Consider the following 111,936-nt stretch of genomic DNA (forward strand, 5'->3'; position numbering starts at 1 on the left):
TCGATGTAATGGTGCGGGCGGCCTTCGTCCTTCATCTCCCGGATGTCGATCAGCTTGCCGTTCTGGATGACGGCGATCCGGTCGCACATGAGCTCGATCTCGGACAGCAGGTGGCTCGAGACGAAGATTGAGACACCCGCTTTTTCCGCGAGGCTCCTGAGATATGTCCGGAACTCCCGGATACCGGCCGGGTCGAGGCCGTTTGTCGGTTCATCGAGGATCAGGAACTTCGGGTCGTGCAGGAGCGCCTGGGCGAGTCCGAGGCGCTGGCGCATGCCGAGTGAATACGTGCCGACTTTCTCATGGATCCGGTTTTCGAGCCCCACCTGGCGGACCACTTCCATGATCCGGTCCTTTGTGAGGCCCTTGTGCATGCGGGCAAAGTGGACGAGGTTCTTGTAGCCGGTCATGTATTTGTACATTTCCGGGTTTTCGACGATGACGCCGACGTTGGACATGGCAGCCTCGAACTCGTTCTGAACGGACTTGCCCGCGACGAACACCTCGCCGGATGTCGGCTTCATCAGCCCTGCCATCATGCGGATGGTCGTCGTCTTTCCCGCACCGTTCGGTCCGAGGAAACCGGTCACCTGGCCCGGATACAGCTGGAGGTTCAGGTCATCGATAATTTTCTTGCCGCGTATCGTCTTCGAAAGGTGCTTCAGTTCCACTATTGGCTCAGTTTGGTTTGCCAACCGGTTCACGTCCCTTTTCGTAGAGTGTGCGCATGTATGCGGACAGGCCGCCCGGCTGCGCCACCCGGATGTCTTCCACAGCATCATGGGCGGCGATCCGCCCATTTTTCAGTACGGCGATTTCATCGAGGAGCGGGGCGACGTCATGCAGTTCGTGCGTTGACATGATGACGGTCTGCCGCTCCGGGTCGGTGAATCGGATCAGACCCTTCACGATGGACTCCCGGACCATCGGGTCAAGTCCGGAGAATGGTTCGTCGAGAAGGTAGACATTTGCTTCCCTTCCTAATGTTGCTACGATCTTGGCCCGTCCGCGGTTTCCTTTTGACAGGTTTTTCAGCCGGGTTTTTCTGTCGATGTTCAGAAATTCCGCTGCTTCAAGTGCTTTTTCCATCGAAAAGTCCGGGTACTGTGACTGCTGGAAGCGGAGCAGCTCATCGGTTGTGAAGTAAGGATAGTACAGGTCGGCGTCTGCCATGTAGGCGATCTGCCGGCCGGCTGATCGTCGGGTGACCGGCTGCCCCTTCAGGAGGACCTCCCCCGAGTCCGCCCCCATGACACCCGCCATGATTTTCAGGAGTGTCGACTTTCCGCTGCCGTTTTCTCCCGCCAGGCCGATGATCTTTCCCTGTCCGAAAGTCGCGGTCACGCCGTCCAGCGCCCGTCGGCGGCCGAATGACCGGGCCACCTGTCTGATCTCGATCATCGCTGTCTCCTCCTCGTCATGGATTCTGCAATCTCTTCTTCCGTGAAGCCGAGCGCCTCGATGTTCCGGATAAAGTCATCGATGAGCTGCGATTTCTTCTCCTCTCTCAGCTGTCCGAGCCGTTCCGCGTTCTCCGTGACGAACGTCCCCTGGCCCCGCTTGGTTTCGGTAATGCCCATCCCCTCCAGCTCCTTATAGACACGTTGCATCGTATTGGCATTGACGCCGGCCTCGACCGCGTATTCTCTTACCGAAGGCAGCTTCTCGCCCGGCTGCAGGGCGCCGCGGATCAGGTCGCCCGTGATCCGGTCGATCAGCTGCTGGTAGATCGGCTTATCCGGCAGGAAATCAAAACTCATTCATCGCGCCACCTTCCGGTTGAAGATATAGATGGCGAGCATTGCGAGGAGAATCGCCTCGATCACGGCAAGCCCGACACCGCTCGCAGCGAGGCTTCCCGTGATTTCCAGCGCCCAGTCATTGACCTCGTTCATCCGTTCCGTATAGGTAAGCGGAATTTCCCCGTATCCGGAGAGCTTCTCATACGGCTCCCACCGGGCCACTTTCTGAAACACATAGAACGTTGCCCCGACCAGCACGCCTGTTAGGATGACCGCGCCAATTTTCGTGTATTTCTTCAGCCACTGATAAATGGTCCAGAACAGGAAGCCAAGAACCATCTGCATGATCCCGAGAAACAGCGAAACCGCCCCGACCTCAGCAAAGAATCCCATGTACCATCCAATCGGCACGCCCTCAGGAAGGCCAGACCCGCCGAGCAGGTAAATCAACCCATTGGCCAGTGCCAGTACCGCGAAGAGGAACAGCATGGATGCCACGGTCATGAGCACGGTAAAAACCGCCTTGGCGCCGACCAGAACATAGGACGGTGCGGGGGAATGCAGCCAGACATCAGGCCGTTTCATGTCCGCCTGCAGGCTTGCAATCAGACTGACCACCGGCATATAGCTGAACGCCAGAACCCAGAAACCCATGATGATGAACGCAATATTCATCACCGGGACTTCAGGAAACACGTAATGCTTCAGCACAAACGGTACCACCCCGATGCTGAGCACGGTGCCGAGTACCAGGAACGCCATCCCGAGACGCGCCAGAACCCACTCTTTCCACAAGAGCCCTTTCCATCGGCCCATCAAAACTCCACTCCTTCAAACTGCATTGTGTACCGGTGTATTAGTTACATAGTACACTGGTATTTGAATACGTTGCAAGCCATTAGCGGAATTAATTTGAAAAAAGTGGGTTCCAAAATAAAAATGCCTTCCGAAGAAGGCAAACTCGTTCAGTTAAGTGGTGCAAAACAAGAAATAACAAAGGAATCAGACCCCGAATTAGCAACAATTTCGGAGGTCTTTTTTTGTTGGTATGATGGGTTGATCTCTTCTGACAATGCTTTTAACACTTTAATTAGCATGTGTTTTGACGAACGTACAAAAATTAAAATCGTGCTAAAACGACTGCAAAAACGTTGCTGAAACGTATTAATAATTCTTTTCATAATGGAGATAGTAACGAGAAAAGAGGTGAATTTATCTTGAAAAAAATGTATGTACTGATTTTAATCATATCTTTTTTTACTTTGGCATCATTTGAAGCTTATGCACAGCCAAAAAGTTGTCCTGTATTAAGTGAATTAGAGAACACATCGCTTAAGGATAAAAAAGAGGTAATAGAAGCGTTAAATACTTTAATACCAAAAACTTATGGAACTGGATTAGATGTTTTACCTGACCTGTATACTAAGTGGAATGTAGTAACTGCCAAACCTTTCCCTAAAACAGTTGGCAATAAAATAGAAGAAGACTATTTTGGAATGGCTAAAACCTTTTGTGGCAAAGAAATTGCTGAAAAGTCATGGCTTATACGCTTAGATTTCCCCAAAGCACCTGGAGCTGACTTAGCCCAAGGTCAAATATTCTTAGCTAAAAGTAAGGAAAAAGGATGGTTTGTATGGTTTCGATACCATTAAACTGCTATTCCTAACGGGTGCTTTAGTAAATGGACATCAAAATACAATGAGCTTGGAGATACATTTCCCAGCTCATTTTTATGTGCATTTCTTTAAACATAGCCCATAAAAAAAGCACCCATCTGGGTGCTAATAAAGATGTTAATGTCTTGATAAAACCTCTGCTATTCCCGGTGCTAATTCGATTGTTTGCACCACCAAACTGAACGGGTTACGAAGAAGGCATCAGTGGCTAAATAGAGCGGGACCTGATTTCAAGATCCCGCCATCCGGTGCAGTACCGGTGTGTTCATTTCAAGCGGACTGGTGACTACCGCTTCCGCCCTGCCTTCCAGTGAAATCCTGTCGATGGTCAGCCTGCTCCGGAGCGGGAGTCCGACATCTTCCGAGAGGTCTTCTTCCAGTCCGAACAGCACGGCGAACAGAATCCGGCGGATAAAGAAGTACAGAAGGGCCGCCTCGCCGGGACCTTCCTGCGGTGGATCAGGAGCAGCCTCCTGCGGCTCAGGCATCCGGAAACGGTCCGTCACGATCAGCGGCCCCACTTCCATCCGGCTCCGGGTAAGATCCACGAAAAGCACCCGTTCGGCAGCTGCCCGGACCTCTTCCCTATCCATAGGATTGGTGCTTTCCACAATCGCCGCATGGTATCTCCCGTTTCTTTTCTTGGTATCGACCTGCAGATACGGGATTTTCCCGAGCATTGTCCTCAGTTGCGGAAACCGCTCCGGATCCGCCGCAAACCAGATTCTGAACCCGCTGCCATGACTTGCGAAATTTTTTATCGTCTGCTCAATCCTCCCAAACGGCTGCCCGGTCAGAAACAGATTCCTGAACACCTCCAGATCCGATCTGGCGGCCGCAAGCATCGCCCGTTCCCTTTCCGACCGCAACTCCATAAACAGGCCGGGAAATTTGTTCAAGAATGCTTTTGCATAGGCGTATTCCCTTGATTGTTCGGCAGCATTTGATGAAAAGCCCTGGTTCAGTAGTGTGCTGAACCGGAGAAAGTTCAGTTCCCCTTTTCGGACAGCCGCTTCCACTGTTCCCTTTTCGCTGTTTTCTGCGGTTACCAGCCCGCCTCTGTCATAGAGGCCGACGGCCGGTCTCACGATGAACATTCCGATCACCTACCCTAGTAAGAATGAATACAGCACGTCGTCCCCTGTTCCGATGATCTGTGCGAGAGGCACATCATAAAATCCCCCAAGCGGCAGCGAGCGGACACCCAGGTAATTTGCCACGAGCTGGATGTTCTGGCCGATATGGCCGGCTTCCTGCTGCACCAGTTTGTAAGAGATATCCGGATACTTGGCTGAAATGGAGTCCAGATCGGCCGTCAGGACAATAGCGAACTGTGCGCTGGCGGCACTTTCCTTCTGGATATAAGCCTGTTCGATCCGGCTCCACGGGACACTTTTCCGTCCCGCCAGAAGTCCCCGGTCAGCGTCCACCTGACAGACATTCCACCTTCCGAGAGACTCTGCCACCCTGGTTTCGTTGAACAGCATATGGATCTTGACATAATAACGGGCACCCCCGGACGGATAGGCCCTTCCCTCACGGTCATGGCCGATAAATGCCAGCTGGGTAAATCGGGCGATCAGCGGCAGGTCTATGGCTCGTTCGTTGGGAAACGGATACGGCCACGTATGCCGCTGCATCAGAGCAGACTCGAAGCCCTGAGTGAGGTCCGGGACATAGTCGATCGGGTGGTGCACAGCCCCTTCCACCGGCTCGGGAATCCGGTCAGTATGCTTGTACACCTGCATGCTCGTATAAACCGGATCATTGATGGACAGGCGATGATAGTCCTGGAAAAGCCGGTCATAGCCGACTTTGAAATCCCACAGTTTCATACCGTCGCTACGCCTTTGCCGAGAAAGATACCAGACAGAAAATACTCGTTTTCCGGAGAGATGCCGAGCCGGTTGTTCAGCATATGGATATGGGAAACCATGAGGTAATGAATGTTTTCCGCCCGGTAGGTGTTCTGGGTTTCCAGAATCCTTTCCATTGCAGTTTCAAGTGCAACCAGATAATCCCGGTAAACGTCCGGCACCTCCAGACGGTCCCGATTCTTGACCATCCGCTTTTCCAGCGCTTTCCGGACACCCTCATGCTGCGGGCCGGCACCGAACGACTCCCAGACTCTGTGATACGACGAGAAGAACTCTTCCTCCGATCGGGTCATTCCCATCTTCTCAGCTACCCCGAAACTGTATTGCATCAGATCGAACGCCACCACGTACCGTTTAGGCCATTCAAGCGAGTCGATGATCGTTTTGGCCATCTCGGATGATCTGTGGAAAAGTTGTTCCGAATAGGCCATGGCCTCCTGACCTCCGTAGCGTTGCCACTCCGGCTGATACGGGATATCCCGGATGCTGAAATTCGGATAGATGTCCAGGTCGCTCACGCCCTCGAGTTCCACAATCCGCCCGTCATAGCTGACTTCTCTGAAGGGATGACCCTCATGATCCTTTTCGAACACTTGCAGCCGCTCCGACAGCAGGCCATCAAAACTCTTTTTTCTGGCAGGATCATCAAAACGGTAGCGCAGCCGGATATGCGGCCCGCCCTGCCAATAGCGGATAAAGAACCACTGATCCGGTGTTGCCGCGTCAATCACACTGAACAGATGGCTGCTGAGAAAACGGTCAATCAGACCAAAATCATGAATAAACAGGTGCTTGGAATGCCACATTGCTCTCCCCCCATTTTTACTTAACGGCCTTCCGGTATCCGGACCGATACCGCCTGGTTCCGGTCCGGGAACACGATGGCCGAGTATCCGATGGCCATATCTTCCGGCAGGCCGGTTCTGCTTCTGACATACGCATCATCATAGTTTTTCAGGCAGCGGACGGCACAGTTTTCTCCTGCCATGAAAATGGAGATCAGCTGCATCAGCCGTCCCATCTCCATGAACATCGGCTCTGCATCCGCCCCGGCCCCCTTTTTGCTGAACGCCATAAAGACCCAGAAGTTGAACCCGTGGAAATTCGAATACTCATGGTATTCCGTGAGCAGACGCTGATCCTCCCGCCCTCCCTGGAACGTTCCGGCCCAGACGAGGCAGCTGTCTTCCAGCCCGTAATAGCCCGGCGAAAGACCTGCTACATCATTCACTGCGATCAGCATCCGGATTCCGGTTTTCTCCAGCACCGGGCCTGCAAGCTTCATCAGGCTGTCGAACGGGCGCTTTGCCAGCTTCCGGCGGAAGAATACGTCCCCTTCTCCTCTCTGGTCCGCTGTCCGGTTTATGAAATGCCTTTTGTTCACGGCGGAAAGCCATGCATCAGGCACCGCCGCGAGTTGTCCCCGGTCCGTGTCCTTTCCGGGTCCGAGGCGGAGAACCACACGCGGACGTATATGGACACCGGTGAAACGAGCGGTTTCGGCGGAGCTGCCTACCGGTGCATACCGGTATCCGCATCCCGCCTGCCGCAACGCAAATTCAAGGTTAAATAACGCATGCCCTGCGTTCAGGGCGGACAGCATCCGGGAAAACTCACCGTAATACAGCTGGAGCCTGCGGTCATCCGTCATGAGAACAACCCGGCCGGCGTCATCTTCTGCCGGACCGATATCCATCACGCGGTCCCTGAACGGGTCATAGGCATGGATCAGACCTCCAGTCATTACCAGGATTTTGGCTGTCCTCATATTCCGGGCGCCCGGCACGAGCGGATGAAACGGGTACCGGCTCGCAAGGTCGACCCGTCGGATCTTCTCCGTGTATCCGTAAACCGACCGCATCAGCCGTTCTGCCTGCGGCGCAGTACTCGACGGCATTCCGGAACGGACCGCCTCGCCGATCAGGTCCGGATCCGGCGATAGGCCCCCTCGGGAAAAGTGTTCAAACCGCCTGTCCGTGAAAGCTTCCAAATATGCAGCATCCATGGTTCTCACCTCACGGGAAGGGATGCGGGACCCGTTTCAGCCATTCTTCGTCGAGGTGCCCGCGCCCTTTCAGCAGGATCGCCTTCTCCACTCGGCTGCGGATGATCCTCCGGTTCTGGTGGCCGAATGTCATCGTCAGCATTTCCGGCACGATGTACTTCACATTGACAAAGCCGATCCTGTCGAGGTTCGGGTTTTTGGTGACCGCCCGGAATGCCTTACCGGATAGGCTCTTGACGATTTCATGGAACTGATCAACGACTTCTCCATACATTCCGCTGAACCGGGTATACACCTGATCCAACTCTTCCATCGTCTGTTCATACGGCGTGTCGAGCGCAAATCGGAGATACGTTTCCGCTTCCCGATTGGAGTAAAGAAGGAGATGGTCCTCAAGCCGGCTCACCGCTTCCGGATTCTCCAGCAGCATCGCCTTCCGCTCCAGAAATTCCTGCTTCCTGAACACATTCTGGAACACCGATATGGCCGTGGTCGCTTCAATCAGCGCTTTCTCGATCGCGTCTTCCAAATCAAATGAGGACGCCGCTGCGGTATAAAACGCCATGTCTTCTTCCCCTGCATCTTCTTTCTCCAGGAGCACCCAGATGGTCGGAATCTTCAGTTCCATCGAGATATCGAACAGATGGGCGCGGATTCCTTTTTTCTGTAGCGCAACCAAATAGCTTTTCAGCGTTTTCGAGGCGATCGAGGACTCCCTGATGCGGACTGGCGGGATCTGTCCGTACCAGGAGCTGAGGAAGGCATCACGCTCAAACAATTCCAGCATCGCAAACAGACTGGCCTCATTCACGGTCGAACCGAGTGCACTGCCGTTTGAACTGTCGAACAGATAGCGGGGTTCCCCCGACACATGATGGGAATCAAAGTAAATCACCTGCTCGGGAATCAGCTGCATGTCACCGCTGTGCAGCTCTTCGGCTTCCCGGTAGCGGATTCTCTTTTCCGGTGTATAGGCCCCGGTATCCATTTGGGCCGATTCCATCACCTCGGACAGGGTCAGTCCGATTCTCTGTTCTTCTCCTTCCTTCAGCTCTGCGTCCGGCGGGCCGTATGGAAAGGCCGTCCCATACCGCTCAAGTGATTCGAGGACAGACGTATGGCGTGACTTTCCATATGTAGCGGTGCGGCCGTATGAAAGAAGGGAAATGCCGTTGTGATGAACTTCCGTCTCCACCATCGGCAGGCCGTACGAGTCGCCCGATCGGCTTTCGCGATTGACGATCGACAGGCGGCTGCCCCTGATCAGTTTGTCATGCCGCCGGAGACGGGCCTTGACGTCTTCCCAATTGTGTTCGCGCGGATCGTCCGGGTTGAAAGTGACCGATTGTATCTGATTCTGTGACTCGGCAGGGGCATCTCCAGAACAGACCGCGCAGTCTCCGCGCTTGTAGGTCGAGAGCAGTGTCACTTCCTTGGTATTCCGGTTCAGGGCGAACAGCCCGTCCATTACCTCCATGTTTTGCAGCTTCCATGCATAGGAACTGATCAGCCGTTGCTCGATCCTATCCGGCTCTTTGGCCCATTCTCCGTTCAGATAATGATCTTCCAGTTCCATCTCCTGGATCCGGCTCTCCAGGCAGGACAGACAGAAGTTGCCGGATTGCCGGATGGGACCGATAAAAATGAACGGATGGGTCGCAATAACAGGAAGATCCCCCATTTGCAGATCTGCCGCGTCTTCCCATTGATCCAGTAACTTGACCATTATCCATTCACCTCCTCAAACTGCTGTGCATATTCCATGTTTTCAAATCCTGCAGACTCTGCATCGATGCCGTTTTCCCTCGCGCTCACATAGGTATAGAGCGCTACAGGAATCTGGCCGATCTCCAATGGCATCCTGAAGTCTGCCATGATGTCGGCATCACGGTCGTGAATCCGGACGGTGTACGTGCCCGGCAGAAGCCCGACGATAGTCCACTCCAGGTTCATCTCCTTCTCTTTGATCAGTTGCCGGATGGTGTCCGATTCGGGAATTTCCGCGGCAATGTTTTCTCCTTCTCTCCTCGGGGAGTCCGTCCTGCTTCCGTATGCCCGCTCAAGAATCTCCGGGAATGCCGTCCGGGACACAAAGGAGGCCAGGCGCCCGTAGTCCATATCGGCGAAATAAAGGCTTCGGACGGTGTCGTCACTGTCCACATACTGGACGGTCATGATCTGAAGCGGAAGCTGCCGGTAGTCGTCATATTCCGGATTTCCGTTGACCGACAGGATCCGTGAACTGTACCGGCCGATAAATTGCTCCAGTTTATTTAAAGCTGCAATCGGATCTTCACTGACCTGCCGGAATTCTTCCGGAAGTCCGGCTGCGGGTTCATACAACGTTTTCCGGCTGACTTCGAATTCTTCATTGACGCTGAATACTTCGGGTGCCTTCCCGATAACTCTCAGGATGACGCTGAAGAACACGAACGGGGCGATCAGTTCCGCCGAGACCGTCCCGCTCCCGACTTTCCCGGGACCCAAGTGACGGATCATCCGTCTTTCTGCGCCTGCGACTGCCACCCCGCCTTCAGGACTCGCTGAGACATTGACCTGCCGGGTGTCCCCGGCGGACAGGATGGTGACATCATTCTCCGTGTTTTTTCCGGCAATCCCGATCGCAAGACCGTTTTCAAACAGCAGGCCGGACAGTTCCCCGCCTGCAAAAAAGTCGGGGGAGACCGTGATTTTGGCATCGGAAATGGCTCCGAGTGCCTTTGTCACGTCACTTGCTTCAGTCTCGACAATCCGGAAATAAGCCTTGTCCCTATGCTGCGTAAGGAGATGTTCATCGATTTCATAGAGAAGCCCCTGGTCTTCCAGGAGGTCGACCAGTTTGCCGAAGTGCGGATAGCGTCCCATGATTTCATGTTGATCCGCCCCGTCGGCAAGTTCGCCCAGCATCCGGTGAATCTCCAGGTACACCTGCTCCGATGCACGGATGCTGAACTTTTTGGATGCACTTGTAAAAATGACGGTTCCATTGGTGTAATGGAACCGGCAATTGGACCGATACTTCAAAATCGCCATTCTGTTTCCCTCCCTCAGGCTTTTGCCCGGCGGCTGACAAGCAGCACCGAGACAAAGACCAGCAATGTCAGGTACGCGAGTGAGATCGTGGTTTCGGTGTTCAGGACGAACAGACCGTTCCAGACGTCGATGAAGATGTGATTAATGTGGTAGATCGGGTTGAGGTTTGCGATCCACTGTACGAACTCCGGCATCTGTTCGACCGGCACCGTGAAGTCAGCCGTGAACAGGACCACCTGGAAAATGACGATGGAGAATACAAGGGCACTTTTCATCTCTTTAAAGAACGAGTAGATCGCAGATGAGATCGTCAGCAGCGCCGCAGTGATCAGGATAAACACCGCGTAGGCGGATAAGAAATCGGTCAGGCTGATCTTCAGGCTGTATACTGCGATGCCGATGGACGTGATGAGCATAAAGCCAAGCGAGGTGATGATGACCGACTTGATGATGTTCGACAACAGGATGGTGCGCATATTGACCGGCGAGACGCTGATCCGCTTTTCGATTCCGAGCGAGCGGTTCATCACCTGGTCGAAGCCGAAAGCGAAGAACACGACGGAGAAGGTGATCAGGATGATAAAGGACGGCGTGTAGAACTGGACGTAGTTCAGGCCCCCGCCATATGTTTCTCCTCCGAACAACTGCCCCATGAAGAGGTATGTGGCCGGCGGGACGATCACCGTGAAGACCAGGTAGAAAATCTCCCGGAAGAACATGATGAGGTCATATTTCAGCTGTGTCGCAAGCATCGTCATCGTACTGCCTCCTTTTCACCGATCCGGTCCAGGTAGAAGTCATTGATGGAGGTGTGCCCCGTTTTCTTCAGCAGATTGGACGGTGTGTCGAACACATTGGTCTGCCCTTCATGGATGAGCATCACCTTGTCGCAATACCGTTCGACCTCGTCCATATAGTGTGTTGAAAGCAGCACCGTCCCGTTGTGTTCCCGGTTGTGGCGGATGATGTTCTTCCAGAGCACATCCCGCATGTACGGATCCAGCCCGGTTGTCGGCTCATCCAGGATCACGAGCTTCGGGGAACTCATAAATGCGATGGCAAGTGCAACACGCTGCTTCCATCCGCCAGACAGTTTGTCAAACGGTGTCTTGAGATGCTCCTGGAGTTCAAAGTCACGGATCGTCGCCTGTACGTCTGCGGATTTTCCGTAGTACGACCTGAACAGCTCCAGCAGTTCCTTCACTTTCAGGTTTTTATAGAAGTTTGTCGGCTGCAGGACGATCGACAGATCTTTTTTGAGTTCGCGGACGCCCTTTGCCCCCAGTGAACCGATGTCATTTCCGAACAGGTTAACCGTGCCTTCATCGAAGTCCCTGATCATCATAAGCGTCTCGAGGAAAGTCGATTTCCCCGCCCCATTCTTCCCGATGACCGCGATCACTTCGCCCTGTTCGGCCGTGAAATCCAGCCCCTTCAGCACCTGCTTGTTCCCATATGCCTTCTTCAGGCCTTTGACGATGATGTTCGGCATGTGTTTCGCTCCTTTTCAAGTGAGTATTCAACGAGGAATTCATTTAGCTCGACCTTCGGATCCGGCAGCATTTCCTCGATGTAGGCGTTGTCCTTGAGCTCGTTGGCGAAGAACTTCAGCAAGAGCGGGACAGAAACGTCGAAGAACATCGGCTTCTCCACAACGAAGTCCCCTTCGTTCCGGAAGTACTTGAGGAAGAACCGCTTCGGCATTCCCTTCTCCTCAAAGTACCGGTTTACCCGGGCATACAGTTCTTCCGGATCGGCCGCTCCGTTCATCAGCTCCTGCAGTTCCTCCGTCTCCAGCTGCCACTTCCTGCGGGACAGGACAACATTGCCCATCGTCACCCGCGGTGCTTCCCGGTAAGGCTTCAGTACACCCGTGATATCAAAGTTCATCCTGCCTGACTGGAACAGATGCAGCATGACGGACAGGATTCCCGGCAGGAAGATCGGAACGAGCGATGACTTGTAGACAATCCGGCAGACCTTCCCGTCGCTATCCAGAAACTCGATTTTCCTCGTGTTCGGGTTATACCGGACCGTGATGTCACTGACCGGATGCCCGCCGTCTTCTGCGAACTGCCGGTATCCGACTTCGAGCTTGGCCGTCTTCAAATCTTTCCGGACATGGATGCCCCCGTTGAACCCGAAGAGCTCATCGATCTCATAGTAGTTCCGGTCGCGGAAGACGCGGTCGATGTAGTCCGCATACTCCCGGTTCTCTGCAGCCTCCCCGAAAAAGTCCTTGAAGCGCGAGATGAACTTCTCATGTCCGTCATACACATCATTCAGCACGGCGGTATCCGGGCTTGCATACTGAAGAAATAGCGAGCAGGAGATGTCGATGTCTCGTCTGATATCTGCCGGAATTCGTTCGCTGTACGACCGGATCAGGGCCCCGGCGTCAACTTCTCCGCCTCCGCTCCCATCGATGAGCCGGCTGAATTCATCCAGGAACTCATCCCGCAGATCATCGAGGATCCGGATTTCCTCGGCAACAGCTTCCCTGTACCGATACCGCTGGTTCTGGTAATACGGATAGAAATGGTGGATGTTCTTGAAGAACACCTGGTTCAGCAGCCGGCTGTCGGTCAGTTTCTGCGGAGTCTCTCCGTACTCTTTCTGGAACAGGTGTCCGATTTCATACTGCACACGGACATTGACATCGAACAGCAGCAGAAAGTCTCCGATCACTTTCATGAAGTCTTCCCCGACGATGGAGGAGACGAGATCCTGACGGGTCTTTCCGAAAATGACGTCTTCGTAGATCAGTTCCTTGCCGGACTGCGGATGCGCCTGCCGGATCAGTTCGCCGATCCGCTTCCAATGGGCAATCCGGTCAAATGCGCCTTTTTGTTCAAATGCCTTGAGTTCGGCATCCAGTTCATCAAGCTTTCCGATCACGCCTTCCCCGATGCCATAGATATCGAACAGGCGGCGGACGGACTGCAGGATGCCCCGGTTGTTCGGGATGTCGACCTGCTGCCTGAGCAGCTTGAGCTGGATCAGTTTCGCGAACAGTGCTTCCTCTTCCCCTCTGTATTCCGGTATCTGCCCGGCCTGTGCCGCGAATTCCCCGTATGTGAGGGTCTGCTTTTTCTGTTCCAGAAGGTACCCGATCAGGCCGGGATGGAGCGGATACTCCACGAATTTGTCGCTGGTTTCAAATACCTTCTGGGACTGGTTGACGCTGTGCTGGCTGACATAGTAAACCTTTCCGTCCCGGACTCCGAAATTCTCCACCTTCACCGGAATCTTCTTCAGTGCGTCCTCATCTGTCCGGAGAAACTCATGGACAATGTTGAGGATGATGGAGTGATTCATCTCGCAGAAGCTGGTGTTTTCGAATGTTTCCTCCCCTTCCCCTGCCAGACCGGTCTTGGTCAGGTAGGAAAACGGACTCGTCTTCATGGAGCCCCTGACAAGCAGCTTCAGCAGGAAGAAATCGAGCTTTTTCAGTTTCTTGTTGTGGGCTTCATGATCTGTTTCCAGATACTTTGAGAGCTTTTCGTAGATCGTGTCATTAAAGAAGGCGATGGATTTTGCCAGATCTTCGTGAGCAGCATGTTCCTGAAGCGCTCCGCGGTTGGCTTCGGCGGCGGAATGATAGGCATCCCGGAACGCACCGATGGCTGCCTGATGGCGGCTTTCGCTCTCCAAGTAAGTGCTGATCGCCTGAAGGGCGGCTTCCGGATGGTCTTTTCCAAGAGCATTGGACAATCGTTCCAGACGCTGATTGAACATATCCCGCTTGAGGTTGAGCAGATCCGGATTCTTGGATTCCGCGAACAGCTCTTCCAGCCTGGTGACCGCCCGGTCCGAGGCCTGTTCTGCGTCCTTCCGGGCATCTTCCACTGCGTCCAGCATGGCGGGCAGCGGGACGGATTGCTCCTGCATCTGCTCATACCAGGTTTTCGGGATGTCACTTCCTCTGAATAATACAATCGGGTTTTTCAGTACCTCGACGTTCAAATTCCGATCTCCTCTCTCCACGTGCGGGCGTTTTTCGTTTCGTTGTACCGGTAAGCCATGTAAATGAATTGCTGTTTTTTGAGTGCGCTCACTCTCAGGAAGGGCAGGGAAAGATACAGAACATTAATGATGAACCGGTAGGCGGTGGCATCCCTGTCTGCCAGGAACCCGGTCCGTCTGAAGTAATGGATGAACTGCTGGTGAAAGTCATTCCGGAAGCCGGCATCCAGTTCGTCCACCGACTTTCTGATCGTGTCCAGATAACCTTCATCGACATTCCGGTGGATTTCGGTCTTGTACGAGTCTGATATCTTTCCCCACACTTCCTTCCATTGCTCAATGTGGGGATCGCCTTGCGCGTCGAGAGCGCCGATATCATGTTCGTGTGTCCGGAACCGCTTTTCGAAATCAGCCTCGGTATAGGGCAGGTTTTGCTTTTCCGACAGTTCCAGGAACCCCTGGACGTGAGAGATAAACGAAAAGTAGCCTTTGTTTCTCCCCTGGTCCCGGTAGGTTTCCGAAACGTGATGGAACAGCAGCGGCATAAGCACCGGCATCGGTTCGCCGTCTTCATGCAGCCGGAAGAACACCTCCTCCAGCACCGGCTGAAGTTCAAAACGCATCTGATGAATGATTCGGGTCAGCGCCGGGTTATGGTAATGGAACCGATTCTCCTCCACCTTCACCGTCCCGTGATCTGCCATCGTTTCCGGAGCATCTTTCTCTTCCAGCACTGCGATCCGGCTCACCATTTTCCGGTATTGCTCCCGGACTTGCAGGTCGTCACGGGGATCCAGCTGAACCGCCTCTGCTTCCCGCCTCATACCGGAGGCGAACAGCTCGATGGCTGTGTCATCTGCCGATCCGTCGAAGGTCACCGCAAGATGCGGTCCGGATTCCCAGGATCGCGAGATGTAATAGGGAACCCTGACATCCCGCGCCCTGAAAATGACAGTCCGGACAAATGCGGTATCCGTCGCCTTGCTGAAGTTGAAGATTTTCACGTCTTTCATGATATCCGCATCCTTCTTCATGATTTTGCCGGGGCCTGTTGCAGGCAGTCCCTCAGCTGTAAGTCGGTTGGAGTGCCGGGCTCAGCAAGAGCCGCAGCAGGAAGTGGAACCGCAAGTGGATGTTGCGCTGCAGGATGTTGAGCCTGAGCTTGCCGTTGTTTCAGGGATGGCGCTCACTTCGTCGAGGTCGAGGAAGTCGACATCCACTTCGAATTCCTTTTTTGTTTGCTCTTCCGGTTTGTTATTCATCTGAATCTCTCCTTTATGGTTGGGTTTAGTGGTGGTTCCGGTTTCAGCAGGAGCCGCAGCAGGATGTCGAGCCGCAAGTCGATGTGGCGGAACAGGATGTTGAGCCTGAGCTTGCCGTGGTTTCCGGGATGGCGCTCACTTCGTCCAGATCGAGGAAGTCCACGTCCACTTCGAATTCCTTCTTCGCCTGTTCATTTGACTGGTTGTTTACTGGTTTGTTCATTGGTATCTCCCCTTTTGTTTGATGGATGGTTTTCGGCAGGTCCTTGCCGTCAGCATGAGCTGCAGCAAGAGGTTGAACCGCATGTGGAGGTCGCCGAACAGCCGGACACCCCGGAACTTGCCGTTGTTTCAGGGATGGCGCTCACTTCATCAAGATCAAGGAATTCCACCTCGATCTCGAACCCCTCCGACTTCTGTTGTTGATCATGCATCCTGTTTCCCCCTTTCAACGAATGCAGGAAGGGCCGATCAATCTCCCGCTTCCGCAATCCATTGAATGCTGAGCAGCGGCAGGTCCGGATGATCCGGCCCGGCTGTCTCCGGATAGTCGGTCAGATTTCCGTGAAGAGAAAGAACAGAACTTAGTCCGTGTGCAAGTTCCAAGCTCATCCCGCGGAGTCTGTCGGTTTCTTGATCCGGATGAATCCCGTTTTGGAAGTAACCGACGGCCAATGGTGTTTTAAGGCCGGAAGGTCCCAGTTGGTGCCTGATCTGGCGGATATCAATCCGATCCGTCAGACGGAATGCATCTTTCCGAAAATCCGGAACATACACGCCCGGTCCCGGCAGGCCTTCCACCACGCCCTCCCGGAACAGGATGACGCCAGGTGTCAGTTCCCGGGCCGCCTCCTCTTTCCGCCGGAATGCCTCATACAGCATCTGTGCCAACGTATTCACATGAAGCATCGGTTCGTTTGATTCATGTGCGGCGGGCGTCCGGTCGCTGCGGAATATCCGGAACGGAACCAGTCTCAGTTCCCGTTTTTCCGGAAGCTGTCCGGCTGCCTTGTTCATTTGTTTTCACCTCCTTTTGGTGTAGCCCAATCGTAGGACGGTTTAAAAGTAAAGCTCAATAAGTAAAACAAGCACAAAAAAACAGCCGGTTAACAGGCTGCAAACCGGCTGACTTTACTAAAATTCCGGGGTTGAATTGTGACATAAACACGTCGATAATTAACTGAATTTTACTTCTTCTCTTTAACATTTCCTCTCCATTACGATGAAGTTACAAAACGAGCAGGGAGGAATATACAATGAAAAAAGCAAAAGCAATTCTGTTGAATGTCCTGGTAGTCACAGTGATGGTTCTTCCGGGGATGGCATCTGTAGGGCTGGGGGCTGACGACATGATCAATCCTTTTGATAAAGGGGAACGCGGTGAACAATTCCTCTAAACACGCCTTTCGGACGAATATCGACCGTTTTCACCATACTTTCTAAGCCAAAACGGTGATTGATGGGAAATTTGTCACCACTATGAATAAGCCTTTAAGATCAATTCCTTCCGCAGCGGAGGAGTTTTTTTTTGTCCATCGAAACTGTTAGGTAGATTCTGGTTCCATTTAAGGATATTTGAAGGGGATTATTTAGTAATGGAAGGAGTCCATATAATGGAAGTGGGGGAGCGACTGAGACAAATCCGCATACATAAAGGATTTACGCAGTCTGAGTTGGTCGAGGGGATCTGTTCGGTCACCTACATCAGCCGAATTGAAGGCGGAAAAGCAAAACCGTCAGGACGGTTTATCAAAGAAGTCGCAGGTAAGCTGGGGGTTCTCCCGTCACTGATCCTGGAGCCGGATAATGATCGGGATGAGCAGGAAGTCGATAAACTCTACGAGTCGTTCAGATCCGGAAAACCGCTTGATGACTCCGAGGCATCATTCCTTGGAATGACAGCCCTTGAAAATCATTCACCCAAAACGTTTTTCCAGATCTATACCATGCTGATCGGACACACATCTTCACAGGAAAACCCGGCCACTGATGTGGAGGAATACGTCCGGCGCTCTGAAAACCTTCTGCCTACTGAGCCGGAACCTCAGCATGTGGAAATTGCCCTCGATTATTATCGGGCCCTGTCCCGTTTCTACTATTCCAGACAGCAGTTTGAAAAAGCTTACCGCTATGAAAAGATCATCGAAAAACATCTGGACGACAGCTCTCCCGGCATCGACCATGCGAGGAATTCTTTCAACCTGGCCCTCTCGCGCACACAGCTGGATGATGACACCGATCTGGAACTTGCCCTTCACTACGGCAAGCAGGCATTGGAGATTTTCCGGCAGGAAGACCATCAGAGGGGTGTTGCGGATTGCCTGACCACATTGTCGATCATCACCCACAGAATGGGAGATTTTGAAGACGCGCTTCATTATCTGGATCAGCTGGACGATCAGACGCTCAGCTACCTGGCGGATCTCGATCAGTCCTCGGACGGACATGCCACCCTTTCCAAGCGGGCCGTGATCGATTATAACTATGGCCGGATCTATCAGAAGATGGGTGATTCGGGACAGGCCCGATCCTATTTTAAAAAGAGCCTTGAATTGGACACGCTCGCACAAAACGAAAAGTTTACCACCCCCGTTCTGACGAGGCTTGCGGAGCTATATGCCGAACAGAAAAACTGGGAACGGACAGAAAACTACCTCAAACGGGCATTCGACGTAGCCGAACGGTACGACCTGCCGGGATCAAAAGTTCTGCTCCTGCACAAACAGGCCCATCTCCACAAAGTAAAGGGTGACGAGCCGGCCTATGAAAAAGAGATGCAGAAAGCCATTCAGCTGGCATCCGACTGGAATTTTATCGTGGATGTGAAAGAAATCAGCACGGAATTGGCCGATCATTACTATGAAGTCCGTGCATATAAAATGGCCGCAAAGTATTACCGGTTTGCACTTGAAAGAGACTGATCCGTCCCGCTCCCGGTCACGGATCTTTTTATTTGCAGTCAAAAACGCCAAGTCCGGATTGGACTTGGCGTTTTGATTGGGTCATTAAAGAAAGTTCTCCGCCGCAATCTGGACGATCAGCAGAAGCGTGACCACCCGCAGGATCGGTTTGACGAATCGCGGATTAATTTTTTCGGCGATATGGACACCGACCCGTGCGCCGGTCAGCGATCCGAGCATAAGCGCGATGGCAACCGGCCAGATGATGTGGCCCGACGTGATGTAGCCGATCGCCGCTCCGAATGCGCTCGAGAATGTGGCAACACGGACGAATCCGATCGCCCGGATATAGGAAATGTTCAGGTGGCCGAACAACTGCAGGAGAATCGTCGCCTGGCCTGGCCCGAACAGGCCGTCGTAGATGCCGATGCCAAACAGGCTCGGAACGGCGGTCTTGCTTGGCTTCAGCTTCGCATCTCCGCTGAAGTCCCCTTTTGAGAGGAAAGAGAAAATGAACGCCACCACCAACAGCACCGAAGCAATCGTCAGCATCGCCTCTTCACTCAGCCCGTTTGCGATAAAACCGCCGGCAAGACCGCCCGACAGCGATACCGGCATGATCCAGTACAGTTCCCTAAAGGAAATCTTCTTCTTCAGGAGGACCGTCAAAAACGTCGAAAGCGAACTGACCGTATTGGAAATCTTGCTCGCCCCGACCGCGGCGTGGACCGGTATGCCGATCAGAAGCATCGCCGGCAGCGTGATCAATCCGCCGCCCCCGGCAAGCGTCCCGATCGTCACCGCCACGAGCCCGATAAAAAATAGCCCGATGTATTCCATCACCGCACCTCCCTCTTTCGTTGGTAATATTAGTATACGCCTGTTTTACCTATAAGGAAATTAGAAGGTTTTTATGAATTACAATAACGTTTTCTTATCAATAGAAATGAGTCCCGACAGGACCGATATCCGTCTAATCATTGAAAAGGAGGTGAGCGCTTGGACGTCATGGCACACAGTCCCGCTGAAACCGAGGCTGGTCACCGCAAACTGTTCGACGACCTCGTGCGGCGGTATGCGGATGAGCTAAAGCGGATTGCTTACATCTATGTCCATGATCACGCAGAGTGCGAGGACATTGTCCAGGAAGTGTTTATCAGCTGCTACACGAACCTGGGGAGCTTCCGGCAAGAATCCGAATATAAAACTTGGCTGATCCGAATCACCATCAACAAATGCAAAGACCACCATCGGAAATGGAGTTTCCGCAACCTGGTCTACAAGCCGGTAATCGGCCTGTTCAAAACCGGTCCTTCCGCCGAAGAAAAGCTGATGGGCCGCCACATCTCCCAGGAAATGATCGGCCGAGTCTCCGCGCTCCCCGCAAAATACAAGGAAGTGCTGATCCTCTACTATTATCAGGATATGGGTGTAGCAGAAATCGCCGCGGTTCTCGACATGAACGTCAGCACCGTCAAAACCCGGCTGCAGCGCGGAAGGGAATCCCTGAAGCGTTCACTGGAAAGGAGCAATGTGAATGGATCCGTTTGACCGGAAAGTTTCATCGGAGCTGAAGCAGTCTGTGAACAGTGAAATCCGGTTCACGGCACGTGAAGAAGAAAGGCTTTACCACTCCATCAATACGGAGAGAAAGCGGAAAGCCCGCCCGGTCTATTGGGTAGTCGCTGCGGCAGCCACCGCCCTGTTCATCCTACTAGGGGCTTCATTCCTGACGCCGGACCTGACAGAAGAGTTATCGGCATCCCCGGAAACGACCGCCCCGGATCCTGCCATTCCGCCCGCAGATGTCAGTCCGGGTAAATCTACCGCAGTTCTTGCAGATGACGGTCTCTGGGAAGAACTCAAAAACGTTGAACTGTCATCCCGTGAGATCAGCCGCAGCGAACGGGCGACCAGCTATGAATTCACCGTTGTGAACCGGTCTTCCATCCGACTTGTGGACCTCCGGCTGTACGCAAGCTATGACCGGATTGATGACAATCAGATACAGGGAAATCCATTCCGTGCTTCCTTGTTCTCCGACCGGGAACTGGCACCGGGCGAAACATACTCCTTCACAACAAGCCTGCCGTCGGCTGTTTTCCGCGAGGACAAGGTGAATCTGGACAGCCTCACCCTCGATTTGGAAGGATACGCCGGGGAAATGAAACCGGAGCGTTATTTCTCCGTCGGCCGATCGGAAAGTGTTGCGGAATAAGTCCGCTCATGCGAAAGCACCCGTGATCTGAATGGTCCCGGGTGCTTTTTTGATTATGAAAGGATAATCTCCCGCTCCCGAGCGGCAAGGCGTGCAATCTCTTCATCGGTACGCGTGAGCCGGTCGCGGAGTTCACGCAGCACGCGCTCGACATCGGCGAGGACACGGTCCAGCTCGCTTTTTGCCTCCGTGATGCGCGAGTGGACCATCCAGTCCGTGAAGACGTTGTCGAAGAAAAAGTCCGCGAAGTTCAGGAAGTCTCCCCGGTTGACCGTCAGGCGCTGCTGATCGAATTCCTCGATATCCGCGAGCTCCGACTTGAACCGTCGCAGGGCGCGCTGGGCGCGGTGGATCTTGTCGTCGGAACTGTTGATGCTGGAATACTTCATGGCCGTGACGATCATGCCGCCCCCGAGGAACGTATCCCACATCGACATCCCTTCCGCATTGCCGAGCTGGCTCATTGCGGACTGCATCACCCGGCCGGCATCCTGACCGGCGTGGATCGCTTCCTCGATTTCCCGCCGGAGCGACTGGAGCATCGCCCGCTCATCGGCCACCTGCTGGAGCTTTCTGACTGCATCTTCGTCGTTGTTGCGCATCCACAGTTCTTTTTCCTGCAGGAACGCTTCCCAGTCATCATCGAGGAATTCATACTCCGGACGGTCGAGTTCGGCCTTCAGCGCGTCCGTTTCTTCTTCCAGATCCATGAGCACTTTCTCGGCTTCATTGAACTTCAGCTCTGCTTCCGCCGCCTCATTCAGTTCCTTTTCCATGATTTCATCCATCTTGCCGGTCAGCTGGCGGAACTTGTTGGCAAATGAAAATTGTCCAAGCTTCAGGACGTCCTGCTGTTCTTTTGTGAGGCGTGCCTTTAGCCGGTCGTAGTTGCGCCTGGCCTCAGTGCGCTCAGCGTCTTTTGCTTCATATCGTTTTTTCATCCGGTCCCGCTCTGTCATCCGCATCCGGAGATCGGTCTGCCGGTCGTAGATTTCTTCCCTCATCTTCAGAGCACCCCCTGATTTATCTACGATTTTATCACTGCCAGGTTTCATTTCTCTTATCTTGGCATGGGTCAGCAGATTGGCGGGAAATCGAAAAACCGTGTCGCGGGAGTTTCCCGCAGCACGGCCTTTCTGTCATGAATGCTTGATCTGCTTTCGTTCCTGCCGGTTCGCGCGCCGCGCCGGAGCCTTATCGAACAACGCTTTTTCCGCCTTTGTCTCCGGGTACACCGGAGCAACCGGCGTCGGCTTGTTTTCTTCGTCCATCGCTACCATCGTGACGAATGATTCGGTCGTCAGCTTGCGGGCACCGGTGACGATGTCAACCGAGTGCACCTGGACAAACACTTCCATCGACGTCCGCCCCGTGGAGCACACGACGGCTTCGATCTCGAGTACGTCGCCGACTCGTGCCGGCGAGACGAAATCAACCGAATCGACCGATGCGGTTACGACTGCAGCACCGGCATGCTTACTCGATGCAATCGCGCTCATCTCATCGAGATAGGCGAGTACCTGCCCTCCAAAAATGGTACCGTGATGGTTCGTGTCCGGCGGCATGACGAGTTTCGTTGTTCTCGTCCGTGACCGGCTCATAGGGATCGCTTCTGCCATATGGCAACACCTCTTCCGTCCGGATGCTTGTCCGGGTTGGTACGCAACAGTATACCTGAACTCTCCGGCAGATGCATCGCCCAAAGCGGATGGGCCGGCCTGCCTATTCATCACCGGTCTCTTAATTGCAACCTTCGACGCCTTATTGCATTTTCGGGCTTCTTATTTCAAGTCCGGATCCCTTGTTTCAACTCCAGATTCCTTATTGCAACTCCAGGCCCCTTATTGCAACTCCGGACCCCTTATTGCAACTCAGTACTTCCATCCCAAAAGGAAACCTCCCCGGCTGGCCGGGGAGGTTCGGCATTATATCGTCTTCAGTTCCTTGCCTTCTTTCGCCATGATCTCCGGGTCGTACAGGTGACAGGCGACGGAGTGGCCCGGTTTGACTTCGCGGAATTCCGGGTCGATCGCCGCGCAGCTTTCCATCGCGAATGGGCAGCGGGTGCGGAACCGGCAGCCGGACGGAATATCCGTCGGACTCGGGACATCACCCGACAAAATGATTTGTTCGCGGGTACGCTCCTTCTCCGGGTCCGGCAGCGGGATTGCCGACAGCAGCGCCTGGGTGTACGGATGGAGCGGCTTTTCGTACAGCTTCTCGCTCCCGGCGAGCTCGACGATCTTGCCGAGGTACATGACGGCGATGCGGTCACTGATATACTTCACCATCGACAGGTCGTGTGCGATGAAGAGGTACGTGAGCCCGCGCTCCTCCTGCAGTTCTTTGAGCAGGTTGACGATCTGCGCCTGAATCGAGACATCGAGCGCTGCAATCGGTTCATCGGCGACGATAAATTTCGGCTCAACGGCAAGCGCACGCGCGATGCCGATCCGCTGGCGCTGGCCACCGGAGAATTCGTGCGGATAGCGCCCGGCATGGTTCTTGTTCAGGCCGACCAGCTGAAGGAGTTCATGGACTCGCTTTTCACGGTCCTTCTGAGATAGGTCGGGATTGTGGATGACAAGGCCTTCCGAAATGATTTCGGAGACGGTCATCCGCGGGTTGAGCGACGAGTACGGATCCTGGAAAATCATCTGTACATCCCGGTTGATCCGGGTTTTGGTTTTCCGGTCGAGCTTTCCCTTCAGCTTCACGCCGTCAAAGTGCACCTCGCCGTCCGTCGACTCATAGATCCGGGTAAGTGTGCGCCCGACCGTCGACTTGCCGCAGCCGGACTCACCGACAAGGCCGAGCGTCTCGCCCTTTTTAATCGAAAAGCTGATGCCGTCGACCGCCTTCAGCACAGTTTTCCGGTCGAGGCGGAAATGTTTCTTCAAGTCGTTGACGACAAGCAGGTCATCCTGTCCGGCATTCCTGATGTTCTGTTCCTTCAATTCATGTGTCATACCGGCACTCCTCCCGCTGCATCGATGGCGGCCTGATCGGCTGCGATTTCCGACGTCTGCCGGCCTTTCCGGATCACTTCCGGCACATGTTCCTCCGGCGTGCGCTCATCCTGCAGCCAGCACCGCACGGCCTGAGTGCCGCTCACTGCAGTGTAATCAGGATTGAAGTCGTGGCACACCTTCATCGTGTACGGGCAGCGCGCGGCAAACGGGCAGCCCGTGCCGAGCGTCGCAGGATCCGGCGGAGAACCCGGGATCGGGATGAGCGGCTCTGTGCGCGGAGCGTCCAGGTTCGGCATCGACCGGAGCAGGCCGAGCGTGTACGGGTGCTGCGGGCTGTAGAAAATCTCATCCAGCGTGCCCTGCTCGACGACTTCACCGGCGTACATGACGGCAACGCGGTCGGCCATGTTGGCGACCACACCCAGGTCATGCGTGATCAGGACGATCGCAGTGTCCATTTTTTCCTGAAGGCCGCGCATGAGGCGGAGAATCTGTGCCTGGATCGTGACGTCGAGCGCCGTTGTCGGTTCGTCGGCGATCAGGACCTTCGGGTTGCAGGCAAGCGCGATTGCGATGACGACGCGCTGCCGCATCCCTCCGGAGAACTGGTGAGGATAGGCATCTAACCGTGCTTCTGCGTTCGGAATGCCGACCAGCTCAAGCATTTCCTTCGCCCGCTCGCGGGCCTGCTTTTTCGTCAGCTTCATATGGCGGGAAAGTCCCTCCATGATCTGCTTGCCGATTTTCATCGTCGGGTTCAGCGACGTCATCGGGTCCTGGAAGACCATCGAGATGTCCGACCCGCGGATGTTCTGAATTTCCTTCTTGGAAAACTTCAGAAGGTCCTTCCCCTCGTAGCGGATCTCGCCCTCGGGAATCATCGTGTTCTGCTTGGGCAGCAGCTGCATGATCGACTTCGCCGTCACCGACTTGCCGGAGCCGGACTCGCCGACGATTGCGAGCGTCTCCCCCTTTTTCAGAGAAAAGTTGACGCCCCTTACCGCCGGGACCTCGCCGTTGCGGGTCTTGAATGAAACATGCAGGTTGTTGACTTCAAGGATGTGGTTGTTCATTGTCTGACCCCTCACTTTCTCATTTTCGGATCGAGCGCGTCGCGCAGCCCGTCTGCCAGAAGGTTAAAGCAGATCATGACCAGGCTGATGACGACCGCAGGGATAAGCAGCTTGTACGGGAACGAGCGGATGGCATCGTATCCATCCTCGATCAGCACCCCGAGCGAGGCAAGCGGAGCCTGCAGCCCGAGGCCGATAAAGCTCAGGAACGCTTCGAAGAAGATTGCCGTCGGAATCGTGAACATGACGGTGACGATGATCGGCCCCATCACGTTCGGAAGTAGGTGCTTCCTCATCAGCCTGGAATCCGAGGCGCCGAGTGTCCGTGAGGCGAGGACGAATTCCTGCCCCTTCAGCTGGAGCATCTGGCCCCGGACGACACGCGCCATCCCGACCCATCCGGTGATGATCATCGCGAGGATAATCGACCGGATGCCCGGCTCGAGTATCAGGATAAACAGGATGATCACGATGAGGTTCGGGATCCCGGTCAAGATCTCGATGATCCGCTGCATGACGTTGTCGATACGGCCCCCGTAATAAGCGGAGATGCCGCCGTAGATGACCCCGATCACGAGGTCAAGGAACGCCGCGACGAGTGCGATGAACAGGGAGATCTGCGTCCCCTTCCAGACACGCGTCCACAGGTCCCGCCCGAACTCGTCGGTGCCGAACCAGTAGTTGGTCTCTACACCACGCTGGGCGTATTGGTCAACGCCATTTACGTCTTTCCCGTCAAATCCGAGCCATTCGAGACCCGCGACCTTCGGAGGTAGGTTCGAGTGCGGAATATGCTGCTCGCGGTAAGTGAACTCGTTCATCGACGGTCCGATGAGTGCCATGGCGCCGAGGATGATCAGGAGAACGAGGGACACGACCGCGCCCTTGTTCTTGAACAGGCGTTCCATCGCCTCTTTCCAGAAAGTCGGTGCGGGTGCCGCCAGCTCCTCCCGTGCCGTTGCATCAAGGGGTTGCGGGACGAACAGGTCCGCGGACGGTTCCGCCGGACGGTCTTGGCTGCGGAGATTCTTGAAGTCTCCGTCATTCGGCTGGATGGTCGTCATGCCTTGCTTCCCCCTTTCAGGTCAATGCGGGGATCAAGCAGTCCGTACAGCACATCGACGACGAAGACGACGAAGATGAAGAGCGCACTGTAAAGCAGCGTGATGCCCATGATGACGCTGTAGTCGAGCACGAGGATCGACAGCGTGAACTGTTCACCGAGACCAGGCACACCGAAGATTTTCTCGATGACGAGGGTACCTGTCATGATCGATACCGCAAGCGGTCCGAGCATCGTAACGACCGGGATGAGGGCGTTGCGGATGACGTGCTTCCAGATGACGCCGGATTCATTCAGGCCCTTGGCCCGTGCGGTCGTGACATAATCCTGACCGAGCACCTCAAGCATCTCGCTCCGGATAAACCGTGCGACGGTCGCGATGACGGTCACGGACAGGGCAAGCGAAGGCAATATGGTACTCTGATAGTTTTCCCACAACGCAACCGGCAGCCAGCCGAGCTTGACGCCGATATAGTATTGCAGAAGCGCCGCGAAGACGAACGACGGAATCGACATGCCAAGGACGGCGATGGTCACCGACACGTAGTCAATCGCAGTGTTGTGGCGGAGTGCTGAAATGATTCCGAGCACGAGGCCGATGATTGTGCCGAAAACGAGCCCCTGAAGGCCGATCAGCGCGGAAGGCCCGATGCGGTCGCCGATCATGCTCATGACGGTACGGCCCTGGTACTGGAATGAATAGCCGAGATCACCCTGGACCAGGTTGCCGATATAGGTGAGATACTGGAGCGCAACCGGCTTGTCGAGCCCGTATTTTGCATCCAGGATCGCCCGCTGTGACTCGGTCAGCTTTTCCGCGTTCGAGTAAGGCGTACCCGGAAGAAGCTGCATGAGCAGGAACGTCGCAGATACGATGATGAACAGCGTAATGACAGCATAGGCAAAGCGTTGTATCAGATAGCGTTTCATGATGTCGGTCACCTCGCTTTAGTTCGGTGCGGTTGAAATATAAGAAAAGCGGGGCCGCACCAGTGGCTCCCCGCTTGTCTGCTGCTATAGAAGAATTATTTGACCGATGCCCACTTGAGCGAGAGGTCTGCGCCAGCCGGGTGGATGACAAGGTTCTCGATGCTCGGGCGTGTCAGGTACGTATTGCCCCGCTGATAAAGCGGTGCGACCGCGGCATCTTCTTCAAGAAGGACCTTCTCGATTTCGAGGAGGGTCTTGTAGCGGTTGCTGAGGTCAGTGTCCGTGCGTGCTTCGGCTACAAGCTCATCCAGCTTCGGATTGCTGTAGTCCATCCGGTTCGCCGAACTGCCGTCTACCCACATATCGAGGTAAGTCATCGGGTCGGCGTAGTCAGGTCCCCAAGTCGAGAGCGAGAGATCATACTCGATCGCCTTTTCGATTTCAAGACGCTGGGCGAATGGAACTGCCTTCAGTTCAAGCTTGAATCCAGGCAGGTTGTCTTCCAACTGGGCCTGCAGGTATTCGCCGACTTTCTTCATTTCATCCGTGTCCGCGATGTTCAGGGAAACGGTCAGGCTGTCGATGCCTGCTTCCTCAAGGCCTTTTTTCCAGAATTCCTGTGCTTCCTCTGCAGTGCCTTTATTGATGTCGCCGTTCAGTTCGCGGTAGTCTTCGCCTTCAGGGGAGTTGTAGTACCCTTCAGGAACGACACCGTAGAGTGGCGTGGAACCGTCTTTGAGAATGACATCGGTCAGTCCGTCACGGTCGATTGCCATATTGACTGCTCGGCGGATGTTCGCATTGCTCAGCACTTCATGGTTGTGGTTAAAGCGCAGGAACACGATTCCGGACGCTTTCTCGTTCGTGAATCCATCGTTGTCCTGGTACTGGTCAACGAGGGAAGACGTCAGCTTCACGCGGTCTACTTTCTCGGTTTCATACAGGTTGGCGCCGGACTGAGGGTCCTTGACGACGACAAACTCAGCCTTGTCGAGTTTGACGTTTTCGGCATCCCAGTAGTCTTCGTTCTTTTCAAGTGTCCAGCCCTGCTCCTGCTGCCATTCGGAGAATACGAATGGACCATTCGCGAGAACGTTTTCAGCTTCAAGCGCGTACTGGTCACCCTGCTCTTCGACGAACGCCTGGTTCTGAGGCAGGAAGGTCGCGAATGCGAGCAGTGTCTCGAACAGCGGGTTCGGCGCTTCGAGTGTCACTTCAAGCGTTTTTTCATCGATTGCCTTGACGCCGAGCTCATCGGCATCCACTTCTTCATTCATGATCGCTTCGGCGTTTTTGATTCCCGCCGTGACGAGCATGTAGTTGTACGGGCCGGCTTCGCGCATGACGCGCTTCCATGCGTACTCGAAGTCCTGGGCCGTTACAGGCTCTCCATTGCTCCAGTTCTGTTCACGGAGGGTGAACGTGTGAACGGTTTCATCTTCGTTTTTATCGTGCTTCTCGGCCATGGCGAGTTCCACTTCATTCGACTCGTTCTGGCGGTAGAGCCCTTCATTGATGTTGTTCAGAACGTTAAATGCGATTGAGTCATGTGCTTTCGTGGAGTCCATTGTCGGGATGTCCGATTGCTCACTCAGGACAATCGTCTGCGCCGCAGAACCATCCCCCTCGGCGCCGCTTTCCCCTTCTGAGCTTCCGCCGGACTCGTCCCCGCCGCTGAAGTTACAGCCCGCAAGGATGAGGGCAGCCGCAGCCGGTGCCATAAAGCGAGATACCCACTTCTTGTTCATACCATTTCCCCCTAATCTCTATCGAAATGTAATCTCATTTTACGTATACTACGGATATAAAGCAATATCTTTTTTCACAATTTAGATAGTTTAAACCGTTGTTAATATTAAGTATGAAAGTAGGGCGGACATGAATCGACGTTATGCACCGGTTATTTTTGTCATCCCCCCGATGTTTGTCGGATGGTCATGGATGACACACACACCTGACCCCGTGCAGGCCGCTGATATACTATTCTGGGCAAGCATTCTCGTCCTCATCACCGGGGGTGTTCTTTATATCGCCAGGCATGATGTAACAGAGACTTTTACAAGAAACTGGAGAAAATTCTTCCGATCGCTGAACCGGAAAGAGAGCTACATCAGGGAAGCGGAGGGCGGGAAAAAAGACCCGGAGTTCAGGAAAGCTCCTCTCCCTTACCGTCCTGTGCTGCTTTTCGGACTGTATCTGTTTACCGTAAGCATCATCGCATCCATACTTGCGATGGCATAGGGCTGTCATTTTCTGTGGTTATTTCCCGGGAAATTTGTCGGAAGGCGTCGAAGAACAACACAAAAAGACAAGGTCCCGCCGTAGCGGTCCCTTGTCTTTTCTTCATTTCGGCCGGTTTTCGAGGAAGTTCCGGTAGGCGAAGCCTTTAACCTGGTCCTCCGAATACCGTTTCAGCAGTTCGTTGATCAGGTTTTGCTGCATCGAGGCGTCGGACAGGTTCTTCACTTTGTCGTCGATGCCGTCAAAGTCAGAGCCGAGGCCGATGAACTTCTCTCCGCCGAGGCTGCAGAAATGGTCGATGTGGCGAATCAGGTCATCGATGGTCACTGAACCGCCTTCCTTGATGAATGCCGGGCAGTAGACCACATGGATCATGCCGCCCTTATCAAACAGCGCATTAGCCTGGTCGTCATAAAGATTCCGGACATGGTCGCGGACCGCCCGGGCGTTCGAATGGCTCGCGATTGGGTAATCCGCCGTCTCGATCACGTCCCAGAATGCCTTCTCGCAGAGATGTGACACGTCGGTCAGGATCTGGTGCTCGTTGTTGAACCGGACAATTTCGCGGCCAAATGTCGTGAGGCCGGCCCCTCGCGGCTCGCCTGCACCGTCTGCTGCCAGGTTCGCATTGTTCCAGGTCAGTCCGACCGAGCGGACACCGAGTTGGTGGAGGATCGACAGCTTCTTCAGGTCGTTGCCGATTGCGTCCACGCCTTCAAGCGTGAGGAGAGCGCCGGTCTCCCCTTCCTTCAGTGTATCGATGTCCGACCAGTCGCGGATCAGTTTCATGTCCGGGTTGTTGCCGAGGACATCCGTGTAGAACCAGTGCACCTGGTCGAGGGCCGCCTGGAACTTCTCTTCCGCCTTCATGTCCGGCCAGATAAAGATGGCGAAAGCCTGGATCTTCACCTCACCCTTGCGGAGCCGCTCCCGGTTCGTATCCAGTTCCGGCGCATCGGCAAACCGGATCTTGCCGTCTGCTTCATACAGTTTCAGCAATGCATCACAGTGCAGGTCAATGATTTGCAATGGTGCCAGCCCCTTCCTTTGCTGTTTCGATGAACCGCTCAAACAGGCGGAGCGATGTGCTGTCCCCTGCCGCGGCGAGTGCTTCCGGATGCCACTGGACGCCGACCGCGAACCGGTGCTCCGTGCTCTCGACCGCCTCAATCACGCCATCTGACGCCACGCCTGATACTGCGAACGGCGCCTTCACATCTCGGACCGCCTGGTGGTGGTAGGAATTCACGCGGAAGTTCTCGGCCTGTGCAGCCTCCCGCAGGATGCTTCCCTCTGCCGATTTGACGAAGTGGGACAGATGAACCCGGTTGGCGCGCTGACTGTGCTGAAGCAGCTGCCGGTCAATCTGGGAGTAGATATCCTGATACATGTCGCCGCCCTCCGCAATGACCATGACCTGAAGGCCCCGGCAGATAGTGAGGAGCGGCATGTCTCGTTCCAATGCGCCCTTGATCAGCGCAAGCTCTGATGCATCGCGGCCGGGCGAGATCTCCCCGAGCTTCGGATGCGGCTCTTCTCCGAACAGCGTCGGGTCGATGTCTCCCCCTCCTGAAACAACCAGCCCGTCCAGCGCGTCCAGGATCCGGTCTGCATCATTCTCCGTGTCAATCGGAATGAGCATCGGAATGCCGCCGGCCCTTTGGACAGCGGTGATGTAGTCGTGGTTCAGGACGTGCTTATAGTCCAGTTCAACATGGGTCGTGATGCCGATGAGCGGTTTCATGGTGAATTTCCCCCTTATATTAACCTTCATTGATTCTAATATTAGCTTGATGCATCTGTCCGGTGCCCGGACGCCTTACTGCACGCCCGGCAGGATCGTGAGCGTCTTGGCCTCCGCGTCCAGGTACGCTTCGACGCCGAGCGGGACCGCGAAGTGCGGCTGGCAGTGGCCAATTCTGAAACCGGACACAACCGGCTTTCCTAACTCTTTAAAGAAGTCCTCGAACACCTCTTCATAAAAGAAGTCGCCCTTATGATTCTTAGGATATTTAAAGTCGCCGATGACGATGCCGGCCACCCGCTCCAGTACGCCAGACTGCCTGAGCTGTGTCAGCATGCTGTCGGTCCGGTAAGGCTCTTCGTCGGTGTCTTCGATGAGGAGCAACTTTCCGTCGAACGACGGCGCGAACTTCGTGCCGATGCTGGAAGCAATCAGTGAGAGGTTTCCGCCAATCAATTGCCCGCGCGCGCTTCCGCCGGAATACGTAGTGAGCGGCGAAACCGATTCATCGTAATGGAGCTCGAGCGGCTGGAACAGCTGGGCAAAGAGTTTGGCCGACAGCGGGTCAAAGTCATCCTTGACGACGTCCGACTCGAGCATCGGCCCGTGGAACGTCACCAGGTCCGAATACATATGGATGGCCTGGTGGAGCGCAGTAATGTCGCTGTATCCCCAAAGGATCTTCGGGTTTTCCCGGATCATCTGGTAGTCGATCTTCTCAAGGTAACGAGCGGAACCGTAACCCCCTCTTGCGCAGATGATGCCTTTGACATCCGGATCCCTGAACATGGCGTGCAGGTCGTCCAGCCGTTCCTGGTCGGTACCAGCGAGGTAACGCTCCTTTTTCCCGACCGACTTGCCGATCTTCCAGTTGAGGCCAAGCGATTCCAGAAAGGCGAGCGAGCGCGTCAGCTGTTCGGTTTTCGGCGGGCTGGACGGGGCGATGATGCCGACGGTGTCGCCCCGCTTCAGCCGCTCCGGACGGATCAGTTCCGTCATCGGTAGGTGGTCTGCAGCGCAAGCTCAATCATGACGAGCATCGCGCTGTACGCTTCCAGGATGTCTTTCGCTTCGAACCGGACGACCGTCGACCCCGGTTCGATTTCGCAGCCCGGCATGAATGCCGCCCATTCGGCTTGGCCGTAGTTCGTGAACTCGATGCGGAGCACCGGGTTGTCCGGGGGCGTCAGCGGTTTGACGTTGCCCCGGTTCGCGATCGCTTCCGCTGCCTTTTCCTTCAGAAGTTCATGCGCCTTCTGTGGGGATAGGGATCGGACCGCGGAACGCGTAAGCGACGTTTTTACTGCCGCCGTCACCACGCCCGGTATCAGTTCCTCCGCCTCGCGGCAGGCCCCGTCATCGCCCGCCACCATGATGACCGGCACGCCGTGGTAACCCGCGATGTACGCGTTAAAGCCGATTTCCCCGATCTCCTGCTCATTGATCCACATGTTGCGGACCGCATGGATCATCGAGTGGCTCATGACGCCCGGCTGTCCTGCGCGGGAATGGTAGCCTGTGAAGATAGCGCCGTCATACGTATTGTCGAGGCCTTCCACCATCGAGTACAGCTTCACCCCACCGTTGATGAGCTCCGCCTCTGGATGGAGTTTCTCAGGCAACAGGTTGTTCATCTTTGAATGGCTGTCGTTGACGAGCACATGCTCCGCACCCCCGGCCAGTGCCCCTTCGATAACCGCGTTGGCGTCCCCCGTCATGAGGCTTCGCCCGATTTCGTAGTTGTGCTGGGTTGAATCGACGAACGTGTAATCCGGGATGCCCGTAATCCCTTCCATATCGACCGAAAGATAAATATTCATCGGTTCGCCTTCCTTCTTTTCAGAACTGTTTTCGTTTTCGAAATACAAGTCCACTTTAGCAGAACGAAGGGTGCCGGACAATGCGATTTCCCGCTGGACATGAAAAAACGGAAGCCGGCGGGGCTTCCGTGTTTCGATTACCATCTAAGGATCATCAGGTCTTCGTCATAATACTTCCCGCTGACTTTCAGAGCGTTGGGCTCGGTTCCGTATACCTCGAAGCCCAGGGACGTGTACAGCCTCCTGGCCGGGGCGTTGTGGGCTACGACAGCCAGATGGATCTGCTCCAGTCCGTCGCCTTCCCTGGCCCGCCTGATCAATTCTTCCAGCAAGGACTTCCCAACGCTCCGGCCCCTCGCTTCCGGCGCCACATACATGGCGAAGACATTTCCCCTGTGCCGCATCTTGGGGGACTCTTCACGCTTGAACGTTACGATGCCGGCCAATGACCCATCTTCCTGAAATGCCCCCAGGACAAACTGATCTTGACCCGGCTTTAAGCGGTCCCCCACAACCTCAAGCGGGTATGCAACTTCCTGCTCGTACGTTGAACCAAAGGCTTCAGGGTTATTTTTCAGGGCACTTAAACGGACTTGCTGGTACGAATGGGCATCGGACTCGTTTAACAGGCGGATCTCCATCAGAATTCCCCTTTACTCGTTGTCTGGTATGTATATTCATTAATTCTACTTTGATTCAATCCCATATTTGGCCTTCCAGGCTTCACGTTGCTCCACAACGTAAAGTTCGTCCACGGCTCCTGACTATTGGCCATAAACTCGTCCTGCAATTGTCCGATCTGTTTTCGCAGCATGCGTTTAAGCCGTGTATATTCATCGCGGTCGACCTCAAACAGCCGGGAAATGCTGAGGCTGAGTACAGGTTCTGCCCCATTGTCCGGAAAGTAGTAGAAATAGATTGTTGAAAAATCATCCCACATTTCGGCGTAGAGTTTCACCAGTGTCCATTTCTCCGGAATCATTTCAATGACGGTATCCGCAATCTGTTGATAAAAGAGATTCAACTTTTCATCCGTCATTTGGATTCGCCTTCCTTCCAGTATGTCAATCGATTCCGTACTTGGCCTTCCACGCTTCGCGCTGCTCCCCGGGATCCGCTTCTGTCAAATCTTCATATCCGTAGTCGACATGGAACGTTCCATTACGGTTGAGAATGAAAGTGAAATTCGTCCAAGGCTCTTGTCCATCCGACTCGAACGCTTTTTGTAGGGACAAGGCGGTACGTCTAATCTTGCGTTCCTGCTGATGAAACTCCATTTTATCGATAGCAAAGCGTTCTGGAATGGAATAACTCAATATTGGCTTTTCACTGCTTTCAGGGTAATAGTAAAAATAGGCTGTGGAGTATCCTTTCCATCCTTCTACATAGAGTTTTACGTTCTTCCACTCTTCCGGAATCGTTTCATCAATTAACTCTGCGATTTCTTGGTAAATTTCTTTCATTTTCTCCTCCTTGGAGAACAGCAGCATCGTTTTATTTAATCCCGTATTTTACTTTCCAAGCCTCTCGCTTCTCCCCCGGATCCAGTTCTGTTAAATCCTCATATCCGTATTCGGCCTTGAACGTGCCGTCATGATTTAAGATCAACGTGAAGTTCGTCCATGTTTCCATATCCTGTTCACTGAACAACTGTTGAAGAGCCAGGACCGTCCTTCTCAGCTGACGTTTCTGCAGAATAAAATCATCTGGATCAACAGAAAAAAGGTCCGGAATATCTAAGTTTAGAATCGGCAGAGTGTTACCTGCCGGGTCGTAATAGAAGTAAACGGTAGAGTAGCCTGGCCAACTTTCAGCATAGAGCTTCACAGTGCTCCATTCCTCAGGAATCATTTCGATGATTTGTTGCGCAATTTCTTCATAGCACTTGTCTATTTGTTCTGTAGTCATTAGTCCCTTACCCCCCCATAAAGATAGTCGGATTCCCAACGTTTTCGTTTTTCAAGAGGGTTAAGATCTGACAGGTCACTGTAATCATAGTCGATCTTTATTTTTCCATCGTTTTGCAAAGAAAGTGTCAGGTTCGTCCAGGGGTCTTCATCCTGGTTTTCGGATTCATTCCATAGAGCTTTGACGTGGTCATATAATTGCTCATCCAATCGATCAAATGTTTCCTGGCTGACCTCATATTCATCAGGGATATCCAGACTGTATACGTGTTCGCCGCTTCCCGCAGGAGAGTAGTAGAAATAGCATTTATAGTACCCATCCCAATACTCGGCGTACAGCTTTACCCAACCCCACTTTTCCGGAATCATCTCAAGTACTGTATTTGCAATGTCAGTATAAAGATTTTCATTTTTTCCTGTGTCCACCAAATCCATCCTCTCCAGACAGCTTATTCCCCATTTCGATTCTTGACCGATTTTCTCCATACATCTATTCTACCGGGATACGACTGAGCGCGAGGCGGGGTTTCCTAAGTTGGAAGAAAAGAGGAAGAAAGCCCCGGAAGATTGGGCGGAAAGAACCAAAAAGCCGGAAGAGGGATGTCCTCTTCCGGCTTCTGTTTTATCGGTTGTTAATTACCTTAAATCCCCGAACACTCAAAACGTCGTCTTCACCGTAATGAACTTCAGCTCGGTCATGCCGTCGATGGCGTATTTGACGCCTTCGCGGCCGTAGCCGCTCATCTTGACGCCGCCGTATGGCATGTTGTCGACTCGGAATGTCGGGATGTCGTTGATGATGACGGCGCCGGCTTCGATTTCGTCTGCGGCTTTCATCGCGGATTCGATATCACGCGTGAAGATGCCGGCGTTCAGGCCGAATTCGGAATCATTGACGAGATCAATGGCTTCGTCGAGGTCCGAGTACTTCATGATCGTGACGATCGGGGCGAACACTTCCTTGCAGACGACGTTCATGTCCGGCGTGACGTCTGTCATGACGGTCGGGGCAATGCCGTTCTGGACACGCTCGCCACCCGTACGGACGGTCGCGCCGGCTTTTTTCGCTTCTTTGATCCATTCCATGGCACGGTCCGCCTCGCCCGGGTGGATCATCGAGCCGACATCAGTCGCTTCATCCGCCGGGTCGCCGATCTGAAGTTTCTCCGTTTCCGCAACGAACTTGTCCACGAATTCATCGTAGATGCTGTCGTGCACGTACACGCGCTGGAGCGAAATGCACACCTGCCCGGCAAAGCCGAATGCGCCAGTGACGGCTCGCGGCATGATTTTCTCGAGCGGTACGTCCGGTTCGACAATCAGCGCGGAGTTCGAGCCAAGCTCGAGCGTCAGCTTTTTCAGGCCGACCTTCGATTTGATGTCGAGTCCGACCGGCACGCTTCCGGTGAACGTCACTTTCTTCACGAGATCGTTCGTGATGAGCGGGTCGCTCAGTTCGCTTCCGCTCCCCGTCACGATCTGGAGGGCGCCATCCGGCAGGCCGGCTTCCTTGAAGATCTCAGCGAGCGCCAGAGAAGAAAGCGGCGTCTGCGTGGCCGGCTTCAGGACGACCGTGTTGCCGACGGCGAATGCCGGCCCGAGCTTATGTGCGACCAGGTTCGACGGGAAGTTGAACGGCGTGATTGCCGCGACAACGCCAAGCGCCTCCCGCTTTGTCCAGCCGATGCGGTCCGTGACGCCGGGTGCCGCGTCCATCGGCACTGTCTCTCCGGAAAGCGACTTGGCCGCTTCCGCCGAAAACTGGTACGTCGCAATCGTCCGGTCAATCTCTCCACGCGCGGTCTGGATCGGCTTGCCGGCTTCCTTCACGAGAAGCTGCGCCAGCTCTTCCTTCCGCGCCTCGATCAGGTCGACGGCCCGGTAAAGCAGTTCGGCCCGTTCGTATGCCGGCCATTTCCTGAACTCGAGAAACGCCTCATGGGCGCCTTCAATCGCTTTTTTCACATCTTCTTCATCCGCTTTTGCAACGGTTGCAATCACTTCCTGGGAATACGGCGACTTCAGCTCATACGTGCGTGCCGCATCCTTCCATTCCCCATTGATCCATAGTTTCCATGTTTCCATTTCCCAGCACCTCCCTAAATTATTCTATACCCGTTCCGTACGGGGACCAAATCAGGTACTCTTATTAAAACGGTTTCAGGAGGAAAGAACGATGAACGAACTGGATGTTGTGCTCCGGACAGGGGAATTCATTTCAAAAGAAACGATTAAAGAGCATCTGCTTCATGCGGGCATCGGGAAAGGCGACCGGATCATCGTCCATACATCGCTGAAAAAGGTCGGCTGGGTATCCGGCGGAGAGCAGGCTTTTGTCGAGGCGCTGCTCGAAACCGTAACGGCGGACGGGACGGTCGTCATGCCGTCACAGTCCTCGGACAATTCCGATCCGAAGCACTGGATGATGCCCCCGGTCCCGGAAGAATGGCACGAGCCGATCCGGCGCACGATGCCGGCATACAATCCTCATCTGACGCATCTGCGCGGAATGGGCAAAGTTCCCCAATGCCTCCACCGCCATCCGGAGACAATCCGTAGCCCACATCCGGCGCATTCGTTTATCGCCTGGGGGCATGATGCAGCGGAATGGATGCGGGATCACCCGGTGGAGGATTCCTTCGGGGAGGGTTCCCCGCTCGGAAAGATGTACGGCTCCGGCGTGAAGGTCCTGCTGATCGGAACCGGCTATGATTCCTGCACGGCGCTCCACCTGTCGGAATACCGGGCTCCGGGCCTAGAAAAATACAGGGACGGAGCGGCAGTAATGGTTGATGGCGAGCGCAAATGGATCGAATACGACATGGCCGACCTGGAATCCGACGACTTCCCTCCGCTCGGGATGGCATTCGAGCGCGAACATCCGGAAGCGGTGACCCGCTGCAAAATTGGTCAGGCGGACACCCGCGTAATTGGCATGGACCAACTTGTCGATTTCGGAGTGGAATGGATCACGAATTGGCGGGAGAAGAAGAAAGTTGTGCAGGTGGAGAAAACGACTGAGTGAACGTGCAGATCGGTTAGCCGTTCGGCTCAACGTAGCGGCACGGCTAATATGGGCACTAATTGAAAAGACTCCATAAATGGACGATTCCCGCAATGCCTGCCATGGCGTTGCGGGAATCGTTTTCTCTTTGTCCTTTGGCCGTTCAGGAGCTGCCGTCTCCCCCGCCGCCGGCCGCTGCTGCCGAAGCCGCGGCAGCGGCGCCACTCGATGCCATAATCGCCTGCTGGGCTCGGAGCACCTGTTCCACAGACGCGGCGATGCCGATGTGGGCCGCCTGCTCTCCTGTGGTCATTTCCATCAGCACTGACTGAATGGCCGCTGACAACGCCATTTCTTTGTACCAGCGGAACAGTTTCATTTCCGAAAGAACCTTTGCCGTCTCCACGATGTGGTCCACCTGGGATTGTTCCACGTGGAACACTGTGAGAAGCCCGATTGCCGGATAGTGAAGCGGCTTCACTTTCAGCCCCTCCGCTTTTAGCCTGCCGCGGATTTCTGAAGCCTTTTCCGCCCGGTTCTCTTCAAAGGCGGCATTGCCGTAGGTGATCGTCTGGGACATCCACTGCAGCTCATTTCCAAAACGGAAACCGCGGGTCTTCAGATCCTGGTAATACTGGTGCATCACTTCGGCCAGTTCCGACGGACTGTCTGCATGGCTGCCGAGCAGCACGGCAAATGTGTAGTCATCATCTGATGTAAGGATGCGGTGCCTGCGCTTCATTTCGTCAAAGAGCATCTTTCCGGCAATCGCCTCACGGCGGGCCTCTCCTTCCTCATCCGAAAGCAGCGTCGCCGCCAGATAGGAATGGATCGTGTTCCTGAAGCCGAGTCCTTGGAGGATCTCCTGTTTCTCAAACAGATCGTCTGCCATTTCCTGCGCGCCTTCCCCCGACGCATCCAACAATGCAGAAATCAGCGGGTGGAACTGGCCCCGGACCGGAGAAAAGAGGCCTGACCGCTTTTTGAGCGCATCAGCGACTTCCCGGAGCCTCCGGGCATCAAATTCCTTTTCTCCAAGCGCGTAGATCCCCGCAATCGACAGCAGCACCCGCTTGTCGACCGTCCAGCTGAATAGGTTCAGGAGCTTTGGGTAAATCGTTTCATAGCGGTTCTTGATCGTGGCCGTTTCCATTCGGATCACTCCTCTTGACTGGTATACGGACGGACGTCGCCATAGTTTCGTTTTTATTGCGGCAGAAGCCGGGCGTTCACGTTCCGGCCTGGAACTTGCACAATCGCTTTACGTCCCCATCTCCATAGCATACCCAAAAGGGCATCCCGCTCAACAGGATGCCCTTTACTCTATTATTCCGCAGGTACCGCAATGTCTTTCGCGGAGCCGATCAGTTCTTTGATTGGTTCCTTGTCGCCGCGGTGCAGCGCGTCGACAATCGCGCTGCCGACAATGACGCCATCCGCCGTTCGGCCGAAATCTCGGACGTGTTCAGGTGACGAGATGCCGAAGCCTGCCAGGACCGGGATGTCCGCGATTTCTTTCAGCCGCTCGAGCCGGCCGTCGGTCGTCCCGCCGAAGCTGTCGCGGACACCGGTGATGCCGTCGACGGTGACTGCGTAGATGAAGCCTTCCGCCGCCTCCGCGATTTTTCGGATGCGTTCTTCCGGAGCGGACAGGGGGATCAGGCGAATCAGGTCGATGCCGTTCATCCTGAGGCAATCCTCGAGCGGTGCACTTTCCTCGAACGGCACGTCCGGCACGATGACGCCGGCAATGCCCGCTTCCTGGCAGTCGTTTGCGAAACCGGCCATGCCGTAGCTGAGTATAGGGTTCAGGTACGTCATGAAGATGATCGGGATGTGCACTTCGTCTCCGATCGCCTTCACTTCTTCGATGACCGCCTTCAAGGTCGTGCCGGCTTCGAGTGCGCGGAGACCCGCTTCCTGGATGACCGGCCCGTCCGCTGCCGGGTCGGAAAACGGGATGCCCAGCTCGACGGCCGTCGCGCCCGCTTCCTGCAGGAACAGAAGGTCCTCCTTCAGGCGTCCGAGTCCGCCGTCTCCCGCCATGATGTACGGGACAAATGCACAGCCGCCGGATTCACGAGCCTCAAGGATTGCTTTTGTAATCTCAGACATTTCCGTTTCCTCCCTTCAGCGCGTCGCGCACGGTCATGACGTCCTTGTCGCCGCGCCCGGACAGGCAGATGACGACAATTTGGTCCGGGGACATGCCGGATGCCAGCTCGACGGCATAATGTACGGCATGCGAGCTCTCCAGCGCGGGAAGGATGCCTTCCTTCCGGCTGAGCATCTTCAGCGCCTCGAGAGCCTGGTCGTCGGTGACCGACGAGTAGGTCACGCGCCCCGTATCGCGGAAGTGCGAATGCTCGGGGCCGGCACCCGGATAGTCGAGCCCCGCCGAGATGGAATGGGCCTCATTGATCTGGCCCGCTTCATCCTGAAGGAGGTACATGAAGGCGCCGTGAAGTGCGCCCGGGCGGCCGCCTGTGAGTGCTGCGGCATGTTTGCCGGTTTCAACGCCGCTTCCCGCTGCCTCAACACCGTAGAGGGCGACATCCGTGTCGTCCACGAACGGATGGAACATGCCGATCGAGTTGCTGCCGCCGCCGACGCAGGCGACGACCGCATCCGGCAGGCGCCCTTCCTTTTCAAGGATCTGGCGGCGGGTCTCGACGCCGATCACCCGCTGCAAGTCACGGACAATCTCAGGAAACGGGTGCGGACCGAGTGCGGAGCCGATGACATAATGCGTGTCGGAGACATTCGCGACCCAGTAGCGGAGCGCCTCATTGACCGCGTCTTTCAGCGTGCCCGAGCCCTGCTCGACCGAGACGACGGAAGCGCCCAGCAATTCCATCCGGAAGACGTTCAGTTCCTGCCGCCGGATATCCTCCTTGCCCATGAACACGATGCATTCCATATCGAGAAGCGCACAGGCGGTCGCGGTCGCAACACCATGTTGGCCTGCCCCGGTTTCCGCAATGATCTTCGTCTTACCCATCCGCTTGGCGAGAAGCGCCTGGCCGATCGCGTTGTTGATCTTGTGCGCGCCGGTATGGTTCAGGTCTTCACGCTTCAGGTAGATTTTGGCGCCGCCCGCGGTTTCTGTCAGACGTTCTGCGAAGTAGAGCGGGTTTTCACGCCCGACATAGTCCTTCAGGTAATGGTCCAGTTGTGCCACAAACGCCGGGTCTTCTTTTGCTTCCCGGTATGCCGTCTCAAGCTCGAGGAGTGCCGGCATGAGCGTCTCGGGGACGAAGCGGCCCCCGTATTCGCCAAAGCGGCCTGTTTCGTCGGGTGCTTGGTATGCTTTCTTCTCTGTTGTGTTCGCCATCATGCTTCTCCCCTTTCCTTCACGGCTCGGATAAACCCGCGGATCAGCTCCGGGTCTTTCCGTTTTTCCCGTTCCACGCCGCTCGATACGTCAAGGGCATACGGGGTTGTCTGTCTGACCGCCTCAGCCGCATTGCCGGCGTTCAGCCCCCCTGCGATGATCGTCCGCTCCCGCGGGATGCCGGCATCGGCAAGAAGCGACCAGTCAAAAACGTTCCCGCTTCCGCCGCGGAAGTCCGTGCCCGGTGCATCAAACAGATAGTAATCCACGTCATATTCGGCAGCCCGGCGGACATCCTCTGCCGTCCGGACGGAAAATGCCTTGATCGACGGCAGGCCGATTTCCCGGATCTGCTCCGGTGTCTCGTCGCCGTGGAACTGTACATAGTCAAGCGGGACATTGCGGTAGACGGTGCGGAGCTCTTCCGCATCCGGATTCACGAAGACGCCAACTTTCTTGACGTTTTCCGGTACCCGGGATGCCAGCTCGGCAGCCCATTTCATATCGATGCGCCTGCTGCTCGGGGCGAAGACGAAACCGATGGCGTCCGCCCCCGCATCGACGGCGGCTTTGACATGCTCGGCTTCCATCAGTCCGCAGATTTTCACCTTCGTCATGGACGGAGCACTCCTTCCGCTTCGCGATAGGAGCGGATGGCCGCACCCGGGTCGCCGCTCCGCATGAGCGACTCACCGACGAGGATGGCGTCCGCGCCGTTTTCCCGGACGCTTGCGGCGTCCTCCGCCGACATGATCCCGCTTTCCGAAACAAGATACCGTCCCGGCTTTTTCCCGGCGCGGGCCGCAAGCCGCGCCGTGTTGCCGAGGTCGACCTTGAATGTCTTCAGGTCCCGGTTATTGATGCCGATAAATGCCGGATCCAGCTCAAGCGCACGGTCCATCTCCTGTTCGTCATGCACTTCCACGAGAACATCGAGTCCTGCCGACATGGCATAGGCGTGCAGTTCACGGAGCCGCTCCTGAGGCAGCGCCGCCACGATCAGGAGGACGACGGAAGCACCTGCCTGCAGCGCCCGGTCAATCTGCAGCTCGTCGATAATGAAGTCTTTGCAGAGGATCGGAATCCGGACAGCTTCCGCCACAGCGGCCAGATCTTCATATGAACCCTTGAAAAATGCCTCTTCCGTCAGGACGGAAATGCAGGATGCACCTGCCTGTTCATAGCGCAGCGCCTGCTCCGCGGGATCCGCGTTTTCATTGATGATGCCTTTTGAAGGCGAAGCCCGTTTCACCTCGGCGATGACGCCAAGTCCGTCCCTTGCATCAAATGACTCCGACAGGCGCGGCCGCGTGTGCCGGATGGCCGGTGTCGCCGGGATTTCAGCCCGCAGGGAGGGCAGCCGTTTTCGTTTTTCTTCCAGAATATCGTCCAGTATTGTCATGGCGTGACCGCCTCCTTTGTTTCTTTATGGAACCGGATCACGGACTCCAGCTTTTCCATTGCTTTTCCGGACAGGATGATGTCTTTGGCGAGTTCGACGCCTTCCTTTGCTGTTTCGGCACGTCCTGCTGCAAACAGGCCGATACCCGCATTGAACGCGACGGCATCGAATTTCGGGCCCCGTGCACCGCCGAGGACCGAGCGGAGGATCTCCGCGTTTTCCCGGCCGTCGCCTCCCTTGAGGGCGGATAGCGGCGCGGACTCCAGGCCCACATCTTCGGCTTCAAGCGTGAACGGGATGAGGTCGCCGTTGTCCAGCAGAACGAAGTCATTCGGACCCGCAAGAGAGGCCTCATCCATGCCGCCTGCTCCGCAGACCACAATCGCGCGCTTCCGGCCCTGCATCCGGAGAACCGATGCATAGTTCATCGTAAAATCGTTCCGGCTGATGCCGGTGAACTGGGACGCCAGAGGGACCGGGTTCGTCAGCGGTCCTGTCAGGTTGAAGATCGTGCGCCGCCCGAGACGTGCCCGGATTTGTCCGATCCGCTTCATTTTCGGGTGCAGCCGCGGTGCAAAGAGGAATGCGATGCCTTCCTCGCGCAGCTGCCTGGACGCTTCTTCCATATCCTGTTCAAGCCCGATTCCGAGTGCCTCCAGCACATCGGAGCTGCCCGATCGGCTGGAGATTTTCCGGTTGCCGTGCTTTGCGACCGGAACGCCTGCCGCGGCCAGGACGAATGCCGATGTCGTACTGATGTTAAAGCTGTCCGAACCGTCGCCTCCCGTCCCGCAGTTGTCGGTATACGGGGCCTCCGGGACTTCCGGCACGATTGCCATGCCGCGTGTTACCTCGGCAAGCGCAGCCACCTCGTAGGTGGTCTCTCCCTTGTCGGCAAGCGCCGCGAGGAATTCGGCGACCTCTCCTTCCGGCGTACGCTCATCAAACATGAACAGCGCGGCTTCAGTCATTTCCTCGTAGCTCAGATCGTTTCCGTTCCGTACTTTCTGTGTGAACTCTCTCATCTCTGCTCCACTCTCCTCTGCTCTCTATCGTGTCAAAGTCCGGGAATCCGCTGGGGTTCCGTTGCATTCTGTTTGTTAAAGGCCTTGGCCTCTTCCAGGAAGGCGGCAAGCAGCCGCTCCCCCTTTTCCGTTCCGACCGATTCCGGATGGAACATAAGCCCGTAGACCGGATGGCGGTCGTGCCGGATGGCCATGACCGTGTTGTCGTCCATCGAGTAGGCGTCCGCATGGAGAACTTCCGGAAGCGTGCCCTCGTCAAGTGCCGCCGAGTGGCAGCACATCACGCGCAGCGGCTGGGGCAGATAAGCGAACAGGCCGCCGCGCTTGTGGCGCACCATGGCCGGCTTGCCGTGCCGGATCTGCGGGCGTAGCCTTTCCTCTTCCCCGTAAGCGGCCGCGATGATCAGCTGGCCGAGAGAAACGCCGAGGATCGGAATCTCCGCCCCGAACTCCCGGACGATCTCGATCGATTCCGGCCATTCTTCCGGACTCCCCGGCCCGGAAGACAGGATGATTGCGGAAGGGCCGAAGCGCTCGACTTTCGACAGTGTCGCCGCCTTCGCGTCCAAGATGCCGATATCCTCGCCGAGCACGGCGAGGGCGCCGGACAGGTTCTGGGTAAACGAGTCTTCATGATCGATCAGCAAAATCATTTGACCACCTCCGTGAGCGAACGGGCTTTGTTTGCCGTCTCCTTATATTCCAGTTCCGGCCTGGAATCATGGACGACTCCGGCGCCTGCGCGAACCGAAGCGATGCCGTCCTTGATGAAGAAGGTCCGGATGGCGAGCGCCATGTCCATATTGCCGTTAAAGCCGATGTAGCCGACCGAGCCTCCGTACAGGCCGCGGGGTGACGGCTCCAGCCGGTCGATGAGCGCCATCGCCCTGCCCTTCGGCGCACCGGTCACGGTGCCGGCCGGCAGGCATGCCCGGATGGCATCAAATGCATCCGCTCCCTCTTTCAGCTGTCCTTCCACTTCCGAGACGAGATGCATGACATGTTCATAGCGGACGACTTCCTGATAGGCGGTCACCTTGACCGTCCCCGGGACCGCGGCTTTTGCGATGTCATTGCGTCCGAGGTCGACGAGCATGTCGTGCTCGGCCAGTTCTTTCGGATCGGCAAGGAGTTCCGCCTCGAGCGCCCGGTCTTCTTCCCGGTTTTTCCCGCGCCGTCTGGTTCCCGCGATCGGGTTCATCGAGAGGATGCCCCCCTTCGCCTTCACGACACTTTCCGGGGAAGTCCCGACGATGACCGTCTCTTCAAGATCGATGATGTACATGTAAGGAGAAGGGTTGCGCCGGCGCAGCCGCCGGTACAGGCCGAACGGGCTGCCGGAAAACGGTGCGCTCAGTTCGCGGGACAGGACCACCTGGTACAGATCGCCCGCCGCAATGGCGCTGATTCCCTGCCGGACCGCTTCCTCGAAGGCCTCTTTCTCGGTGTCCGAAGTGAACTCGCCGAGCGCAAAGTTTTCCTTTTCCGGTTCGCCGCCGGAGAGAATCTGAGACTCGATCCGGTCAAGATCTGAGTCCGCCGGTCCGTCGCCGAGATCGGTCCGGACGATTGAGACCGTGCCTTCAAGATGGTCGAAGACGATGACCGTGCTGTAGACGTTCAGCAGTACATCCGGTCCATTGCCGCCATTTACCTTATGCTCACCCGCTCCGTATCCGATCGCCCCGACGGCGCCTCCTGCAAACGGAAAGGCTTCCGGCGATGCGACCCTCGGCAGCAGCCGCTGCAGCAGTCCCAGCGGCTCGCCCTCGTGCCGGAATACTCTCCCCGTCCTGCAGTCCCTCTCTTCTAGGATCTGGCCTTCGGCGCGGTACGTCTTCACCGGATCCTGCCCGATGTAGGAATAGCGTCCCGGTCCATCGTGCGCGCCGGAACTTTCCAGCATGAACTTCCTGCGTCCCTTCAACTTGCCGAATACGGCCACCGGCGTCAGCGCATCCGCCGCGATTCTCCTGACGGCCACCCGTCCGGACTCTGTCTGTTCTCTGACTGTGCTCATCTCTGCTCAGCTCCCTTATCATTGGAAATCAAAAAAGTCCCCCGCAACAGGCACAGCAGTCCTGTTGCGGAGGACGGAAAAAATCCGCGTTGCCACCTCCGGTTGGGGCATATATCGCCCCCTCTCGGTCATGCCGCAGGTCGCGGCATGCTCCCTTAACGCGGGAAGGTCGTCCGCCGGGCCCGGGCCGCGGCGGCTCTCGTAAGTCCATTCACATGCGGGGCGCTCCGGCTTCCACCTGCCGCCGGCTCTCTTGGCCGCCTGGCGCATGCTACTTCTCTTACTCTGCAATTTCTCTGCTATGCTGTGCTCTACTCTGCTCTTTGATCCAAGGGCGATGCCGCTCCCGGCACCTCCTGCCCCTCACGGACTAAAAAGTTAACACTCATCTTACATTGTTTAGAAAATACCGTCAAGTCTGTTTTTCAGATTTTCTTAGTCTGCCAGTCATTCCTGTTCCGCGATGGTCTCCGCGATCTCATCCTGGATCGGCGTGACAGAGCCCGCGAGATAGTTGTTGAACAGAATGGAGAAAATGTATTCTTCGCCGTTTTCAGCGGTCACGTAGCCGGACAGTGTCGAGACACCGGTGAGCGAGCCGGTCTTGGCCTGTACGTTTTCCGAGGCTGCCCCCTCTTTCATGCGGTTGCGGAGCGTGCCGCCGGTCATCCGGTCCTGATGGCCCGCGACAGGAAGCGAGTTGAGGAAGACCGGGAACCATGGCTCGGCCTGGACCTTGTAAAGAAGGACGGACAGCTGCTCCGCAGTGACCAGGTTCTTATGCGACATCCCTGAACCGTCCCGCAGGCGCATGCCGGCCGTGTTAAGGCCGTATTCCGCAAGCACGTCTTCCATCACCCCGAGCCCGGCATCCCATGAGCCTTCCCCTGCAACCGCGCGTCCGATCTCCTTTACAAGCACTTCCGCATGGCCGTTATTGCTGAGCTTCATGAATGGAATATAGAGTTCGCGGAGCGGCATGGACTCCTTCGATGCAAGGGCGTCTGCGCCTTCAGGGGCAACGCCTTCGGAAAGCTTTCCGGAAACCGTGATGCCCTCCTGTTTCAGTGCCTGCCGGAACAGATCAAGCGCGTACATCGTCGGATCCTCGACAGCTGTCCAGGAACGAGATGGGGTTGCGCCGACCGGTATTGTTCCCGTGATCACAATGTTATTCGTGCCGTGCTCGCGGGTGATGGAAATCGATTTTTTACCGTCTTTGGAAACGGTCTTTGCACGATTTTCGATCGTCACCGATTCCGTAAACGGATCGAGCGTCACTTCCGCCGCGGCACCCGCTTCCTTGGCCGGATTGACGTTTACGATCACGGTGCCCGCATCATAGTCGGTGTTCGGCGAAGCGGTCAGTGCCGACACACCCGCCCCGGTATAGTTGTGTTCATCGGACCAGTTCAGGTCCTCCGAAAGCAGCACGTCATCATACCAGCTGTCATCCGCGATGAGGTTGCCATGGACTTTTTTGAGCCCCTTCGCCTTTACGTCCTTTGCGAATTGGGCAAAGTCTTCCTTGAGCAGTGTCGGGTCGCCCTTGCCGCGAAGATACAGGTCACCCTGCAGCACACCGCCTGGAGTCAGCTTGCCCGTGTGCAGGACATCCGTTTTGAACCGGTGGTCCGGTCCGAGCACTTCAAGTGCAGCGACTCCGGTCAGGATCTTCATGTTTGAGGCGGGGTGAAGCAACAGATCATCGGTGTGTTCGTAAACGGTGTCCCCTGTCGAGGCGTTTGTGACATTCACCCCGATTGTGGCGCCGTCCAGCCTCGAATCGTTGAGGATTTCGTTTAGTGCGTTGCCGAGCGCGGCGTCTTCATCAGTCGCGACAGCGGGCTGCAGGCCGGGTGCGGCACCTGCGGGTACGAGAAGAAGTGCGGATAGCGTCATAGCGGTTAGCCATTTTTTCTTCGTGGCAGGCATGGGACTCCCCCTTAAGAATGAGTTTGGACCAGTTTATCAATAAAATTCTGAATTCTCTATCTTATGATTGGCTTATTTTGTTCTTGCATGAGCGGTAGAAAAGTCCCGGACGCAGACTAAGCCCCGGACGGATGGGTATAGTGAAAACAGAGCAAGGAGGCGATGGATCATGGCGGCAGAAATCAATACCGAACGGTTGACAATCGCTCTCGTCCGTCAGCTGAAGGCAGGAGACAAGAATGGCTTTTTAAAGCTATTCCTGGATCTGCGTCCGTATGACCAGGCCGTGCAGTACACGGAAATCCCGAAAAAGCTCCATCCGGTGATCCTGGAATGGCTCGACCTTCCGGCCATTACAGAAATGCTGCCGTACCTGGAACCGGAGGATCAGATGGAGTTCATCCGGTCACTCGGGCCCGACAAGGCCATCCCCGTGCTCGACATGATGCAGAACGACGACCTTGCCGCGATGCTGACGGACCTTTCGCAGGAGGAAATCGACCGGCTCACCGGCCAGATGCTCAAAGAAGAGGCGGAGAGCGTCCGCAAAATCCTCGATTATCCGGTGGAGACCGCCGGCCGCATCATGACGAACCGCTTCGTCTGGGTGCACGAGGACTATACGGTCGGGCAGACGGTCGAAAAGCTGAAAAACTACAGCGACTATGCCGAATACCTGAACTATACATACGTCATCAACAGCGACAAGCAGCTGATCGGCGTTCTGTCGTACCGCCAGCTGCTGCTGACCGATGCGGACACACCGGTCCGGGACATCATGTACCGCCGTGTCATCTCGGCGAACGCACGGACCGACCAGGAAGTCGTGGCCAAGCAATTTGCACGCTATGATTTTGTAGCCATCCCCGTCACGGATGATGACAATGTCCTCGTCGGTATTATCACCGTTGACGACGTGATCGATGTCATCGTGCAGGAAGCGGATGAGGACATCGAAATGCTCATGGCGAGCGGGAAGCAGATCGACTTCCGCACAAAGCCGGTGACGGCCGCTATGCGTCGCCTGCCGTGGCTGATTCTTCTTCTCTTTATCGGCCTTGTGTCCGGGAGCATCATCAGCGGATTTGAGGATACACTCAATCAGGTGGTCGCCCTCGCGTTCTTTATGCCGCTGATCGCCGGCATGACCGGAAACACCGGCACTCAGTCCCTGTCGCTCGTCGTCCGGGGGCTCGCGACGGAGGACCTGGACCTGAAAACGGCCATCCGGGTCGTGATCCGGGAACTTTTCGTCGGCATCCTGATCGGCATCATCTGCGGTGTCCTCATTTCGGTCATCGCCTTTATCTGGCAGGGCAGCTTTGTACTCGGCATCGTGGTCGGCGCATCACTCGTCATTACGCTCATCATCGGGACACTTGCGGGCACGATCATCCCGCTCGTCCTCAGCCGGTTCAAGTTCGACCCGGCCGTGGCAAGCGGCCCCCTCATCACAACCGTGAACGACATCCTCTCGCTCCTGATCTATTTCGGGATCGCGACGATGTTCCTGAATCACCTGACATGAACGCGAAAAAACCGCCGACAGCTTCCGAGAATGCTGCCAGCGGTTTTTGGACGGCACACTTATCATCAACGGGAGTTCATGAACAAAAGCAGCTGGCAGTCACTCTTTCGAGTGCTGTCAGCTGCTTTCATCCTGGCCAATCTTTGCGATCAGCTGTTCAATCATTCCATTGAGCCGTTCAATATCCGGACACTGTTGCTGATTCAGTTTCTCGGTTAACCTATCAATCTGCTTTTGAATCTGATCCATCTGCTGCTGCCTTTGCTGGTCCTGCTGGTCATTCAGCTGCTTTTTCAGATCATCGATTTGTTGCTGGAACTGCTGATTCTGCTGGTCCTGCTGCATCGAACTGATGCGGTCTTCCTCTATTGCAATAGCGGCGCCGATCGCTCCAATCGTATCACCGATCGCTGCAAGGATTCCGCCAAATAGTCCGATTGCAGCTCCCCGGCTGACCGGTTGGCCACATTGTGAATTGGCGCCTTGACCGGCCTGGTTTTGCTGACTTGGCGGATATTGAAGTCCTCCGCCAGCCTGTTTTTGCTGGCTTGGCGGGTACTGAAGGCCTCCACCGTTCTGATAGGGAGGTCCCTGCCACATGCCCATCTCCCCACGGCTCCCCCCTCTTTATGAGTCCGCTTCTCCATTATCATATGAACCGGGTGTCCAAAGTGGTCCATTCCGGATATCAGTCTTCACCGTTCATACCGGACGAACCAGCCATTGCCGCCTTCTGCCATCGCCGTTCCAACCCATCCGTCCGCAAGCAGCGCCTGCTGTGCGGCAATGTCGTCCATCGGAATTTCCCGGGATTCTGTCCGCTCCTGTTCCGGTGCCTGCAGGTCTTTCATAAACACATACCGGAGCTTGCCGCCGTATTTCTCCTTGAGCGCACGCACCTCCAGGCCATGTCTGAACTTGTCCTTCAGGCTTGGGATGTTCCCCGGCATGACCGTTGAGCAGACGTAGCGGTAACGCTCAGCGTCCACGCGGTCCATGAGCACGCTTCCCATGATTGTCTGGAGCGAAAAGCCGCGCCACTCCGGTGAGACGGCGGAGATCTCCTGGTAGATGACCTTGCCGATCTCTTCCTCCGGCACACCAACATCCCGGCCGAGTCCTTCGTGGTCATTATCCGGGACGAGCATCGCCCGCCAGGCGATCATCTTCCCGTCTGCATACACCCCGATCATCTCCCCGTTCCCTTCCAGGATAAAACGGAACTCATCCTCCGTCAGCGGCTGAAGGCGCTCTTTTACCTCAAGTGCCTGAATGACTTGTTCCTGGAGCGAGAGAATCTCCGGCAACTGTTCCGGTGTGAGCTTGTGCATATGGATGGGCTGCCCGTTTTTCAGTTCTCCCTCAAAGATGATATTCTCCATCACGATCCCTGCCTTCCGTCCTCCATCGTACTTTACAAAGGATACCCTGAAAAGTATCTTTGGGATAACAATGGGAAGGGGTTGGGGAAATGGGGAAAACGACAATCGGCCAAATCGGCCTGCCGGCAGAGGATATCGAAAGGGCTGCTGCATTTTATTCGGAAAAACTCGGCCTGCCGCTCTGGTTCAAGACAGACCGCATGGCGTTCTTTGACTGCGGCGGCGTCCGGCTCATGCTGACTGTGCCGGAGCACGAAGCCTTCGCATCAAACGGATCCGTCATCTATCTGAATACGGACGACATCCATGCTCGGGCGAAGGAATTGCAGGAAGCGGGCGTCCCGTTCATGGGTGAACCTCACGTCGTCGCCAAGATGGGGGGAACAGAAACGTGGATGGCGTTCTTCTCGGACACGGAAGGCAACCACCTGGCACTGATGAGTGAGGTGCCCGCGGATGAGACCGCACAGTGAGCCACGCACCGGACAGGGATTTCCTGCCGGTGTTTTTTATTGCATGAAAAAAGAGCCGGACAACCGACTCTGATGAAAGGCAACCGGACCGCCGCATGGTCCGGGGAAAAAACTGGTCAGACGACTTTTGCGCCAAGCGTATTCGTAAAATGCTCGAGCGCCCATTCATGGCCCGCCGGGTTAAAACTTGCCACGGCGTCTTTGTGGACGGTGATGGAAAAGCCTTTGTTGTAGGCATCAACGGCTGTATGGAGCACACAGATGTCAGTACAGACGCCGACGAGATGCAGCTCGGTGATGCCCCGCTCGCGCAATTTAATCTCCAGGTCCGTGCCCGCGAATGCGCTGTAGCGGGTCTTGTCCATGTAGTGCACGTTTTCATCGTCCCGATGCGCCTCAAATACCGCCTGAAGTCCGCCGTACAGGTCACGGCCTTCGGTGCCTGCGATGTTGTGCGGCGGGAACAGCCGGCTCTCCGGATGGCAGGTGTCGCCCTCCTCATGCCGGTCAATGGCAAAGACGACGTAGTCCCCCTGTTCCAAGAACTCCCGGGTCAGCCGTACAATTTCCCCCTCGATTGCCTGCCCGGGCTTGCCGCAGGTCAGCTTTCCGTCATCCGCAACAAAATCGATCGTGTAATCCACATTCAGCAATGCCTTCATAACCATACCCCTTCCGTGGTCCGCATTTCCTACTATCATATCAGGGAAGCCCATCACCTGTCATGACACACCAAGACCAGAAAAATCCCTGCCTCAGAGGGGCAGGGATGGGTGGATTTATTTTGTTTCGACTACTTCCTTTTCCATCTTCATCGTGCCGTGCTCGGCAAGATGCTGGTGCCAGGAGAAGGCCTTCTCGAGGACGTGAGGCGTCTGGCCGCCGCGCTCGAGCGCTTCCTGATAATAGGCCCAGAGTTGCTGTTTGTAGTCCGGGTGCACACAGTTCTCGATGATGAGCGGCACGCGTTCGCGCGGTGCAAGACCGCGGAGGTCCGCATAGCCCTGTTCCGTGACAACGATGTCAACGTCATGCTCTGTGTGATCGGTATGCGAGACGAATGGAACGATGCTGGAGATGTTGCCGCCTTTGGCAACCGACTTTGTAACGAAGATCGCAAGACGCGCGTTACGCGCAAAGTCGCCCGAGCCGCCGATGCCATTCATCATTTTCGTGCCGGATACGTGCGTGGAGTTGACGTTTCCGTAGATGTCGAACTCAAGCGCCGTGTTGATCGAGATGAGGCCGAGTCGGCGGATCACTTCAGGATGATTCGACATCTCCTGAGGACGCATGATCAGCTTGTCGCGGTACTGTTCAAAGTTGCCGAATACCTGCTTCATCTTCTCGTCGGAAAGCGTGATCGAGCAGCATGAAGCAAAGTCGACCTTGCCGGCATCGATCAGGTCGAATACCGCATCCTGGAGCACTTCCGAATACACTTCAAGATTCTTGAATTCGGAATCGATCATGCCATGGAGGACGGCATTCGCCACGCTGCCAATGCCCGACTGGAGCGGGGCAAGCGTTTCATCAAGGCGGCCGAGCTCGATTTCCTTGCGGAGGAAGTCCAGCAGGTGGTTTGCCATGATCTTTGTTTCCTCATCCGGCTGGACAATCGTGGACGGGGAATCCGCCTGGTCCGTGAAGACGACGCCGCGGATCAGCTCAGGATCCACTTTGATGCCCAGTTCGCCGATTCGGTCATCCGCTTTTTCGAGCGGAATCGGGCCGCGCTCGCCCTGCTTGCCGGGTTCATAGATATCATGGATACCTTCCAACAGCGGTGTCTGGGCCATGTTGATTTCGACAATGATGTTTTTTGCATGGGTCGCAAAGAGGGACGAGTTGCCGACGGAAGTCGTCGGGATAATCGTGCCGTCTTCCTTGACCGCGACCGCTTCGACAATGGCGAAGTCGATCGGACCCATGACACCAGAGCGTACAAGCTCGGCTGTATGAGAAAGATGCTGGTCAACGAAGAACATGTCACCGTTATTGATGCTCTTGCGCATCGTCGGGTCCGCCTGGAATGGAATACGCTTGTTGACGATGCCCGCCTCGGCGAACAGGGTGTCGACGTCCGAACCGAGGGACGCCCCTGTGAAGACGTTCACTTTAAATCCGTTCTCTTTTGCGCGGTCGACCAAAGCGAACGGAACCGCTTTCACGTCACCGGCACGGGTAAAGCCGCTGAGGCCCAGGGTCATGCCATCTCCGATCCAGGAGGCTGCTTCCTCAGGCGTCACAACACGATTGCGCAATGCTTCATTTTCAATGCGATCAAGTTGAATATTAGTCATCTTATAATCAACCTCTTCTGAATGTTTTAGTTGGGATTAGGAGCAAGTATAAATTTACTTAGCTTCATTATTCCCTAAAACGCTTTCATCGGAGAGGTTTTCGGATAGAAAAGTTGTTTTCATGTGCCACCTACAGAAAAATGTGACTAAAACCGCACAATTTTAATATCCTAATATCTTCCTGAAATAACTGGAATAGGATTGGCTGACCGGCACGCGGTGTCCGTTGTCCATTTCCAGCAGGAATGTCGAGTGGGAGTCCGGATAGATTTCCCTGATGTGGTGGACGTTCACGATAAACGAACGGTGGCAGCGGACGAACATGTCCCTCGGCAGGACATACTCGAACTCCTGGAGCGTGTTTTTGTGGGTGCCCGTCAGGCCTTCCGTGACAACCTGCGTCTTTCGATCCTTTACTTCAAAGTACTTGACGTCCCCAAAAGGTACGGGCTTCCAGCCGTCTTCGGTTTTGATCGTGACGACTGACTTGCCTTCCGTGTAGGTCGGATAAACAGCAAGTACTGTTCCCTGCAGTTCTCCATCCTGATGGAACGGCACTGCCATGCCATGATATGGAACGCCGAACAACTGGCGGTCGATAAATTCGGATTCCTTCTGCCCGGAGGAAAGCGCCTTGTAGGCAATCGTGCCTTCCTTCACCGGGTCGCCCGGCCGGATTTTCAGATCGACCCGCTTGCTCGGACGGTAATAGATATATTGTTCAGTATCGGTGACACCGATTGAGATTTCATCGGAGAACAGTTCCCCCAGCACATCGAGCAGTTCTTTTTCTGTAATTTTTTTCACTCTGTCACCTTCCTCCGTTTTTCATTGTTCCCATTATAACGAAAACTGGTACCGCCGCCTATTTATCCACTGCCCATTTTGTTATTTACTTATAACAATTATTATTCCGATGCCCTGTGTAATTTAAAGACTCCCCGGTATGCCCGAACATCGTTGGGGCGTTCCGGGGAGCCGATCAAAAGAGTTGCTTCAGTCATGACCTTTATTCGTAGAACGACTCAGGGATGGCGTCGAATTTGCGCCGGTGGTAGAGAAGCGGTTCTTTCCCGTGGTTGTCGATGTGTTTCACTTCACCGATCAGGATCCGGTGGTCGCCGCCGCCGATGGTTGTATGCATCTTGCAGTGAAGAACACCGGCTGCGCCTTCGATGACCGGAAGGCCTTCCGCTGACATCTCCCAATTGCAGTTTTTAAACCGGTCAAGACCATGGCTCGCGAACAGGGCACACAATTCCGCCTGATCCGCCGCCAGGATGTGGACGGCGAACTGCTTGGCATTCGTGAATATATCGTAAGTGGAGACCCGCTTGTCAATCGACCAGAGGATCAGCATCGGGTCGAGCGACACAGATGCGAACGAGTTGACCGTCATGCCTACGGGCGTACCGTCAGGTGCCGTCGCGGTAATGACTGTCACGCCGGTCGGATAATTCCCCATCACTTGTTTAAAGTCATTGATTTTCTCATTGTTCATCTCTGTCATTCACCTCTTTTCCTGGTGGTGGGTTTGCAGGACTTCCATACAGCCCAACTATATCAGAATCGTCCAGCATTTTTCGACATGGACGCTTTCTGTTTCACGTGGAACTTTTGAATCGCCAGAGCGAGAATCGTTCATTGGGATTTCTCCCTGACAGCTCCGGTACGGGGACATCCATCAAATGAAGAAACGGGGAATGGTTCTCGAGATGGCTAAGGTAATCAAGCGTCGGGTAGTAGAGGATCAGATCGACCGGACGCGGCCGCTCTTCCACCGATTTCAAAATGTTCGAGAGCACCTTGGCGAACAGGCTGACGGAAAAGGGATTAAAGAAATAGAAGACATCATCGAGGGGCTTCACCCGGTACTCTTCGGCCCGGCAGCGGATGAATGTAACGGAGCCCTTTAGCCGGTTCTTTTTCTTTATCATATACAAATCCCGGTTCTCCAGTGCATCCAGATAAAGCTGACCGTCCATTTCCACTCCGGTCACTGATGCGCCGGTCCTGTGGTTTATGTAAAAAGCCGTCCGTCCCTTGCCGCACCCAAAGTCCACGACAGAACTTGTTCTGCCCGGCCTGTATTCATCCAGCAGGGCATCCAGCCCCTCGTAGGGGGTCGCCTCGTACCGGTTATCATGAATGGAGCGCACACCCCAGTCCTGGATGCCCGCCGTCCGGATGCCGAGCAGCCGGTCTGTTTCATGTTCGTTCATCTGAATGCCTCCATAAAAGAACTCACCCGCGGATGCGGGTGAGTTTATTATATCGCACGTCATTGCCCCGTAGGCTTTGTCCGGTATGCCTCCGATTGGCCTTTCGGAATGCTGAGGGTTGTCCAGTTTTCGCCTTTCAGCATCTTGGCGATGTAGACGATCTGGCCAATATGGGAAGCGACATGACTCAAGTGGCGCTCCATTGCTTCGATTACGGTATGGCGCTCCCCGCGGATGTAGAGCTCTCTCATCAAGTCGTCTTCATTAAGGCTTTCCAGTGCGCCGAATAAGGTCTTCCACCCTGCTTCGGAAATTTCCTGCAGCTCTGCTTTGGTAACAGGAACCGTTTCGAATTCCCCATCCCTGTTGCGGTCGGGCTTTTCACCGTCGGTTGTGAAGAAATCCGTCCATCTGGAGATCATGTTTCCCGACAGATGACGGACAATCACCGCCACGCTATTGGATTCCGGCCCAGGCACATGATGGATTTCCTGATCGTTCAGTTGGGCGACTGACCGGTCCCCGAGGTCCTTCAGCTGAACGAACCTGCCGCGGACAGCTTTCAGATATTCTTTGCCGATGCTCATTGGCTTCCCCCTTAATCAATGACGAGCATGTCTTGTTCATCAAACTGCCAGTTAGGTCCGTAAGCGACTTCCCATACATAGCCTTCCGGATCCGAGAAATATCCGGAATAACCGCCCCAGAAGACCCGCTCCGGCTCCTTCAGAACTGTCGCTCCGGCCTGGCGGGCCTGATCCATGGCGGCGTCCACTTCCTCTTCCGACTTGGCATTGTACGCGATCGTGATGCCCGGGAATCCGCTTTTCTGCGGAGGTTCGGCCGCATCAATGTCCTTTGCCAGCTCCGCCAGCGGATAAAGCGCAAGGCGGGTGCCTCCGTTTTTAAAGAACACAATGCCGGGATTGTCTTCCGTGACCGATGTCTCAAATCCGAGACCGTCACGGTAAAAGCGAAGCGAGACGCTCATGTCGCTGACCCCAAGTGTCAGCAGGTTCATGCGGTTCATCAGTTCCCCTCCTTAAAATGAAGATGTTCCTCGAATGCTTCCATCATCGGATATGCGCCTTTCGACTTGTTTGAGGCCGCGGTGAACACCGCTCCTGAAGACGGATAAATGGCGGAATGGAAGCTCACACCCGGGTCGTACCCCATGACGTGGATCCGCTCGGCATGTCCGTCTGCCATATCGACCCAGACCCCGTATCCATATCCGTCCCCGTCCTCGTCTGCCGCTTGCCGGGTCAGCATGAGGGCGGTGAGTTCTTCCCCGAGCAGATGCCGGCGGAGCAGCGCATCCCAGAACTTGTGCATATCCGGCACAGTCGTGAACGCTCCTCCGTCGGAACCGCCCTGCACCGGAAGCGAGTAGACATTCGTCCGCCATGTACCGTCCTCTTCATCGATATATCCGGTTGCCGTGTTTTTCGGCAGGCGGTCCAGCGGCCAGTAGCCGGAATCTGTCATGCCTGCGGGACGGAAGATGTGCTCCTCCACATAGTCGGTAAAGCGAATGCCGGACGCCTGCTCAACGATCAGGCCGAGCAGGATATAGCCTGCATTGTTGTAGTGGAACCGCTCGCCCGGTGTGAACATCATCCCGCGGTCCCGGAAAAGCGGCAGAAAATCCTTGAGGCTGCGAATTGTGTACATCGGAAGGTCCTTCCACAGCTCCTGGAAGTCATCCATGACCGCTTCATCAAAGTAATCCGGCACGCCGGACGTATGCGTCAGCAGCTGATGGACGGTGATGTTCCGGTCAAAATCCGGGAACGTTTCATCCAAGCATTCTTCGAGTGTCGATTCCAGGGAAAGCTTACCTTCCTCCACCAGCCGGAGGACGGCAACTGCCGTAAATACCTTGCAGCCTGAAGCAATGCCGAATTTCGTATCCGGCAGGTTCTCTCGCTCCCCCGTCCTGTCCGCAAGACCCCACGCGAATGTCCGGACTTCACCATCTCCCATGTCCGCTCCGACAGCACCGGAAAACCCCTTGTTTTCTGCAGCTTTTCCAAGCCCGATTTCCATGGCCTCTTTTTTTCGCGGAGCAATCTTCATTGATCTTCCCCCCAGTTTTTCACCTGCCCTTTTCCATTTCGACAAACTCAATTGCATCCCTTTTTCCAATCAGAACATTTAAGAACAGTGCTTGTTTTCGTTCCCGCATGATGTATAGGATCACCCGTTCCGCAAAGACTGAATGAAGGACAAAATGAAGGAAGTGAAAATGGTGGAAACGGCCTATAAAGGAACAAACAAATTAATTATCGGAATTGTATTTGGGGTGCTGACATTTTGGCTTTTTGCACAGGCCATGGTCAACATCGTTCCGGCAATCCAAGAGGACCTGGGCGTATCAGCGGGAACGGTAAACATCGCCATCAGCTTGACTGCCCTTTTCTCGGGTATCTTCATTGTTGCTGCGGGCGGTCTTGCCGATAAAATCGGCCGGAAGAAAATCACCAATGTCGGCCTCATCCTAAGCATCATCGGTTCACTCTGTTTAGTGTTGGCAAACGGATCATTCTTACTCATTCTCGGCCGGATCATCCAAGGTGTATCGGCTGCCTGTATCATGCCGTCAACAATTGCCCTGATCAAAGACTACTTTGAAGGAGCAGACCGGCAGCGGGCACTCAGCTACTGGTCCATCGGTTCTTGGGGCGGTTCCGGCCTTTGTTCGCTCTTTGGCGGAGCGGTGGCAACCTATATGGGGTGGAAGTGGATTTTCATCTTATCCATCATATTTGCCGTTCTGGCTTTGTGGCTGATCAAAGACACGCCTGAGAGCAAGGCAAAGCAAACCGCACGCTCCAAATTTGATGTCAGCGGTCTGATCGTTTTCATCATCGCCATGCTGGCACTGAATATTTTCATCACACAAGGCGCTGATATCGGCTGGGGGAACTGGCTGACGATCTCCCTGATTGTCGTTGCAGTCATTGGTACCATTGTCTTTATCAAGATTGAAAACGGGAAACCGAATGCCCTCATCGATTTTAAGTTATTCAAGAACGGGCCATACACGGGTGCCACCATTTCAAACTTCCTGCTCAATGCCATCGCCGGAACGCTTGTTGTGGCGAACACGTATGTGCAGGAAGGAAGAGGCTATACTTCGTTTCAATCGGGGCTGCTTTCCATCGGATATCTGATTGCCGTCCTTTCCATGATTCGTGTCGGAGAAAAGATTCTTCAAAGAATTGGTGCAAAGAAACCGATGCTCTGGGGGAACATTTTGACGGTGATCGGGGTAGGGCTGATGGGCCTGACCTTCTTGCCGGATCTCGGATACACCATCGTCGTCATTATCGGATTTGCCCTGTTCGGTTTGGGATTGGGGATTTATGCGACGCCTTCTACAGACACCGCAGTTTCAAATGCTCCAAATGAAAAAATCGGGGCTGCATCAGGTATTTATAAAATGGCAAGTTCCCTCGGTGCTGCTTTCGGGGTTGCGATTTCCGGAACGGTCTATGCGTCAATCGCAGCCAACATCGGACTGGATGTAGCGGCAACCGCAGGTATTGTTACCAACGTCATTTTCGGAGTGCTCGCATTGCTGTCCATCATGTTCCTGGTTCCGCATGACGCAGGCAAAAATGACGTTAAATAATCAGCAAAACAGGCGGCCATGCATACAGATGGCCGCCTCTTTTCTTTTGTACCAGGAGCTTCAAAGTTGGATCAGCGGATGGAACCATGATATAGCTGACCGCCGTCCAGGTCGATGACTTTCAGCATGTTTGTCCGCTTGATGAAAATGGTTTTGTATATCGGCTGACCACTTGTGTCCATAAACAGAAGGATTCTCTTGCCGTAATTGTCTACGACAATCTCAGGTGTCAGGCCATTCGTATCGATGATGGATTCAATCTTGTTGATTTCGGGATATTGGCTGATTGCATCACCTGCAGTCTTGACTGCCGCTGCCGCCTCGTCTGTCTGGAACATACTTGTGGCTCCGATTCCTGCTCCCGCAATTAGCGCTGAGCTAAGTGCAATGGTCATTACTGTTTTTTTCATTGTGACCCTCTCCTTTTCTCTCACGGCCTGCTATCAATTTATCCCTGAACCCTGAGAAAATAATGAGAGGATAATTAAAATTCTCAAAGAATGGAGCAGTCCGGACGGCCTTCACCCAAACCCTCCCGCACGATCTGTAAGTTGCTGCGCATACCAATCGGTGATCCGGTTCTGAAGTCGGATTCCCGTCAGATTCCCTTCCTCGGCATTCCAGCAGGCGGACATGACGGTCATCGCGATGCAGGCGCGGAACAGCCGCTCCCTGCCGACAGGAAGCTGAGCGAGCATGACAGATGTTCGAAGGGCGAGTGTTTCTTCGAGCGGCTTTCCTTCCAGTTCGTTGTATAGGTAAGGCGCGAGGTCACAGGCGGGATCGCCCGCATAGCCGTGCGGGTCGATCGCCATCCAGCCGCGCTCTTCATCCAGCAGGATATTCTGATGATGGAGGTCTCCGTGGAGCAATTCGGTTGTACCGTGCTCCGCCAGCCACCGGAAACAGTCCCTCGCAAGCATGACATGCCGCTCCGGAACCGGCCCGCCGGCGGGATGCATGGCTCTGTAGTTGGCAATCGCCGTCTCACCCATTTCCCTGACCGTGCGGATTCCAGCACCGGGAATCGGCCTGCGGATCCGTGTCCACACCTTACAAAATTGCTCTGTTGCTTCCCTTTCATCCTTGATATTCGGGAGCATGACACCGGGGGACAGCCGCTCGATCAGCTGCACGCCGTCATCGGGCACGGTTCTGAGAAGCTGGGCACAACCATCCCCACCATAGGCTGACACAGCCAAAATCTCACTCCGGCTTTTTTCAGACGGCACACTGACCTTCAGCACAGCTTCCGTTCCGTCCGCGCATGCGACGAAGAGCACATAGTTGTAAGACAGATTGGGGACGGGACCTTTCACAGTCAGCTGCCATTCCTCAGCGTACCGCTATATCCTTTGCCTTAGCCCTTTAAGATAGATCCTGCCCGTCTCCCCGAAAACAGCAACCATCCGATCTTTGAATTCCTGCGGCAGATCATTCTGATGTTTTAATGGTTCCATGAACAGTCCCCGCCTCCTGATCTCTCATGTCCCAACGAACCTTGCATGCAGTTATGTGCATAAAAACAAATAATCGCAAGGTATTATATACAATATATTGTCTGAAAACACTATCATATAAGGATTCCTTCAAATTCCAGTTATAATTATACAAAATACCACATAACGGAAGGAAGGTTTTTCAGATGGACGGACTCTTGGGATACATTACAATAGCGGCGATGATTGTCATTATGCCGGGTGCGGATACGATTCTGCTTGTCCGCAACACGCTGAGTCACGGGACGAAAGCCGGCCGGTATTCCACATTGGGAATGGCGACGGGCCTCCTCTTCTGGACGCTCATCGCGGTGCTTGGTCTTGCTGTCGTCATCGCGAAATCGGTCGTGCTCTTCACCATCATCAAGTACCTCGGAGCCGCCTATCTGATTTACCTCGGCATCAAGAGCCTGTTCTCGAAAAACCTGTTTTCCGTTGAAGAACTCGAAACTGACTCTTCCGCAGGGACGAAATCCTACCACAAAGAATCATTCAGACAGGGGCTTTTCAGCAACATCTTCAACCCGAAGACCGTCATCGCCTATGTGACTATTATGCCTCAGTTCATCAACCTGGAAGGCAATGTGCCGGAGCAGCTGATCATTCTCGGCCTCATCCTGACGGGGCTTGCGGTCGGATGGTTCTTTACCCTGGTCTTCATCATGGACCATGCGAAACGCTGGCTGAACAACGCCCGGTTCCAGAACGGATTCATGAAAGCGGCAGGCGCCCTGCTCGTCGGGTTCGGCATCAAGACGGCACTATAACCAATCTATCTATCTGACCGGCAAGGGTTTCCGCCCTTGCCGGTTTTCTTTATACTGGAAATAAATAAGGGGGCAATCCGGATGGGGATGATGGAATACATTCCAATTGCGGCAATGGCTCTCGTGTCGGGAGCCATTGCCGCGGTTATCTGGACGACGGTGTACTTGAATAGCAGGCGGAACGGACTGATTCTCCTTGCCGTATTCGTCTTTCTGGGAATCAATCAGATGATTAACGTCTATCCTTTCTCAAACGCAGCCGGAACGATGTTGCTGGTGATCTATTCGGCCCTTGGGCTGCTGTCGGTCCATCGCATCAAAACCCGCAAACATAAAGAGACATCCGGAGATTCATGCTGATTCCCGGATGTCTCTTTTTAGTCAACTGTCAGACCGGCTCCGCCAGTTTCGGCATCTCGATCTCAAAGCCAAGATCCTGAAGCATCTTAAAGTCGCTGTTTTCTTCCTGGCCTTCTGTCGTCAGGTAGTCGCCGACAAAGATGCTGTTTGCCGCATACAGACCGAGCGGCTGGAGGGAGCGCAGATTGACTTCACGTCCTCCTGAGATGCGGATCTCCTTTGTCGGATTCATATAGCGGAAGAGGGCAAGCGCCTTCAGGCAGTAGCGCGGATTCAGCTCGTCCGTGCCTTCCAGTTTCGTCCCGTCGATGGCATGGAGGAAGTTGACCGGAATCGAATCGGCATCCAGCGCACGCAGCGACCGGGCGATGTCAATGACGTCTTCCTTCGTCTCCTTCATGCCGATGATGGCGCCCGAGCAAGGGGACATTCCGTTGCGCTTCGCCATTTCGACCGTGCCCACCCGGTCTTCGTATGTATGTGAGGTCGTGATGAAGTCATGATGGCGCTCGGATGTGTTCAGGTTATGGTTGTACCGGTCGACACCGGCTTCCTTGAGCTTGGCTGCCTGCTCCTCTTTCAGGATGCCAAGGCAGGCGCATACCGTTAGGCCGTACTTTTCCTTGATCTCTTCGACTGCCTCGCTGACCACACGTACGTCTTTTGTCGTGGGGCCCCTGCCGCTCGCCACAATACAGTACGTACCGGCCTTGTTTTCGTACGCCCGCCGCGCACCTTCGAGGATTTGTTCTTTTGTGATGAACGGATACTTTTCAATCGGCGCGGTGGAGTCCCTCGACTGGGCGCAATAGCCGCAGTTTTCCGGACAGTAGCCGCTTTTCGCGTTGATGATCATGTTCAGCTTCACTTTTTTCCCGTAGTAATGTTTCCGGATTGTAAACGCCCCCTGAAGGAGCGGCAGAAGATCGTCATCATCCGTCTCCAGGATCGACATGGCCTCCTCGTCCGTCAGCACTTTCCCGTCAATTACTTCTTCTGCAAGCGTCTGCCAGTTCATCGCGCTTCCCCCTCATTTGTTTTAATCGGAACGATTTTCAGCACTTTCTGCATCCGGAAGGCGAAGAACCCGGCCAGCACCGCAAGCAGAATGTCCTTCGGCAGCGGCGGCATCATCCAGGCCCATGCCATCCAGTAGGAAAAGCCTTCCGGTGCGCCGAACCACAGGCTGTACGCCGCGTACATCCAGTTTGTCCCGAACAGGTAGTTGATCGCTGTCGCAACCAGAGCTGCAACTACAAATGACTTGAGCGTTCCCCTGCGCTCAACGATCCGTCCCGCCACGTAGGCAATCAGGATAAACGAGACGATAAAGCCGAAAGTCGGAGACACGAGCGATGAAGCCCCTCCGCTGAACCGGGCAAAAACCGGTGCTCCTGCAAGCCCGATCAGCATATACACCGTGCAGGCGATCGCCCCTTTCCGGCTTCCGAGGATCAGCCCTGCCAGGACGGCAAAAAATGTCTGAAGGGTGATCGGCACGCCCCCGACGACGAGAAATGGCGCGAATGACGTGATGTTGGCCCCGATCATCATCAGTGTCGCGAACAGTGCGCAATGCACGAGATCAAGCGGATGCCATCTCGTCTGAGTTCTTGTTGCTGCGGTTGCTTGCATGAATCATTTCCCCCCTCGATTAGGTTAACCACCAAAATAATTTTGTTAACACAAATATAATAGATAGAGAGGGGCTATTTAGTCAACCTATTATTCGTTTAAGTTAACCTATATTGACTTGTGTGAAACTCTCTCCTTTCGTTAAGATGAAGGCAGGTGATGAAAAATGAAACCGAAAATCTATATAAATGATCATATCCTTTCCGGTATGACGATGAAGGACCCGGCTCGGCCGGAAGACAATAATATGGCGCTCCACGCGTGCAAAAACCCGGAGGAGGTCCTAGAGAACCGCCGGGCCCTTGCAGATTGGGCAGGCGTGCCGCTTTCCCGGTTTGTCCTTGCCCACCAGACGCACAGCGATCGTTTCCATAAAGTGACCGCGGATGACTTCGGGCGCGGGGCAGAACGCGCGGATACCGCGATACCCGACACCGATGCGCTCTATACCTTCGAGCCCGATGTACTGATCGGAAGCTTCACAGCGGACTGTGTGCCGGTCATTTTCCGTAACGGGAAAAACGGCCTGATTGGCGTCATCCACTCCGGCTGGCAGGGCACCATCAAGGAAATCACGCCGAAGCTGTTCAGGCATCTCCGGGACGAGGAAGGCTGCAATCCCGCAGATTTCCACGTACAGCTCGGTGCCGCACTCAGCCAGGAAAAGTTCGAGGTGGATCGCGACGTCTGCGAGAAGTTCAGGGCACTCGGCTATGCTGACGATTTCATCGACTACAATGAAGCAACCGGCAAATGGCATATCGACAACCAGAAAACTGTCGAAGCTCAGCTCCTGCAGGCAGGCATTCCGGCCGGCCGGATCACAATCGACCGTACCTGCACGCTCAAAAGCCCCGACGGCTTCTCGTACCGCGAGGACAAGAAGGCGGGGCGCCACTTGAGCTTTATCGTGAGGAAAAATAGCTGAATCCATCCGTCCGGCAGGTCCGGGCGGATTTTTCATTCATGTCCAGATGCGGTCCAGCTTGTCCGCGTAAAAGCGGATCGCCTTCTCGTAACTGCGGATATCCGGATCCGATGTAGTATCTGCCAGGTTGATCAGCAGAAGCTCCATTGCTTCCGAATGCCGGCCGAGGTTGTGAAGCACCATGGCATGAAACACCTGAAGGGCGCGGCTCACCGGAAACTCTTCCCTTCCGCGGCAAAAGACCTGATGCGACTTCCGGTACTCACCGAGCGTCCTGTATGTGCTGCCGAGTCCGAGATAGGCGCCTTCGAGGTCTTTTCCCGAAAGGCCCGCCCGGATCGCCGCCTCATAGTAAGGAACGGCCGAAGCCTCTTCTCCGAGCACATCGAAGCTCCATGCTACCTGGTATTGGATCTCCGCATCATCGGGGTGTTTTTTCGCCAGTTCCATCAACAGTCCATTCGATTCCTTCAGCCGCCCTTCCTTCCGTAGCCTGACGGCCGTCCCGATTTCTTCTCTCACAGCACTTCTCCCCCTTCTTTTGTCCCCTTATTGTGTTCAGCTATAATTAAAAGACAGTTCTTCCTCATACGGAAGCGGAAAGGAGGCCGCCAGCCTTGGAAAAAGAAAAAACCATCTCCGGGTGGATCCGGGACAGGCGGTTCAGCCTGAGAGGAAAAATGATCCTGCTGATCAGCCTGCTGATTGCGGCGGTCTCCCTCCTGTTCGCTTCCCTCCTGTATGATCTCATCTCCGACACGATCGAGGATCAGGTCGGCAAGCGGGCGCTCAGCATCGCACACAGCGTTGCCGAGATTCCTGAACTGCAGGATGCCTTTGCACTGGAGGACCCCGGCGCTGTCATTCAGGACATCGTTACGCCTATCCTGGAAAAGACAGAAGCGGAGTTCATCGTCGTCGGCAACCGGGAAGGCATCCGGTATTCCCATCCTGATCCGGAGAAAATCGGAGGCGAAATGGTCGGAGGCGACAATGAGCGCGCCCTCCGATTCGGGGAATCGTATATTTCAAAAAAGAGAGGCACGCTCGGACTGTCGATCCGCGGAAAAGTTCCGGTCTATCATGAGGGTGAAATTGTGGGCGTTGTATCGGTCGGCATCCTCAACGACAGTGTGCAGACCACGATCGAACAGAGGGCCCGTTCCCTCTGGCTGACATTAGGGCTGGTCCTGCTGATCGGAATCATCGGTGCTGTTGCCATCTCCAACTACATCAAGCAGCTTCTGGGCAACAAGGAGCCGGAAGAAATCTCCGATCTGTATACGCGGCAGGAAGCCATTCTCCAATCGACACACGAAGGCATTCTTGCAACGGATGCAGAAGGCCGGATTACGCTCATCAACACGGCAGCAAGCGAAATTCTGAACGGCAGCCCGGAGGCTATCCGGGGCGGCTCCGTCCATCGGCTCCTCCCCCCCAACACTGATCTTGGCCAGGCCTATCGGGGAAGGGAAATGGTGCTCGGCAACCAGACAGTCCTGGCCAATCAGATACCGATTTCGGGAAGCGGGACATATGCGGGTTCCGTCATCACCTTCCAGAGAAAAAGTGAAATCCAGAAAATGACGGAAGAGCTTTCAAGGATCCGGCAATATGCAAATGCGCAGCGGGCGCAGACGCATGAGCATTCGAACAAGATGCATATCATCCTCGGGCTGCTGATGAACGGACGTCCGGATGAAGCCATTGACTACATCCGAAAAGAAAACAATGCCCAGCACAGTCAGCTGAAGTTCCTGGAAGATCGCCTGTCCGACCCCCTTATACAGGCCCTCCTGCAGGGCAAGCAGATCCGGGCGGTTGAACTCGGCGTCACGCTGTCCATCAACCCGGACAGCAGACTGTCCCATGAATTGTCTGAAGTGCGGCAGGATGCCCTACTGACCGCACTCGGCAACGTGATCGAAAACGCCTTTGATGCCGTTCGCGGTAAAGCCGACGGGAAACGGGCCGTCTCGGTATACTTCACTGACCTGGGGAACGATGTGCTGTTCGAGGTTGAAGACACGGGGGGCGGCGTCGCTCCGGGCAGTTTCAGGCACCTGTTCGAACAGGGTTTCTCCACCAAGAACGGGGAGGGCCGGGGCATCGGCCTCGCCCTCTCCAGGCAGTCACTGACGGAAGTCGGCGGCGAAATTACTTATGAAGAAGGGGAAGCCGGAGCCTGCTTCATCATCAGCATCCCGAAAGAAGAGGTGGAAAAATCATGAATGACTTCTCTGTCCTGATCGTCGAAGACGATTTCAGAGTGGCCGATATCAACCGGCAGTACATCGAGGCCGTGGAAGGGTTCCGGGTAGCCGGCACAGCACGGAGCGGCAGCGAGGCGCTGGACTTTCTCGCCCGGCCGGATCCGATGCCGGATCTGGTCCTGCTTGACCTCTATATCCCGGATGTGCAGGGCCTGGAGCTGTTTCGTACAATCCGGCGCCTGTATCCTGACATGGATCTGATCGCCGTTACCGCGGCCAACGAGGCGGAGACGGTCCGCGGCCTGCTGCGGGGCGGCATATTCGACATCATCATCAAGCCATTCGATGCGGAACGGTTCGCCAAAACGCTGGAAAGGTACCGGGCATTCCGTCAGCAGACCGACAGTGCAGCGGCGTTCACCCAACAGGAAATCGACCGGTTTACCGGCTTCCGGGGCTTTTCCCCGTCAGCACCGGCCGGCGGGGACGACCTCCCGAAGGGAATCGACCCGATTACACTCGGAGAGATTCTCAGCTTTTTCGATGAATCCCGACCAGAAGGCATCACGGCAGCCGAACTCAGCAAAGAAATCGGGACGAGCCGCTCAACGGCCCGGCGGTACCTGGAGTACCTGGTCTCTGCCGGCAAGATCCGGACGCATCTGATTTACGGTACTGTAGGACGGCCGGAGCGGCGGTATACCCCGCTGTGAAACTTATGAACTTTATTCGTCCTTATGAGGAATATCCGTTTTATCACAGTAATCTTTATCCCCCTTCCGAAAGTGTGCTATTTTTTTCTACAATGCGAAACGCAAAATGATTCAATCAATTGCAAGCGCATTCAGTCATGCAACGGAAGGGGATTTATCAATGAGCCTGAGTGTTATCGGATTTCTTACCATACTGGTCATCGTCGCCCTGCTGATCAGCGGGAAGGTCACCCCTATTGTCGCGATGGTCATTCCGCCGATCATCGGTGCTTTCATCGCGGGATTCACCTTCTCTGAACTGGGAACTTTCTTCGATGACGGGATCGCAACGGTCATCTCGGTTGCCGTTATGTTCATCTTCGCGATCATTTTCTTCGGCATCATGCAGGATGCCGGACTGTTCGACCCGATCATCAGCAAGATGGTCGCCTGGTCAAGGGGAAATGTCATCCTCGTCAGCATCGCCACGGTTCTGATTGCGGCAATCGCCCAGCTGGACGGCTCAGGGGCTTCTACATTCCTGATTACGATCCCGGCCCTTCTCCCGCTCTATAAGCGGCTGAAGATGAACCCGTATCTGCTTCTTTTACTGGTCGGCGGATCAGCCGCGATCATGAACATGCTTCCGTGGGGCGGCCCCCTTGGCCGTACGGCTTCCGTTCTTGGCATGGATGTCACGGAACTTTGGAGACCGCTTATTCCCATCCAGGGAATCGGCCTCGTTCTGATGGTGATTCTCGCCGTCCTTCTCGGAATGAGGGAACAGCGCAGGATCATCAAAAAGTATGGTTCTCTCGAAGTGGCGGCCACGATTGATATGACCGCTGATGAAGTGATTCAGGACGGGCCGGATACAGCGGAATCGGACAACTCCCTCGTCCGGCCGAAACTGATCTGGGTCAACGCAATCCTGGCCATCACGATCATTGGACTGCTCATGTCGGGCATCATCCCGGCAGGCCTGGCCTTTATGATCGGTGTCGCCATCGCCCTGCCGATCAACTATCCGAACACAAAAGACCAGATGGAGCGGATCCGCGCCCACGCGCCAAGCGCGCTGACAATGGCCTCCATCATCCTGGCTGCCGGACTGTTCCTCGGCATCCTGAACGGGACAGGCATGCTGACTGCCATCGCAACAGACGCGGTCAATATCCTGCCGGCCTCTGTTGCGCCTTACCTCCATATCATCATTGGTATTCTCGGCGTTCCGTTCGATCTGCTTCTCAGCACGGACGCCTACTACTTCGGCCTGTTCCCGGTTGCCGAGCAGATTGCTGCGACGTACGGCGTACCTTCGCTTTCCACCGCTTATGCCATGATCATCGGGAACATCGTCGGGACGTTCGTCAGCCCGCTCGCGCCTGCTGTCTGGCTTGCACTCGGCCTCTCCGGTCTCGAGATGGGCAAGCACCTGCGCTATTCCCTTTTCTGGCTTTGGGGTCTGGCCATCGTCCTGCTGTTCATCGCTGTATTGATGGGACTCATCCAGGTTTAATCAGAAAACAACCCGCCCCGGGTCCGGGGCGGGTTGTTTTTTGTGATCCAGTATCAGAATTGCACGCTGAAGCTTGGGAACCGGTGGATGCCCGTGCCGAACCTGACGAGGTCCCGTTCCCGGAGCTCTCTGGCCGCCGACTTGACCTCCGGCAGAATCTGAGGGTCCAGCCCTACAGTGTGATGCGACCCGAAGACCCTGGTCACGCCCGGGATATCCGCAATGCGCTCCAGTGAGCGGACCAAGTCTTCCGGGTTCGTCGTCGGATAAAATGCATAAACCGGTGTCCCGTCGTACAGCAGATCCCCCGTGAACAGATAGCCTTTCATCTCGTCGTGGATGGTGATGTGTCCCGGCGAATGGCCCGGCGAATGATAGATTCGGAGCAGCCTGCTGCCGAGATCGAAGACATCCCCGTCTTTTACGGTCTCAGAAGGAACTCCCCGGAACGGACGATACGTTTCCGGTTCAAAGCCGGGCGGAGTCGGAATCGTGATGTCCCGGGTCATGTCCTTCCTGATCTGCTCGTCAGTCCGCCCCTTGATCCCGTTGACGATCCAGTCAAGCTCCTCTTCGTGGACATAGAACGTGTCAAATTGTCCATGGCTTCCGATATGGTCAGCATGGACGTGGGTGGTCAGCACTTCAACCGGCAAATCCGTCAGTTGGTCCGTCACTTTCCGGATGTTGCCGATTCCGAGGCCGGTGTCGATCAGGATTGCCTTGTCCTGCCCGATCAATAAAAACGAATGCACTTTCTCCCAATGGCCATATTCACTGATGGCGTATGTATCGGAATCAATTTGCTGAACCGTAAACCAATCGTCCCGGACCATGCTGCCGCCTCCTATTTAACCGATGACAATCGGCTTCCCCTGGTTCTTTAATGCCGCCAGGACGCTCAATGCCGCAAGGTAACTCGTTTTCGGGTTGCCCGGCATGGGCAGGTTCTCGATGGTCATCGCCATGTTGCCGAAACTTCCCTCAACCTCAATGGTATGGGTGTTCCGCTCCACGGACGGGTCCGCGATTACTCTGACCCCTGTCTTTTCCGTCCCGATGCCTGCGAGTGACAGGGCAAGTGCGACGTTGACGTTTTTCGGGAACTTTTTGATCGCCTCGCCTGCCGGGCCGTCAAACAGCAGCTTTTCTTCGCTGATTCCTTCAAGCCCGAGTGAGGCCGGTGATTTCCTCGTGGTGATCATCACCTTCTCCAATCCGCCCAGGGCATTTGCAGATTTCAGCAGATCAAGCCCGCCGACCGCACCGGACGGGAGATGGACGGTGCGTCCGTTCATTTCCGCGGTTTTCCTGACGGTTTCTAGAAAAGCGGCATCTGCAAATGCGCCGATGCTGCTGACGACCAGATCTTTTTGATTCTCCAAAACCGGAATGGAATAGGCCGCGGCCACTTCCACGGCGGCCGCCTCGATCACCATGTCCATGTCTGAGCCGATAAACGAGTCAAAGTCCTGATAAAAGCGGGTCTTGTACTGCTTTTCCAGCTGCCCGCCGGCCTCCCGGTTGCGCCCGAAAACAGCGGTGACAGTTCCAACAATCTGCCTTTCTTCATTGATGCTCTTAAGAAGGTAGTCCGCAATATTTCCTGTTCCCATGATGCCGATGTTCAAAATAAGCCCCTCCTCCAAAAAGCTTCATCAGGTTCAGTTCCTGACCGTCTGGGCCTTTGAGAGAAGCGGGCGCCCATTGTCCCAGATGACATTGACCGGAATGCCGAAGAACTCGGACAAGCGGTCACTTGTCACGAGCTCATCCGTGTTGCCCGCATCGAATACCTGTCCTTCTTTCAAAAGGAGTGTCTTGTTGAAGGCCGGCAAGATCTCCTCGATGTGGTGCGTGACATAAAGGATGGTCGGTGCATCCGGCCTTTCTGCGATCCGCCCGATCGACTCCAGCAGCTCCTCGCGCGCAAGAAAGTCAAGCCCGCTTGTCGGTTCGTCCAGGATCAGCAGCTCCGGATCCGCCATGAGTGCGCGGCCGATCAGCACCCGCTGCTTTTCACCTTGCGACAGCGTATCATAGTCCCGGTTGGCATATTCGAGGCAGCCGAGTTCCCTGAGGATGTCGACACCCTTCCGGTCGATTTCCTCCGTCGTCTCCTCATAGAGCCCGAACGATGCATACGCTCCGCTCAAGACGACCTCATACGCATTGTCCCCCGGCTCAAGCTTTTGCTGGATCAGTGACGAGACAAATCCGATCCGCCTGCGCAGCCGCTCTGCCAAATATGTTTTCCCGAACTCCATTCCGAGTACACGGATGGTGCCTGTTGTCGGGAACAGATAAGCGTTGATCAGCTCAAGAAGCGAGGTTTTTCCCGCGCCGTTCAGCCCGTACAGCACCCAGTGATCCCCTTTTTCGACGTTCCAATTGATGTCTTTCAGTATCCATTTCCCCTCCCGCTTGCGGGAGACGTTCTCCATCCTGATCATCACGGCTTCACCTTCTTAATGTTCTGACTATATTGTACACCTGATTGAACATAGGAAAAAGAGGCCCTTTGCCGGGCCTCTTTTTAATCATTCATTCAGATTCAGTGTTTTCCCTTTGACCATGAAGATAATGTTCTCGGCCATGTTCGTGACGTGGTCGCCGACCCGTTCGAGGTGGCGGGAGATAAAGGCCAGCTGGGTGATCTGGTTCACGTGATCCGGGTTCCGGTGCATGTAGCCCATGAGTTCCTGGATCATCCGGCCGTATGCCTCATCGATTGCATCGTCTTCTTTTGCAAGCTCGAATGCAAGGTCGATGTCCTCCAGATCATAAGCGTCAAACGCCTTACGGAGCATGACCCGGACAGCATCCGCCATTTTCGGGATATCGACGATCGGTTTGATGAGCGGCTCTTCTCCGATGTGGAGCGTACTTTTCGCGATGTTCACCGCGAGGTCACCGATGCGTTCCACGTCGGTCGAAATTTTGAGCGCGACAATGATTTTGCGAAGGTCTGTCGCGACCGGCTGCTGCTGTGTAATCAGCTGGATGACCTTCTGATTAATCTCCTCATCCAGCGTATTGATCTCCGCGTCTTTCTGCTTGACTGCATTGGCAAGAGTCAGGTTCTGTGTTTTTAGTGCGTCCATCGAATCTCCGAGCTGGCGCTCCGCAAGATCCACCATCCGGAGCAGCTTACCCTTCAGTTCTTCCAGTTCCGATTCAAACGTTTTGCGTACATTTCCCATATTCCTCAACTTCGTGTCCCCCTTCTTAACCGAACCGGCCGGAGATGTAATCTTCGGTCCGCTGGTCGGCCGGGTTCTGGAAAATCTTATTCGTGTCATCGAACTCAATGACTTCCCCGTTCAGGAAGAACGCCGTTTTGTCCGAAATCCGCGCTGCCTGCTGCATGTTGTGCGTGACAATGATGATCGAATAGTTTTCTTTGAGTTCCTGGACGAGCTCCTCGACTTTCAGCGTGGAGATCGGGTCAAGGGCAGATGTCGGTTCGTCCATGAGGATGACATCCGGCTCGATTGCAAGCGCACGGGCGATGCAGATCCGCTGTTGCTGACCGCCGGAAAGCGAGTAAGCATTCGTGCTCAGGCGGTCCTTGACCTCATCCCAGATCGCCGCGCCGCGAAGGCTCTGTTCAACAATTTCATCAAGAATCTTTTTGTTCTTGATGCCGTGGATACGCGGGCCGTAGGCGATATTGTCATAGATCGACTTCGGAAACGGGTTCGGCTTCTGGAACACCATGCCGACACGTGTGCGGAGTTCCTCGACCGAATACTTGGCATCGAAGATGTTGCGGCCGCGGTAGAGGATCTCGCCAGATGTGCGGACGCCGTCAACCAGCTCCACCATGCGGTTGAGCGTCTTGATGTAGGTTGACTTGCCGCAGCCCGATGGCCCGATGATCGCGGTGACTTCGTTTTCGCGGATCGGCAGGTCGATGTTCTTGAGGGCGTGGTGGCTGCCGTACCAGAGGTTCAGCTGCTTCGTATTATAGACGACCGGCTTTGCCGCTTCCCGGGCTGGGGTTTCCATCGGGCTCACGGCTGCTTGGGTCTCGTTATCGGTTCGGTTCATAAGTTGTACCATTCCTTTTCTCCTCCCAGTTCTCAGTATCGCTTCTGGAATTTATTCCGGATCAGGACAGCAATCGAATTCATCAAAAGCAGGAACGCCATGAGAACAATGATGCCCGCAGAGGCAACATGCTGGAAATCGGCCTGTGGCCGCTTCGCCCAGTCGTAAATCTGCATCGGCAGTGCCGTGAACGTATCCATGACACCCGACGGCAGGAATTGAATGATGACCGGCACACCGATGACGATGAGCGGCGCGGTCTCTCCGATTGCACGGGACAGGGCAAGAATGCTTCCTGTCAGGATGCCCGGGATCGCACTTGGAAGAACGACGCGGACAATGGTCTGCCACTTGGTCGCGCCCATCCCGTAGGATGCTTCACGCACATGCTGAGGCACGGCGCGGATCGCTTCCTGGGCGGCGACGATGATGACCGGAAGGATAAGCAGGCTCATCGTGAAACCTGCAGCCAGGATGCTGTTGCCGAGTGCCAGCGCCCGCACGAAGATCGTCAGTCCGAGAAGACCGAAGACGACGGACGGGACACCTGCCAGGTTCGAGATGTTCATGCGGATAAAATCATTGACCCGATTTTTCTTGGCGTATTCCTCCAGGTAGATCGCCGTGCCGATTCCGAGGAACATCGAAAGCGGTGCAACAACCGCCATGAGCCAGAGTGATCCGATGAGGGCGGCCTTGATGCCCGCCTTTTCTGGGAAACGCGATGCAAAGTTCTGGAAGAAGTCTGCGGACAGGAAGCCAAGGCCCTGCGACAGGATCCTGTAAAACAGGATACCGAGCACGAGCAGTGCCACAAGTGTCGCCATGAAGAACAGTGTTTTGAAGACCGTATTGGTGATTTTCCGGCCGTCCATCCGCTTGGACACGGACGTCTGGTCGATATAGCGTTTGTTGACGCCGGGTTGCTGTTCAGTGATTCTCATCTTAGTACGCCTCCCTGAATCGTTTCGTGATGCGGTTTGCCAGGAAGTTCATCAGGAGTGTGAAGAGGAACAATGTGAAACCGACAGCATAGATCGAATAGTAGATCGGTGTGCCATAACCTGCGTCACCCGTGGAGACCTGTACGATATAGGCGGTCATCGTCTGGATGGAGCCGGTGAAATCCGCATCGAAGCGCGGTGTCGAACCGCCTGCGAGTGACACGATCATCGTCTCTCCGATCGCACGCGATGTGGCCAGTACGACCGATGCAAGGATTCCGGAAAGGGCCGCCGGAAGGACAACTTTCATGGCGACCTCAAATTTCGTCGCGCCCATCGCGAGGGCCCCTTCCCTCATGGCATTCGGGACTGCACTCATGGCGTCTTCGGAAAGCGAAGCGATCATCGGGATGATCATAAAACCGACCACGATCCCGGGACTGAGGGCATTGAAGATTTTCAGGTCCGGAATGATCGTCTGCAGGACCGGCGTCACGAATGTCAAAGCGAAGAAGCCATAGACAATCGTCGGGACGCCCGCCAATACCTCAAGGACCGGTTTGATGATCCGGCGCGCGTTGTCCGAAGCATATTCGCTCAGGTAGATCGCAGCTGCCAGGCCGATCGGAACGGCCACAACCACAGCGATCAGTGTGACCTTGAGCGTACCGACAATCAGCGGCAGAATGCCGAATCTCGGTTCCTTATTGGAGAACGGCAGCCATTCTGTTCCGAAGATGAACGACAGGATCGGCACTTGTCTGAAGAACGTCACCGTCTCGAAGATCAGCGTGGCGACTATGCCGATGGTTGTCAGCACAGAGACGCCTGCAATCAGGAAGAGGATGACCGGGATGATTTTCTCGATGACTTTTTTTCGTTTGTTGTTTCCCGCTTTGGCGATAAGTTCCTGTACGGATGCCCGTTCCCGGGTAGTCGGATTTACCATCATTTACCTCCATTTATTTGAAAAGCAGAAAGAAATGAGCAGCGGAATGCCGCTCATTTTACTCTGCAAAAGATTAGAGAGATGAAGCTCAGTTTTTGAATTCTTCCAGCTTTGCTTTCTGTTCGTCAGACACTTCCTGAGGGAGGCTGACGTAGCCGACTGCTTCAGCCATCGCTCCAGCGTTATCCAGTGCGAATTCGAAGAAGTCATAAGTTGCTGCATCGTTCTCGAGCGATTCGTTGCTCACATAAGTGTAGAGCGGACGGGAAAGCGGAGAATATTCACCGGATTCAATCGTTTCGTTCGACGGCTCTACCCCATCAATTGCTACAGCTGTGATGGTATCCTGGTTGGCTACGTAGTACGAGTATCCGAAGAAGCCAATGGCGTTCTTGTCACCTTGTACACCTTGCACGAGGACGTTGTCGTCTTCAGAGAGTGTTGCGTCCTGGACCATGTCTTCTTCTTCAAGGATGACTTCGTTGAAGTAGTCATACGTACCGGAATCTGTACCCGGGGAGTAGAAGACGATTTCTTCTTCAGGCCATTCAGGGTTGATGTCGGACCATTTCTTGGTTGTGCCGTCTTCCACCCAGATCTTCTTGAGGTCTTCGACTGTCAGTTCTGTTGCCCAGTCGTTTTCCGGGTTGACAACTACTGTCAGGCCATCGTAGGCCAGAAGGAACTCCGTATAGTCAACGCCTGCTTCTTCAAGCTTCTGCTTTTCTTCGTCTTTGATCTCACGGGATGCGTTCGAGAAGTCAGTTTCGCCTGCGATGAACTTCTCCATTCCGCCGCCCGTACCGGATACGCCGACCGTTACCTGGACGTCAGTGCCTGTTGCTGCATATTCTTCAACGAGGGCTTCCATGACCGGCGCGACCGTACTCGAGCCATCGCCGGAAACTTGGCCTTCAACTGCTTCCTCAGAAGACTGATCTGCAGATTCACTTGCCGTGTCGCTTTCAGCTGCCTGTTCTTCAGTTGCTTCATCTTCAGTTGCTGCATCATCTTCCGCGTCGCTTCCGCATGCGCCAAGCAGTAGAGCCGATGAGACGACTGTGAGTCCGAGATAGTGTTTCCAGCTTTTCATGTAATTGTTCCCCCTGTTAGTCGTAGTCGTTTTGTTTACAGTCCCTACTTTACCAACGGGTTGTTGAGGACAAATGAATCAGATGTAAAGGGATTGTTAATGTAAATATGAAGGGAGTTTACAAAGTTAACAGAGGCCCTGTGGAAGGCGGCAGAACGGCGTTCTTATTTTGGAGATGAGTCTTAAGGCAGACCGAAAAAGAACTTGAATCTGCCAAACAGATTAGTTTCTTATCCTATTTATAGTTACATTAGACGGATATGTCCTCCTGCGCATTAATAAGAAAGACGGATTTACGAACATACAAAAAAGACAGGCCCCTCTTCTTTGATCCGTCTTTTGAAATACACGATAGCTGTCTTGTTTATGAGATATCATACGGTTTTCCACTCCAGGTCCTCTCTCTGTTGCCCGATCAGTCGCCGGTGACTGGCGTCTTTGAAATGCACAAAACATTGTGTTGTGTCCTGTGTAGTTCCCGGCTATCTTATTTCACAACTGACCCCTTCAGTTCAGATGAAATTGAACCTTTTAATAAGTCAGCCAACCGGTATGATAAGTCTTATCTTATATAGAAGAGAAGGGGTCATTATGCAGAAAACTCATCCGGTTTCCGTCACACGGAATAAAACATACGACATGATCATCACCGGAATGCTGATTGCGCTTGTCTTTATGACGACACTGCTACTTAATATCAAACTGCCGATCACGGCAAACGGCGGCCTGGTGCACCTTGGCACCGCCATGCTCTTCATTTCTTCAATCATGTTCGGACCAAAAAAGGGCGCCATTGCCGGGGGCGTCGGCATGGCGCTCTTCGATCTGGTTTCCGGATGGACATTGTGGGCACCGTTCTCCCTCCTTACCCGGGGGCTGCAGGGCTACATCGTTGGTAAAATCGCCTGGTCTGGCGGCCGGGAAGGAAAGAGCACGGTTTTCAACGTCATCGCCGCAGTTGTCTCGCTGCCATTCATGCTGGCAGGGTACTACCTGTGTGAAGCCGTCCTGTTCAGCAACTGGATCATTCCGGCAGCTTCGATTCCGGGCAACATCACCCAGAACGTAGTCGGCCTGATTGTCGCCATCCCGGTCTGCATCGCACTCAAGAAAGTCCCTGCATTCAAATAAACAGAGAGCGCCGTCCCACTTGGGACGGCGCTCTTTTCGCATCAGCTATGGACTGGCTCTTTTTCGCTTTCGTTCAGGCCGAGCACTTCTGCAGTCTCGGAATGAATTTTCTCGAAGAGTTCAGGGTTTTCGGAGAGGGAGGTGCCGTAGGAAGGAACCATTTCCTTGATCTTCGGCTCCCAGTCACCGTACTGCTCAGGGAAGCATTTCTCGAGAATCTCGAGCATGACATGAACGGCGGTGGACGCGCCCGGTGATGCGCCGAGAAGCGCCGCAACAGAGCCGTCCTGGGCCGTCACGACTTCCGTACCGAACTGGAGTGTGCCCTTGCCGCCCTGCTCGGTATCTTTGATGACCTGGACGCGCTGGCCTGCGATGACGACATCCCAGTCTTCGCTTTTCGCACTCGGGATGAATTCACGCAGCACGTCAACGCGCTGTTCCTGGTTCAGCATCAGCTGCTCGATCAGGTACTTGGTCAGTTTCATTTCCTTCGCGCCTGCGGACAGCATCGTCAGCAGGTTATTCGGCTTCACGGACTTGATCAGGTCCAGATAAGAACCCGTCTTCAGGAACTTCGGCGAGAAGCCTGCATATGGGCCGAAGAGAAGGGAACGCTTGCCGTCGATATAGCGGGTGTCGAGGTGAGGCACCGACATCGGCGGTGCGCCGACCTTCGCCTTGCCGTATACTTTCGAACGGTGTTGCTCGATGACTTCCGGGTTGTTGCAGACGAGGAACAGTCCGCTGACCGGGAAACCGCCGATATGCTTGGATTCCGGAATGCCCGTTTTTTGGAGCAGGTGAAGGCTGCCGCCGCCCGCGCCGATAAAGACGAACTTCGCTGTGTGGTACTCCAGCTTGTTGCCGTCGAGATCACGGACTTTCACTTCCCACTTGTCGCCGGAGCGCCGAATGTCTTCGACACTGTGACGATAGTCCACCGAAACTTCCTGACGCTGCAGGTGTTCGAAGAGGACGCGTGTCAGTTCGCCGAAGTTGACGTCTGTCCCGGAGTCGATTTTCGTCGCCGCGATTGGCTCGTCAACATTACGGCCTTCCATCATCAGAGGAATCCATTCCTTCAGTGTCTCCGGAGAGTCGCTGAACTCCATCCCCCCGAACAGCGGATTGTCGGATAGCGCTTCAAAACGCTTTTTCAGGAACGTGACATTGTCCTCGCCTTCCACAAAGGAGATATGCGGAAGCGGCATGATGAAATTCTCCGGGTCCTGAATCAGATTGTTTTTGACCAGGTGGGCCCAGAACTGACGGGAAAGCTGGAACTGTTCGTTTACACGAATGGCTTTCTTCGTATCGACCGTGCCGTCTTCTTTCTGGGGTGTATAGTTCAGCTCGCACAGCGCAGAGTGGCCTGTGCCCGCGTTATTCCATTCGTTGGAGCTTTCTTCCCCCGGCTTATCAAGTTTCTCGAATACTTTGATCTTCATATCCGGCGAGAGCTCTTTCAGCAAGGATCCCAAAGTCGCGCTCATGATACCGGCACCGATCAAAATCACATCTGTTTGCTTTTGCATGCTGCTCATGACAACCTTCCTTATCCCCTGGATTTATGATTTACTATCAGAGCTCCCGCTCCGGTGAAGCACCGGCCGGGAACACATTTAGGTTTATTCTTAATCTTCATTATAACATAATTCGACAGTAGACCTTCCTATTTACTGCAGATTGCATACCGGTACAATTATACCTTTTTTGCATATGTAATGAGGCCTCATTGGCCAAATAAGGAACACCATGCGTGAAATAGCATTCAACTGTACAGAATAGAAAAGGCTTTCATCCATATGATACGGATGAAAGCCGATGAGATCGTACTCAAGCGGACGTAGCTTAAATTCTGCGCGAAGCCAGGCAGTGTCTATGATTACAATCCATCGTTGTTGCGGTTGTCCTTTTTTAACTCATTATCCCGCTCTTTACTGAAATCGGGCTCTTCACCGAATTCTGTGCGTAAATCCTGATTGGAGATTCTTGATGGCCGGTCACTGGTAACCACGGTGTCAATTTCTTCGCTCGGCTTAAACAACAAACCAATACAGACCAGGGCACTAATTCCGACAAGACCATAGACGACCCTGGACAAGAATGCATCTTGACCTCCAAATAGGGATGCCACTAAATCAAACTGGAAAAACCCGATCAATCCCCAGTTAAGGCCACCGATGATGAGGAGAGCCAGCGCAATCCGTGAAAGCACACTCATACTTTACATCCTCCTTCCTGATTCGTATTTATCCTTTACCAAAACCCATTTTTAATACATATTTAATCATAAAGACGTACTTAAATTGTCATCTTTATTTGAAGCATTGGTACGGTTCATTTCCATCTTTCTCACAGCCCAACTGAAAACATCGCCGTCATTCTGCTGCCCGCGTGTTCTTCATCCGACACTCCGGCATAGGGAGACGGGTTGCCTGATCCATTTTCAAGCCGGCTCCCGGGACATCTTCGTAATGAAAATTTGTGATTCACCCGTAAAACAAAGTATAGTAAGCATCAAACCAAACAATCCTCCGATTAAGGACGTGCATACATGCGGATCAATAAATTCATCAGTGAATCGGGAAAGGCCTCCAGACGCGGTGCTGATAAACTCATCGAAGAAGGGCGGGTGACGATCAACGGCAAACGTGTATCGATCGGCACCCAAGTCGAACCCGGTGACGATGTCCGGGTAGATGGGAACCCCATCCGTGTCGCCAGGAACAATGTCTATATTGCCCTAAATAAGCCTGTAGGCATTACAAGCACTACAGAAAAAAACGTAAAAGGAAATATTGTCGATCTGGTCAACCATCCATTGAGAGTCTTTAACATCGGGCGCCTCGATAAGGATTCCGAGGGCCTGATCCTCCTTACGAATGATGGGGATATCGTCAATGAAATCCTCCGTTCCGAGAACAGACATGAAAAAGAATATATTGTATCGGTAGATCGGCCGATCACTCCTGAATTCCTAAAGAACATGGAAGAGGGCGTAAAGATATTGGGAACAAAAACACTTCCCTGCAAGACCGAACAATTATCAAAGCATGATTTTAAAATCATCCTGACACAAGGCCTGAACCGGCAGATCCGCCGCATGTGCGAGGCACTGGGCTACGAAGTGTACCGGCTGCAGAGAATCCGGATCATGAATATCCATCTCGGGAATCTTCCTCCGGGACAATGGAGAGATCTTTCCAAAAAAGAACGGACCGCGTTATTTAGAGAGTTAAACTACGAGCCTAAAGAGTGGTAATGACCACAGAACAAAAATGATCATCGGATACTTGTCCAGGAACAGGACAAATCCGATGATCATTTCATTTTGTTGCCTGTCGTTATTCCCCGTGCAGGCGATCTAAAGCTTGGTATTCCTTCATATATGGACCATCATCAGCGACGGCTGAATGGTACAGCGCTTTAATGGCCAAATTCTTCTCCAGGCCCATTTCGACTTTGATCTTCTTCATCTCATCATGCAATTCGCGGTGCTGGTTAATCAGTTTTGTCATGACGGTTTTGTTATATCGCATCAAATCCACATCCTTTTTGACCGCCTAGGCTCGGTTATTTTGGCATAAAGTGTTCCATTCAAATGAGCAGAATCTGTCCTCTTTAGTATGGCATTACACCTTGGGAAATTAAAAGTCTCATGAGCAAATCTCATGAGACTTTAATGGAATTACCTATTATTCATCCCCATCATACACGGCTACCAAACGGCCTTGTACTTCTCCGGCTTTTAGTTTCTCAATGCCTTCAGGAATATTTTCAAATTTAATCTTCGTTAATTTCGGGTTCAGTTTGCCTGCAGCCATCAGTTCATAAATTTCCGCGATGTCCTGAGGTGTCCCGCCCACATTCGCCAGCAATCTCTTGGCGCCTGTGATAAATGAAGTCGTATTGATGGTCGTTTCCAGTTTCCCCATACCTACCAATACAACCGTTCCGCCTGGTTTCACAACTTCCAATGCATCAGAAGTGGTCACTCCAAACCCTGCGTAATCCACAATCAGGTCCAAGTCTTTGTCTGCCAGATCTTTAATATCGGATACCACTTCCGCTGCCCCGATTTCCTTGGCCAGTTCACGCGCTTTCTCACTCACATCGGCTGCGTAAATGTTCTTGATTCCTTTAGCTACAGCCGCTTGCAGTGCGAATTGACCCAGTCCGCCAATACCAATTAAGGCAATGTTCATGCCAGGTTTTGCTTGTCCTACATTAAACAAAGCAGAGTATGAAGTCATTCCCGCATCCGTCGCTGAAGCGGCCATTTCCATGGAAAGTTCATCTGGAACACGGACCAGATCCTCTGCAGGCGCATGAATTTTGGTCCCGAAACCACCGTCATAAGCATATCCTGGAGCTGTTCTGGATGGTCCGGTCGGGCAAATCGCGACACGATCTCCTACCTTAAAATCGGTAACACCTTCGCCTACTTCAGATATGACGCCGGCATTCTCATGGCCCATAATGACTGGTGCATCCATCAATGCCATCCAGCCCTCATCCTCCAGAGAACCAACATCAGAATGGCATAATCCTACTGCCTTCGTATCAATCACTACACGTCCTGGTGCCGCTTTCGGATCTTCTTGTTCTACGAGTTTGAGCGGTTCATGTGTTTTAGTGAATTGCCAACCTTTCATGTATATCTCCACCTTTTTTTAATATCTTAAATTCAAACTAAATATAACAGGGTTATTATTTGTAATCAACGTTTACGGCTTTGGGTTTATTTTCATAAATCGGCTGCTTATTTATGGTATGGCTCATTCTTCATAATCCGGAATGACCTGTAGATCTGCTCCATTAATACCAGCTTCATCAGCTGGTGTGGGAAGGTCATCTTGGAGAAGCTCAGCTTCTCGTCGGCTCGCTTCAGTACATCTGCATGCAGGCCGAGGGATCCGCCGATGACAAATACGACCTTGCTCTTTCCGTATGTCATCAGGGATTCCAGGTTTGCCGCGAGCTCTTCCGATGACCGCTGTTTGCCTTCGATGGCGAGAGCGATCACATGAGCATCAGCGGAAATCTTCGACAGAATCCGCTCTCCCTCTTTTTTCTTCACCATTTCCATCTCCGCGTCACTCAGCTGCTCGGGTGCTTTTTCGTCCGGTACTTCTGTCAGCTGGATTTTTGCGTAAGGGCGAAGCCGTTTTTCGTATTCCTCGATGCCCATTTTCAGATACTTTTCTTTGAGTTTTCCGACTGTAACAATTGTAATATTCACAGGTTGTCCACCTTTATCAAATCGGTTGTTCACAGGAATTATGCACATATCCACAGGTGAAATCAAGATATGGGGGGCGACTGCATGTTCGACACCACATATATTGCAGCCTGTGGGCAATAGTCGCAGGTTGTGGATAACTCCTCTGCTTTGTTGAGAGTTTCCATAATCGGGAAGGCTGCAGTTTCGGCAGTCACTTCGTCCAAAGCCCGGTATACGTGGGTTTCACACGCTTTTTTCGTGACAGTTTCCATTCAAATCCCTCCTTCTCCGCTCCAGAAAGTTATAAACATTTGCAATTAGTTATCCACATTGGTGGACAATTGCAATTATTCCTTTCAAAAACACAGGCAGCCGGTTAAAATCTCACCGTGCTGCCCCTTGTGGATAGTTATATTTGTAACACTAGAACAAAATTTCAGTTATTTAGTTGCAAGTTGCTAGAATTTAATCTCAATATTTGTGGATTTACCGTCCCGATACACCTCGAGCATGACCGTGTCGCCCTCTTTCACCTCATTATACAAGTACTTCCTCAAACCGATCAAATCCGCAATGGGCTCTCCATCCATCGCCGTGATCACATCATACTGGCGGAGTCCGGCTTCCTGTGCCGCGGAACCCCGTGCCACCTGGTCCACGACCACACCTTCTGTAACATCCTTCGGAAGGTTCAGTTCCTGTTGCTGATACACTGCCGGAATATCCATCAGATCAAACAGAGTGACGCCCATTTGCGGACGGCGGACCTCTCCGTACTGCTCCAGATCCTCAATGATCGGAATAGCGGAATTGATCGGAATGGCCAATCCGATCCCTTCGACCGATGCTTCGGCAATTTTCATCGAGTTGATCCCGATCAGCAGTCCATTCAGGTCGACAAGCGCGCCTCCCGAGTTGCCAGGGTTGATGGCGGCGTCGGTCTGCAGGACTTCTGCATTCCAGTCGACCGACTGGTCTCCGTTCAGATCGACCGGTATGGACCGCTCCTTCCCTGAGATGACGCCTACCGTCACCGAACCAGAAAATCCGAGACCGAGCGGGTTGCCGATGGCGATTGCCGTCTGCCCCCGTTTCAGTTCGTCTGAGTCCCCGAATTCAATGACATCCTGTACGTCTGCGTCATCTATTTCAACAACTGCCAGATCAGTCCAGATGTCTGCGCCAAGCAGTCTGGCAGGAACTTTCGTGCCGTCTTCCAGAGTGATTTCAAGCTGTGAGGCGCCCTCAACGACATGGTTGTTCGTCACAACGTACGCTTTGCCCTCTTCCCGCTTGTAGATCACGCCCGATCCGACACCGGCCGGAACGGTCTCTTCTGAGCCTGTCCAGTAGTTTCCGGCGGTCTGGAGATTGGTCACACCCACGACAGCGGCGGATGCCTCATCAACCGCTCCGACGATGCCATCCTGGAGCTCAAGCGCCGTGTAAGCCGCATCGTTGCCCTTCCCGTTTCCATCCTTTGCCGCTTCCGCATCGGCGGCGGTATTCACATTGTTTTTCTCCCCTTCCGCTTGCTGTCCAGAGGAGAGACAACCTTGCAGGAGCAGCGCAGCCGACAGAATGCCGGCTGTGCCCGCAAAACGCAGCCTCCGTCTTCCGGGTTCCAATCTGACCATCCGATCCATCCTTTCTTCATGAAAACAGCATATACGGATTAATCTACCCGATTGGCGGAATTTGAACACAGCCGGGTTTCGCTGTGTCTCTTGAAAAACAAAAAACCCGTCCCACCATGGGGACGGATTTCGGTTCAGACCATTACGAGCTCGGTCGGTGCTTCGGCATCAGTGTCATACAGATGCACAAATTCGCCGGGGCGGATGCCGCACGTTTCGAGTGTCTGCGAAACACTCAGTCTCGCGAGGTCTTTCATATTATTGTCTTTCGACAGGTGGGAAAGGTAGATGCGGGTCTCCTTCTGGTCCACCACTTCGCTCATTGCGACCGCTGCGTCCTCATTCGACACGTGGCCGACGTCGCTCAGGATGCGCCGCTTGACGTTCCACGGATAGCGGCCCATCTGGAGCATGCCGACGTCATGGTTGCTTTCAAAGACGAATGCGTCCGCTCCGGAAATCCAACCTTTCATCCGATCACTTACATAGCCGGTGTCTGTAATAAGGGCAAGTTTGCGGCCGCTGTCATGGAACACATAAAACATCGGGTCAGCGGCGTCGTGCGAAACTGCGAACGACTGGATATCAAGACTGCCGAACGACTTCACCGTCTCCATGTCGAAGGTGAACCGCTGGCCGACCGGAATCTCGCCGACCAGGCCGTCCATCGCCTTCCATGTCTTGTCGTTTGCATAGATCGGCATCCCGTACTTCCTGGCCGCTACGCCCAGCCCTCTGATATGGTCGCTGTGTTCATGTGTGACGAATATGCCGTCCACCTGCTTCATGCTGCGGCCGATGCCCCCGAGGAGCCCCTCGAGCTTCTTGGCACTCAGCCCTGCATCCACGAGGAAAGCATGCTCGTCGTTTTCTATATAAATGGAATTGCCCGTACTGCCGCTGGCCAATACACTAAATCTCACGTTTCGGCCTCCTACTGTTCTTCTTCTTCGGTGACTGGTTCGGAAAGTTTGTCCAAAATTTTATTATCCACCGCGTTGACAAAGTGGTCGGTGGAAGTCCCATCGTCCAATTGTACATGAATATGCCAGGTCGGTACCAGTACCTGCTTCTGGGTAAGCTGCAGGAGCGGGGAGTAGCCCAACTTCACTTCCTTGATGTCGGAACCCGGCTTCAGATCTGCGGACCGGGATAATGCGCCGATTGCCTGTAGAGGGGCATTGAGGGCTTTCTTCTCATTGATTTCCCTCAGCTTGTAAAGCATATTCTGCTCGTATCGGATGGCCTCCCTGTCTGCATTCCAATGCACGGTCAGTGTCGAATCTTCATTATAAAAGATTGTGCTGCCGTTGACTTTCTGGAAGAAAGTTGCAGTCCGGTCTTCCTCATCCACTTCCCATAGCGTGTAATCCTGGCTGTCCATCACGTACCCTTCCAGGAAATCGTCAAAGTCCAGTTTACCATCGCTGGTTTCCAGGCTGAACGGCTCCTCAAGCACTGAAATGAGTGTGTGTTCATCCTCAATTTTGGCTGTCTGGCCGGTCAATTCCCTCAGTTCTGTAGGGCTGACAGGCTTCAGCTCGCCGGATATATATGAGGCTTCCTTGATCTCCGGAAGTTTTCCGTAGGTGATGTCATCTCCTTTCAACCGGTCTTCGATGCTGGTTTCACCGTAAACCTGGAGATTCTCGAAGAAGTTGGTCCGTTCCATATACAGCGAGAACAGGAAGATGTTCAGGATGGCGAACACGACGATGAACATCGTCTTTGTCTTACTCCAGTCCACCCATGCCACCTCCCGTTCCGGCTTTCTTTACGGAATACCATTCCTCGTTCTCCTCATAGAACCATGCCGGTTCCAGGATATACAGGTTGTTGTCATCATCCCTCCGGAGAGCGTATCCGCGGACAATGTCACTCACCTCATTCAAGTCGACTTCCGGGTCTGTGCGGAGTTCCTCCACCACATCCGTCCCGGCCGGCAGCCTTTTTTCAGCATTCTCCGGGAGCGGATCGCCCAGCTGGTAATAGGGCCGTGCGTAGTTGGCTATCCGGCCGCTGGCCCAAATCTGCGTGATTTCCGTAAACGTGAAGTCACTGAAGACGGGATATCCTCTGATCTCCATCTGATACTTAATCTGATTGCGAATCGGATCTATGGAGGAAAGAACGAAGTCATTGGTCCAGCCGCCATGTTCGTTGACAAAGTCAAGACTGTCCAGAAGGAGTTCACTCGGGATGGAAACACCCTCGTTGCTGCTTCTCACTTTCATATCCGTAAACTTCAACGTCTTCATCTGTGTGTTAACAATCATCTGGTGATGGGTATCGTGGTACCTTTCCGAATGTTCACCCATCCGCTCCCGCTGGACAAGGCTCTTGTCGATAAACAGCGCATCCGCGAAGTCGTCAGGGCTAACATCCTGCTGGAAAAAGGTCATATTACTGACAGATCTGCTTGCTGAAGGAAGATAAAGGGTCCGGGCCTTTTCCCGCTCAACTGCGGCATACGGTTCAATTTCTTTTGCTTCTGCCAGCAGGTTGTTCAACCGGTCGGGTTCGACGCCTGTCGCATGGGCTGTAAATCTGCGTCCGCCGTCTTTTCCGATAAAGTGAACAAGGCCGCTGTCCGATTGGGTTTCGATGACAATCTGGCTGAAGCTGGCTTCGGTCGTCACCGAATCACTGAACCGGAACAGATTATCCACGACCCCGAACGGAATAAGGGACCGGAAAAAGAGGGTGACAGTGTCAGGCTGGCTGATGATGCTGTTCGCCTCATCCTCGGTGATTTCCTTGTCAGCCTCCGTCAGGTTCTGGAACGACCATGTTTTCATGAAGTCCATCAGCGACTCGATATCCTCCCTGTCCGTTGTTCCGGACAGATCATTTTCGGAAATGGCGATCATCTTATAGGGAAGAATCACGTCGCCGAGTTTCTGTTTATCCTCATCGATGATGATATCGGACGTCGGTGCCTGTTCGATCGGCTCGTAATTGGGCCGGAATGTCCAGATTGAGAATGTCAGCGTGATGCTGAGGAAAATGAGGAGAATGAGGACTGCCGATTTGATTTGCTCTACATATTTCAATCCCATTCACCCGCCTCTACAACCTCAAAAGGAAGCGTGAAGAAGATGGTTGTCCCCTTGCCTTCCTCACTCTCCGCCCAGATGAGGCCGCCGTGTGCCTGGATCATTTCCTTGGCGATGGCCAGCCCGAGACCGGTTCCGCCCATCGCACGCGAGCGGGCTTTGTCCGCACGGTAAAACCGCTCGAAAATCCGATTCACATTTGCTTCCGGAATGCCCATCCCTTCATCGGCAACCGCTATTTTGATATGGTCATCCTCTGCCTGAACGGTAAACCGGACATTGCCGCCGTCCGGGGAGTACTTCAGGGCGTTGGAGATGATGTTGTCGATGACCTGGGTCATCTTGTCCATATCGAGCTCCGTATAAAGCGGACCGGGCGGAATGAGCCGGATCAGCTCCACATCCTTTGATTTCATCAGTTCAAACCGGTCAATGATCCGGTGGAAGAATTTCACGAAGTCCACAATATCGGTGTTCAGCTCGTATTCCCTGCTGTCCATCCGCGACAGCTGGAGGAGATCCGTGACGAGACGGATCATCCGCTCCGTCTCGGTCTGTGTGACATGCAGGAAGGAAGGCGCGATCTCCTCATCCTTCCATGCGCCATCCGCCAGCGCCTCAAGATAGCTCCTCATCGATGTGAGCGGCGTGCGGAGCTCATGGCTGACATTCGAGACGAATTCCCGGCGCTCCATCTCGATCTTTTCCTGCTCGGTGATGTCGTGCAGGACGACAATCAGCCCGTTTACAAACCCGGTCTCCTTCTGGATGACCGAGAAGTTCGCCCGCAGGATATAAGGCCGATCCTCATCGCTGAAGTCGATTGTGACCGGTCCCTGCATATCGACAAGGTCCTCGAAAGTATGATCCTGCTCAAGGCCGAGCACGGCCGGCACGGGACGGTTCAGAACATGCTCGCGGGGGATGCCCAGCATGCCGAGCGCCGTGTCGTTGATCAGGATGATTCGGCCCTTCCGGTCAGTCGAGATGACGCCGTCCGTCATGTTGGAGAGGACCGAAGCCAGCTTCCTCCGCTCGGATTCAGTCGATGATTGCGCCTCCTGAAGGCGGGTCGTCAGGTGGTTGAATGCCTTTGCCAGATCGCCGATCTCATCCTGCCCGTACACCCGGACCTTCCGGGCAAAGTTTCCTTTTGCCATGGCGCTCGCCTGCTTCGTCATGTCGGCAATCGGACGGGTAATGGTCTGTGCGATGAGGATCCCCAGAATGACGGTGATTCCCAGGGAGAACGCCGTACCGCCGGCAAGAATCTGGTTGATTTCGTTGATCTGACTGTATACCTTCTCAATGTTCGACTGAATATGCAGGACCGCAATCACTTCACCTCCGGAAATGATCGGTTTCGCAAGCACCCAGATCCGGCGTTGCGACTCATTCAGGAAGGTACTCTCGAACGAGGTGCTGGACTGGATCGATTTCCGGACAAGTTCGTCCATCGTGCGCTGGTTGACCAGGTGCTGATTTTCATACTCGGATGTGGCGAGAATCTGCGTCTTGGGGTCGATGATCCTCACTTCGATGATGTCATCTGATGAAAATTGGGAAAGGACAGTCCCTAGACTCACTTCGATTGACGGGTCTTCCTCTGTCCTCAGCCGCGTCATTTCCTCCCTGATGCTGAATTCCAGAATGTTCACCCGGTCCTCGATGGATGCCTGGAAGTTTTCCTTCAGGGTCTTCTCAAGTTCCTGGGCAAAGTAGATGCCGATGATCTGCATGGCGATCAGGATGAGAAGAACGTACATCAGGACGAACTTCAGATGGATGGACCGGAAAAAGCCGACTTTCCGCATCAGACGTTACTCCTGTTCCGGATTGCGCAGGTAGTATCCGACGCCGCGTCTGGTTACGATCCATGCCGGATGGCTCGGATTGTCTTCGATCTTCTCGCGCAGGCGGCGGATCGTCACGTCGACCGTCCGCACATCGCCGAAGTAGTCATAGCCCCATACGGTCTGGAGCAAGTGCTCTCGCGTCATTACCTGGCCGATATGTTTGGACAAATAATGGAGCAGTTCGAATTCCCTGTGGGTGAGCTCGATCTGCTCACCGCGTTTCTGGACGAGGTAGGCATCCGGCTGGATCGTCAGATTGCCGACGGTGATGTCGTTGGACACTTCCTCTTCCGCCTCAGCCGGCGCAGCCTGGTGGCGGCGCATGTTGGCCTTCACGCGCGCGATCAGTTCGCGCGTACTGAAAGGTTTGGTGACATAGTCATCCGCTCCAAGCTCCAAACCGAGAACTTTGTCAATCTCTGAATCTTTCGCTGTCAGCATGATGATCGGAAAATCATATTTCTTTCGCAGCTCCCGGCAAACTTCCATGCCATCCTTTTTCGGGAGCATGATATCGAGCAGCGCCAGGTCCGGGACAGTCTCTTCAACAAGCTCCAGGGCCTCTTCGCCGTCGTATGCCGTGATGACGTTGTAGCCTTCTTTTTTTAGATTAAACTGGAGGATGTCCGCAATCGGTTTTTCATCGTCCACTACAAGAATCGTCTTGTCCATGCTGGTCTTCCCTTCTTCTTATCAGGTTCGATCCTGTTTCCCTTATGCTATCACGAGTTTGCAAGTTCCGCACCTTTGTGAGATTAGGTCTCAACCTATTTAATGTCCGGAAAAAAGATTTCACGGCACTGCGGTGGGAAGTGTCGAACCCGGGAAATAATGGGTTCATTTCCCGGGCAATAATCGCCTCCGGACGACATATTTCCCGAGGAAATGCCGGAAATGCAGCAATCAAAAAGGACGGCAAGCCCGCGGGCTGCCGTCCTATCTTCATGATTCGTTTACTTGCTCACTACTGTGAGCGGGTCGATCAGCTGTCCGTTCTTGCGCACTTCAAAGTGCAGATGCACGCCGGTGGAGTTTCCGGTGTTGCCCATCACGCCTAGCTTCTGGCCCTGAGCAAGTTTCTGCCCCGGCTTGACACTGATTGATTCAAGGTGGGCATACAGCGTCGTATAACCATTCCCATGATCGACCACGACCCGGTTGCCGAATCCTCCTAAAGGACCCGTCTCGGTGACGGTTCCCGCATCAGCAGCCAGGATCGCTTCCCCGCTGGGGCGGGCAATGTCGATGCCATTGTGCTGGCGGCCCCATCGCGGTCCCTTCTTGCTCGAGATATAGCCGCCCTGCGCCGGCCAGGCGAATTGGCCCGTCGCTGCGCCCTGCACGACTTTCGTACCGTTCAGGATGAGTTCGTCAACCGGCTCTTCGACCACCTCGTCTTCCAGCACCTTCTCGGATACTTTCTCCCCGTTTACGGTTTCCGTGACAGACAGCTTCTCTTTCCTGCCGTCTTTCCCTGACCGTGCAACTTTCTTCTCACCCTTGAGAATGGAACGATCGTTCTTTGTAACTTTCTGGTGTGCGATTGGAGAAGCTTCACGTTGCTTCCGTGTGACAGAGACTTCCACGTAGGGTTCCTCGACGAGGACCTTTACCGTACTTCCGGCATCCAGTTCCGTCTGTCCGCCCATCCCGTCATTCAGCTCTTGGAGCCGTTCCACGCTCATGCCATGCGACTTTGCGACGGTCTCCGGCGTGTCACCTTCCTCAGCGGTATAGTCACGTTCGACAGGCTTTCCGGAAAGCAGGAGTGCGAGTGCATCTTCATCCGTCTTAATGTTCTCCGGAGCGGTATAAACTTCTTTTGCCTGCAGGTCCGCCTTCAGGGAAAGGTGGGTCACCTGTGTCTTGCCTGCTTCAGGCTCAGGGAATTCACCGGCTTCCTGTGCTGCTTCATAAGCCGCCAGTTCTTCCTCGGTCATATGCGTCAGCTTGACGCCCCGGATCACCCGGTTGAATGCCTCCGCATCCTTCAGGTGGAACAGGGTGTCTCCGCCTACCTGGACAGCGAGAGACTTCGCTTCGACGGTGAGTGCTTCGTCCATCATTTCCTTTACAGATTCCTCGTCGGCAGAGTCATTGCTTCCAAATACTTTCTCTTTTACGACGGAAAGCTCACGGCCAACGACGAGTTCAAGGTCTTCATGGGCAGCCTCCGCCTCGGCTTTTTTCTCATCCACCGCATGGTCGACGACTTCCGGACTCTTGACTGTCCCGATGTATTCGCCATCTTCATAAACATGGTACTGATCACGAAGACCTTCCTTTGCGAAACCCGTTCCGGTGAAAAGCAGGGAACCCATAAGTATAGCCAACGAAACCTTCCTGAATTTACCCTGCCTCTTTTGTCCAGAAGATGGAGAACTTAAGTTAGAATTATCTGTGCTTCCTTGCATCTTATTTCTTTGTCCTTTCTGTGTTTCTCTATCTATATCTCATTATTTATATACTCAGCCTCAGCCACTTTAACAGTTCATATATATAGGTACAAGGAGTGTGGGACGTTTGTAATGCAACTGTAAAATGGGACCCAATACCCAGCGGACATACCAAAATATTCGTTTATTATTTCAGCAATATGACAGGTGTGACAGCTGATAAAACACAGAAAAAGGAAAGGAATTTCATGAGCAATCATGCTTGCAGACATCAAAAAACCACCCTCCCAGATGGAAGAGTGGCAGGAAGCATCGGCTTAGCGCCAGACGCTCTTGATAATATTGGTCTGTGTGCGGTCGGGTCCAACCGAGAAAATGGAGATCTGGACGCCCGTCAGCTGGGCAATCCGCTCCAGATAATGGCGTGCATTATCCGGCAGTTCGTCGAGGGAGCGGACACCTGTGATGTCTTCACTCCAGCCCGGCATCTCTTCATAAACCGGCTCGCAGTCGTCCAGCACACGAAGGTTCGCCGGATACTCGGTGATCAGCTCGCCCTTATACCGGTAGGCCGTGCAGATTTTGACTGTCTCGAGACCCGACAGTACGTCAATGGAATTGACCGTCAGATCGGTTAGCCCGCTCACGCGGCGCGCATGGCGGACGACAACGCTGTCAAACCATCCGATGCGGCGAGGGCGGCCCGTGGTTGTACCGTATTCCTTGCCCACTTCACGGATGCGGTCACCGGTTTCGTCGAACAGCTCCGTCGGAAACGGTCCGTCTCCGACACGGGAAGTGTAGGCCTTGCAGACGCCGACGACGTGGTCGATCTTCGTCGGGCCGACGCCCGCACCGATTGTGACACCGCCCGCAACCGGGTTGGACGACGTGACGAACGGGTACGTCCCCTGGTCGATGTCCAGCATGACGCCTTGTGCACCTTCAAACAGCACACGGCGGCCCTCATCCAGTGCGTCGTTCAGCACTTTGGATGTATCCGTCACATACTGTGCGATCTTCTGCCCATACTCGTAGTATTCATCGAGGATGTCTTCAGCCTTGAAGCCTTCCGTCTCATAGAACTTCTCAAGCAGGCGGTTTTTCTCCTTTAGATTGCGGTTGAGCTTTTCCTCGAACACTTCCTTGTCAAGGAGGTCGGCAATCCGGATGCCGATCCGTCCGGCCTTGTCCATATAGGCCGGGCCGATGCCCTTGCCTGTCGTGCCGATCTTATTCTCGCCCTTGCGGAGTTCCTCGACTTCATCCAGCTTGATGTGGTAGGGCAGGATGACGTGCGCACGGTTCGAGATGCGGAGATTGTCCGTCTCAACCCCGCGTGCATGGAGCCCTTCCAGCTCGGTGACAAGCGCCTTCGGATCAACGACCATACCGTTGCCGATGACCGAAATTTTATCCTTATAGAAAATTCCCGACGGAATCAGGTGAAGCTTATATGTCTCCCCGCCGAAAATGATCGTATGGCCTGCGTTGTTTCCGCCCTGATAGCGGGAGATGACCTCCGAGTTTTCCGAAAGGAAGTCGGTGATCTTCCCTTTTCCTTCGTCTCCCCATTGCGTTCCGACTACCACCACTGATGGCATAGATCTGCACCTCCGATGGACGGCCTGTTGTTCACGTCCGATTTCAAACAGATATAGTGTATCAGTGATCCGGTATCGGGTCAAGAAAAAACCGAACGCATGGATGCACTCTAGCATCGAACGTTCGGGTTTTAAAAGTCATGCCGGCGGCGCCTCGTGCTGGCTCCAGTCAACATTGACAAATTTGTTGTATTCCTTCACGAATGCAAGCTTTACTGTGCCGGTCGGGCCGTTCCGCTGCTTCGCGACAATGATTTCAATCATGTTCTGGTCTTCGGTCTCTTTGTCGTAATAGTCCTCGCGGTAGAGAAATGAGACGATATCGGCATCCTGCTCAATCGAACCCGATTCCCGAAGGTCAGACATCATCGGACGTTTGTCCTGGCGCTGTTCGACACCACGGGACAGCTGCGACAGGGCGATGACCGGGACCTCAAGCTCACGGGCGAGCCCTTTGAGTGAGCGGGAGATTTCCGAGACTTCCTGCTGGCGGTTCTCGCCGGGTTTGCCGCTGCCCTGGATCAGCTGGAGATAGTCAATCATAATCATTCCGAGGCCGTGCTCTTGCTTGAGCCGGCGGCATTTGGCACGGATTTCGCTGACCCGGATGCCCGGTGTATCGTCGATGTAGATCCCTGCGTTCGACAAACTGCCCATCGCCATCGTGAGTTTGCGCCAGTCTTCGGCTTCCAGTGCACCGGTCCGGAGCACCTGCGCATCAATGTTGCCTTCGGCGCAGAGCATCCGCATGACGAGCTGGTCGGCGCCCATCTCGAGGCTGAAGATGGCCACGTTCTCGCCGGCCTTCGTCGCAACGTTCTGTGATACGTTCAGGGCGAAGGCCGTTTTCCCGACGGACGGCCGCGCCGCGACGATAATCAGGTCGTTGCGCTGGAAGCCTGCCGTAATGTGGTCGAGGTCACGGAATCCTGTCGGGATACCGGTGACCTCGCCTTTGCGTGTATGAAGCAGTTCAATATTGTCGTACGTCTGGACGAGGACATCCTTGATGTGTTTGAAGTCGCCCGCATTCTTGCGGCTGGCAACCTCCATCATCTTCTTCTCTGCCTCGGCAAGCACCGCATCGACCTCATCCTCACGGGTGAAGCCGTCTTCGACGATGCCCGTCGCGGTCCGGATCAGCCTCCGGAGAAGCGCCTTCTCCTCGACGATTTTCGCGTAATACGCGACGTTCGCCGCCGTCGGTACGGCATTGGCGATCTCCGTGAGGTAGGAGATGCCGCCGACGTCCTCCAGCTCTTTTTTCGCCGAAAGCTCCTCGGTGACGGTAACGACGTCAATCGCTTCACCGCGATCGCTGAGTGTCACCATCGTCCGGAAGATTTTCTGGTGGGATACCCGGTAGAAATCCTCCGGCACAAGCGTCTCCGCCGCCGTGATGAGTGCCTGCGGTTCGAGGAAAATCGCCCCGATTACCGACTGTTCGGCTTCGTTGCTGTGCGGCGGGATGCGGTCAAACTGCTGTTCCATTCCGTTCTCTCCTTATTCTTCCGTCACATGCACCTTGAGCGTCGCGGTGACGTCCGAATGGAGCTTGATCGGAACGTTGGTATAGCCGAGCGAACGGATCGCATCCGGCAGGTCCATCTTCCGCTTGTCGATTTTGATGCCCTGCTGCTTCTCCAGTGCCGATGCAATTTGCTTCGATGTGATCGAGCCGAACAGCCGGCCGCCCTCCCCGGACTTCGCCTTGAGTTCGACAGTCATCTGCTCCAGTTTTTCCTGCAATTCTTTTGCTTCGGCCAGTTCCTGCGCGGCATCCTTCTCGGCGCGCTTTTTCTGTCCATCCAGCTTGCTCAGGTTTGCAGGCGTGGCTTCGACGGCTACGTTGTTCTTGAACAGGAAGTTCTGTGCATATCCGACGGAAACTTCTTTGATTTCGCCTTTTTTTGCTTTGCCTTTTACGTCTTTGAGGAAGATTACTTTCATTCTTCGGTTCCCCCTTCTGTCATTTCACTGATGGTCTCCTTCAGCCTGGCAAGCGCCTCGCTGACGGAGTCCGTATCAAGTTGTGCGGCGGCGTTGGTCAGGTGTCCGCCGCCTCCAAGCCGCTCTGCGATCAGCTGGACATTCAAGTCGCCGAGCGATCGGGCGCTGATGCCGACCCGTCCCTCGGGCCGCAGTGCCACGACAAACGAGGCAACGACGCCTTTCATCGTGAGCAGCGTATCGGCCGTCTGCGCGACAAGGACCGGGCTGTGCGGCTCCCCCTCCGCTCCGTGCGCGATGGCAATGCCGCCTTCCAATACCTCGACGGTCCGGATGATGTCCGCCCGTTCAAGGTACGTGCCGATGTCCTCTCTCATGAAACGCTGAATCAGCACTGTGTCGGCACCGTTTGAGCGGAGGTAGGAAGCAGCTTCGAACGTGCGGGAGCCTGTTCGGAGGGTAAAGCTTTTCGTATCAACGACAATACCGGCAAGCATTGTCGTGGCCTCAAGCGACGAGACCTTTTCGCCTTTCGGCTGGTATTCCAAGAGTTCGGTGATCAGTTCAGCCGTCGATGATGCATACGGCTCCATATAGACCAGAAGTGTGTCCTCGATAAATTCCTCGCCTCGGCGGTGGTGGTCGATGACGACGGTCTTTTCAGCCTTGCCGAGAAGACGCTCATCGACGACAAAGTTCGGCCTGTGCGTATCTACAATGACAAGCAGCGTCCGGTCGGTGATGATGCTGAGCGCCTCGTCCGGCGTGATGAAATGCCGGAACAGGTCAGGTTCTGAGCGGATCTCCTCCATGAGGCGGATCACACTCGCGTCGAGCTCGTCCGGGTTGATGACGACATAACCCTCGACACCGTTCAGCTGAGCCATTCTGCGCACTCCGATGGCGGCCCCGATGGCGTCCATGTCCGGAAGTTTGTGGCCCATGACGATGACTTGGTCGCTTTCCTGGATCAGGTCGCGCAGGGCATGCGAGATGACACGCGCGCGGACACGGGTGCGCTTCTCGACAGGGTTCGTTTTGCCGCCGTAGAACTTCACGCGGCCGCTCGGCTGCTTGATGGCGACCTGGTCGCCTCCCCGGCCCAGAACGAGGTCAAGCCCTGACTGGGCAAGTTCCCCGAGTTCCGGAAGAGAGGCGGAATCCGCTCCAATCCCGATGGAGAGGGTGAGCGCCGAGCTTTCGCGCGCTGTTTCTTCACGGATTGAGTCGAGGATCCGGAATTTGTCCTTTTCCAGCTCATGGAGGATGGACTCATTCAGGACGGCGAGGAACCGGTCCGAGCTGAACCGTTTCACGTAAATGCCGTACTCGGCTCCCCAGTCATTGATGCGTGTGGTCACCAGGCTGTTCAGGCGGCTTTTCGTCTGGTCATCCATGCCGGAGGAGAGTTCATCGTAATTGTCGACAAGAATCATTCCGAGAACGGTCCGGTCCGCATAGTAGAGCGTTTCGATCTCGAGCTGTTCGGTGATATCAAACAGGTAGAACAGCTTTTCGTCCGGCTTGTAGATGACCTTGTACTGCCGGTTGCCGAGGGAGATGACCCCCTCCGGATCTGCCCCTTCCTTCACGAAGGAACGGAAGTCTTCTGACAGCCCGAACAGTTCCTCGCCGATGAGCGTATCGTGCTCGAGCAGCTGGGACATGTACGGGTTCGCCCATTCAATCGTAAACTGGTCGTTGATGAGGATGATTCCGATCGGCATTTCGAGAAGTGCTTCCTCGCCGACCTTCTTCATCCGGACGGAGAGATTTTCAATATGTTTTTCGGTCTCGGCATAGGTCCTCGCCTCGATGCGCCATGCGGCCGCAAGCGCAAGGATGGCAACGATCAGCCATGCAGCCGCCACCCATTCATTGTAAAGCCATATCGGGACGGTCGCCCCGAGAATAATTACCGTCAGGACCGCAAGCGGTGTCCGGATCGGCCGTTGTCTGAAAAAACTTCCCATTCGTCAGCCACTCACTTTCCTTTGCTTCCCGTAATGTACCCCCTCAGCTTGAAGCCGATGTCGATGATCCCGAGCAAAGAGATGATCGGGAACAGCAGCGGCGCCAGGAAGACTGCAAACACGAGGAGCCAGCCCGGTTTGCCGGAGGCGTGGAGAAGATATGCGATCAGCGACAGGCCCTGCAGGAAAAACAGTGTCCGCAGGATGAGCATCGCATTCATGACGATCAGATAGCCCGTTGAACCGGGCTCGAATTCCCCGACCAGCGACGCGATCAGAATGATCACGTAGTAGATGAGGAGAACCGCCGGCAGCTTCATGTCGCGGAACGGGGGAAACTTCGGCACCGCCGTCCCCAGCTTCCGCATGACCGGGAAAAGGATGGCGAGCGTCACGAAGGCGGTCACGTAGGAGACGAAGATGAAGGCGGAAGGGATGAGCGTCTGCACCTGCAGAAGCGCATCAGAGACCATCTCATCGTATTCCGGGGGCTTCTGGCCCATACGGTCCATCAGTTCGCCCGCCTGCGCGTACATTTCGCGCATCTGGCCGGTCAGTTCGGCGATGATGTTCATATTCATCAATAATGCGGCAGCCGCGTATTGCAGCACCCCTGTGATGAGCACCGCCAGACCCGACGCCATGAATATATACAATTTGGATTTTCCGGTCCTCACGCCGTCCCCGATGATGAATCCGACGGGAGCGTTGAGCAGGGCCAGGATCAGCCCGCCCGGACCGGCGATCAGGAGGGAGAGGATCACCCCGGCACCCGTCACGGTAAGCGACGGACCGCGGCTGTAGCGCGCACTGTAGAGCGCCAGCGGAAGCGGGATAAAGAACACCGTGAGCACACCGAGGACCGGCACATAGTAAGTGATGGCCGTAAGCAGTGTGAACAAGGCGGCCATCATCGCGCCGAAGGTCAGTCTTCTCGCGTTGTCATTACCCATGGTCAGCCTTCTTTCGGATAGGATACCCACCAGATTTTCATGTGGAATCTTCCTATCATTGTATCATGTTTTGCTGTAGGGACCAAAAAGGGACGGGCTTCCTGCGGCTGTCCGCGGTGCCCGTCCTCCGATAGAAAAAAAGACATTCCGGCAAGGGCCGGAACGTCTTTCGTTCTCATGATTAGCGTTCTTCCGCTGTGAATGGAAGAAGTCCCATGATCCGGGCACGCTTGATGGCAACTGTAAGCTTGCGCTGCCATTTTGCGCTAGTACCCGTCACACGGCGTGGGAGGATTTTCCCGCGCTCGGAGATGAATTTTTTAAGCATATCGACCTCTTTGTAGTCGATGTGCGTGATGTTGTTGGACGTGAAGTAGCAGACCTTACGGCGTCTGCGTCCGCGACGTGGTGCCATACTGGTTCGCCTCCTTTGTTCTTGGATTTGACGGTGTGATGATCAGAACGGCAGGTCGTCGTCCGATACTTCGATCGGTCCGCCGCCCGGCGAGAACGGATCATCATCCGTGCGTGTATAGTTATTCTGATTCGGGGATTGCCCCTGATAATTGTTATTGTTGTAGGACGGCTGGCTCTGCTGAGGCTGGCCACCGTAAGACGGCGGTGCCTGCTGGCCGCGGTCGCCGCCCGCTCCGCGAGGTTCGAGGAACTGGACGCTGTCCGCCACGACTTCCGTCATGAACACGCGCTTTCCGTCCTGGCCGTCGAAACTGCTCGTCTCGATGCGGCCATCGACACCCGCGAGGCTGCCTTTCCGCAGGAAGTTGGCCACGTTCTCGGCCTGCTTCCTCCAGGTCACCACGTTGATGAAGTCCGCATCCCGCTCCCCGCGCTGGTTCGTGAACGTACGGTTCACGGCCAGGGTGAAGCGGGTGACGGCGATGCCCGACTGCGTGTATTTCAGTTCAGGATCCTTCGTAAGTCGGCCGACCAGGACAACACGGTTAATCATCAGACAACAACCCCCTTTTGAGATTTCTGTTTAACGGAGAATCACTTCTCGTCTTCGCGGATCGCGATGTGACGGATGATGTCTTCGTTGATATTCGCAAGACGTGTGAATTCATCGATCGCAGTTGTAGGCGCGTTGGTTTTTACGATGTGGTAAACCCCTTCGCGGAAGTCGTTGATCTCGTAAGCGAGACGACGCTTGCCCCATTCTTTCGACTCGATGATTTCCGCGCCTTCAGAAGTGAGGACTCCGTCAAAGCGCTCAACGAGTGCTTTTTTCGCCTCATCCTCGATTTTCGGCTGGATGATGTACATGATTTCGTACTTGTTCATCAAGATGTCACCTCCTTGTGGACTTGTGGCCGGCCGCGATGCGGCAGGCAAGGAGTAAAATATTCAATACTTACTCACATCGGTTTATTCTACCACGGTGCCTGTCCGTTTTCAACTATTTTCTATGGAAAGCGATGCAATCGATGTATGGCTTATAATTTGTGATATGGGGCAGGTTGATTTCCGCTCCAGGCGGACGCTTTCCGCGGGCTTGGCCTTAGCCCACGCACCGCTCCGCTTTGCGTGGGCTAAGGCTCAAGCTATTCCCGCAGGAGTCGCCGCCCTTCGCTGCAATCAACATAAAACACACATTTAATCTAGGGGGCAATTATGTGAACATGGAAGATTTGGAATCCCGTGAGCCGGATCGGGTGATTGAGCTGGATCTCCGGCGGGTGATGAAGCAGAGTCTCTGGCTGACGGGCGGAGGCGCTGCCGTTCTTTATCTGGTCAGTTTCCTCGTGAGGGGAGAGCTTTCGGTGTCCGTCTCGTTCGGGGGCTTTATGCTCGGGTTGCTGCTGTTCGCCGTCGGCTACGTCGTGCTCATCGTGCTGCATGAGGCGTGCCATCTGCTCGGTTTCCGGGTGTTCGGAGGCGTGCCGTTCAAGAAGATGGCTTACGGGGTGAACCTGGAGATGGGTATCGCGTATGCGACGACCGAAATCCCGCTCCGGAACCGGCCGATGCGGCGCGCTCTGCTGATTCCGCTATGGCTCACCGGAGTCCTTCCGGGCATCATCGGCATCTGGCTCGACAGCCATCTGCTCATCTTGCTTTCGGCCTTTCTGATCGGCGGGGCGGCGGGCGATCTGGAGATGGACCGCCGGCTCAAAGAGCTTCCGGACGACTGGCTCATCCGGGACGATCCCGAGAAGCCGAAGCTGTATGCCTATGATCCCCAAGGAATGGCCGCAATACCGGATGAACCCGAGAGAACAGAAGATGGGCCGGATGAAAACGGCACGACTCACAAAAGCTGACCGCCCGCCATTGCGTGGTCTTTCGTGTTCCCCGCGCGGACTCTCATGTCCCTTGCCTGAACTCTTATTCTCTGTCCCTGGTCTTTCGAGACCGTTTCCCGGTCTCTCGTTAGAATCGTCTATCAAATCCAAAGCCCCGGCTCCGCTTTGCTGCGGAGCCGGGGCTTCAATGTGTAATCAGACGTTAAAACGGAACAGCATGACATCGCCGTCCTGGACGACGTACTCCTTGCCTTCCAGGCGGACCTTGCCCGCTTCCTTGGCAGCGGCCATCGATCCCGCTTCAAGCAAATCTTCATAAGACACCGTCTCGGCACGGATAAAGCCGCGCTCGAAATCGGTGTGGATGACGCCGGCACACTGCGGGGCCTTCATGCCCTTGCGGAACGTCCAGGCGCGTACTTCCTTCTCACCGGCCGTGAAGTAAGTGGCCAGGCCGAGCAGGTTGTAAGATGCACGGATCAGCTGGTCAAGGCCGGCTTCCTCGATGCCGAGTTCCTCGAGGAACATCGCTTTCTCGTCATCATCGAGTTCAGCCATTTCTTCCTCGATTTTTGCGCAGACAACGATGACTTCGGCATTGTCGCCTTTTGCGAATTCGCGGACCTGCTGAACGTATTCGTTGCCGTCCGGATCCGAGATCTCGTCTTCCGAAACGTTTGCCACATACAGCATCGGCTTGATCGTCAGCAGGTTCATGCCTTTGATGACTTTCAGCTCGTCCTCGGTAAAGTCAAACGAGCGGGCCGGCTTCTCATTTTCGAACGCTTCTTTCAGGCGTTTCAGGATCGGCTCCTCAACGAGCGCTTCCTTATCCTTCGATTTGACCATCTTCGACACACGTGTCAGGCGCTTGTCGACGCTCTCGAGGTCGGCGAGGATCAGTTCCAGGTTGATGACTTCGATGTCATCAATCGGGTTGACCTTGCCGGAAACGTGGGTGATGTTTTCATCGGCAAAGCAGCGGACGACCTGGCAGATCGCGTCGACTTCGCGGATATGCGAGAGGAATTTGTTGCCGAGGCCTTCACCTTTGCTGGCGCCTTTGACGATGCCCGCAATATCGGTGAACTCGAATGCGGTCGGCACTGTTTTCTTCGGTTTGACGAGTTCCGTCAGTTTGTCGAGACGCGCGTCCGGGACTTCGACGATCCCGACGTTCGGGTCGATCGTGCAGAACGGATAGTTGGCCGCTTCCGCTCCGGCTTTGGTGATGGCGTTGAACAGAGTCGACTTCCCGACGTTCGGGAGCCCGACGATTCCGGCAGTTAATGCCATGGGTTTCCACAACCTTTCAATCTATATCCAAAAAATTTAAACAGTCTGATTCAATCCCTACAACTTTATAAGTATAAGAAGAAAAGGCAGGGATGTCCATCATTCCCCTGCCTCTGCACGTTCAAGCACTTTTTTCATCTTTTTCTCGAAGTCCCGCCGGGGGATCATGACGCTGTGCTGGCATCCTGTGCATTTGATCCGGATGTCCGCTCCCAAACGAATGATCTTCCAGGCATTTGTGCCGCACGGGTGCGGCTTCTTCATCTCAACCACGTCTCCGATGCCGTATTCTTTCGGCTCCACCGGGATCACCTCCGGGATTCTGCTTTACTCTTGATTCTAACATGTCATTCCGACGGTTTCGAATCCACCATGACCATTTTCGGATACGGGATCTCGATTCCGTTTTCCTGAAGGAATTGCTTCAGGTCCATGCGCAGCCGGCGCGCCAGGCCAAAGTGCATCATCGGGGCGGTTTCCGCGGAAATCCGCATGACGACATGGTTCGGCTCCAGTGCCTGCACACCGAGCAATTCAGGCGGGGCAAGCAGGTCCTCGTAGTTTTCATCACCCATGAGGCTTGCCAGGAATTCCTTGATCAGCGACTCGGCTTTCGGAATATTCGTTTCATAAGAGACCCTGACATCAATGATCGCCAATGAATTGTAAATCGACGAGTTGACGACCTCCTGGATATTGCCGTTCGGGATGATGTGAAGTTCTCCCGTATAGACCTTGATCTTCGTTGTGCGGAGACCGATCTCCTCGACAGTGCCCTCTGCTTCGCCGATCCGGACATAGTCACCGACCGAGAACTGGTCTTCGAAGATGATGAAGAATCCAGTGATGACGTCCTTTACAAGGCTCTGTGCCCCGAAACCGACGGCAAGACCGAGCACCCCGGCTCCGGCGATGAGTCCGGCAACATTGATATTGAATGTCGACAGGATGGCGAGAATCGCCGCAAAGTAGACGACGTAAGAAATGACGTTCTCCAGCAGCTTGAGGAGCGTGCGTTCCCTCCGGTCAGATAGCGGACGCCTCAGCCGGACGCTGAAGACTCGCCGGAGGACCGCCTTGCCGAGGCGGACGACCAGACCGGCAAGGACGATGATGAGCAGAATTTTCAGGGCAACCAGCCCGACATCAAACCATAATTTCTCACTTAACAGAGCCTCTTTTACCCGCTCAAACAAATCGAATGTTTCCTTGGTTTTTTCGGTTACTGTCTCTGCCACCGTAGGTTCTTTGGCCATATCGGCATCAACCTCCTTCGACTTCTGTATATCCTCCCACTTTTGCGCGTATACTTCCAAAAATACGCATAGAAAAGAGGTTCATATGATCCGCATCGGGACGAGTTCTGAACAGGGACGTTTACATTACGCGGAGGCCGGGGCGGCTTGGAGGATCGCCTCCGTCCTTCTCCACCACATACCTTTCGGCGATCGGCCGGTCCGGTTTGTCTGTATCGGGACGGACCGGTCAACCGGTGACTCCTACGGTCCTCTCACCGGCACCTCACTAACCGAGCAGGGGAGCCTTCGCCATCCGATCCTCGGGACACTTGACAGTCCGGTCCATGCACTGAACCTGCAGCGGATCGCCGAGACTGACGAGGATGTGTTCACCGTGGCAATCGATGCCTGTCTCGGCAGGGCCGAGCATATCGGCCAGATTGTCATCGAAGACCGCCCGCTGTTTCCCGGCCGGGCCGTAGGGAAGACGCTGCCGCCGATCGGAGACCTTTCGATCAAGGGCGTCGTCAACGCCGCTGCGCCCAACAGCCAGGAAATTCTCCAGAATACCCGTCTTCACCTTCCGTTCATGATGAGTCGCGTGACAGCAAGGGCGATCTCACTCGCCTGCTGCCGGCATGAAACCAAACCCGTACAGGAGGCCGGTCACGAGGGCCACAATGAGGATCCCCGGTATGAGGTTTGCCACCCGGATCTTCGTCAGCCCGATCAGGTTTAGTCCGATTGCAATGATCATGAGACCTCCGGTCGCCGTCATCTCCTCGATGAAAAATTGCAGCATGTCATCCGGGATAAACCGGCTGATGACGGAAGCAAGCATTGTAATCACACCCTGATAGAGAAAGACAGGCACCGCGGACAGGATGACGCCGATGCCGAGCGTCGAACTGAGAATGAGTGCGGTGAACCCGTCGATGATGCCTTTTGCGATCAGCACATCATGATCGTTCCGGAGTCCGCTGTCGATCGCGCCGATGACCGCCATCGAACCGATCACGAAGATGAGGGTCCCTGTGACAAAGCCCTGGGCGATGCCGCCCTGGCCATCGTCTCCAGGAGTCTTGCCCGCCTTGGACTCCATCCAGCGGCCGAGGCGGTTCAGCTGTCCGTCCAGGTCAAGCCATTCGCCGATGGCCGCCCCGACGACAATTGAGATAATGACAATGATGATCTGGGATGTGGCAAAACTCATCTGGATGCCGATGACCATGACCGCAAGGCCGATGGCATAGGTCACCGTCTCTCTGATCCGTTCGGGTATCCTGCCGAGAAACCGGCCGATGACCGAACCGATGATGATGAGCAGCACGTTTACGAGTGTGCCGAATAATGCCATAAGGATCCCCCTCTCCACCAAAAATAGACCGCCCTTTTTCTCTGCAGAAAAAGGGCAGGTGGTTATTGTTGCTGGTCAAGAAGCTCAAGAATCCGTTCAAGGTCTTCATCCGAGAAAAACTCGATCTCGATTTTTCCCCGATTTTTCGTCTTCCTGATATTGACGCTCGTGCCGAAGAAGTCCCGGAGTTCCGTTTCTTTTTCGGTGATGAAGATGTCTTTCTTTTCTTTCTTTGTTTCACGTGGAACATCTTCGTTCATCCGCTGGACAAGCGCTTCAAGCTGCCGGACGTTCAGATTTTCAGTGGCTGTTTTTTGCGCAACCGGTTCAATCTGTGCTTTTTTCTTTAGCCCCAGTAGTGCACGGCCGTGGCCCATCGACAGCCGGCCATCCGAAAGCATGGCGCGTACCGGTTCCGGAAGAGAAAGGAGGCGCAGATGGTTCGCGATATGCGGACGGCTCTTTCCGAGACGGAAGGCCAGCTGCTCTTGGGTCAGGCCGAGCGTATCCATCAGCTGCTTGTAGGCTTCTGCCTCTTCGACCGGATTCAGGTCTTCACGCTGCAGGTTCTCCAGGATCGCCAGTTCCATCATCTGCTGGTCGGTCATGTCGCGAACCACCGCAGGCACAGAATCAAGTCCCGCCTCTCCGGAAGCACGGAATCTCCGTTCGCCGACGACGATTTCATACTTCCGTCCTTTTTTCCGGACGATGATCGGCTGGAGGATCCCATGTTCACGGATCGATTCGGTCAGTTCTTTGAGGCTTTCCTCCTCAAATACCTTTCTTGGCTGGTACGGATTTGGCTTCAGAAGTTTCAGATCGATCTGTTCCACTTGTTCGGACTGCTTGAGCGACTCTCCGGGAAAAAGCGCGTTCAGTCCCTTACCTAGCCCCTTCGCCATTGCGGATCACTTCCTTCGCCAATTCTAGATAAACTTCCGCTCCGCGTGACCGCGGATCGTAGACAATGATCGGTTCACCGTGGCTCGGTGCCTCGCTCAGACGGACATTACGCGCAATGACCGTATGGTAGACCTTATCCTGGAAGTACTTTTTCACTTCCTCGATCACCTGGATGCCGAGGTTTGTGCGCGCGTCGAACATCGTCAGGAGGACTCCGTCAATCATCAGGTCCTGGTTGAGGTGCTTCTGTACGAGCCGGATGGTCGAGAGAAGCTGGCTTAGGCCTTCCAGGGCGTAGTATTCGCACTGCACCGGGATGATGAGCGCATCCGACGCGGTGAGTGCATTGAGCGTCAGCAGACCGAGGGAAGGCGGACAGTCGATGATAATGTAGTCATAATCATCCTTCAGCTCATCCAGCGCATGTTTGAGGCGAACCTCACGGGATATTGTGGAGACCAGCTCGATCTCCGCCCCGGCAAGCGCGATAGTGGCCGGAATGACGTGGAGGCTCTCCACCTTCGTCGGCATAACCGCACTCCGCACATCGGCATCATCAATCAGGACATCGTATATGCAGTTCTGGACATCGCCTTTGTTGATGCCGACTCCGCTCGTCGCGTTCCCCTGGGGGTCCGTGTCGATGAGCAGCACCTTCTTGCCCAAATGTGCGAGGCAAGCACTCAGATTGACGGAGGTCGTCGTTTTGCCGACGCCGCCTTTCTGATTGGCGATTGATATGATTCTTCCCACAATGCACCTGCTTTCCAACTGCTTCGTTTGTTACGGTATTGGCCGGCCCGTGAATAGGGGGCAACCATTTCTTATATTCTACCAAAATTCTGCCGGACGGTCTTTTGGCCTGACAGAAAAAACTCTTGCCGGAACGGCAAGAGACGGTTACTTCTGTTTCGGAATTCGTACTGTAATCTTGTAGAACTCCTCCTCGTCCTCTTCTTCCGTCTGCAGGCGGATGCCGCTTTGGTTGACGAGGGAGAGGGACTGCCTGATTGTATTGAGCGCGATGCGGACGTCCTTGCTGACTGCCTTGCGCCGCTTTTTCGGCTTCGTCTCTGGTGCCGGCTCTTCCTCAGGGGGATTCAGGATCTCTTGGATCCTAGCTTCGAGCTGTTTGACATTATATTGATGTTCTTTAATTTCTGCGAAAACCTGAAGCTGAAGTTCCTCTTCCTTGAGAGGGATCAGTGAACGGGCATGCCGCTCGGATATCTCACGGTCAAGGATGCCCCTTCTGATCGGTTCCGGAAGTTTCAGAAGGCGGAGCTTGTTGGCCACGGTGGACTGGCCCTTGCCCAGCCGCTGAGCGAGGGCTTCCTGAGTGAGGGAATGGAGCTTCAGCAGTTTGTCGTACGCCATGGCCTCCTCGATCGCCGTCAGCTCTTCACGCTGCAGGTTCTCGATGAGTGCGACAGAAGCGGTCTCCTTGTCGTCCATGTCCCGGATGATGGCCGGCACTTCCGTCCACTTAAGCTTTTTCATCGCCCGGAATCGCCGTTCTCCCGCAATGATTTCAAACTTGCCATCCTCGATCGGGCGAATGACGATCGGCTGGATGACGCCGTGGATATTAATGGTTCTCGCCAGTTCGTCGATCTTCTCTTCATCAAAGATCGTCCTTGGCTGGAAACGGTTAGGTATGATATCGGCCAGGCGGACCTTGATCACATCTTCGGAACGTTCCGCCCCGCTCGTTTCAAATAATTCATCTTTATCGCTGTTCCCGAAAAAGCGCGAGAAAGTGCTTTTCAAAACGGGCACCCCCTTATGGACATCCTACTACAAGACAATTCGATGCGGGGCCGGAAATTCCTTCCCGGGGAGTCCAAATGTAAGAATATATAAAAAATGTTCCACGTGAAACAGCAGGAGGCCATTCACGCGGAACCAATCATTCATTATTTAACAAGCGGAAGTTTGCCCGGGGTGCCGGGTTTCCTCGGGTATTTTTTGGGGGTGCGGGCAACTTTCTCAATGATGAAGATATTGCGCTCGCTGTCTTCGACAGGCAAAAGGAACGAATGGGATTCCTTCAGGCGGCCGCCGAGAAGTTTCACGGCGTATTCCGCTTCCCGCATTTCCTCGCCGGCTGCCGCCGCCTTCATGGAGATGAACCGCCCGCCTTCCTTCACGAGCGGGAGGCACAATTCAGCGAGTACCGGGAGCCGTGCAACCGCACGGGCGGTCACAACGTCGAAAGCTTCCCGGAATTCTGGATTGCGGCCTGCCTCTTCCGCGCGCGCATGGACAAAATGGACATGGTCGAGCCCGAGTTCTTTCCCGAGTTCATCAAGAAACGTGATCCGCTTGTTGAGAGAGTCAATAATCGTCACACGCAGTTCCGGGAAGCAGATCTTCAGCGGAATGCTCGGGAAGCCCGCGCCCGCGCCAACGTCGCAGACGGTCAGCGGCCCGTCAAACGGTGCCTGGAATGCAGCGCTCACCGAGTCATAGAAGTGCTTCAGGTAGACCTGTTCCCGGTCCGTGATGGCTGTCAGGTTCATTTTTTCATTCCACTCAACAAGCAGTTCATAGTAGCGGCGGAATTGGGCAATCTGAGTTTCGCTCAGCGAAATGCCGCGTTTTTCAAGTTCCTGCACAAATTGTTCTTCATTCATTGAGACGGTTCCCCTTCCATAAAACAGGCCGATGCGAATCTCGTTCACATCGGCCTATTGGTGTTTAACCGGATACTTTTGCGATCTTTCCCTGTTCGATGTAGACGAGCAGGATGGAGATGTCTGCCGGGTTGACGCCTGAGATCCGGGAAGCCTGCGCAATGGAGAGCGGACGGACTTCATTGAGGTTGTGGCGCGCTTCGGAGGCAATGCCCTGGATGGCATCGTAATCGATGTTTTCAGGGATCTTCTTGTCTTCCATCTTCTTCAGACGTTCCACCTGCTGCATCGACTTGTTGATGTAGCCCTCATATTTAACCTGGATCTCGACCTGTTCCTTAACCTCTTCCGGCAGTTCCTGATCCGCCGGTGCGGCTGCCTCAATCAGGCCGTAGTGGACTTCGGGACGGCGCAGAAGATCGGAGGCGTGGATCGCTTCCTTGAGTTCGGTGCCGCCGATCTCACGGATGGCTTCCTGCAGCGCTTCGTCAGGCTTCAGGACGGTGCGGCTGAGACGTTTGGTCTCTTCTTCGATCATCCGCTTTTTCTCGATAAAGCGGGCATACCGCTCCTCGCTCTGCAGACCGATGTTGTGGCCGATCTCCGTCAGGCGCAGGTCGGCGTTGTCATGGCGCAGAAGCAGGCGGTATTCCGCACGCGATGTGAGAAGGCGGTACGGCTCGCTCGTGCCCTTGGTCACCAGGTCATCAATGAGAACACCGATGTAGGCATCGGAGCGGCTCAGAATCACTTCCTCGCGGCCGAGCACCCGGGCAGCAGCATTGATGCCCGCCATGATGCCCTGTGCAGCAGCTTCTTCGTAGCCCGATGTGCCGTTGATCTGGCCAGCCGTGTAGAGGCCGCGGATCCGCTTGGTCTCGAGCGTCGGCCAAAGCTGTGTCGGCACAATTGCATCGTATTCGATGGCGTAGCCTGCACGCATCATTTCGGCCTTTTCAAGACCCGGAATCGTTTCGAGCAGGCGGCGCTGGATGTGCTCAGGCAGGCTGGTGGACAGTCCCTGCACATACACTTCACGCGTGTTGCGGCCTTCCGGCTCGAGGAAGATCTGGTGGCGCGGCTTGTCGCTGAACCGGACGATCTTATCTTCGATCGACGGGCAGTAGCGCGGGCCTTTGCCTTTGATCATGCCGGAGTACATCGGTGACAGATTCAGGTTGTCGTTGATGATTTCATGTGTTTCTCCGGTGGTGTAGGTCAGCCAGCACGGAAGCTGGTCGGTGATGAATTCCGTCGTTTCATAACTGAACGCTCGCGGTTCTTCATCGCCGGGCTGGATTTCTGTTTTGCTGTAGTCGATTGTGCGGCTGTTTACACGCGGCGGCGTCCCGGTTTTAAATCGGACAGTCTCAAATCCGAGTTCCTCGAGGTTTTCCGCGAGGCGGATCGACGGTTGCTGGTGGTTCGGGCCGCTGGAGTATTTCAGGTCTCCGATGATAATCTCCCCGCGGAGGAATGTCCCTGTTGTGACGACGACCGTCTCGGCGCGGTAAACAGCGCCGACCTGCGTGATGACACCCTTGACTTCATCGTTCTTGACAATCAGTTCTTCGACAATTCCCTGGTGGAGGTGAAGATTTTCCTGCTCCTCCAGCATGCTCTTCATTTCCTGCTGGTAGAGCACCTTGTCGGCCTGCGCACGGAGTGCCCGTACAGCAGGTCCTTTTCCTGTATTCAGCATGCGCATCTGGATATGCGTTTTATCAATGACTTTCCCCATTGCGCCGCCGAGCGCATCGATTTCGCGGACGACGATCCCCTTAGCCGGACCGCCGATCGACGGGTTGCACGGCATGAACGCAATCATATCTAGATTCATCGTGAGCATGAGGGTCGATGCACCTATTTTCGCTGCGGCCAGGCCGGCTTCTACGCCCGCGTGGCCCGCTCCGATGACGATTACATCGAACTTGCCTGCTTCAAATTGTGGCATGTTCGTTCATCCTTCCTAATTTCTGAGTATATGATGCCGACTTTAGCCGGCGTTTACTTCCCTAGACAGAACTGCGAGAACAACTCATTGATGAGGCTTTCCTGAACGGTATCCCCGATGATCTCACCGAGGATTTCCCATGCGCGGGTCACATCGATCTGGACCATATCCACCGGTACGCCGGCCTCCGCCGCCGAAATGGCATCATCGACGGCACGGCGGGCCTGGTGGAGCAGTGCCACGTGACGGGCATTCGAAACATATGTCATGTCCTGGGAACCTGTCCGGCCCTCAAAGAACATTGAAGCGATGGCCTCTTCCAGCTCATCGATGCCCTCATCTTTAAGAAGGGAGGTCGTGACGACAGGCGCATTGCCTGTCCGGCTGCGCACTTCACCGATGTCCAATTTTCTTGGAAGGTCGGTTTTGTTCGCGACGATGATGACGTCCATGCCGCTGACTGCCTCGAACAGTCGGATGTCTTCTTCGCTCAACTCCTCCGAACTGTTCAGCACGAGGAGGATGAGATCAGCTTCTTTCAGCACCTTGCGGGAACGTTCGACCCCGATCCGCTCGACGATGTCCTCGGTTTCCCGGATGCCGGCGGTATCGACCAGCTTCAGCGGGACTCCCCGCACATTGACATATTCTTCAATGATATCCCGCGTCGTCCCTGCGATATCGGTGACGATCGCTTTGTTTTCCTGGAGAAGACTGTTGAGAAGCGACGATTTGCCGACATTCGGACGGCCGATAATCGCCGTCGAGAGCCCCTCCCGGAGAATTTTGCCTTGGCCGGACGTCCGGATGAGCGCGTCAATTTCCGAACGGACCCACGTGCACTTCTCAACCAGCACCGGGAGCGTCATTTCCTCGACATCGTCATATTCCGGATAGTCAATATTCACCTCGACCTGTGCAAGCGTCTCGATCAGCGCCTGGCGCAGGTCCCCGATGAGACGGGACAGCCGGCCTTCCATCTGGCCGAGCGCGACGTCCATCGCGCGGTCGGTCTTGGATCGGATCAGGTCTATGACACCTTCCGCCTGGGAGAGGTCGATCCGGCCATTGAGGAATGCGCGCTTTGTGAACTCGCCCGGTTCGGCAAGACGCGCGCCGCTCCGGAGAACCAGTTCCAATACGCGGTTCACCGAGACAAGACCGCCATGGCAGTTGATCTCGATGACATCTTCCCGTGTATAGGTTTTAGGTGCCTTCATGAGAGACACCATGACTTCTTCTGCTGTTTTTCCCGTTTCCGGGTCGACGAGATGGCCGTAGTGGATCGTATGCGATGCTGATTCGGCCAGCGTCTTGCCGGAAGGCGAGCGGAACAGTCGGTCGGTGATGCCGACCGCTTCATCCCCGCTCAGCCGGACGATGGCGATCGCGCCCTCGCCCATAGGTGTGGATATCGCCGTAATCGTATCAAATTCCATTCCGGCCACCCCTTTCTATATGGTTATCCACATGTGGATAATCCTCATGCGGGCATGTCAATCTAACATAATATAGTACCACAAATACTCCACGTGGAAAAGTGGCTGAATCGGGCGAAGAAAAATCATCCTGATCTGCATTTGTGGTGGACTGGGAAGATGCCGATCCGGGGGGATTTTCTTCACTGTAAATCCATGTGATCCGACAGAAAAGAATAGATGATTCCAACTGCGAAACATGAGAGAAAGAGCCGGACAGCATCTTTTGCTGTCCGGCTCTTTCTTATTTATGCGGTTCAATCACGATATGGCGGTGCGGTTCCTTGCCTTCCGAATGGGTGTCGACATCAAACCGCTCGGAGAGAGCGTGGTGAATTACTTTCCGCTCCGAAGAAGGCATCGGTTCAAGCGCGACGCGCGCACCGGTCCGGACGGCCTGGTCGGCTTTCCGCTCGGCCAGCACCTTCAGGGTTTCAGCCCGCTTTGCGCGATAATCTCCGACATCGACCGAAACGACGAGAAACTGTTTTGCGTAGTTGTTGGCAACCACCTGGACAAGCTGCTGAAGGGCATTCAGGGTCTGGCCGCGCTTACCGATCAGCATGGCCGCCTTCCCGCTTTCAAGCCGGAACTCCAGGTTCTTGCCATCAAGCGCATGGAACACTTCCGCGTCCTCTGCTCCCATCTCCCGCACGACCGATTTCAGATAGTCTGCGGTCAGGCCGATCGCTATATCAAGATCCCGCTCCTTGTCCTCATCCGAGGCTTCCGGGAGAACCGGCTCAAGCGACTCCACCGGAACGACCGGGACGGCGGGGCCCTTTTCTTCTTCCTGTTCGTTATTAAGCGGCACAGGATCCGGATCTGCAGGATCCTCCCGAAGCGCAGTTCCTTCCGGGTTTTCCGGACCATCGGAAGTCAGCTGCTCCATGGGGACTGCCGGTTCGGCAGCAGGTTCCTCTGCGGGTTCGACCTTCGCCGCTTCCGAAGCTGCCTCCGGCTCGGTCCCGACCACTTCGGCCGTGACGCGCACCTTTGCCTCACGCGCACCGAAGCCCAGAAACCCTTTTTTGCCTTCGTCAATGACCTCGATTTTCACCTGATCACGGGTCAGGCCGAGTTTGGCCAGTGCGTTCGAGACTGCCTCATCGACCGTGGTGCCCGTCGCGACCGTCTGAATCATTTTTTCTTCCCTCCTGATTTGCCGCCCTTTTTCTTCGCCTTTGGCTGGGCCGAAGGACGGGTGCCTGCCGGCTTTTGCTGTGCCGGGCGCTTTTGAGCGGCAGGAGCAGCAATTGCCTCCGCCGGCTCTTCTTTCTTATTAAACGGCTTGTACATGAAAATGTTCGTAATGAACGAAATGATGTTCCCGATGATCCAGTAGAGTGTCAGTGCTGACGGCAGGAACGTACCGAAAGCGAAGATCATGACCGGCATGAAGTACATCATTGCCTTCATCTGCGGGTTGTCCATGGCAGGTCCCGTGCGAAGCACGACAAATTGCGCAGCCGCCGCGATAAATGCCAGGATGATGCTCGGTTCAGCCAGATGGACGCCGAAAATGTCACCGAGTGCAATCTCAGGCGTTGCGTTCATCCGGCTGATCGCATGGTAGAACCCGATCAGGATCGGCATCTGGACAAGAACAGGCAGGCAGCCTGCTGCCGGATTGACATCCCGTGTTTTCAGGAGCTGCTGGAACTCCTCCTGGTAC

At 54.7% G+C, this 111,936-nt stretch carries 122 protein-coding genes (2 of these 122 running past the window's edge); 21 read left to right on the top strand and 101 right to left on the bottom strand.

Annotated features, from left to right (window positions below; translation table 11 throughout):
• The 4 genes in view from AV656_RS13300 to AV656_RS13315 are tightly spaced (each overlapping or abutting the next) and all read right to left on the bottom strand, a layout consistent with a single transcriptional unit that may run on beyond the window.
• Positions 1-695 carry the 5' portion of an ABC transporter ATP-binding protein gene (locus AV656_RS13300; protein WP_063182752.1) on the bottom strand. 235 nt of this gene lie to the left of the window's left edge, so 695 of the gene's 930 nt are visible here — the first part of the coding sequence; its start codon is at positions 693-695; its stop codon lies off the left edge, out of view.
• A complete protein-coding gene (locus AV656_RS13305; RefSeq protein ID WP_063182753.1) occupies positions 679-1,401 on the bottom strand; it encodes an ATP-binding cassette domain-containing protein in 723 nt (240 codons plus the stop codon). Before AV656_RS13305 ends, AV656_RS13300 begins: the two co-directional genes overlap by 17 nt.
• Complete coding sequence (locus AV656_RS13310) at positions 1,398-1,760, bottom strand: GntR family transcriptional regulator (RefSeq protein ID WP_063182754.1); 363 nt, start codon at positions 1,758-1,760, stop codon at positions 1,398-1,400. The genes AV656_RS13305 and AV656_RS13310 overlap by 4 nt, the downstream gene beginning before the upstream one ends.
• Positions 1,761-2,558, bottom strand: coding sequence for a hypothetical protein (locus tag AV656_RS13315; RefSeq protein ID WP_063182755.1), 798 nt, complete (start codon positions 2,556-2,558; stop codon positions 1,761-1,763).
• Between the two features lie 96 nt (positions 2,559-2,654).
• On the opposite strand from AV656_RS13315, the gene AV656_RS16420 reads away from it, so the two are divergent.
• Both AV656_RS16420 and AV656_RS13320 read left to right on the top strand, forming a co-directional pair.
• The gene (locus AV656_RS16420; RefSeq protein ID WP_156484867.1) at positions 2,655-2,900 is read left to right on the top strand and encodes a hypothetical protein; all 246 of its coding nucleotides are present in this window, start codon (positions 2,655-2,657) and stop codon (positions 2,898-2,900) included.
• Positions 2,901-2,968: 68 nt separating this feature from the next.
• Positions 2,969-3,394: a hypothetical protein gene (locus AV656_RS13320; RefSeq protein WP_156484877.1), complete on the top strand. Its 426-nt coding sequence runs from the start codon at positions 2,969-2,971 to the stop codon at positions 3,392-3,394.
• 254 nt (positions 3,395-3,648) lie between these two features.
• On the opposite strand, the gene AV656_RS13325 is transcribed toward AV656_RS13320, so the two are convergent.
• The 14 genes from AV656_RS13325 to AV656_RS13380 form a co-directional block, all read right to left on the bottom strand.
• The gene (locus tag AV656_RS13325) at positions 3,649-4,515 is read right to left on the bottom strand and encodes a hypothetical protein (RefSeq protein WP_156484868.1); all 867 of its coding nucleotides are present in this window, start codon (positions 4,513-4,515) and stop codon (positions 3,649-3,651) included.
• Between the two features lie 9 nt (positions 4,516-4,524).
• Positions 4,525-5,253 (bottom strand): nitroreductase family protein, encoded by a 729-nt coding sequence (locus tag AV656_RS13330; protein ID WP_063182758.1) that lies wholly within the window; start codon positions 5,251-5,253, stop codon positions 4,525-4,527.
• Complete coding sequence (locus AV656_RS13335; protein ID WP_063182760.1) at positions 5,250-6,101, bottom strand: thiopeptide-type bacteriocin biosynthesis protein; 852 nt, start codon at positions 6,099-6,101, stop codon at positions 5,250-5,252. The genes AV656_RS13330 and AV656_RS13335 overlap by 4 nt, the downstream gene beginning before the upstream one ends.
• A gap of 20 nt (positions 6,102-6,121) precedes the next feature.
• Positions 6,122-7,300, bottom strand: coding sequence for a hypothetical protein (locus AV656_RS13340; RefSeq protein ID WP_063182762.1), 1,179 nt, complete (start codon positions 7,298-7,300; stop codon positions 6,122-6,124).
• Positions 7,301-7,310: 10 nt separating this feature from the next.
• Positions 7,311-9,026 (bottom strand): YcaO-like family protein, encoded by a 1,716-nt coding sequence (locus AV656_RS13345; protein WP_156484869.1) that lies wholly within the window; start codon positions 9,024-9,026, stop codon positions 7,311-7,313.
• Positions 9,026-10,333 carry a hypothetical protein gene (locus AV656_RS13350; protein ID WP_063182764.1) on the bottom strand — a complete coding sequence of 436 codons (1,308 nt, stop codon included), beginning with the start codon at positions 10,331-10,333 and terminating at the stop codon, positions 9,026-9,028. Before AV656_RS13350 ends, AV656_RS13345 begins: the two co-directional genes overlap by 1 nt.
• 14 nt (positions 10,334-10,347) lie before the next feature.
• The gene (locus AV656_RS13355; RefSeq protein ID WP_231877287.1) at positions 10,348-11,091 is read right to left on the bottom strand and encodes an ABC transporter permease; all 744 of its coding nucleotides are present in this window, start codon (positions 11,089-11,091) and stop codon (positions 10,348-10,350) included.
• Complete coding sequence (locus tag AV656_RS13360; RefSeq protein ID WP_063182766.1) at positions 11,088-11,825, bottom strand: ABC transporter ATP-binding protein; 738 nt, start codon at positions 11,823-11,825, stop codon at positions 11,088-11,090. Before AV656_RS13360 ends, AV656_RS13355 begins: the two co-directional genes overlap by 4 nt.
• Positions 11,798-14,299 carry a hypothetical protein gene (locus tag AV656_RS13365; RefSeq protein WP_063182768.1) on the bottom strand — a complete coding sequence of 834 codons (2,502 nt, stop codon included), beginning with the start codon at positions 14,297-14,299 and terminating at the stop codon, positions 11,798-11,800. Before AV656_RS13365 ends, AV656_RS13360 begins: the two co-directional genes overlap by 28 nt.
• Positions 14,296-15,312, bottom strand: coding sequence for a hypothetical protein (locus AV656_RS13370; RefSeq protein WP_156484870.1), 1,017 nt, complete (start codon positions 15,310-15,312; stop codon positions 14,296-14,298). The genes AV656_RS13365 and AV656_RS13370 overlap by 4 nt, the downstream gene beginning before the upstream one ends.
• Before the next feature lie 81 nt (positions 15,313-15,393).
• Entirely contained in the window at positions 15,394-15,561 is a 168-nt protein-coding gene (locus AV656_RS16195) for a thiazolylpeptide-type bacteriocin (protein ID WP_082818747.1), read from the bottom strand.
• 43 nt (positions 15,562-15,604) lie between these two features.
• Complete coding sequence (locus AV656_RS13375; protein ID WP_063182772.1) at positions 15,605-15,784, bottom strand: thiazolylpeptide-type bacteriocin; 180 nt, start codon at positions 15,782-15,784, stop codon at positions 15,605-15,607.
• A 49-nt stretch (positions 15,785-15,833) separates the two neighbouring features.
• The gene (locus tag AV656_RS16200) at positions 15,834-15,995 is read right to left on the bottom strand and encodes a thiazolylpeptide-type bacteriocin (protein ID WP_082818748.1); all 162 of its coding nucleotides are present in this window, start codon (positions 15,993-15,995) and stop codon (positions 15,834-15,836) included.
• Positions 15,996-16,032: 37 nt separating this feature from the next.
• On the bottom strand, positions 16,033-16,578 hold the full coding sequence (locus AV656_RS13380; RefSeq protein WP_063182774.1) for a hypothetical protein: 546 nt from the start codon (positions 16,576-16,578) through the stop codon (positions 16,033-16,035).
• A gap of 239 nt (positions 16,579-16,817) precedes the next feature.
• Between AV656_RS13380 and AV656_RS16425 the strand changes: the two genes are divergently transcribed.
• Positions 16,818-16,958 (top strand): hypothetical protein, encoded by a 141-nt coding sequence (locus AV656_RS16425; protein ID WP_156484871.1) that lies wholly within the window; start codon positions 16,818-16,820, stop codon positions 16,956-16,958.
• 216 nt (positions 16,959-17,174) lie between these two features.
• Positions 17,175-18,482, top strand: a complete 1,308-nt coding sequence (locus tag AV656_RS13385; protein WP_063182776.1) for a helix-turn-helix domain-containing protein — start codon at positions 17,175-17,177, stop codon at positions 18,480-18,482.
• A gap of 84 nt (positions 18,483-18,566) precedes the next feature.
• On the opposite strand, the gene AV656_RS13390 is transcribed toward AV656_RS13385, so the two are convergent.
• The gene (locus tag AV656_RS13390; protein WP_063182778.1) at positions 18,567-19,301 is read right to left on the bottom strand and encodes a sulfite exporter TauE/SafE family protein; all 735 of its coding nucleotides are present in this window, start codon (positions 19,299-19,301) and stop codon (positions 18,567-18,569) included.
• 168 nt (positions 19,302-19,469) lie between these two features.
• On the opposite strand from AV656_RS13390, the gene AV656_RS13395 reads away from it, so the two are divergent.
• Together AV656_RS13395 and AV656_RS13400 are read left to right on the top strand one after the other, a co-directional pair.
• The gene (locus tag AV656_RS13395) at positions 19,470-20,012 is read left to right on the top strand and encodes an RNA polymerase sigma factor (RefSeq protein ID WP_231877302.1); all 543 of its coding nucleotides are present in this window, start codon (positions 19,470-19,472) and stop codon (positions 20,010-20,012) included.
• Complete coding sequence (locus AV656_RS13400; RefSeq protein ID WP_063182782.1) at positions 19,999-20,679, top strand: hypothetical protein; 681 nt, start codon at positions 19,999-20,001, stop codon at positions 20,677-20,679. Before AV656_RS13395 ends, AV656_RS13400 begins: the two co-directional genes overlap by 14 nt.
• Positions 20,680-20,732: 53 nt before the next feature.
• Here AV656_RS13400 and AV656_RS13405 read toward each other — a convergent pair whose 3' ends face one another.
• From AV656_RS13405 to AV656_RS13435, 7 genes are all read right to left on the bottom strand, one after another.
• On the bottom strand, positions 20,733-21,683 hold the full coding sequence (locus tag AV656_RS13405; RefSeq protein ID WP_063182784.1) for a hypothetical protein: 951 nt from the start codon (positions 21,681-21,683) through the stop codon (positions 20,733-20,735).
• A 135-nt stretch (positions 21,684-21,818) separates the two neighbouring features.
• A complete protein-coding gene (locus AV656_RS13410; protein ID WP_063182786.1) occupies positions 21,819-22,298 on the bottom strand; it encodes an acyl-CoA thioesterase in 480 nt (159 codons plus the stop codon).
• Between the two features lie 306 nt (positions 22,299-22,604).
• Complete coding sequence (locus AV656_RS13415; RefSeq protein ID WP_063182788.1) at positions 22,605-23,648, bottom strand: ABC transporter ATP-binding protein; 1,044 nt, start codon at positions 23,646-23,648, stop codon at positions 22,605-22,607.
• The gene (locus tag AV656_RS13420; protein ID WP_063182790.1) at positions 23,645-24,724 is read right to left on the bottom strand and encodes an ABC transporter ATP-binding protein; all 1,080 of its coding nucleotides are present in this window, start codon (positions 24,722-24,724) and stop codon (positions 23,645-23,647) included. The genes AV656_RS13415 and AV656_RS13420 overlap by 4 nt, the downstream gene beginning before the upstream one ends.
• Positions 24,725-24,735: 11 nt before the next feature.
• A complete protein-coding gene (gene opp3C / locus AV656_RS13425; protein WP_082818750.1) occupies positions 24,736-25,788 on the bottom strand; it encodes an oligopeptide ABC transporter permease in 1,053 nt (350 codons plus the stop codon).
• The gene (opp3b, locus tag AV656_RS13430; protein ID WP_063182791.1) at positions 25,785-26,717 is read right to left on the bottom strand and encodes an oligopeptide ABC transporter permease; all 933 of its coding nucleotides are present in this window, start codon (positions 26,715-26,717) and stop codon (positions 25,785-25,787) included. Before opp3b ends, opp3C begins: the two co-directional genes overlap by 4 nt.
• A 95-nt stretch (positions 26,718-26,812) precedes the next feature.
• The gene (locus AV656_RS13435; RefSeq protein WP_063182792.1) at positions 26,813-28,465 is read right to left on the bottom strand and encodes a peptide ABC transporter substrate-binding protein; all 1,653 of its coding nucleotides are present in this window, start codon (positions 28,463-28,465) and stop codon (positions 26,813-26,815) included.
• Between the two features lie 130 nt (positions 28,466-28,595).
• On the opposite strand from AV656_RS13435, the gene AV656_RS13440 reads away from it, so the two are divergent.
• A complete protein-coding gene (locus AV656_RS13440; RefSeq protein WP_063182793.1) occupies positions 28,596-28,958 on the top strand; it encodes a DUF3899 domain-containing protein in 363 nt (120 codons plus the stop codon).
• A gap of 102 nt (positions 28,959-29,060) precedes the next feature.
• On the opposite strand, the gene AV656_RS13445 is transcribed toward AV656_RS13440, so the two are convergent.
• From AV656_RS13445 to AV656_RS13490, 10 genes are all read right to left on the bottom strand, one after another.
• Positions 29,061-29,987 (bottom strand): dipeptidase, encoded by a 927-nt coding sequence (locus AV656_RS13445; RefSeq protein WP_063182794.1) that lies wholly within the window; start codon positions 29,985-29,987, stop codon positions 29,061-29,063.
• Entirely contained in the window at positions 29,974-30,702 is a 729-nt protein-coding gene (locus AV656_RS13450; protein ID WP_063182796.1) for a gamma-glutamyl-gamma-aminobutyrate hydrolase family protein, read from the bottom strand. Before AV656_RS13450 ends, AV656_RS13445 begins: the two co-directional genes overlap by 14 nt.
• Before the next feature lie 75 nt (positions 30,703-30,777).
• A complete protein-coding gene (locus AV656_RS13455) occupies positions 30,778-31,701 on the bottom strand; it encodes a S66 peptidase family protein (RefSeq protein ID WP_063182798.1) in 924 nt (307 codons plus the stop codon).
• Complete coding sequence (locus AV656_RS13460) at positions 31,698-32,522, bottom strand: M55 family metallopeptidase (protein ID WP_063183022.1); 825 nt, start codon at positions 32,520-32,522, stop codon at positions 31,698-31,700. The genes AV656_RS13455 and AV656_RS13460 overlap by 4 nt, the downstream gene beginning before the upstream one ends.
• Before the next feature lie 137 nt (positions 32,523-32,659).
• Entirely contained in the window at positions 32,660-33,163 is a 504-nt protein-coding gene (locus AV656_RS13465) for a GNAT family N-acetyltransferase (protein ID WP_063182800.1), read from the bottom strand.
• A complete protein-coding gene (locus tag AV656_RS13470) occupies positions 33,163-33,561 on the bottom strand; it encodes an immunity protein YezG family protein (protein ID WP_063182802.1) in 399 nt (132 codons plus the stop codon). Before AV656_RS13470 ends, AV656_RS13465 begins: the two co-directional genes overlap by 1 nt.
• Positions 33,562-33,586: 25 nt before the next feature.
• Positions 33,587-33,985, bottom strand: a complete 399-nt coding sequence (locus tag AV656_RS13475; RefSeq protein ID WP_082818765.1) for an immunity protein YezG family protein — start codon at positions 33,983-33,985, stop codon at positions 33,587-33,589.
• A 31-nt stretch (positions 33,986-34,016) separates the two neighbouring features.
• The gene (locus AV656_RS13480) at positions 34,017-34,430 is read right to left on the bottom strand and encodes an immunity protein YezG family protein (protein WP_063182807.1); all 414 of its coding nucleotides are present in this window, start codon (positions 34,428-34,430) and stop codon (positions 34,017-34,019) included.
• The gene (locus AV656_RS13485; RefSeq protein ID WP_231877289.1) at positions 34,430-34,915 is read right to left on the bottom strand and encodes an immunity protein YezG family protein; all 486 of its coding nucleotides are present in this window, start codon (positions 34,913-34,915) and stop codon (positions 34,430-34,432) included. The genes AV656_RS13480 and AV656_RS13485 overlap by 1 nt, the downstream gene beginning before the upstream one ends.
• Before the next feature lie 171 nt (positions 34,916-35,086).
• A complete protein-coding gene (locus tag AV656_RS13490; protein ID WP_063182809.1) occupies positions 35,087-36,514 on the bottom strand; it encodes an aldehyde dehydrogenase family protein in 1,428 nt (475 codons plus the stop codon).
• A 91-nt stretch (positions 36,515-36,605) separates the two neighbouring features.
• On the opposite strand from AV656_RS13490, the gene AV656_RS13495 reads away from it, so the two are divergent.
• Positions 36,606-37,454, top strand: coding sequence for an aminoglycoside N(3)-acetyltransferase (locus AV656_RS13495; protein ID WP_063182811.1), 849 nt, complete (start codon positions 36,606-36,608; stop codon positions 37,452-37,454).
• Between the two features lie 142 nt (positions 37,455-37,596).
• Here AV656_RS13495 and AV656_RS13500 read toward each other — a convergent pair whose 3' ends face one another.
• From AV656_RS13500 to dacB, 9 genes are all read right to left on the bottom strand, one after another.
• Positions 37,597-38,586, bottom strand: a complete 990-nt coding sequence (locus tag AV656_RS13500; RefSeq protein ID WP_063182813.1) for a DUF4003 family protein — start codon at positions 38,584-38,586, stop codon at positions 37,597-37,599.
• Positions 38,587-38,759: 173 nt separating this feature from the next.
• Positions 38,760-39,548 (bottom strand): tryptophan synthase subunit alpha, encoded by a 789-nt coding sequence (gene trpA / locus AV656_RS13505; RefSeq protein ID WP_063182815.1) that lies wholly within the window; start codon positions 39,546-39,548, stop codon positions 38,760-38,762.
• Entirely contained in the window at positions 39,541-40,767 is a 1,227-nt protein-coding gene (gene trpB, locus AV656_RS13510; protein WP_082818751.1) for a tryptophan synthase subunit beta, read from the bottom strand. Before trpB ends, trpA begins: the two co-directional genes overlap by 8 nt.
• Entirely contained in the window at positions 40,767-41,384 is a 618-nt protein-coding gene (locus tag AV656_RS13515) for a phosphoribosylanthranilate isomerase (RefSeq protein ID WP_063182819.1), read from the bottom strand. The genes trpB and AV656_RS13515 overlap by 1 nt, the downstream gene beginning before the upstream one ends.
• A complete protein-coding gene (gene trpC / locus AV656_RS13520) occupies positions 41,381-42,169 on the bottom strand; it encodes an indole-3-glycerol phosphate synthase TrpC (RefSeq protein WP_063182821.1) in 789 nt (262 codons plus the stop codon). Before trpC ends, AV656_RS13515 begins: the two co-directional genes overlap by 4 nt.
• Positions 42,166-43,194, bottom strand: coding sequence for an anthranilate phosphoribosyltransferase (trpD, locus tag AV656_RS13525; RefSeq protein WP_063182823.1), 1,029 nt, complete (start codon positions 43,192-43,194; stop codon positions 42,166-42,168). The genes trpC and trpD overlap by 4 nt, the downstream gene beginning before the upstream one ends.
• A gap of 32 nt (positions 43,195-43,226) precedes the next feature.
• Positions 43,227-43,847: an anthranilate synthase component II gene (locus tag AV656_RS13530; protein ID WP_063182825.1), complete on the bottom strand. Its 621-nt coding sequence runs from the start codon at positions 43,845-43,847 to the stop codon at positions 43,227-43,229.
• Positions 43,844-45,214, bottom strand: coding sequence for an anthranilate synthase component I family protein (locus tag AV656_RS13535; RefSeq protein ID WP_063182827.1), 1,371 nt, complete (start codon positions 45,212-45,214; stop codon positions 43,844-43,846). The genes AV656_RS13530 and AV656_RS13535 overlap by 4 nt, the downstream gene beginning before the upstream one ends.
• 447 nt (positions 45,215-45,661) lie before the next feature.
• On the bottom strand, positions 45,662-47,149 hold the full coding sequence (dacB, locus tag AV656_RS13545; RefSeq protein ID WP_063182831.1) for a D-alanyl-D-alanine carboxypeptidase/D-alanyl-D-alanine-endopeptidase: 1,488 nt from the start codon (positions 47,147-47,149) through the stop codon (positions 45,662-45,664).
• Positions 47,150-47,318: 169 nt separating this feature from the next.
• Here dacB and mgtE point away from each other — a divergent pair, with 169 nt between their 5' ends.
• Positions 47,319-48,677, top strand: a complete 1,359-nt coding sequence (mgtE, locus tag AV656_RS13550) for a magnesium transporter (protein WP_063182833.1) — start codon at positions 47,319-47,321, stop codon at positions 48,675-48,677.
• Between the two features lie 117 nt (positions 48,678-48,794).
• Here mgtE and AV656_RS13555 read toward each other — a convergent pair whose 3' ends face one another.
• On the bottom strand, positions 48,795-49,283 hold the full coding sequence (locus AV656_RS13555; RefSeq protein WP_063182835.1) for a hypothetical protein: 489 nt from the start codon (positions 49,281-49,283) through the stop codon (positions 48,795-48,797).
• Positions 49,284-49,372: 89 nt separating this feature from the next.
• Complete coding sequence (locus AV656_RS13560) at positions 49,373-50,059, bottom strand: hypothetical protein (protein WP_063182836.1); 687 nt, start codon at positions 50,057-50,059, stop codon at positions 49,373-49,375.
• Between the two features lie 89 nt (positions 50,060-50,148).
• Here AV656_RS13560 and AV656_RS13565 point away from each other — a divergent pair, with 89 nt between their 5' ends.
• Complete coding sequence (locus AV656_RS13565) at positions 50,149-50,532, top strand: VOC family protein (RefSeq protein ID WP_063182838.1); 384 nt, start codon at positions 50,149-50,151, stop codon at positions 50,530-50,532.
• Positions 50,533-50,648: 116 nt separating this feature from the next.
• Here AV656_RS13565 and AV656_RS13570 read toward each other — a convergent pair whose 3' ends face one another.
• The 8 genes from AV656_RS13570 to AV656_RS13605 form a co-directional block, all read right to left on the bottom strand.
• Positions 50,649-51,200: a cysteine hydrolase family protein gene (locus tag AV656_RS13570; protein WP_063182840.1), complete on the bottom strand. Its 552-nt coding sequence runs from the start codon at positions 51,198-51,200 to the stop codon at positions 50,649-50,651.
• A 111-nt stretch (positions 51,201-51,311) separates the two neighbouring features.
• Positions 51,312-52,835 (bottom strand): acetyl-CoA hydrolase/transferase family protein, encoded by a 1,524-nt coding sequence (locus AV656_RS13575; RefSeq protein WP_063182843.1) that lies wholly within the window; start codon positions 52,833-52,835, stop codon positions 51,312-51,314.
• Positions 52,836-52,997: 162 nt separating this feature from the next.
• Positions 52,998-53,642 carry a LytTR family DNA-binding domain-containing protein gene (locus AV656_RS13580; protein WP_063182845.1) on the bottom strand — a complete coding sequence of 215 codons (645 nt, stop codon included), beginning with the start codon at positions 53,640-53,642 and terminating at the stop codon, positions 52,998-53,000.
• Between the two features lie 202 nt (positions 53,643-53,844).
• Positions 53,845-54,336: a flavin reductase family protein gene (locus AV656_RS13585; RefSeq protein ID WP_063183026.1), complete on the bottom strand. Its 492-nt coding sequence runs from the start codon at positions 54,334-54,336 to the stop codon at positions 53,845-53,847.
• Positions 54,337-54,439: 103 nt separating this feature from the next.
• Positions 54,440-55,057 (bottom strand): class I SAM-dependent methyltransferase, encoded by a 618-nt coding sequence (locus AV656_RS13590; RefSeq protein ID WP_063182847.1) that lies wholly within the window; start codon positions 55,055-55,057, stop codon positions 54,440-54,442.
• 59 nt (positions 55,058-55,116) lie between these two features.
• The gene (locus AV656_RS13595) at positions 55,117-55,644 is read right to left on the bottom strand and encodes a DUF1572 family protein (protein ID WP_063182849.1); all 528 of its coding nucleotides are present in this window, start codon (positions 55,642-55,644) and stop codon (positions 55,117-55,119) included.
• Positions 55,645-55,655: 11 nt separating this feature from the next.
• The gene (locus AV656_RS13600) at positions 55,656-56,087 is read right to left on the bottom strand and encodes a VOC family protein (RefSeq protein ID WP_063182851.1); all 432 of its coding nucleotides are present in this window, start codon (positions 56,085-56,087) and stop codon (positions 55,656-55,658) included.
• On the bottom strand, positions 56,087-57,136 hold the full coding sequence (locus tag AV656_RS13605) for a serine hydrolase domain-containing protein (protein ID WP_156484872.1): 1,050 nt from the start codon (positions 57,134-57,136) through the stop codon (positions 56,087-56,089). Before AV656_RS13605 ends, AV656_RS13600 begins: the two co-directional genes overlap by 1 nt.
• A 169-nt stretch (positions 57,137-57,305) precedes the next feature.
• On the opposite strand from AV656_RS13605, the gene AV656_RS13610 reads away from it, so the two are divergent.
• Entirely contained in the window at positions 57,306-58,694 is a 1,389-nt protein-coding gene (locus AV656_RS13610; protein ID WP_063183031.1) for an MFS transporter, read from the top strand.
• Between the two features lie 71 nt (positions 58,695-58,765).
• Here AV656_RS13610 and AV656_RS13615 read toward each other — a convergent pair whose 3' ends face one another.
• Complete coding sequence (locus tag AV656_RS13615; RefSeq protein ID WP_063182853.1) at positions 58,766-59,104, bottom strand: hypothetical protein; 339 nt, start codon at positions 59,102-59,104, stop codon at positions 58,766-58,768.
• 111 nt (positions 59,105-59,215) lie between these two features.
• Positions 59,216-60,013 carry an aminoglycoside phosphotransferase family protein gene (locus AV656_RS13620; RefSeq protein ID WP_063182855.1) on the bottom strand — a complete coding sequence of 266 codons (798 nt, stop codon included), beginning with the start codon at positions 60,011-60,013 and terminating at the stop codon, positions 59,216-59,218.
• A gap of 326 nt (positions 60,014-60,339) precedes the next feature.
• Between AV656_RS13620 and AV656_RS13625 the strand changes: the two genes are divergently transcribed.
• A complete protein-coding gene (locus AV656_RS13625) occupies positions 60,340-60,960 on the top strand; it encodes a LysE family transporter (RefSeq protein WP_063182857.1) in 621 nt (206 codons plus the stop codon).
• 81 nt (positions 60,961-61,041) lie between these two features.
• The gene (locus AV656_RS13630) at positions 61,042-61,320 is read left to right on the top strand and encodes a hypothetical protein (protein WP_063182859.1); all 279 of its coding nucleotides are present in this window, start codon (positions 61,042-61,044) and stop codon (positions 61,318-61,320) included.
• A gap of 28 nt (positions 61,321-61,348) precedes the next feature.
• Here the strand turns inward: AV656_RS13630 and bioB are convergent, their stop codons facing one another.
• Positions 61,349-62,338 (bottom strand): biotin synthase BioB, encoded by a 990-nt coding sequence (gene bioB, locus AV656_RS13635; protein WP_063182861.1) that lies wholly within the window; start codon positions 62,336-62,338, stop codon positions 61,349-61,351.
• Complete coding sequence (locus tag AV656_RS13640; protein WP_063182863.1) at positions 62,335-62,955, bottom strand: biotin transporter BioY; 621 nt, start codon at positions 62,953-62,955, stop codon at positions 62,335-62,337. Before AV656_RS13640 ends, bioB begins: the two co-directional genes overlap by 4 nt.
• Before the next feature lie 166 nt (positions 62,956-63,121).
• On the opposite strand from AV656_RS13640, the gene pgeF reads away from it, so the two are divergent.
• Positions 63,122-63,883 carry a peptidoglycan editing factor PgeF gene (pgeF, locus tag AV656_RS13645; RefSeq protein WP_063182866.1) on the top strand — a complete coding sequence of 254 codons (762 nt, stop codon included), beginning with the start codon at positions 63,122-63,124 and terminating at the stop codon, positions 63,881-63,883.
• A gap of 36 nt (positions 63,884-63,919) precedes the next feature.
• On the opposite strand, the gene AV656_RS13650 is transcribed toward pgeF, so the two are convergent.
• Positions 63,920-64,405, bottom strand: coding sequence for a tetratricopeptide repeat protein (locus AV656_RS13650; protein ID WP_063182868.1), 486 nt, complete (start codon positions 64,403-64,405; stop codon positions 63,920-63,922).
• 95 nt (positions 64,406-64,500) lie between these two features.
• Between AV656_RS13650 and AV656_RS13655 the strand changes: the two genes are divergently transcribed.
• The 3 genes from AV656_RS13655 (at position 64,501) to AV656_RS13665 (ending at position 68,307) form a co-directional block, all read left to right on the top strand.
• The gene (locus AV656_RS13655; protein WP_063182870.1) at positions 64,501-66,114 is read left to right on the top strand and encodes an ATP-binding protein; all 1,614 of its coding nucleotides are present in this window, start codon (positions 64,501-64,503) and stop codon (positions 66,112-66,114) included.
• Positions 66,111-66,809, top strand: coding sequence for a response regulator (locus tag AV656_RS13660; protein ID WP_063182872.1), 699 nt, complete (start codon positions 66,111-66,113; stop codon positions 66,807-66,809). Before AV656_RS13655 ends, AV656_RS13660 begins: the two co-directional genes overlap by 4 nt.
• A 160-nt stretch (positions 66,810-66,969) precedes the next feature.
• Complete coding sequence (locus AV656_RS13665; RefSeq protein WP_063182874.1) at positions 66,970-68,307, top strand: CitMHS family transporter; 1,338 nt, start codon at positions 66,970-66,972, stop codon at positions 68,305-68,307.
• A 53-nt stretch (positions 68,308-68,360) separates the two neighbouring features.
• On the opposite strand, the gene AV656_RS13670 is transcribed toward AV656_RS13665, so the two are convergent.
• The 8 genes from AV656_RS13670 to AV656_RS13705 all read right to left on the bottom strand — a co-directional run bounded on the left by AV656_RS13670 (position 68,361) and on the right by AV656_RS13705 (position 75,346).
• Entirely contained in the window at positions 68,361-69,143 is a 783-nt protein-coding gene (locus AV656_RS13670; RefSeq protein ID WP_063182876.1) for an MBL fold metallo-hydrolase, read from the bottom strand.
• A gap of 15 nt (positions 69,144-69,158) precedes the next feature.
• On the bottom strand, positions 69,159-69,938 hold the full coding sequence (nadX, locus tag AV656_RS13675) for an aspartate dehydrogenase (RefSeq protein WP_063182878.1): 780 nt from the start codon (positions 69,936-69,938) through the stop codon (positions 69,159-69,161).
• A 33-nt stretch (positions 69,939-69,971) separates the two neighbouring features.
• Positions 69,972-70,763 carry an ABC transporter ATP-binding protein gene (locus tag AV656_RS13680; RefSeq protein ID WP_063182880.1) on the bottom strand — a complete coding sequence of 264 codons (792 nt, stop codon included), beginning with the start codon at positions 70,761-70,763 and terminating at the stop codon, positions 69,972-69,974.
• Between the two features lie 84 nt (positions 70,764-70,847).
• Positions 70,848-71,510, bottom strand: coding sequence for a phosphate signaling complex protein PhoU (gene phoU, locus AV656_RS13685; protein WP_063183033.1), 663 nt, complete (start codon positions 71,508-71,510; stop codon positions 70,848-70,850).
• Between the two features lie 25 nt (positions 71,511-71,535).
• Positions 71,536-72,318, bottom strand: a complete 783-nt coding sequence (gene pstB, locus AV656_RS13690) for a phosphate ABC transporter ATP-binding protein PstB (protein WP_063183035.1) — start codon at positions 72,316-72,318, stop codon at positions 71,536-71,538.
• A gap of 74 nt (positions 72,319-72,392) precedes the next feature.
• Positions 72,393-73,304: a phosphate ABC transporter permease PstA gene (gene pstA, locus AV656_RS13695; RefSeq protein WP_063182882.1), complete on the bottom strand. Its 912-nt coding sequence runs from the start codon at positions 73,302-73,304 to the stop codon at positions 72,393-72,395.
• A gap of 1 nt (position 73,305) precedes the next feature.
• Complete coding sequence (gene pstC / locus AV656_RS13700) at positions 73,306-74,253, bottom strand: phosphate ABC transporter permease subunit PstC (RefSeq protein WP_063182884.1); 948 nt, start codon at positions 74,251-74,253, stop codon at positions 73,306-73,308.
• Positions 74,254-74,341: 88 nt separating this feature from the next.
• On the bottom strand, positions 74,342-75,346 hold the full coding sequence (locus AV656_RS13705) for a PstS family phosphate ABC transporter substrate-binding protein (RefSeq protein ID WP_063182886.1): 1,005 nt from the start codon (positions 75,344-75,346) through the stop codon (positions 74,342-74,344).
• 591 nt (positions 75,347-75,937) lie between these two features.
• On the opposite strand from AV656_RS13705, the gene AV656_RS13710 reads away from it, so the two are divergent.
• Complete coding sequence (locus AV656_RS13710; protein ID WP_063182888.1) at positions 75,938-76,477, top strand: ECF transporter S component; 540 nt, start codon at positions 75,938-75,940, stop codon at positions 76,475-76,477.
• A 41-nt stretch (positions 76,478-76,518) separates the two neighbouring features.
• On the opposite strand, the gene AV656_RS13715 is transcribed toward AV656_RS13710, so the two are convergent.
• Together AV656_RS13715 and AV656_RS13720 are read right to left on the bottom strand one after the other, a co-directional pair.
• Positions 76,519-78,024 carry a malate:quinone oxidoreductase gene (locus AV656_RS13715; RefSeq protein WP_063182890.1) on the bottom strand — a complete coding sequence of 502 codons (1,506 nt, stop codon included), beginning with the start codon at positions 78,022-78,024 and terminating at the stop codon, positions 76,519-76,521.
• A 341-nt stretch (positions 78,025-78,365) separates the two neighbouring features.
• Positions 78,366-78,704, bottom strand: a complete 339-nt coding sequence (locus tag AV656_RS13720) for a DUF378 domain-containing protein (protein WP_063182892.1) — start codon at positions 78,702-78,704, stop codon at positions 78,366-78,368.
• A gap of 333 nt (positions 78,705-79,037) precedes the next feature.
• Between AV656_RS13720 and rluF the strand changes: the two genes are divergently transcribed.
• On the top strand, positions 79,038-79,745 hold the full coding sequence (gene rluF, locus AV656_RS13725; RefSeq protein WP_063182894.1) for a 23S rRNA pseudouridine(2604) synthase RluF: 708 nt from the start codon (positions 79,038-79,040) through the stop codon (positions 79,743-79,745).
• An 82-nt stretch (positions 79,746-79,827) separates the two neighbouring features.
• On the opposite strand, the gene AV656_RS13730 is transcribed toward rluF, so the two are convergent.
• The 19 genes from AV656_RS13730 to rpsF all read right to left on the bottom strand — a co-directional run bounded on the left by AV656_RS13730 (position 79,828) and on the right by rpsF (position 98,434).
• Positions 79,828-80,022 carry a hypothetical protein gene (locus tag AV656_RS13730; protein WP_063182895.1) on the bottom strand — a complete coding sequence of 65 codons (195 nt, stop codon included), beginning with the start codon at positions 80,020-80,022 and terminating at the stop codon, positions 79,828-79,830.
• Positions 80,023-80,178: 156 nt separating this feature from the next.
• Positions 80,179-81,138, bottom strand: a complete 960-nt coding sequence (locus tag AV656_RS13735; RefSeq protein WP_063182897.1) for a zinc-binding dehydrogenase — start codon at positions 81,136-81,138, stop codon at positions 80,179-80,181.
• Between the two features lie 107 nt (positions 81,139-81,245).
• Positions 81,246-81,725, bottom strand: a complete 480-nt coding sequence (rlmH, locus tag AV656_RS13740; protein ID WP_063182899.1) for a 23S rRNA (pseudouridine(1915)-N(3))-methyltransferase RlmH — start codon at positions 81,723-81,725, stop codon at positions 81,246-81,248.
• A 62-nt stretch (positions 81,726-81,787) separates the two neighbouring features.
• The gene (locus tag AV656_RS13745; protein WP_063182901.1) at positions 81,788-81,979 is read right to left on the bottom strand and encodes a CxxH/CxxC protein; all 192 of its coding nucleotides are present in this window, start codon (positions 81,977-81,979) and stop codon (positions 81,788-81,790) included.
• Between the two features lie 186 nt (positions 81,980-82,165).
• Positions 82,166-83,344: a S1C family serine protease gene (locus AV656_RS13750; protein ID WP_063182903.1), complete on the bottom strand. Its 1,179-nt coding sequence runs from the start codon at positions 83,342-83,344 to the stop codon at positions 82,166-82,168.
• A gap of 134 nt (positions 83,345-83,478) precedes the next feature.
• A complete protein-coding gene (locus AV656_RS13755; RefSeq protein WP_063182906.1) occupies positions 83,479-84,267 on the bottom strand; it encodes an MBL fold metallo-hydrolase in 789 nt (262 codons plus the stop codon).
• An 11-nt stretch (positions 84,268-84,278) separates the two neighbouring features.
• Positions 84,279-85,091, bottom strand: coding sequence for a two-component system regulatory protein YycI (locus AV656_RS13760; RefSeq protein ID WP_063182908.1), 813 nt, complete (start codon positions 85,089-85,091; stop codon positions 84,279-84,281).
• Positions 85,078-86,403 carry a YycH family regulatory protein gene (locus tag AV656_RS13765; protein ID WP_063182910.1) on the bottom strand — a complete coding sequence of 442 codons (1,326 nt, stop codon included), beginning with the start codon at positions 86,401-86,403 and terminating at the stop codon, positions 85,078-85,080. Before AV656_RS13765 ends, AV656_RS13760 begins: the two co-directional genes overlap by 14 nt.
• The gene (gene walK / locus AV656_RS13770; RefSeq protein WP_063182913.1) at positions 86,394-88,214 is read right to left on the bottom strand and encodes a cell wall metabolism sensor histidine kinase WalK; all 1,821 of its coding nucleotides are present in this window, start codon (positions 88,212-88,214) and stop codon (positions 86,394-86,396) included. Before walK ends, AV656_RS13765 begins: the two co-directional genes overlap by 10 nt.
• A 6-nt stretch (positions 88,215-88,220) precedes the next feature.
• Positions 88,221-88,928: a response regulator YycF gene (yycF, locus tag AV656_RS13775; RefSeq protein WP_063182915.1), complete on the bottom strand. Its 708-nt coding sequence runs from the start codon at positions 88,926-88,928 to the stop codon at positions 88,221-88,223.
• 281 nt (positions 88,929-89,209) lie between these two features.
• Complete coding sequence (locus AV656_RS13780; RefSeq protein ID WP_197462257.1) at positions 89,210-90,589, bottom strand: peptidoglycan DD-metalloendopeptidase family protein; 1,380 nt, start codon at positions 90,587-90,589, stop codon at positions 89,210-89,212.
• A gap of 380 nt (positions 90,590-90,969) precedes the next feature.
• Complete coding sequence (locus tag AV656_RS13785) at positions 90,970-92,256, bottom strand: adenylosuccinate synthase (RefSeq protein ID WP_063182919.1); 1,287 nt, start codon at positions 92,254-92,256, stop codon at positions 90,970-90,972.
• Positions 92,257-92,394: 138 nt separating this feature from the next.
• The gene (gene dnaB / locus AV656_RS13790; RefSeq protein WP_008300426.1) at positions 92,395-93,747 is read right to left on the bottom strand and encodes a replicative DNA helicase; all 1,353 of its coding nucleotides are present in this window, start codon (positions 93,745-93,747) and stop codon (positions 92,395-92,397) included.
• Positions 93,748-93,759: 12 nt separating this feature from the next.
• Positions 93,760-94,206 (bottom strand): 50S ribosomal protein L9, encoded by a 447-nt coding sequence (gene rplI, locus AV656_RS13795; RefSeq protein ID WP_063182921.1) that lies wholly within the window; start codon positions 94,204-94,206, stop codon positions 93,760-93,762.
• Positions 94,203-96,179, bottom strand: a complete 1,977-nt coding sequence (locus tag AV656_RS13800) for a DHH family phosphoesterase (protein WP_063182924.1) — start codon at positions 96,177-96,179, stop codon at positions 94,203-94,205. The genes rplI and AV656_RS13800 overlap by 4 nt, the downstream gene beginning before the upstream one ends.
• Positions 96,180-96,190: 11 nt before the next feature.
• Positions 96,191-97,132: a YybS family protein gene (locus AV656_RS13805; protein WP_063182926.1), complete on the bottom strand. Its 942-nt coding sequence runs from the start codon at positions 97,130-97,132 to the stop codon at positions 96,191-96,193.
• A gap of 181 nt (positions 97,133-97,313) precedes the next feature.
• Complete coding sequence (gene rpsR / locus AV656_RS13810) at positions 97,314-97,547, bottom strand: 30S ribosomal protein S18 (RefSeq protein ID WP_063182928.1); 234 nt, start codon at positions 97,545-97,547, stop codon at positions 97,314-97,316.
• Between the two features lie 42 nt (positions 97,548-97,589).
• On the bottom strand, positions 97,590-98,102 hold the full coding sequence (gene ssb / locus AV656_RS13815; protein ID WP_063182930.1) for a single-stranded DNA-binding protein: 513 nt from the start codon (positions 98,100-98,102) through the stop codon (positions 97,590-97,592).
• 41 nt (positions 98,103-98,143) lie between these two features.
• On the bottom strand, positions 98,144-98,434 hold the full coding sequence (gene rpsF, locus AV656_RS13820) for a 30S ribosomal protein S6 (protein ID WP_008300436.1): 291 nt from the start codon (positions 98,432-98,434) through the stop codon (positions 98,144-98,146).
• Positions 98,435-98,772: 338 nt separating this feature from the next.
• On the opposite strand from rpsF, the gene AV656_RS13825 reads away from it, so the two are divergent.
• Entirely contained in the window at positions 98,773-99,414 is a 642-nt protein-coding gene (locus AV656_RS13825; protein ID WP_231877304.1) for a DUF3267 domain-containing protein, read from the top strand.
• 177 nt (positions 99,415-99,591) lie between these two features.
• On the opposite strand, the gene ychF is transcribed toward AV656_RS13825, so the two are convergent.
• The 3 genes from ychF to AV656_RS13840 all read right to left on the bottom strand — a co-directional run bounded on the left by ychF (position 99,592) and on the right by AV656_RS13840 (position 101,948).
• The gene (gene ychF, locus AV656_RS13830; protein ID WP_063182934.1) at positions 99,592-100,692 is read right to left on the bottom strand and encodes a redox-regulated ATPase YchF; all 1,101 of its coding nucleotides are present in this window, start codon (positions 100,690-100,692) and stop codon (positions 99,592-99,594) included.
• A 99-nt stretch (positions 100,693-100,791) separates the two neighbouring features.
• Positions 100,792-100,995: a DUF951 domain-containing protein gene (locus AV656_RS13835; RefSeq protein WP_035002395.1), complete on the bottom strand. Its 204-nt coding sequence runs from the start codon at positions 100,993-100,995 to the stop codon at positions 100,792-100,794.
• A gap of 44 nt (positions 100,996-101,039) precedes the next feature.
• Positions 101,040-101,948, bottom strand: coding sequence for a mechanosensitive ion channel family protein (locus AV656_RS13840; protein WP_063182936.1), 909 nt, complete (start codon positions 101,946-101,948; stop codon positions 101,040-101,042).
• An 85-nt stretch (positions 101,949-102,033) separates the two neighbouring features.
• Between AV656_RS13840 and yyaC the strand changes: the two genes are divergently transcribed.
• Positions 102,034-102,669, top strand: coding sequence for a spore protease YyaC (gene yyaC / locus AV656_RS16205; RefSeq protein ID WP_082818756.1), 636 nt, complete (start codon positions 102,034-102,036; stop codon positions 102,667-102,669).
• Here the strand turns inward: yyaC and AV656_RS13845 are convergent.
• The 9 genes from AV656_RS13845 to yidC form a co-directional block, all read right to left on the bottom strand.
• Positions 102,550-103,287, bottom strand: coding sequence for a DUF554 domain-containing protein (locus AV656_RS13845; protein ID WP_063182939.1), 738 nt, complete (start codon positions 103,285-103,287; stop codon positions 102,550-102,552). The genes yyaC and AV656_RS13845 overlap by 120 nt on opposite strands.
• A 62-nt stretch (positions 103,288-103,349) precedes the next feature.
• Complete coding sequence (locus tag AV656_RS13850; protein WP_063182942.1) at positions 103,350-104,192, bottom strand: ParB/RepB/Spo0J family partition protein; 843 nt, start codon at positions 104,190-104,192, stop codon at positions 103,350-103,352.
• Positions 104,173-104,946, bottom strand: a complete 774-nt coding sequence (locus tag AV656_RS13855) for a ParA family protein (RefSeq protein ID WP_063182944.1) — start codon at positions 104,944-104,946, stop codon at positions 104,173-104,175. The genes AV656_RS13850 and AV656_RS13855 overlap by 20 nt, the downstream gene beginning before the upstream one ends.
• A gap of 147 nt (positions 104,947-105,093) precedes the next feature.
• Positions 105,094-105,963, bottom strand: coding sequence for a nucleoid occlusion protein (gene noc / locus AV656_RS13860; RefSeq protein WP_063182946.1), 870 nt, complete (start codon positions 105,961-105,963; stop codon positions 105,094-105,096).
• Positions 105,964-106,109: 146 nt separating this feature from the next.
• Positions 106,110-106,829 carry a 16S rRNA (guanine(527)-N(7))-methyltransferase RsmG gene (gene rsmG, locus AV656_RS13865; RefSeq protein WP_063182948.1) on the bottom strand — a complete coding sequence of 240 codons (720 nt, stop codon included), beginning with the start codon at positions 106,827-106,829 and terminating at the stop codon, positions 106,110-106,112.
• 64 nt (positions 106,830-106,893) lie between these two features.
• On the bottom strand, positions 106,894-108,783 hold the full coding sequence (mnmG, locus tag AV656_RS13870) for a tRNA uridine-5-carboxymethylaminomethyl(34) synthesis enzyme MnmG (RefSeq protein ID WP_063182950.1): 1,890 nt from the start codon (positions 108,781-108,783) through the stop codon (positions 106,894-106,896).
• A 53-nt stretch (positions 108,784-108,836) separates the two neighbouring features.
• On the bottom strand, positions 108,837-110,222 hold the full coding sequence (gene mnmE, locus AV656_RS13875; RefSeq protein WP_063182952.1) for a tRNA uridine-5-carboxymethylaminomethyl(34) synthesis GTPase MnmE: 1,386 nt from the start codon (positions 110,220-110,222) through the stop codon (positions 108,837-108,839).
• 283 nt (positions 110,223-110,505) lie between these two features.
• Positions 110,506-111,405, bottom strand: coding sequence for an RNA-binding cell elongation regulator Jag/EloR (jag, locus tag AV656_RS13880; RefSeq protein WP_063182954.1), 900 nt, complete (start codon positions 111,403-111,405; stop codon positions 110,506-110,508).
• Positions 111,402-111,936, bottom strand: partial view of a membrane protein insertase YidC gene (yidC, locus tag AV656_RS13885; protein ID WP_063182956.1) — the 3' portion only. Its footprint extends 332 nt past the window's final position; only the last 535 of its 867 coding nucleotides appear in the window; its start codon lies beyond the right edge, outside the window; the stop codon is at positions 111,402-111,404. The genes jag and yidC overlap by 4 nt, the downstream gene beginning before the upstream one ends.

Origin of the sequence: Bhargavaea cecembensis, assembly GCF_001619585.1 — a bacterium.
Taxonomy (GTDB): domain Bacteria; phylum Bacillota; class Bacilli; order Bacillales_A; family Planococcaceae; genus Bhargavaea; species Bhargavaea cecembensis_A.

What these genes read in the sequence shown, in the direction of transcription:
- yycF (WP_063182915.1), bottom strand. Translation starts at nt 88,928, where the DNA reads ATGGACAAGACGATTCTTGTAGTGGACGATGAAAAACCGATTGCGGAC.
- mnmG (WP_063182950.1), bottom strand. Translation starts at nt 108,783, where the DNA reads ATGCCACAATTTGAAGCAGGCAAGTTCGATGTAATCGTCATCGGAGCG.
- AV656_RS13455 (WP_063182798.1), bottom strand. Translation starts at nt 31,701, where the DNA reads ATGACGGAACTGATCCGTCCGGAGCGGCTGAAGCGGGGCGACACCGTC.
- mgtE (WP_063182833.1), top strand. Translation starts at nt 47,319, where the DNA reads ATGGCGGCAGAAATCAATACCGAACGGTTGACAATCGCTCTCGTCCGT.
- rpsF (WP_008300436.1), bottom strand. Translation starts at nt 98,434, where the DNA reads ATGAACAAGTACGAAATCATGTACATCATCCAGCCGAAAATCGAGGAT.
- AV656_RS13600 (WP_063182851.1), bottom strand. Translation starts at nt 56,087, where the DNA reads ATGAACCGCATGAACCTGCTGACACTTGGGGTCAGCGACATGAGCGTC.
- AV656_RS13840 (WP_063182936.1), bottom strand. Translation starts at nt 101,948, where the DNA reads ATGGCCAAAGAACCTACGGTGGCAGAGACAGTAACCGAAAAAACCAAG.
- AV656_RS13485 (WP_231877289.1), bottom strand. Translation starts at nt 34,915, where the DNA reads ATGGAGAAAATCGGTCAAGAATCGAAATGGGGAATAAGCTGTCTGGAG.
- rsmG (WP_063182948.1), bottom strand. Translation starts at nt 106,829, where the DNA reads ATGAATGAAGAACAATTTGTGCAGGAACTTGAAAAACGCGGCATTTCG.
- dnaB (WP_008300426.1), bottom strand. Translation starts at nt 93,747, where the DNA reads ATGGAACAGCAGTTTGACCGCATCCCGCCGCACAGCAACGAAGCCGAA.
- AV656_RS13470 (WP_063182802.1), bottom strand. Translation starts at nt 33,561, where the DNA reads ATGACGGATGAAAAGTTGAATCTCTTTTATCAACAGATTGCGGATACC.
- AV656_RS13800 (WP_063182924.1), bottom strand. Translation starts at nt 96,179, where the DNA reads ATGGGAAGTTTTTTCAGACAACGGCCGATCCGGACACCGCTTGCGGTC.
- AV656_RS13530 (WP_063182825.1), bottom strand. Translation starts at nt 43,847, where the DNA reads ATGATTTTGCTGATCGATCATGAAGACTCGTTTACCCAGAACCTGTCC.
- AV656_RS13665 (WP_063182874.1), top strand. Translation starts at nt 66,970, where the DNA reads ATGAGCCTGAGTGTTATCGGATTTCTTACCATACTGGTCATCGTCGCC.
- AV656_RS13560 (WP_063182836.1), bottom strand. Translation starts at nt 50,059, where the DNA reads ATGGAGAATATCATCTTTGAGGGAGAACTGAAAAACGGGCAGCCCATC.
- AV656_RS13640 (WP_063182863.1), bottom strand. Translation starts at nt 62,955, where the DNA reads ATGCAAGCAACCGCAGCAACAAGAACTCAGACGAGATGGCATCCGCTT.
- phoU (WP_063183033.1), bottom strand. Translation starts at nt 71,510, where the DNA reads ATGGGAAATGTACGCAAAACGTTTGAATCGGAACTGGAAGAACTGAAG.
- AV656_RS13385 (WP_063182776.1), top strand. Translation starts at nt 17,175, where the DNA reads ATGGAAGTGGGGGAGCGACTGAGACAAATCCGCATACATAAAGGATTT.
- AV656_RS13410 (WP_063182786.1), bottom strand. Translation starts at nt 22,298, where the DNA reads ATGGCAGAAGCGATCCCTATGAGCCGGTCACGGACGAGAACAACGAAA.
- trpC (WP_063182821.1), bottom strand. Translation starts at nt 42,169, where the DNA reads ATGACAATACTGGACGATATTCTGGAAGAAAAACGAAAACGGCTGCCC.
- AV656_RS13330 (WP_063182758.1), bottom strand. Translation starts at nt 5,253, where the DNA reads ATGAAACTGTGGGATTTCAAAGTCGGCTATGACCGGCTTTTCCAGGAC.
- AV656_RS13460 (WP_063183022.1), bottom strand. Translation starts at nt 32,522, where the DNA reads ATGAATATTTATCTTTCGGTCGATATGGAAGGGATTACGGGCATCCCG.
- AV656_RS13705 (WP_063182886.1), bottom strand. Translation starts at nt 75,346, where the DNA reads ATGAAAAGCTGGAAACACTATCTCGGACTCACAGTCGTCTCATCGGCT.
- AV656_RS13450 (WP_063182796.1), bottom strand. Translation starts at nt 30,702, where the DNA reads ATGAAACCGCTCATCGGCATCACGACCCATGTTGAACTGGACTATAAG.
- AV656_RS13320 (WP_156484877.1), top strand. Translation starts at nt 2,969, where the DNA reads ATGTATGTACTGATTTTAATCATATCTTTTTTTACTTTGGCATCATTT.
- AV656_RS13420 (WP_063182790.1), bottom strand. Translation starts at nt 24,724, where the DNA reads ATGAACAACCACATCCTTGAAGTCAACAACCTGCATGTTTCATTCAAG.
- AV656_RS13475 (WP_082818765.1), bottom strand. Translation starts at nt 33,985, where the DNA reads ATGAAAGAAATTTACCAAGAAATCGCAGAGTTAATTGATGAAACGATT.
- AV656_RS13435 (WP_063182792.1), bottom strand. Translation starts at nt 28,465, where the DNA reads ATGAACAAGAAGTGGGTATCTCGCTTTATGGCACCGGCTGCGGCTGCC.
- AV656_RS13515 (WP_063182819.1), bottom strand. Translation starts at nt 41,384, where the DNA reads ATGACGAAGGTGAAAATCTGCGGACTGATGGAAGCCGAGCATGTCAAA.
- AV656_RS13615 (WP_063182853.1), bottom strand. Translation starts at nt 59,104, where the DNA reads ATGAAAAAAACAGTAATGACCATTGCACTTAGCTCAGCGCTAATTGCG.
- AV656_RS13660 (WP_063182872.1), top strand. Translation starts at nt 66,111, where the DNA reads ATGAATGACTTCTCTGTCCTGATCGTCGAAGACGATTTCAGAGTGGCC.
- pgeF (WP_063182866.1), top strand. Translation starts at nt 63,122, where the DNA reads ATGAAACCGAAAATCTATATAAATGATCATATCCTTTCCGGTATGACG.
- pstC (WP_063182884.1), bottom strand. Translation starts at nt 74,253, where the DNA reads ATGGTAAATCCGACTACCCGGGAACGGGCATCCGTACAGGAACTTATC.
- AV656_RS13360 (WP_063182766.1), bottom strand. Translation starts at nt 11,825, where the DNA reads ATGCCGAACATCATCGTCAAAGGCCTGAAGAAGGCATATGGGAACAAG.
- rpsR (WP_063182928.1), bottom strand. Translation starts at nt 97,547, where the DNA reads ATGGCACCACGTCGCGGACGCAGACGCCGTAAGGTCTGCTACTTCACG.
- AV656_RS13315 (WP_063182755.1), bottom strand. Translation starts at nt 2,558, where the DNA reads ATGGGCCGATGGAAAGGGCTCTTGTGGAAAGAGTGGGTTCTGGCGCGT.
- AV656_RS13720 (WP_063182892.1), bottom strand. Translation starts at nt 78,704, where the DNA reads ATGAGTGTGCTTTCACGGATTGCGCTGGCTCTCCTCATCATCGGTGGC.
- AV656_RS13535 (WP_063182827.1), bottom strand. Translation starts at nt 45,214, where the DNA reads ATGAGCACAGTCAGAGAACAGACAGAGTCCGGACGGGTGGCCGTCAGG.
- AV656_RS16195 (WP_082818747.1), bottom strand. Translation starts at nt 15,561, where the DNA reads ATGAATAACAAACCGGAAGAGCAAACAAAAAAGGAATTCGAAGTGGAT.
- AV656_RS13305 (WP_063182753.1), bottom strand. Translation starts at nt 1,401, where the DNA reads ATGATCGAGATCAGACAGGTGGCCCGGTCATTCGGCCGCCGACGGGCG.
- rplI (WP_063182921.1), bottom strand. Translation starts at nt 94,206, where the DNA reads ATGAAAGTAATCTTCCTCAAAGACGTAAAAGGCAAAGCAAAAAAAGGC.
- opp3b (WP_063182791.1), bottom strand. Translation starts at nt 26,717, where the DNA reads ATGAAACGCTATCTGATACAACGCTTTGCCTATGCTGTCATTACGCTG.
- AV656_RS13850 (WP_063182942.1), bottom strand. Translation starts at nt 104,192, where the DNA reads ATGGCGAAGGGGCTAGGTAAGGGACTGAACGCGCTTTTTCCCGGAGAG.
- AV656_RS13805 (WP_063182926.1), bottom strand. Translation starts at nt 97,132, where the DNA reads ATGGGTAATGACAACGCGAGAAGACTGACCTTCGGCGCGATGATGGCC.
- pstB (WP_063183035.1), bottom strand. Translation starts at nt 72,318, where the DNA reads ATGGAAACCCCAGCCCGGGAAGCGGCAAAGCCGGTCGTCTATAATACG.
- AV656_RS13480 (WP_063182807.1), bottom strand. Translation starts at nt 34,430, where the DNA reads ATGACTACAGAACAAATAGACAAGTGCTATGAAGAAATTGCGCAACAA.
- AV656_RS13605 (WP_156484872.1), bottom strand. Translation starts at nt 57,136, where the DNA reads ATGAAGATTGCTCCGCGAAAAAAAGAGGCCATGGAAATCGGGCTTGGA.
- AV656_RS13670 (WP_063182876.1), bottom strand. Translation starts at nt 69,143, where the DNA reads ATGGTCCGGGACGATTGGTTTACGGTTCAGCAAATTGATTCCGATACA.
- AV656_RS13765 (WP_063182910.1), bottom strand. Translation starts at nt 86,403, where the DNA reads ATGGGATTGAAATATGTAGAGCAAATCAAATCGGCAGTCCTCATTCTC.
- ychF (WP_063182934.1), bottom strand. Translation starts at nt 100,692, where the DNA reads ATGGCATTAACTGCCGGAATCGTCGGGCTCCCGAACGTCGGGAAGTCG.
- AV656_RS13415 (WP_063182788.1), bottom strand. Translation starts at nt 23,648, where the DNA reads ATGACACATGAATTGAAGGAACAGAACATCAGGAATGCCGGACAGGAT.
- AV656_RS13335 (WP_063182760.1), bottom strand. Translation starts at nt 6,101, where the DNA reads ATGTGGCATTCCAAGCACCTGTTTATTCATGATTTTGGTCTGATTGAC.
- yyaC (WP_082818756.1), top strand. Translation starts at nt 102,034, where the DNA reads ATGATCCGCATCGGGACGAGTTCTGAACAGGGACGTTTACATTACGCG.
- AV656_RS13715 (WP_063182890.1), bottom strand. Translation starts at nt 78,024, where the DNA reads ATGAGCAGCATGCAAAAGCAAACAGATGTGATTTTGATCGGTGCCGGT.
- AV656_RS13400 (WP_063182782.1), top strand. Translation starts at nt 19,999, where the DNA reads ATGGATCCGTTTGACCGGAAAGTTTCATCGGAGCTGAAGCAGTCTGTG.
- jag (WP_063182954.1), bottom strand. Translation starts at nt 111,405, where the DNA reads ATGATTCAGACGGTCGCGACGGGCACCACGGTCGATGAGGCAGTCTCG.
- AV656_RS16425 (WP_156484871.1), top strand. Translation starts at nt 16,818, where the DNA reads ATGAAAAAAGCAAAAGCAATTCTGTTGAATGTCCTGGTAGTCACAGTG.
- AV656_RS13355 (WP_231877287.1), bottom strand. Translation starts at nt 11,091, where the DNA reads ATGACGATGCTTGCGACACAGCTGAAATATGACCTCATCATGTTCTTC.
- AV656_RS13440 (WP_063182793.1), top strand. Translation starts at nt 28,596, where the DNA reads ATGAATCGACGTTATGCACCGGTTATTTTTGTCATCCCCCCGATGTTT.
- trpD (WP_063182823.1), bottom strand. Translation starts at nt 43,194, where the DNA reads ATGAGAGAGTTCACACAGAAAGTACGGAACGGAAACGATCTGAGCTAC.
- AV656_RS13735 (WP_063182897.1), bottom strand. Translation starts at nt 81,138, where the DNA reads ATGAAAGGTTGGCAATTCACTAAAACACATGAACCGCTCAAACTCGTA.
- AV656_RS13375 (WP_063182772.1), bottom strand. Translation starts at nt 15,784, where the DNA reads ATGAACAAACCAGTAAACAACCAGTCAAATGAACAGGCGAAGAAGGAA.
- AV656_RS13390 (WP_063182778.1), bottom strand. Translation starts at nt 19,301, where the DNA reads ATGGAATACATCGGGCTATTTTTTATCGGGCTCGTGGCGGTGACGATC.
- trpA (WP_063182815.1), bottom strand. Translation starts at nt 39,548, where the DNA reads ATGTCTGAGATTACAAAAGCAATCCTTGAGGCTCGTGAATCCGGCGGC.
- AV656_RS13370 (WP_156484870.1), bottom strand. Translation starts at nt 15,312, where the DNA reads ATGAAAGACGTGAAAATCTTCAACTTCAGCAAGGCGACGGATACCGCA.
- AV656_RS13625 (WP_063182857.1), top strand. Translation starts at nt 60,340, where the DNA reads ATGGACGGACTCTTGGGATACATTACAATAGCGGCGATGATTGTCATT.
- AV656_RS13500 (WP_063182813.1), bottom strand. Translation starts at nt 38,586, where the DNA reads ATGGAAACGGCCACGATCAAGAACCGCTATGAAACGATTTACCCAAAG.
- pstA (WP_063182882.1), bottom strand. Translation starts at nt 73,304, where the DNA reads ATGAGAATCACTGAACAGCAACCCGGCGTCAACAAACGCTATATCGAC.
- AV656_RS13340 (WP_063182762.1), bottom strand. Translation starts at nt 7,300, where the DNA reads ATGGATGCTGCATATTTGGAAGCTTTCACGGACAGGCGGTTTGAACAC.
- AV656_RS13730 (WP_063182895.1), bottom strand. Translation starts at nt 80,022, where the DNA reads ATGCGATATAACAAAACCGTCATGACAAAACTGATTAACCAGCACCGC.
- AV656_RS13750 (WP_063182903.1), bottom strand. Translation starts at nt 83,344, where the DNA reads ATGGTCAGATTGGAACCCGGAAGACGGAGGCTGCGTTTTGCGGGCACA.
- AV656_RS13310 (WP_063182754.1), bottom strand. Translation starts at nt 1,760, where the DNA reads ATGAGTTTTGATTTCCTGCCGGATAAGCCGATCTACCAGCAGCTGATC.
- AV656_RS13825 (WP_231877304.1), top strand. Translation starts at nt 98,773, where the DNA reads ATGGAAGATTTGGAATCCCGTGAGCCGGATCGGGTGATTGAGCTGGAT.
- AV656_RS16200 (WP_082818748.1), bottom strand. Translation starts at nt 15,995, where the DNA reads ATGCATGATCAACAACAGAAGTCGGAGGGGTTCGAGATCGAGGTGGAA.
- rluF (WP_063182894.1), top strand. Translation starts at nt 79,038, where the DNA reads ATGCGGATCAATAAATTCATCAGTGAATCGGGAAAGGCCTCCAGACGC.
- AV656_RS13845 (WP_063182939.1), bottom strand. Translation starts at nt 103,287, where the DNA reads ATGGCATTATTCGGCACACTCGTAAACGTGCTGCTCATCATCATCGGT.
- AV656_RS13380 (WP_063182774.1), bottom strand. Translation starts at nt 16,578, where the DNA reads ATGAACAAGGCAGCCGGACAGCTTCCGGAAAAACGGGAACTGAGACTG.
- AV656_RS13395 (WP_231877302.1), top strand. Translation starts at nt 19,470, where the DNA reads ATGGCACACAGTCCCGCTGAAACCGAGGCTGGTCACCGCAAACTGTTC.
- AV656_RS13555 (WP_063182835.1), bottom strand. Translation starts at nt 49,283, where the DNA reads ATGGGCATGTGGCAGGGACCTCCCTATCAGAACGGTGGAGGCCTTCAG.
- walK (WP_063182913.1), bottom strand. Translation starts at nt 88,214, where the DNA reads ATGCGGAAAGTCGGCTTTTTCCGGTCCATCCATCTGAAGTTCGTCCTG.
- AV656_RS13345 (WP_156484869.1), bottom strand. Translation starts at nt 9,026, where the DNA reads ATGGTCAAGTTACTGGATCAATGGGAAGACGCGGCAGATCTGCAAATG.
- AV656_RS13565 (WP_063182838.1), top strand. Translation starts at nt 50,149, where the DNA reads ATGGGGAAAACGACAATCGGCCAAATCGGCCTGCCGGCAGAGGATATC.
- AV656_RS13610 (WP_063183031.1), top strand. Translation starts at nt 57,306, where the DNA reads ATGGTGGAAACGGCCTATAAAGGAACAAACAAATTAATTATCGGAATT.
- AV656_RS13785 (WP_063182919.1), bottom strand. Translation starts at nt 92,256, where the DNA reads ATGCCATCAGTGGTGGTAGTCGGAACGCAATGGGGAGACGAAGGAAAA.
- AV656_RS13405 (WP_063182784.1), bottom strand. Translation starts at nt 21,683, where the DNA reads ATGAGGGAAGAAATCTACGACCGGCAGACCGATCTCCGGATGCGGATG.
- AV656_RS13490 (WP_063182809.1), bottom strand. Translation starts at nt 36,514, where the DNA reads ATGGAAACATGGAAACTATGGATCAATGGGGAATGGAAGGATGCGGCA.
- trpB (WP_082818751.1), bottom strand. Translation starts at nt 40,767, where the DNA reads ATGGCGAACACAACAGAGAAGAAAGCATACCAAGCACCCGACGAAACA.
- AV656_RS13630 (WP_063182859.1), top strand. Translation starts at nt 61,042, where the DNA reads ATGGGGATGATGGAATACATTCCAATTGCGGCAATGGCTCTCGTGTCG.
- AV656_RS13325 (WP_156484868.1), bottom strand. Translation starts at nt 4,515, where the DNA reads ATGTTCATCGTGAGACCGGCCGTCGGCCTCTATGACAGAGGCGGGCTG.
- bioB (WP_063182861.1), bottom strand. Translation starts at nt 62,338, where the DNA reads ATGAACTGGCAGACGCTTGCAGAAGAAGTAATTGACGGGAAAGTGCTG.
- AV656_RS13745 (WP_063182901.1), bottom strand. Translation starts at nt 81,979, where the DNA reads ATGGAAACTGTCACGAAAAAAGCGTGTGAAACCCACGTATACCGGGCT.
- AV656_RS13595 (WP_063182849.1), bottom strand. Translation starts at nt 55,644, where the DNA reads ATGAGCATCGGCAAAGAATATCTGAAAGCTGTCCGCGGCAGGTTCGTT.
- AV656_RS13495 (WP_063182811.1), top strand. Translation starts at nt 36,606, where the DNA reads ATGAACGAACTGGATGTTGTGCTCCGGACAGGGGAATTCATTTCAAAA.
- AV656_RS13570 (WP_063182840.1), bottom strand. Translation starts at nt 51,200, where the DNA reads ATGGTTATGAAGGCATTGCTGAATGTGGATTACACGATCGATTTTGTT.
- AV656_RS13575 (WP_063182843.1), bottom strand. Translation starts at nt 52,835, where the DNA reads ATGACTAATATTCAACTTGATCGCATTGAAAATGAAGCATTGCGCAAT.
- AV656_RS13710 (WP_063182888.1), top strand. Translation starts at nt 75,938, where the DNA reads ATGCAGAAAACTCATCCGGTTTCCGTCACACGGAATAAAACATACGAC.
- AV656_RS13590 (WP_063182847.1), bottom strand. Translation starts at nt 55,057, where the DNA reads ATGAACGAACATGAAACAGACCGGCTGCTCGGCATCCGGACGGCGGGC.
- AV656_RS13585 (WP_063183026.1), bottom strand. Translation starts at nt 54,336, where the DNA reads ATGAACAATGAGAAAATCAATGACTTTAAACAAGTGATGGGGAATTAT.
- mnmE (WP_063182952.1), bottom strand. Translation starts at nt 110,222, where the DNA reads ATGGAATTTGATACGATTACGGCGATATCCACACCTATGGGCGAGGGC.
- ssb (WP_063182930.1), bottom strand. Translation starts at nt 98,102, where the DNA reads ATGATTAACCGTGTTGTCCTGGTCGGCCGACTTACGAAGGATCCTGAA.
- opp3C (WP_082818750.1), bottom strand. Translation starts at nt 25,788, where the DNA reads ATGACGACCATCCAGCCGAATGACGGAGACTTCAAGAATCTCCGCAGC.
- dacB (WP_063182831.1), bottom strand. Translation starts at nt 47,149, where the DNA reads ATGCCTGCCACGAAGAAAAAATGGCTAACCGCTATGACGCTATCCGCA.
- AV656_RS13350 (WP_063182764.1), bottom strand. Translation starts at nt 10,333, where the DNA reads ATGGCGATTTTGAAGTATCGGTCCAATTGCCGGTTCCATTACACCAAT.
- AV656_RS13465 (WP_063182800.1), bottom strand. Translation starts at nt 33,163, where the DNA reads ATGGAGATCCGCCTGTTAAACGAGTCCGATGCCCATTCGTACCAGCAA.